The sequence below is a fragment of the Peptoanaerobacter stomatis genome, assembly GCF_000238095.2.
In the GTDB taxonomy this organism is placed as follows: Bacteria; Bacillota; Clostridia; order Peptostreptococcales; family Filifactoraceae; genus Peptoanaerobacter; species Peptoanaerobacter stomatis_A.
In genome coordinates this window covers 1,780,449-1,876,029 of the sequence record NZ_JH815225.1, presented here as the reverse complement: position 1 = coordinate 1,876,029, position 95,581 = coordinate 1,780,449, and the positions used below count along the sequence as shown (strand labels likewise).

Below are 95,581 nucleotides of genomic sequence, written 5' to 3'. Positions count from 1 at the left end.
GCAGGTTCATTTGTTTTTCCTTCTTCATACAATCCTACTTCTACTTCGTAACTATTCAATTCATTTTCGTTTACATATTGCCATGTCTTGTGTGCACTGTATTGTACTTTTTCAATTGCTGTATTTCTAACTTCCTGGATTATTTCCATATCATTTACATTTAATGATATTTCTTCTTTGTTTATTAAATAATCTTTAGGAGCTTTTGTTTCTTTTAATTCATATTGTCCGTAAGGTATATTTACTTTTACTGTTCCATTTGAATCTGTTGTGATTTTCCCATTAATATTTACATATCCGTTTTGAGTCATCTTATATGGAACAAATAATCTTTTGTTTTTGTATAGGCTGAACTCTGCTCCTGGTAATGCCTCACCTGTTTTGTCGTCAACTTTTTTTATTGTAAGCTGAGGCATAAATACTTTTATTTTTGGTTTAGGGAACTTTTTCTGTCCTAATGTAGCACTTTGATTTGCATCTAACCATATACCATAATCTGTTTCTGCAAGTTTATCTACATCAGGTTCTATATCGTATTTTATTGTGAATGACTCACCTTCAGCTAATGTTATTTTTTCTATAGTTATAGTATCATTATTAATTTTAAGATTATCTTCTATAGCTTTTTTTATCTCAGCTTTTCTTTTAGCTGCAATTTCTGAATCATTATTTTTAACTGATACATTTATAGAACTTTTTATGTCATCTAAACCGCTTATCAAATTAACTTTTTCACCCATAATATCTGTTAAAGTTTCATCAGATATTGTAGGATTTGATATTTCTTTGTATAAGATGTTTTTCAAGTTTTGAGTAAAGTTTGACATATTGGCTGATGAATCAGGATAAAACATATCAGGCTCACTTGCTAAAGCTTGCAAGTATGTTTTAAGTTCTTCCTCATTTGCCCCAATACCCATAGTATATATACTTGTATTGTTATCCTTTAGCATTTGAGCTCTAAGTATACCTGCTACTCCATTATCCTTAACATTAATATAGTCACCTGTAAAATATCCTTCCTCTTTATTTTTTTCTGGTCTTCTATATTCCGGTAAATCACAATTTCTAAAGTATCCTTTTATATATTCCCAACTTTCCCCTACATAGTGTGAATCTACTTTATCCTTAAGTTTTCCCCAAAAATTTTTACGTTTCCAATATTCCGGTACTTGACAATTTCTGAAATAACCTTCTATCCATTCTGCTTTATTTATATGATGTGCAGGCTCCATTATAGGTATTAATTCAAAATTTCGTCCATCACCTCTTGTGACAGTATCATTGAACTCATAATTACTATAGTTTTTTATTTCTGTTGAAAATGTAGGTTTGCCGTCAGTCATAAGTACAACTATTCTTTTGTTATCATTATTATCAAACATAGCACTCACTTCGCTTAATGCTTTGTCTGTATATGTTCCTCCTTCTGCAACAAGAGACTCAACACTACTTCCCCAACCAGTTGCATTAACGCTATCATAAGGCGGATTAGTATCAGTTACAACTTTTTTCAAACCTGTTACAGGGCGACTTTCTCCTGCAAATGATACAAGACCTACTCTTATATCTCCTTGAAGATTTTTTTCTTTTACCAAGAGTTGTACCAAATAAAAAGAATTTTTTAAAGCCTCTTTTAGCTTAGAAATTCTTTGATTTTTATAAGGAACATTATTTTGCGTTCCGTCAAGCCCAAACTTCATAGAGCCTGATGTATCTACTAAAAATACTATATCTATCTTCTTTTTTGTAGATTCTGTAGATTTTACAGAGCCTCCTTCAGCTCCTATGGTTACAGTTGCTTTTTTGCTGACATAATCCTTTTCTTCTATAGTTTTGGTAAGTTTATAAAGCATATTGCCTTCATTATCTTTAACTTCTGCTATTCCGTTACCCTCGTTTTGCACATCTATAGCTGATGGTTCAGTAGCGGCAAAAACTTCTTTATTTGTAGATAATAGTGTGGTAAACACTAACATCACAGCAAGAAATATATTTAAAATTCTATTTCTCACTTTCATTTTCATTTCCTCCTTTCTGTTTGTTGCAATAATACTCTTAAAAGTATTATCGTATTATGATTAGTATGTTGTGATATTTAGTATTTATATCTTGCTGTTTCACATCTTTAGGTTATATATGTAGTTTGACATTCCAAATTTTGATGCATATGTTTTTTTAAATGATGTTGTATATTGTTTTACCTCTTTTTTAACATAATTTCCAGGCGTATGTATTGTAATGTTTGGTTAAAAAATATTATAAACATCCTATAATATTTTTTACTCATAGTAACTAAATTATGTTTAATTAAGTATAAGTTACCGTTTGTCTCATATGCGTATATTGTATAAAATGCCCTATAAAATATGAATTACACATACTCTAAAATCGTTAAAGATGTCTATTCATAAACTTTTCTTATATTGTTGTAGTATAAGTTGTGTTTAATATGATATAAGTCCTATATATCTACTGAAGACATTATATACTTTTTATATATTTTTTTCAAGGTTTTTTTTATAAATTTTATTGCTGTATTTAAAGATTTTTTTATTCATCGCTATTTCACTATAATTAATCTAATATTTCTATAAAACAACACTTATTAAGTATAGTATTTATATGTTATTTTATACGAATATTAGATAAAAAGGAAATAGAATAAATACAAACAATATCTATAAATATAGTTATATATATTGTGTAAAAATATGATAGCATTTTTACCTAATATCGTATTGTGATATAAAAATTTGCAAAACCATATTACAGTTTGCGATTATATGATATAATTTATGTGTATTATTGATAATAGTAACTCATTTAATAATGAATATAACAAAATAAATATAATTTTTTAGCTTATAATCTTTTATATTTATTTTTTTGGTTATTAATGTAATACTAACAGTTAGTAAAATAATGGATATTATCAATTTTAAGAATTTATTAACTAAGTAAAATCAAGTATACTTAAAATAAAAAACTTAATCATAAATTTTATCTATTAATCAACCAAATATTAGTATAAATATGTATTTTATCATCTATTTATACCGAAAAAATTATTTTAATCTGTTAAAACTATACAATAAAAAATATTGTTGTTCCTAATTATCGGTATATATAAAGATGATTAATATTTTTTAATAAAAGGAGTGTGTTTATGCAAAATAAACTTATGCAAAGAAGCGAAATAAGCGAGGATTTGAAGTGGAATATAAAAGGGCTATATGAGAGCGAGCAGGATTATGACAATGATGTAAAAAAACTACAGGATTTATCTTGCAAGTTCAAAGCTGATTACGATGGTAAGCTTAATGATGAAAATACTATACTTGATGCACTGAAAGTGTACGAGCAAATAAAGATACTGATTGACCACACTGAGCATTATGCAAGCTTAGACGTATCTGTCGATATGAACGATAACTTCAAAAACTTGAGGGCGAGCAAGTACGGTATGATGGTGTCTGAGGTATTTGCAAATATATCTTTTTTCACAAGCGAGCTTGCTTTACTTGACGTGACTATGCTTGAAAAATGCAAGTCTTTAGATAATAATTATGCTGTATTTTTTGAGGATATTATAGCTGAAAAACCTCATAAACTGGATAAAAATATTGAACACGCATTATCTATGCTTGATGTTGTGCTTGAATCTCCATCTGATTGTTATGAAAACACTAAACAGATGGATATCAGATTTGATAATTTTGAGGTAAACGGCAAAAGTTACGAGATGAGTTTCGTAAAATTTGAAAACGAATACCAATATGAGAGGGATACTGATGTAAGACGTAGTGCGTACAAACATTTTGCTGAAAAATTGGATATGTACAAGCATACTATTGCTACAGACTACAACACTCAGATACAAAAAGAAAAAATAATGTCAAAAATGCGTGGTTTTGACAGTGTAATCGACTATTTGTTATTCCCACAAAAAGTTACAAGAGATATGTATAACAGACAAATAGATACAATAATGACAAAATTAGCTCCTGTTATGAGAAAATATGCATCTCTTATCAAGAAAAACAACAATCTTGACAGAATGACTTTTGCTGATTTGAAATTACCTTTGTTTTCTGATTATGCACCAAAATTGAATATTGATGATGCTAAGGACTATGTGTATAATGCTCTCAAGGTTTTGGGTGATGAATATTTGGAAATAGCTATGAATTACAAAAAGGACAGGTGGGTTGATTTTGCACAAAATATCGGTAAATCTACGGGAGGTTTTTGTGCAAGTCCTTACAAGAAACAACCTTATATATTGTTATCTTGGACAGGGCTTTTGAGTGAAGTGTTTACTCTTGTTCATGAAATCGGTCATGCAGTCCATTTTTCTCTTGCTCAAAAACACAACAGCATATTGACACAAGAGCCGTCTTTGTATTTAGTGGAAGCTCCCTCTACTTGCAATGAGATGCTACTTACAAATTATCTGATTTCAAACAGTAAGGACGAGAAATTTAAAAAATGGGCTATGTCTTGTATGATTGAAAATACTTATTATCATAATTTTGTAACTCATTTGTTGGAGGCTGATTATCAAAGAAAGGTATATGATTTAGTTGACAAAGGCGAAACTGTAAATGCTTATATCTTATCTGATTTAATGAAAGAAACTTATACTAATTTCTGGGGAGATGAGATAGATTTATCTACTGCTGAATATACTTGGATGAGACAACCACATTATTATAACGGATTATACTCTTACACTTATTCTGCCGGACTTGTTGTGGCTACAGTCGTAAGCCAAAACATACTCAATAATGTTAAAGACGCTGATAAAAATTGGATTAAGTTTTTGAAATCAGGTGGCACAAAATCTCCTATAGAGTTGTGTAAAGTAGCTAATGTTGATATATCAACAGATAGTGCATTAAATTATACAATAGATTTCATAGCAAAAACCGTTGATGAAATAGCAAAATAATTTGCTCATTATAAAATGCAAAAGCACGCAGATTTCTGCGTGCTTTAATTTATTTTGTTCCTACTCTTATTATTTTCGGCTTTGCTGAATATCTGTCTTTTGAAATTATGATTTTTTTGCCGTCTTCCATTTTATATGTTACGCTGGTTTGCCCTAATTGTCCATAGCTTTCTACTATTTGAGTGCCTTTTGGAAGTGAACTGTCCTTTTTGTATATTGTATATGGATAAATATATGATGTACGCTCTGAATATATTTGTACTTTTTTTGCTTTTGTGGTATCTCCATATACTTTTGCGGTTAAAATTCCGTTTTGGGCATAAGTTTTTATAAATATCGGAAACGGATAATTATTTTTATATTTTAAATCAGGTGATGTATCACCAACCGTTGCATCTCTGCCTATAGGTACATATTTTGCAGGAAAAGTATGATTTGAGCGTTCTTTTATTTCTACATTTCCTTCTAAAAGCGCATTATATAATGTCGTGCTTACTTGACAAACTCCGCCACCTATTCCGTTTTTATATTCGTTATTTACAATTACAGGTGCAGGTCTGAAACCTGCGCTATAAGTTATTTTCCCTATTTTTTGCAAAAAACTGACTTCTTCTCCCGGCATTAAGAGTTGGTTGTCTATTTTGCTTGCTGACAGCTCGACATTCCATGCTCTTGATCTTCCGCTTGTTCTATAATCCGTTTGAAAACTTGATATAACTCCGTTTATTTGTGACAATTCTTTATATTTTAATTTTGGTGATTTTGTATCAAACGGAATTTTTATATCTATGTCTTTTTCTTTATCGTTTTCTATTTTTTCTTTAAGCTCATTAATTATTTTGGATGCGATTAATTTTTTGCCGTCTCTTCCTGCTGTTATTGTTATTTTGTCATTTTCTATGCTTATGCTTGCTTCTATAGGGTCACTGTTTAATTCTTTACCGACTTTATTGCAAAATTCTTCTATTTTTTTATAATTATGAGTATAATCCAAGTCTATATATTCTTTATCTCCAAAGTAAGAAAGATTTATTATTTTCAATATATTTTGAAATGTATCTTGATTTCTACCTATTGCAATAGCTTTATCCACTGCATCTTGAACTTTGTAGTTAAAGCCCGCATCCTTCAAATCAGTTTGCCATTTTTTGTTATTATAGATTAAACTTAATGTTCCAAATTCACAATTTTTACTTATGGTGTCATATGCCTCGCTTTTTGTCATTCCTTGAACATTTATTTTATTTATATACACATTTTCATAAATGGTGTCTTTATTTACTAGCGAAAAAATGAATATAATTAATGATATGATTATTATTATAAATGATATTGCTATTATTAATAGCGGCTTTTTATTTTTCAAAATATCACCTGTTATCTAATACTGAATTTGTTCTAAAAGCAAAATGCTCCTACTCCAAGAGCTCCAGGTCCGCTGTGTACTCCCAAAGCCGGTGTCACTACATCATATTTTATATATTTTACCGCCGACATTATTTCATCTTTTAATATTTCTTCTATTTTTTTCAGCAATCGTTCATCCTTTTTATACACTATTGCAATATAGTGTTTCTTGCCTACATTTTTTGCTACAAATTCTTTTATTCTATCTGTTATATCAGCTATAGCCTTATCTTCGCTTCTCGTTTTAGATACAGTATGATATATGCCTTCATCATTGCAAGCTATTATAGGCATTATCTTGAGTAATGTTCCAACAGTACCTACAACTTTACCTACTCTTCCCCCTGCTATGAGATATTTAAATGTATCTAAATAAAAATATAATTTCGAATTATCTATATTATTTACTTTTTCATATAACTCATCTATAGATATTTGAGGGTTTTCTTTGAGTAAATCTTGTGCATATAGTACAAAAAATCCTGTGCCAAGCCATACATTTTTTGTATCTACTATTTTAATGTTGATGTCTTGTTCTTCTTTTGCTGCCATACAAATTGCATTATGAACACCGCTTAGCCCTGATGACAGACTTATTACAAGTATATCTGTATAGCCGTCAGACTTTATTTTTTCTATCATCTGTTTTATTTCTCCGACTGAAGGTATGCTTGTTTTGGCTAATCCTTCTTTGTCCATTTTTTCATAAACCTCATTAGAGCTGATTTCCACCATATCTTTATATGATTTATCTGAAAAATGCACATATAAGGGTAGCATATATGTGTCTTTTTCCCAATAATTGTCTGTAAGTCCACAGCCTGTATCTGCCAATATTGCTATTTTATCCATATTTTTCTCCAATTCATAAATAAAAATATTTCAATTTATACTTTTTATTCTGTTAAATACTTTCTAATTTTTATAATAAACTTTTATAAAAAATTTATATTTAATCATATTTAAAAAAATATCTATACTTAATCAGATAACAGCATTATTTAAAAATCTATAAATTATCTTTATAATTATACTCTATTTAATTATAATTGTCTTTACAAATTTTAATATTTGAATTAATTTCTATCATATAGAGACTTTTGGAGAACAATTAAGTTATAATTTCATATCGCCGTATTTGATATAGCCTTTTTTTCTCATATATTCAGATATTATAAGGCTTATTAATGCAGGCAATATAAAATGCATTATAATTATAGGTATCATAGCTTGTTTACCCATAACTGTAAGAGTCGATACTTGACCTACCAAACCGCTTGTTCCCATACCTGCTCCAATGCTGTCACACTCCATTTTAAGCACTGTTGTTGATATTGGTCCTAAAATTGCACTTGATATTATTACAGGTATCCAAATCTTAGGATTTTTTATTATATTGGGTATTTGTATCATAGATGTTCCTATACCTTGTGAAATCAATCCGCCAATTTTATTTTCTCTATATGATATAACTGCAAAGCCTATCATATTGCAACAACAACCTACAAGCGAGGCTCCGGCAGCAAGTCCGCTAAGACCGAGTGATATAGATATTGCTGCCGAACTTATTGGAAGTGTAAGTATAATTCCCATTATTACCGATAAAACTATACCCATCAATATAGGTTGAAGCGTTGTGGCTGTATTTATTATCATACCGAGCGTACTCATAAGCGTACTTACTGCCGGTGATATAAACATTCCTGTTATTGCTCCTGATATTATAGTGATAGCCGGTACTACAACTATATCCACCTTCGTCTTGCCGTTTATTCTTTTCCCTACCTCGCAAGCTACAAGCGATGATACAAATGCTCCGACCGGTTCTCCTATACTTAGGACTGCACTGTTATCTACAAATTTTATACTGCCTCCTCCGAATATACCTGTTACAAGCGATGCAAATATTACAAGTGGCGGGCAGGATAGTGAATATGCAACTCCAACTCCGATTGCAGGTGCCATCATTAGCTGTGCAGTTTTACCGAATAATATGAGCATCTGATGATTTAATATTTCTCCCAATTGTTTTAGAATAAGTCCTATTATAAGCGATGAGAAAAGTCCAAGTGCCATACCGTTTAATGTCTTGATAAAATAGTTTTTTATTTTCATTTTTATCTCCTTTTTTAATTTTAATGCAAAAAAAGACAATCTAAGCAAAGCCTAATTAGGCTGTTACTTAAATTGTCTTTTTTATATACTCATTAACTTTTTTATTAATAAATATATTTTTTAATTTTTATTATTTTATATTTTTTTACATCATCTGTCAAGTTGATGTTATTTATTTACTGCAGTATTTTGTTCAAATGCGTTTTGATGTAAGAATTCTATTGTGTTTGGTACGTCTACGCTTTTTATGTTGTTTTTGCAAAAAGCATACATATCTAACTTCTTGATTGATTTAGGTACTTTCACATCTGTAAGTGAATTTTTATAAAATGCTGATGCACCTATTTCTTCAACAGAATCAGGAAGGTCAACATTTTCAAGATTATTAAGTGCAAATGCACTTGGCTCTATAGTTTTAACATTGTTTCCAAATTCTACTTTTTCCAATTTGTTGTTATAAAATGCAAATCCTTCTATATCTTTAAGTGCATCAGGAAGTTTTACTTCTTTTAATGCACATACTCCGAATGCGTCATAACCTATACTTTCTACTGTGTTTGGTATAACTACTGAAGTAAGTTTTCTTCTGTAAAATGCGTTATCTCCTATTCTTGTAATAGGTAGTCCTTCAGGTGTAGTGTCAGGTATAACCATATCTGTAAGTCCTTGAGTTTTTACCTTATCTTTTCCTTTTGCTGTCATTCCCTTTAATTCGTTTCCTTTAAAAATAAAATCATCATTTTCCCACATTGGCCTGCCTCCTAATTAAAATCTATTCATTTGTACTATTTCATTAAATGTTTCAAGTTGTGTCTTAACTTGTCCGAAGTCTACCATTTGTTGGTCATATCCCATTTTTATAAGCGGAACTTTCGCTTCATCAAATGCTTTCTTTAATGAAGGGTATTCCATTTCTTCTGTGTCATTAAAGTTCATCATAAATAACAGACAGCCGTCCGCTCCGTTTTCTTTTGCCAAATCAAGCACATATTTAGGACGTTTTGTTATATCAGGATCGTATAATATAGGATCTTCGTCCATACGTGCAAATTGATCTGCAAGTGCCATCATAGGATCTTCTATGCTTAGGTCTATGTCTACTTTAAGTCCTCTTGATTCATGTGCTACGTCATCTGCAACTATGCAAACTTTATAGTTGTCGAATACTTCAAGCAATCCAGGATTGTCTGTTATAATTCCGCTTGTAACTACTTTTACTCCGTCCCAGCTTTCTTCAGGTAATTGCTCTAATTTTGCATTCAATTCTTTCAATAAAGCAGTATGCTCGTCTTTAAGCATGAAGTATGAACTTTTCAGAACATAACATCTGTCTGATGCTTTTATAGATTGCGGATGAGTTCCTGCCAATTTTATAAATTTTCTTTTTTCAGCTCTGTTTTCGTTATAAACTTCAAATGCTTTTTTCAAGCTTTCGTCTGTAACTTTTACATCGCATATTTTTTCCAATTCTTCTTTTGCTTTTTTAAATATTTTTGCGTTATATATTTTTCCGAATTCTTCTTTTCTATGTTGTCCATGATTTAAAAATATCATAGGTATTTTTCTGCCGGCACTCACTTTGTAGTTTTGTGAAAATGGTCTTAATGTGTCATCCAATGTAGTAATCATTGAAGCTGATAAACCGTCCAATGTACCGTCAAGAGCCATTTCCAAACATCTAAGAGCTAATGAATAATAAAAAGTAGGGAAATATTCTTTTGCTCTTTCTATCGGACCTTGTCCGCCCCATACACCAAACGGAACTACTCCTGCAGCATATATTATTTCCTCAGGTGCATAATATGGAAATACTCCTGCAGCTTTTTTACCTTGTGCAAGGTATTTATCAAGTTGTTTTCTTGGATTATTAGCATAATAGCTAAATTGTTCTAACAATTCTTTTATTTCACTCATCGCCATTTTCTCCTTATTTTAATGTTTCTTTTGACCAATCTGTTTCTTTTGTATTTTCAAAATTAGTGTAAACTTCTTCGCCTTTTGCAAGTCTTTCTTCTTTTCTTTCTTGCATTATTTCAACTAAACCTTGTACTCTTGTGTTGTACTGTTCTGTTGAGAAGTTTCTCTCATCTGCCTGGTCTCCGTCAAAGTGAACTACAGGTATGCCAAGGTCTTCTTTCCATCTTCTTTCTATCTCAGGCATAGCACCACTCCAAGGTTTGCAGCTACGATTGTAGTTTACAAGCGCTCCACTTATACCGTTTTCTTTTGCCATTGTTTCTCTCCACTCAACACCTGTTTCTATACAAACTGAGCAAGGAGCTTTACAATAAGCTGCAGCCATTTCTCTAACATTATTATATTTAAATCCGAATGCAGGTGCATAAACTACGGCTGTTACATTAACTCCGTTGTCTTTTAAAGGCTCATACAAATGTCTTAAACCAGGCCAGCAAGGTATACCTTCAAATAATATTCTATGTTCTTCCGGATATTCCCAAGTTGAAGTTCCGTCTTTTATAGATTGCTCGAATTCTTGAGCAAGTAATTCAAATCCAAATGCTGCATCTTCGTCACATCTTGCAGTAACAATGTCAGCCATGTGGTTGAAAAGGTCAAATCCGCTTAGAGGAGACGGTTTTACTCCCATGTAGTTACAAGCTTTAAGCCATGCAGACGCAGTTCTGTTGGCAAGTGAACATGCATCTTCAAATTTTTTCTCGTCAAATTTTTTGCCTGTAAGTTCTTCTAATTGTTTTATTGCATGGTTAAACTGTCCTATTAAGTAATCCACTTTTTCTTCCGGTACATCTACCGTATTTGAAAATGGTATATCTATCATTATTAGAGGTATATTGTGCATTCTTGCTATATTTTCATACCATTTTGTCATCATATTACAGATATTGTTACAGCAAAGCAAGAAATCAGGCTGAGGCATTCTTCTTGAATCTGTAGGCTCACCGGCTGCAAGCGCAAGACTTATTCTTGCGTATCCGCATATATCGTTATCATATCCCATATCTTCAGCCGCTTGGCAAAGTCTCAATCCGTCTTTTTTTGCTGCTGTTGTAGCCGCATGATTTTCAGGATAAACTACATTTAAGTCAAATGCCTTAGCCAATTCTATAGGGAATTTTGATGAACTCCAACCTACCAATTCTCCTCTTCTTTTTGCTTCCCAAGCATTGTTATAAACTTTGTCCACTACGCCTCTTAATATAGCCGCAGCAGGTTTGTGACCTTCTATAGGTCTTGGTGTTTTGTTCGGTAATTTTTCCATTTTACCAGCCATAATAATGTCCTCCTATAAATTAAATTTTTCATATTTAAAATTGATACTTCTCAATTTTTATAAAATTTATAATGTATATCACAACTATGAGCACAAAATAATGTTGTTTATTTTATAAACTCATATTCATTACTAAATGAATTTATATTTTAATGTATTAAAAAGTCTGCATACGCTTTTTATAAACTTATTTTGTCTTATGCATATATTTTTGATAAGCAAAAAGCGCCGCTCCAAGTGCTCCGTTTAACTGACAGTATTCGCTTGTGTGTATTTTAAAACCTATATTGTTTTCAAGCGCTCTTACCATACCTTTATTAAGCGCAACACCACCTGTCATTATAACATCATCTCTAAGACCTACTCTTTTTGCAAGCGAGCCTACACGACTTGCAATTGAAGTGTGTATGCCTTTGACTATATCTTCAATTTTTGTGCCTTTTGCAAGCTGAGAGATTACTTCAGACTCTGCAAATACAGTACATGTAGAGCTTATAGTTACATCTTTTGTAGATTTTTCATCCAATTTTTCCAAATCATCCAATGTTACTTCCAATACCTTGGCAATAACGTCCAAAAATCTTCCTGTACCGGCAGCACACTTATCATTCATAACAAAATTTTCAAGCATACCGTTATCATCAATTTTAAGAGCCTTTGAGTCTTGACCTCCTATATCTATTATAGTTCTAACATTAGGGAATAAAAAGTAAGCCCCTTTTGCATGGCAAGATAACTCTGACATTTGGAAATCAGCCTCTTCAAGAGAATTTCTACCGTATCCTGTAGCTGCTATATATTTTATATCTTCTCTTTTTAAATTTGCATTTTCCAAAACCTCTTTGATTGCTCTTGACGGTCCTGATGTTCCTGCACCGACGTCTATTATAGCCTTTGCAACTATATTTTTTCCGTCTTCAAGGATTATACACTTAGAAGCCGTTGAACCTATATCTACACCCAAAGTATATACTTTATCTTCCATTAAATCACCCTTTTTAATATAATTTAAAGTTTTCAAATGATAAATTATATTTTATATATAAAACGCTATCCTTTTGAATTATTTATTGCATTTTTAACTCAAATCTACAGCAAATCATAACTAAAACATAACATCATAAAAAATATTTTCTTTTACATAATATATTATATCATACTATAGCCTATTTGTATATTTTTTAAATCAATTTTTGCAAGAAATATTTCAAAAAATAAAAAAGCCCACTTAATTGCAAGACTAAGTGAACTTTTTTAGTATCAGTTTTAATTTTTTTTAAAATTTTTGTAAAAAATTATTTACAGAATTTTATAGTTTCAATATTAATATATTATAATTACACAAGGCTTTTGGCAAAATCCAAGAATTTAGTAATTATCATTGCATTGGTTATATTGCTTATAAAGCCTCCTATTACAGGCACTACAAAAAATGCTAATTTTGAATACCTATATTTTTTGCAAACTGTCTGCATAGTCGTCATAGATACCGGCACAGCACCTAAGCCAAATCCCATATGACCTACCGCCATTACTGCGGCATCATAATTTTTGCCGAGCAAGCGGAAAGTAATAAAATAGCAAAACAATACTATAAGCACTATTTGTGCAACTAACAACGCTATAAGAGACATACCCAAACCTGAAAGTTGCCACAATTTCATAGAAATTATAGACATCGACACGAACAGAGCAAGAGAAAATTCTCCGACAGCATCTATGGCTTCGTACAAGTTTTCATAGTCATTTTTTCTATAATCGTACACAATTCTTATAACTATGCCACCAAACATACAGCAGACATGTATAGGCAAATCCCAACCTATGTGTTTCAAAAGCAAAAACATTATTTGACCTATACCACAAGCAACGCACATAAGCAAAACTGCTTGTATAACATTGTTTTTGTCAACCATAACTTTTGCTTCGCTGCTACTTTTTTCATCATCTTTTCCGTCTAAAGCAGGATTTTCAAAATGAAATCTTTTTATCATAAAATTACCGAACGGTCCTCCAAGTATAGAACCTGCTATAAGCCCGAATGTTGCAGCCGATATAGCCACCTCTAATGCTTCTGTGGCTCCTGCCTCTACTGCTATAGGAGCAAAAGACGCCGCATTTCCATGACCTCCTGTCATAGGAATACTACCTGTCATCATTGATATAAGCGGATTTATTCCAAACACTCCACCAACTCCAAGCGCTACTGCATTTTGCAAAGCCGACAACAACGCTGCAAGTACAGCGAATATAATTACCAATTTACCACCTTGTTTTAGAAGCGACATACTTGCTGCAGCCCCGCTTGCTGCAAAGAAAAGACAATAAAACAAAGTATTTACCGTCTTATAATCAAAATTAAATTCAAAGATGTCGGCATAATAAAATATCAAAGAAATAATTGCAACTATTGTTCCTCCTACAACTGATGCCGGAAGACAATATTTTTTTAAAAGATAAATTTTGGCTCTCAAAAATTCTCCCAAATATATAGCCAACACTGCAATGAATAAAGTCTCAAACATTCCTAATTCCAATACTGTTCTTTCCAAAGAATCACTCTCCTCAAAAAATTAATATTATCATCTAATAAACATAGATATTTTTTAATACTATGTCCAAATATATTTTGCTCAGAGATTTTTTTATAAACATCTATAAAGGCTATAATTTATATAAGTCTTAACAATTTGCCACGCAAAACAATTTGAATATAGCTTATACTAAAACCTATTTCAATAACCCTATAATACCAATACCTGATAGAACACTTTGAAAACAGAATTTTATAAATCTAATAATATATAACAAGAATTTATTACCTTCTCATATAAATTATCTATTGCTCTATCAGAAATTAGTATAAAATAAAAAAGCACTTAATTAATACAAATAACAATTATTACTTTTTATTATTATGAATTAAAAATATCCATTATTTTATTAGGTATAAGTATAAACTAAACAGCTATTATATTTTATATACTGAATTTTATTTTTTAATCAACATAAAAAAAAGCTATATACAAACATAAACATTATGTCTGCATATAGCTTTTTATAATTAAAAATTATTTTTTAAATACATTATCATAATCTCTAAGAGCTCTTGGTGTAAGCATTTGATGGAATGCACATATTGATTTCGGATTTTGATATGAACTTTCTGTAAATGCTTCTACATAATTTCTTAAAAGCACCATATCCACTATTTCATCTACAAAACCATATTTTGCACAAGCATCAGGTCTTGATTTTGCTGTATAGTCGTTGATAAGATCATTCATTTTATCTATTGTAGGTTGCAAATCTTTGCCATCTTTTTTGTCTTTTACAAGTCTTCTTGAATACATCGCAACTGCAGCTGTTTCTCCACTCATAACATAGATTTCAGTAGCTGCTGTACCTATTGAGAACGCATTTGTATCATTTCCTTGAGGTCCTCCAAGTACATAGTGAGCTGCTGCTGTACCTTTTCTAAGTGTTATTTGCATTTGAGGTACGTCTGAATTTTGTATTGAGTATATAAGAGATTGTCCAAGTCCAAGAAGTTCAGCTTTTTCCGCATCATCTCCTACATCTATACCTGTAGTATCTTGTATCCAAACTATCGGTAATTTATCTCTACCGCAAAGTGTAACGAATTCATTCATCTTGATTAATCCCTGACGATACAATTTACCACCTATACCTATAGAGTTTTCTTTGTATTCAGGATATTTCATAAGCAGACCTTGTGAATTGGCAACTACCCCTACAAGAAGTCCGTTTACTTTTGCAAGTCCTGTTACCATCTCAGGTCCGTAGCCTTTTTTATATTCCAAGAATTCTGAGTTGTCAAATAATCTTCCTATTACATCATATACGTCATAACTTCTTTTTTGGTTCATAGGCACTACATCGTAAAGTTCGTCTTGCAACAACGCAGGAAGCTTCGGTTCATCTACTCTGAAAAACTCAAGATTATATGCAGGTATATAGCTCATATATTTTCTTATAGCTTCAAGTACACCTTCTTCTTCTTGATATACTTCTCTGAAAAATCCTGTTTGTTCAAAATGAACTCCTACTGAACCCGGAGGATCAACTTTTCCAGCTTTTAAGTTAGCATCTATTATTTGTTCTGCACTTTCTTCATCTATAAATCCTTTTGGATTCATACCTCCAAGTATACCTGCTCCACCTACTGCCATATTTGCATCTTTGTGCGCTATAAGTATTGTAGGGCTTATTGAGTGATATCCACCACCTGCAGGGTTTGTTCCATATATACCTACAATTACCGGAATACCCATTTGTGCAAGCTCTGCATTTCTATAAAACGGTGTACCGCCACCACGTCTGTTAGGGTACACTTTTTCTTGTACGTCCAACTTAACACCACTGCAATTTAGTATATATACAAGAGGTATACCAAGTCTTTTTGCAGTATCTGATGCTCTAAGTAAGTTTTCAGCTTGTCCCGGTATCCATGCACCTGCTAATTTTTTGTTATCAGATGCCACTATTACAGCCCATTTACCTTCAATTTTTCCAAGTCCTTTTAATATACCAGTTGAACCGTCAGGATTTTCTTCAGGGTTGAATATAGTGTTTAGAGGGCACCAAGTTCCTTCGTCTATTAGCTCTTCTATTCTTTGTTTTGCAGTAAGTTGTCCTGATTTATTTAAAGATTCATCACTTCTTCCGAAAGCAACGGCTTCTTCTATAAGTGTATGAATATGAGCTTCTACTTCTTTGAATAATTCTCTATTTTCAGCATTGGATGAAGTCACTTTTTTCCCTACTTGAGGCATATTTTGAAAATATGAGTTCATTGAATAATTTCCCATACTGTAATCACCTTTCTATTATTTTTTATATGTTCTTATAAACCGTAAAACTCTTTTAAATTATAAATATATTCCGATAAATTTACAGTTCTGTTATAATAATCATGCTCACTTATACCTAAACATAAATACATATATACATTCAGCCAATTCAAGTTGGAATATACATAATCGCTTTGATTTTCAAATACTAAAATTACATCTTCATTTTTTATATCCGTTTTTCTTGTATCAAGCAAAGATTTATTTTTCTTTGTATCTTTAAGTTTAAATACCACGAAATCAAGGTCAGTTTTATCAGAATTATTATTTTTTACTGTCAATTTAAGCTTTGCATTCAGAAGCATCAAATTATAATATTTTTTAGGTATATCATCAAAAGCAATTTTTTCTAAGTCAAACAATTCGTTAAAATATATTATGACTTCATTTATATTCTTTTTTCCCGGAACGACATACTCTATATATTTATCAATAAATTCCTCCTCTTTTTTATCATTGTCAAAATGTTCAGCTATTATATATCCTATAGTTTGATTTTCTTTAGGTATTGACAGGCGCAATAAAATATTTTTTAGCCGATCTATTTTTTTCATGATATCTATGTGTAATTTATTTAGCATTTCTATTTACGAAAATCTTTAATATTATTTTTATTAAGCTTCTTTCGGAACTTTTATGAATGCTTGTCCCGGATCTATTTCTTCTCTTATCATTCTTATTACTTCAGGATCCGGTGCTTCAAGAGGTACTGCTCTTGATACGTCTATATCAAATCCTGTATTTTCTTTTACATCTTCAGGTGATGAAGTAGGATAATATCCATGTAGATACATTCTCTTAGTCTTTTCGTCAAATTTCATAACTCCTCTGTCTGTAACTACTGCAATAGGTCCTCTATTTGAAGGAAGTCCTTTTTTTGTTCTTCCTTCAGGTCCATCTATCCATCCAGGACTTGTTATATAATCTATTTTATCTGTGAAACGACGTTTCTCATGTTGCATCATTATAACAGTATTTACAAAAGTAGATATTCCGTTTGCTCCACCACTTCCCGTAAATCTTGTCTTAGGATGATTATAATCTCCCATGCTTGTAGAGTTTACGTTTCCATATGGATCTATTTCAGCTCCGCCTATGAACGCTATCATTCTTTTTTCATCGTGTAGCCATTCATTTGTTTCAAATCCTATGAATCTTATATTAGGCCATTGTACAGCACAATGTGCCATAAATCTGTTATCCCCTACACTTCTTGGAACTTCTATAGGTGAGCAGTCCATAAGTCCACTTTCCACTATAAGTTTGCAGTTAGGTGCAAATACTCTTTTTGCAAGAGATGCTCCTATTAGTGGTAATCCTGTTCCAACTATAACTATTTGTCCGTCTTCTATTATTTTAGCAATTGTTATTGCTTGCATTTCCTTATTTGTATAATTTGAATAATTTGACATCTTATATTTCCCTCCTACTTAACTTTTGTTGCGTATCCGTATCCAGGAACGTTCTTATATTTAAGTAAACGATTAACGCCGAGCTTTTCAAGGTACTCTTCATGAGTTTTTGTTCCATATACCCACTCGTCTAAGAAGGCTTTGAAGTCTTCATCAGTCTTGCTCACTTTATCATAATTTATATAATATTCTTTATCATAATCATAATAATTATATACTTGTGATGGGTGTGCTCCATGTGGTGCATGAACAACTGCATTAACGCAAAATCCTGGTATGGAATTTTTTGAAGGATCTAATCTTATTTCTTCATCAGTTACAAGTTCTTCGCAAGTAACTATACATTTTTTAGCTGCAATGGCTATATCTATGTCATGGAACTCGTCTCCTTCTATTGAGCAAGTTCCGTCAGGCGATGCTTTTTGAACGTGTATTATAGCTGTGTCAAGCTCAGGCACAGGCAACGCCAATACTTTTTCTCCCGGTTTGAACGGATTTTCAACTTCAACAAGCTTGTCGTTAGGAAGTTTTTCGATAGTTTCTCTTACTTCCTTTGTTATTCCCCATTTATCAGCAACATCTGAACCCAACATAAGTCTTACAGGAAGATAAGGAAGTCCAAGTGATGCAGCATGTAACATCAACATTATGGCATCTTGTGAATAGTCTTCAAATATTAAAGAACCGTCTTCTATTTTTTTTCTAAATCTTCTTGATACGTTTGTATATCCTGAGTTAGCTGTATAGCAGTTGATATATGCTTTAACTCTGCCTTCTCCTATAAGCATATCCCAATCTCCTCCTGCCGGACCTGCATAAACTACAAAATCTTTTTGTCCTTGACGAAGTATCTCATGAACAGCCGCATAAGGTTTTCTATTAGTTGTAAAACCTCCTAATGATATGGAATCGCCATTTTCCACAAACTTAGATATAGCTTCTGATAAACTCATTACTTTACTCAAAGTAAAAACCTCCAATTCTCTTATCAATTTTTTTTATCAATTTTTTTAATATTTTAAAATACAAATAAATTAGTTATGTTTTATAAAAATAATTTTTGTATGTTTTTGCACACTATTACAGTAAATAACTATTAAATAATATATACTTAAAACGAATAATCATTTTTATATTTAAAAATAATGAATTTATTGTATAAAGTATGCAAAAGTATACTAATAAATTAATATCTTTTAAGTATGAAAATGTGAATGTATGCTTTTATAACAAATTCACGTAAATTAAAGCTTAAATTATTTGAACAGCAACATAAAATATCCCGCTGCAACTGCTGAACCTATAACTCCCGCAACGTTAGGTCCCATAGCGTGCATCAATAGATAGTTTGTAGGGTTTGCTTTTGCTCCCTCAACTTGTGAAACTCTCGCTGCCATAGGAACTGCTGAAACTCCGGCTGAACCTATAAGCGGATTTATCTTTCCACCTGTAAGTTTGCACAACAGTTTACCAAGCAAAACTCCACCGGCTGTTGAGAACGCAAACGCACATAATCCCATTACTATTATAGCTATTGTCTGTGTTCTTAAGAATATTTCACCATTCGCAGTAGCTCCAACAGTAGTTCCGAGCATTATAGTTACTATATTTACTAATTCATTTTGAGCAGTGTTTGAAAGTCTATCCACTACTCCTGATTCTCTAAATAAATTACCAAGCATCAACATACCAAGTAGAGGCGCAACTGAAGGTAATAATAATGAGCAGAAAAGCACAACAAGTATTGGGAATATTACTTTTTCTATCTTGCTTACTTTTCTAAGTTGACCCATTTTTATCTGTCTTTCTTCTTTTGTTGTAAGCGCTCTCATTATAGGCGGTTGTATCAAAGGTATAAGTGCCATATATGAATAAGCCGCAACTGCTATCGGCGCAGTAAGATGTGGTGCAAGGTTGTTAGCTATAAATATTGATGTAGGACCGTCAGCTCCACCTATGATACCTATAGAAGCTGCTTCTTGAGGTGTAAATAATCCTGTAAGGTTTGCAAATGTGAATGCCATATATATACCAAGTTGAGCCGCAGCTCCAAGCAACAAACTTATAGGATTTGCAATAAGCGGTCCGAAATCAGTCATAGCTCCGACTCCCATGAATATCAAGCATGGGAACAGGTTACTCTTAATACCGCTGTATATTATTCTTAAAACCCCTGCAGTATACCAAGGTTGCCCTTCTTGTGCCTCTGCCATAAGTCCTGCAAGAGGTAAGTTTGCTAAAAACATACCGAATGCAATCGGTAAAAGCAACAACGGTTCAAATTGTTTAACAACTGCCAAATATACCAAAATAAAGGCGATTAACATCATCAAACAATTTCTCCAGTCAAGAGCGGCAAAACCTGATTCTGCCATCATTTCTTGAATTACTTTGAAAAACATTGTTTATCCCCCTTATTTTAATTTAGCTAAAACATCGTCTGTTTCGACCATATCTCCTTCTTTTACCAATATAGCATCTATTACGCCTGCCACAGGTGCAACTATTTCATTTTCCATTTTCATAGCCTCAAGAATCATAACAGCTTGACCTTCAGATACTGTGTCACCAGGTTTTGCTAAAACTTTAAATACTTTTCCTGGCATTGGGCTTGTTACATCTGATGCAGAAGCTGCGCTTGCAACAGGAGCCGGAGCTGGAGCTGGCGCTACTGGTGTTGGTGCCGGTGCTGGCGCTTGAACAGGGGCAGGTGCTACTGGTGCTGGTGCTGGAGCAGGTGCATATGCTATCGGAGCTTGCATATAAGCTGTACCTCTTGTAAGTGATTGATAAGGTCCGCCTAATTTTTCAACTTCAACATCATATTCTTTACCATTTATTCTAACTACATATCTCATTATTAAATCTCCTTTTTCATTTAGATATTTTTTTCTTATTTTTGATTTTAATTTAGGATTAAATCATAAATTATTGCATAATAGATATTATCTAAAAACCCATATTTATGTAAAGCAATTTAGAATTTAATATCTACAGATATTATTAAAATCAATTAAACCATCTTACATAAAACTACAAATACTATTTTTTTGTTATAGAATTAATCTTGAGTCTTTCAATAGGCACTCTTGAATGTTCACTGATGGCAGCCAAAATTACCGCATACTCTTCCGTATTTTCTTCCACAACTTGTGGAGCTGATACTGAAGCAGATGGTGCAGCAGTTTGAGTTGGAGCAGCTTTAGTTTCTTTTTTTACAACTGCGTTTGCGCCTAAACCCATAGCCGCAAGTATCTTTGTCAATACTATTATAGCCAAAGCCAATAATATAAGAGCAAAAAATACTGTCGCCATACCGGTAAGCGAATATAATAATGAGTCAACAAGTCCCATGCTGTCGCCACCTTGCCATATTCCTCCCATAACACACCTCCTAAATTTTAAATAGACTGTTATTGCGACAACCATTCTTTATACAACTGTTTAATAACTTATACTTTATCTAATTAAATACGTTTTAAATATAATGACGTTTTAATAATATCTTGATTTAAATAGAGTTTAGCATAAGTTTTTAATTGATTATATACAGGTTGTCAAATGTTCGCTTTTTCAAAAATGAAATTTTTAATTCATTTTAAGCAAAAAATTGTCCTGCAATCTGTTTATGTATTCCATATTGTGAAATATATTCCATTTTATGGAACAGGGATAACATTTTTTCATTTTCTTGAAATTAATTTTAGCAGATATTCTTTATTTTTTCAAGCATTATTTTTATTTTATTTTTAGCTTATTTTCTGCATTATACATTTTTTTATCTTTGTTATTGTATTTATTAAATTAAATATATAATTTTGCAATTTATATTTCATTTTTATATAAAATTAATACAAAAAAACAATTAGAGATAATTATTTATACTAATTATAAATTATAAAATATATAAACTTTATATACTTCGTAGTTTTAAAAAAGCATAAATTTTTAAATATACCATTATAATTCGCTTTTAATTAGCATTCAGCACTATTATTAAATTTTATAAAAAACTACATTAATATAATAAGCATATTAAGATTAAACATACAAATCACAAAAAATTCTTAATAAAAACTATTTACATAACAAATCATTTATACTATAATATGAGATACGGCTGACTGGTGCGTAATGATTTTATTATGTTCCATTAATTTTTTATGAGGAGGAAATAAATTGGCAAGACCAAGAGGACCAAGATTTAAGCTTTCAAGAAGCTTCGGTGTAAATGTGTGCGGACACCCTAAAGCACTTAAAAGAGGTGCTAAACCTACAAAAAAGATATCAGAATACGGTAAACAACTAAAAGAAAAACAAAAATTAAAAGCTTACTACGATGTATTAGAAAAACAATTTGCAAAATACGTTGAACAAGCTCTAAAATCTAACGAAAACCCTGGAGAAAAAATAATATTGAGACTTGAAATGAGACTTGATAACTTAGTTTACAGATTAGGTTTCGGAAGTTCTATAAGACAAGCAAGACAAATGGTAAACCATGGACATATGTTGGTAAACGGCAAAAAAGTTGATATACCTTCATACGAAGTACAAGTAGGAGATGTTATCACTCTTAGAGAAAAATCAAGAAACACTCAACTTTTCAAAGATAATTTTGCAGCTTCAAACGTAACATATCCATATCTTGAAAAAGATATAGATACTTATACAGGAAAAGTTGTATCTCGTCCAAATAGAGAAGATGTTCCAATAGAAATAACTGAATCTCTAATAGTTGAGTATTACTCAAAATAAAATAAAAATTTACTGTGGCATATTTTTTGTCACAGTTTTTTTATGTGATTTATAATATGATTTTAAAAAATAAATTTTTATACTAATATCAAAACCCGATAGAATAACATAAAAGCAATATCATATAAGTTTAATAAAATATAACAATACTTATGTAGTTCTCGTATAAATTATCCTTCACTTTTATTAGAGATTACTATAAATACAATTTAAATACTATTCGCACAAAGATAAAGAATGTTTATATTTAATTAAATGAATGCTTTGCTACATTAAATATTATAAGTAATTTCATAACTTAAATCTTTTATTTATAAATACTATAAAAATACTTGATTTTTATAATGAAAAAGTATATAATTATTTATCATAATGATAAAATTTAATCAATTTTATAATTTTATTTTATCATTAAAATTATTTTATTTGATATTTAGGAGATTCATTTATGAAGAAAATTTTAGTTTTATTAACAGCATTAATGTTTACATTTACGCTTGTAGGATGTTCATCAACAGAAACCAAAAAGGATGAGCCGAAAGAACAAACTACTGCACAAGAGACAAAAGAAAACAAAGAATCAGTGGAATTGAATATTTCTGCTGCTGCATCATTAAAAGATGCTTTAGAAGAGATAAATACAAATTATGAAAAAGAAACAGGCAATAAAGTAATATTAAACTTAGCAGGTAGCGGAAAGTTAGTTCAACAAATACTTGAAGGAGCACCGGCAGATTTGTTTATATCAGCATCTAATGCTAAGATGAAAGATCTTGTAGAAAAAGGCAACGTTGAAGAAAGTGCCGTATCTACTCTATTGGAAAACGACTTGGTTATGATAGTACCAAAAGATTCGCAAGAAAAAGTTGAAAAAATTGAAGATCTGGAAAATGTTAACGGAAAAATAGCAATAGGCGAAGTTGAGACTGTACCTGCCGGACAATACGCAAAAGATTCTCTTACATCACTCGGTTTATGGGATAAGATACAAGATAAAATAGTATACGCTAAAGACGTTAGAGCCGTATTATCTTATGTAGAACAAGGTGAAGTTGTTGCCGGCTTTGTATATAACTCAGATGCTACTGTTGCAGAAAATTCACAAATAGCTCAAGTAGTTCCTGCAGATTCTCACAAACCTATAGTTTATCCTATAGCAGTATTAAAAGAATCTCCAAATGCAGAAACTGCAAAATCTTATGAAGATTTCCTTAAAACAGAAGAAAGCACAAAAATATTTGAAAAATTCGGTTTTAAGGTTCCAACTAAATAATGGAAGGTATAATATCTCCCATATTATTATCTTTAAAGGTTGCCACAATCTCTACCATAATAACACTCATATTAGGGGTAGCATTATCATACGTCGTTGTAAGGTATAAATTTCCTCTCAACGACGTATTTGAGGCAATCTTAATATTACCTATGGTACTTCCGCCATCAGTTACAGGATATATACTGTTAATATTGTTTGGAAAAAGAGGATTTATCGGGATATTTTTACAGGAACATTTCGGTTTTAGCGTAATATTTACTTGGATTGCTTGCTGTATAGCATCTGTGGTTGTTTCCATACCACTTATGTATCAGAGTTGTAAATCAGCTTTTATCAGCGTAGATGAGGTGTATTTAAACTCGGCAAGGACACTCGGAGCATCAGAACTCAAAGTATTTTTTAAAGTTTTAATACCTTTATCAATTCCGGGGATATTAAGCGGTATAGTTTTAGCATTTGCAAGAGCATTAGGAGAATTCGGCGCTACCCTTATGATAGCCGGTAATATCCCCAATAAAACCCAGACTATACCGACAGCCATATATTATGCAATAGACTCCAAAAACTCTTATGTTGCAAACACACTAACTACTGTTGTTATAGTATTCAGCTTTATAGTTATATTCTCATTAAACAGATGGTTGAAGAAACAAAGAATTAAATAAGGGAAGATAAATTTATATATATTTTTTTATAGTTATCAATTTTATTAAATAACTATATCGACTTAAGATTTTTATAATTTATGCAAATATTTTAGATTGAATTACTAAATAAAAAATATTTTTTCTATAAAAATGGCTCTAAATCAATGTTTTAAAACATAGTTTAAAGAGCCGTTTTTATTTACAAATCAAATTATTAAGGATTAAATTATGCAAGATATATTATTGGATGTAAATATACAAAAAAAACTCAACTTTTTTGATTTAGATGTAAGCTTTTCTCTATCAAAAGGCTTGCTTGCTATACAAGGTCTGTCAGGTTCAGGAAAAACTACAACACTTGATTGTATAAGCGGACTTAAAACTCCTGATAAAGGTTATATAAAATTGAACGGTCGCTACTTGTATTCAAGCGAAGATAAGATAAATCTCCCTATCCGCAAAAGAAAAGTCGGCTATGTTTTTCAAAGCTATGCACTATTTCCCAATATGACTGTAAAAAACAATATATTCTTCGGTATAAATAAAAAAGATAATATAGCCAAAGAATATGCCTTGAATTTAGCAAATAATTTAAATATCATACATCTTTTGGACAGATACCCTTCAGATATATCAGGCGGAGAAAAACAAAGAGTTGCACTTGCAAGAGCTTTGGCTGTAAAACCGGATATATTGTTATTGGACGAGCCTTTTTCGGCACTTGACGAAGATTTAAAAGAAAGATTATATGAGGATTTTCTTAGCTTCAAAGAGAAAGAAAATATCCCTATGATACTTATAACCCACAACAAATACGAAGCACAAAAACTTGCGGATACTATAATACATTTTGAAAGTGGTAATATAGTGGAGAAGTAATTTTTTTTACTTCTCTTTTTTTATTTTTACACCATCTTCTTCAAGCAAGAAAAACAGCATTTCTATAAACGAAATATGATATGGAATGAATGTTCCGTCTTCAATCATAGCTTTTATTTCCGATAATGTAGCCCATTTCACAGCTTTAACTTCTTCTTCTTGTAACTTCAGGTTTGATATATCTAAATCGCTTTTTATTATATATACATCATTAAAACCGCTTTTAAAATTGATAGTAAGTGCCGGACGTATGTCTTCTTCAATATCATATCCTATTTCCTCAAGCACTTCTCTTTTTGCGGCATTTTGAGAGCTGTCTCCTGCTTTTGCACTTCCTCCTGCGGATAAATCCCACATACCTCCCCAATCATCTTTACAGGTTTGTCTCTGTTGGATTATCATCTGTCCCTTTGAGTTAAAAATACATACATGCACTACCAATCTATAAAAACCTTCAGGTACTTTTGTACCTCTAAGTATTGTATTGCCTGTTCTTACTCTGTCTCTTGTATACAAATCTAAATATTCCATTTTTATCCTCCTATTTTAAAATAAAATATGAAAATTTATAATTCTACAATATTTTTTCATTTCTTGAGATTAAATAATATCAGGTTTTATTTACAATTTTGCTTTATAATACATTAGCTAATTAAACAATTATATAATAAAAATGCTAAATTGAATACATTAGATTAGAGATATTATCAATTTCTTTAATCAAACATATTCAAACGCATTTTTTTATATTCTAACATTGAATTATATTTTTAAATGGTGTTTAGTGTAAAAATATATCTGAAATCTATTTTTAATCACTTTAACTCCTCAATAAGAACATTTATATCATCCGGCAGTTTGCTCTCTACAACTATTTCTTTCATACTTCTCGGCGAAACAAGCTCCAATCTCGAACAATGCAAAGCCTGCCTTGATATAAGCTCGCTTTTTTCTCCGTATAATTCATCTCCTATTATATTATTGCCAATAGCACTGAGATGAACTCTTATCTGGTGTGTTCTGCCTGTTTCAAGCAACAATCTCACTATTGCAAAATTTTTTTCATTTTTCAAAACTTGATAATGAGTTACAGCCTCCTGACCGTTTTGAGATATTATCCTCCTCATATCATCATCAGTTTTTGCAATCTTTAATTTTATAGTACCCTTTTCATCTTTCATCGGATTTTTAACAACAGCGGTATAATATTTTTTTATTTTATCTGATACAAAGCCTTGAGATAAAGCATAATGACTGAACGAATTTTTGGCAACGGTTATTATCCCCGATGTATCTCTGTCAAGTCTGCTTACAAATCTGACTTTACTTTTAATATTTTTAGATTCAAATATACCTTGAATATAGTTAAGCAGAGTATCTTCTAAATGCGATTTTGTAGGATGCACAACCATAAATGCAGGCTTATCCACTATTAGCAAGTCTTCGTCTTCATATAGTATTTTTATGTCTTTGTACTGCGTTTTATAGTCACTGCTTTCATCTTCAAATATTATTTTTATTATATCTCCTTTTTTTAGCTGTCCATTTTTAGGACGCTCCTTGCCGTTTACCGTCAATCTTCCCTCTCCGTTTTTTATGCCTATACTTCCTCTTACAGAGAACTTCATCATATCAAGAAGTGCTGTTTTTAAATTCATATCATTGTCGCACACATATATAAATTCGTTATACTTCTGTCTATCTTCTATATACATTTCATTCTCCCTAAATTATATTAAGATTATTATATCAAATTTTTCTAATAATAAATATATATTAATCTTGATTTTTTTAATTTATAAAATTTTATCCTAAAATCATACACTTATGTTTTATACTAAAAACCAATAGAAATATCGAAAAATTTAGTAAATAGATTATGCTACACCATAAATTCATTAACTAAAGATATTGCAAAAGTATTACTCATAAGATATGGATTATCTATACTGTTTAATTGGCTATCAGTATTAGACTTCATATCAAGACTCACTTCACTTAACATTACTCTCCCTCGACTTTCATTTGCCCTATATGTTATCAAAAAGCTAAATTAAAATTTATAATCAACCACCTAATTACATTGACTAAAAAGCTTTTTTTTTGATAAAATGTATATATGTTTTTTTTACGATATTATTCGATTAAAACTCCATAATAACAAAAAAATTTTTAAAATTTATAATTTTTATATACATAATTATTTACAAACCAACAAATATACAGTTTATACCGATAACTCTTTAAAAATCAAAATATAAATTAAATATTTTAATCAGTTTTCGGTATTAGAAAGAAAAAAATATGAATACCTACGATTTATCATTGATGCAACAATCAAAATATATAGATATGCTTTTCACATATAAATCCGATAACGACTATAATATAGGCGATATTGTAATAGTTCCGTTTGGCATAGGCAACAAAGTTATAGAAGGAATAATAATATACAAAAATAAATCAGAAATCACAAACAAAACAAAAGAAATAATATCTGCGTTAGAACACACCTATTCACTGACACAAAAACAAATAGACACAGCTATATTCATCAGAGATAACTATATGTGCAGTTATTATGAGGCATTCAAACTATTTACCTCTCCATCAAAATACACAAAACTTTCCGAGCATTACACCATCAAAATAACTCTTAATGATAAGGAAAAATTGCAGGAGCTTATAAAAAACACAAGAAAAAATGCCAAAAATAAACTAAGTTTTCTAAATGCAATAGCAAAATACGAAAATATAACAAAACCTGTATTAGAAGAAATGCTTGATATAAAAACTAACAGTTATATAAACGAGTTAGAACAACTTAATATAATCACAACTTCAAAACTTACAGTTTTTTCAAAAAACAGATTTACAAAAAATAAAAAACCGGATATAAAATTAAACGCTGAACAGGCAACAATATTTAACAGCATAAAAAATATCTATGACACTGATGAAAACAAATCAGTACTGTTACACGGAATAACAGGCAGCGGTAAGACACAGGTGTATATAGAAATTATAAAATACTTACTTTCTAAACAAAAGACCGCAATAATATTAGTACCGGAAATATCCCTCACAATGCAGACAATTGCACGATTTTCAAACGAATTTGACGAAGACATAGCTGTAATACACAGCAATCTGACAAAAAGAGAAAAATTTGAACAATGGCTGAAAATAAAAAACAAAATATCAAAAATAGTAATAGGCGCACGTTCAGCACTTTTCAGTCCTTTGGAAGATATAGGCGTAATAATAATCGACGAATGCCACGATGAAGCATATAAATCAGAGCAATCTCCAAAATACGACACCATTGAAGTAGCAAATAAAATTGCAAAACAAAATGACGCACTGCTTATATTAGCCACTGCAACACCGTCAATCACACAATACTATGAGGCATCCGAGTTAAAAAAATATCATCTGTTCAAATTGTTAAACAGAGCAAACAATAAGCCTCTTCCACAAGTAGTTATCGTAAATATGCTTGAAGAGATGAAAAACGGTAATAATTTGGATTTAAGTAAAACCTTACAATTAGAGATGAAAAGAGAGCTTGCAAAAGGCAACAGTATTATACTGTTTTTAAACAAACGAGGTTATTCCAATCAGTTGACTTGTGATAATTGCGGTTATGTGCCCAAATGTGAAAACTGCGATATATCGCTAACATATCATAAAACAACACATTCATATAAATGCCATTATTGCGGATATGAAGTATCTGCTTTTTCATCTTGTCCTAAGTGTAATGAAGGGCATTTTATGATGCTTGGCACAGGTACACAAAAAATAGAAAATCAGGTAAAACATCTGTTTCCCTCAGCAAATATATTCAGAATGGACAAAGACACATCAAAAGAAAAAGGTATGAGCGAAAAAATATTGACAGATTTCAGAAATACCTCACAATCTGTACTCATAGGTACACAAATGATTGGAAAAGGACACGATTTTCCAAAAGTTTCATTAGTAGGTGTGATAAATGCAGATCAAGGAATAAATTCTCCTGATTACAAAGCACTTGAACGCTCTTACAACATCATAGAACAAGTCGGAGGCAGAGCCGGCAGAGGAAATGATGACGGAACAGTTATCATACAGACATTTTCACATTCCAATTCACTATTATTTTTCTTAAAAAATCACAACTATGACGCATTTTATCAAGACGAATTGGAAAAAAGGCAGATATTCAGATACGAACCTTTCGGAAATCTGATACGTATAACAGTATCATCTATTGACGAAAAGACCGCATTTTCATCAGCTATAAAAGTAAAAGAGGCACTCACATTCTATAACAACACTAAACTCTCGGCAAAACTCAAAATATACGATGTTTCCCCTTGCTTAATCACAAGGATAGAACAAAAATATCGCTATCAAATCGTATTAAGGAGTGACAATGAAACCTTGTCAACAGCTAAAAAAATGATAAACTATACTTTAACCACCAAAAGAAAGATAGTTTTAAGCTCAGATAATGTGAGTGTGTCTATTGATGTTAATCCTGATAATATGCTTTAAATTTTACTCAAGTAGAAGTAAACACTATAAAAATCGAAATAGTTTAAAACATTATAATTTATATTGTTTGCATACTGAATTATTGTTTAAATTCATTAAGAAATAATTTTTTATTTTTAGAAGTATATATGGAAAGGTATAATAAAATGTTAAAAACATATAGCGAAAACTACATTGTAGATTTCAGAGATGTCGACAGATATTACGACATCAAGATTCCACAATTACTTGAAATAATGGGAACCGTATCAACAAAACACACCAATGAACTTGGCTTTGATCCATTTTATTTGATAAGGCAAGGTCTTGCTTGGATACTGTACGAATGGAAAGTTGATATAGAAAAAACAAAATTATACGCACAAACTATAAGAATAGAAACTTTTGCTGTAGACAGAAAAGGTATGTATTTTATAAGATATTTCGGAATATATGATAAAGACGATAAACTTATAGGCAGAGCCACTGCGAAATGGGTTGTAATAAATATAGAGCAACGAAAAATAGTAAAACTTCCACAAGAAATATTGGAGGCGGCAAAGATAAATATAGAAGAACTCAATGAAAATCAAAAATATATATATGATATGCCCGAAAAACCGCTAAGATTGGAAAAAAGACAAGACGATTTTATTCAAACAATATTTCCGATAAGATTTTATGACATAGACTCCAATCATCATGCCAACAACGTAAAATATGTGGATTGGGCTATAGAAAGTCTGCACCAACACGAAGATTTTTTAAAAAAATATAAAGTTTCTCACTTATCCATAACCTATAAAAAAGAAACAGGAGAAGATGGAGATATAATATGTAAAACTTATATGGATAATCTGCGTACTTATCACGAAATATATTCAAGCAAAAATATACTGTTAACTGTTTTGGAACTTAAATGGACTGAAAGACCACAATAAAAAATGTACCGACCCCCAAAAGTTAGACCAAAAAAATCTAACGTTTGAAGGTCGGTTTTTAATTGTAAAATTTTTTTAAAGATTAAATTTAGCTACCATCTCACTCATCTCTTGTGCCATATCTGCTAAGTGTGCACTTGATGCTGCTATCTCTTCAGATGATGCTGTCTGTTCTTCTACTGTCTCTGATGTTTCTTGTACTGATGCTGCATTTTCTTCTGATAGGGCTGATAGACTTTCTATTATTCCCATCAGACTTTCTTTTGTCTTTTCTAATTCTTTTCCTGACTCATTTAATTTTTCTACTGCTTCTTTATTGTTGTCTAATTCTTTTGATATTATGTTGAATTGTTCTCTTGTGTCTTCTACTTTTACTGATTGCTGCTCTACTATCTTTCCTACTTTCTCCATTGTCTCTACTGCTTGTCCTGTCTTTTCTGTAAGCTCTGATACTATTTCTTTTATTTCTTCTGTGAATGTGTTTGATTGTTCTGCTAATTTCCTTATTTCTTCTGCTACTACTGCAAATCCTCTCCCTGCTTCTCCTGCTCTTGCTGCTTCTATTGCTGCGTTTAGGGCTAACAGATTTGTTTGGTCTGATATTGATTTTATCATGTCGCTTGCTGATTCTATTTTTATTGCGCTTTCGTTTGTGTTTTGGATTACTTGCGCTACTCCTCCTGCTGCTGTTTGTGATTCTTCTGTTGCTTTTATTAATCCTCTTAGGGCTGTCATTCCGTTTTCTTTTGCTTCGTATACTTGTTTTGTTGTTTGGTTTAGTTTTTCTATTATTTCTTCTGTTTGTTTTAGGGCTTTTTCCATTACTTCCATGGATTCTGCTCCTCTTTGCATGTCTTCTGCTTGGGTCATTGCTCCTTGGGATATGTCGTTTATTGCTCTTGATATTTGTTCTGCTCCTTGGGCTGATTGTTCACTTGTTGCTGTTAATTCTTCTGATGAGGCTGATACTTGACTTGCCAAATCGTTTACGTTTGTCATTATTTCTTTCATTGTTGTTTTTACTTGTATTAAGGCTCTTGATATTATTCCTATTTCGTCTTTATTTTTTGAGTATATTACTGAGGCTGATTTTTCTGTTAGGGTTAAATCGTACTCTGCCATTCCTTTTACGCATTCGCTTAGTTTTATTATTGGTATTGTTATTGAGTTTGCTACTAAGTATATTACTGCTATTACTATTATCAGTGATATTATGCTTATTAATAGCATAAATTTACCTAATGTTGATGAGCCTTCTAATACTTCTGCTTTTGGTACTGATAGGGCTAATACCCAACTTGTGTTTTTTATCGGGTATGTGAAATAAAATCTTTGCACTCCTCCTACTTTTGCCTCAAAAAAGTCTGATTCGGTGTCTAAAAATTTATCCATAAATGGTTGTAATGCTCCGTTTTCTACTGTTGCTATATTGTCTGTAAGTGTGTATTTTGAGTGCACCATAAAGTTTCCGTCTCCGTCTAACAAGAATGCTGCTCCTGTGTCTTTTATCTTTATGCTGTTTACCATTTCGACTAATTCTTTTGTTGATATATCTGTCGCTACTACTCCCTTAGGTTTTGAAGAGTCTAAAGGGTTTATCCCCTCACTTATTGTTACAACCATTGCACCTTCTGAAGCATTTGTGTACGGTTTTGATATAAAAGCGACATTTTTACCTATTGCTCCTTTATACCACTCTCTTGTTGTATGGTCGTATGATGCATCAGGCACCCAACCTGTTCCGTCATAATATTTCCCATTTTCAAAGCCTGAAAGAAATCCTAATGTACCAGGAACTTTTTGTGAATAGTAAGTTAAATCTTCTATAAGTTCTTTTTCTTCAGGTACCATTTTTGAGATTTCCAATGATATTACATCTACATATGCTATTTTGCTTTGTATTAGTGTTTCTATATCTGAGCCATATTTTTCTGCTGTCATTTTCATCGAATTTTCCGATTCACTCACTAACAAGCTGTCTGAATATTTGTATGATATAACCGAAAGTATCAATAATACAAATAATACAGGCAATCCTATAAATGCCAACATTTTACTTCTTAATTTCATTTTAATCTCCTATTCTAAAAATAAATTTAAATATACTTTTATGTAAAACCAAGTTGTGTACAAAACTCAATAGTAAAATTCTTTTAGATGTAAAAAGAACTATACCTATATTTTTTTCTTCATACTAATGCTGAACAATTTTTTAAGAATTACAAAAATATGCATACAATTATTATATCGTATATTAATCTTAAAATTTTAACAAAAATAAGTATAAAAATATTATTGAAAACTTAAATACTATTTTTAATATAAACCCAAAAATTATATTAAACAAATCCATTTTATATTTTATCAATTTTAGTAAATATAGTCCAGTATAAATTAACTATTTTTTAGTTAAAAAGATTTTAAAAAGCAATATATTTTATAGCCAATATTCTTTAATACTAAACACTAATTAATATTATATAATGTTAAACTACAAAAATGCGACTATCTCCTATATTGAAAATAGTCGCATTTTTTATTTATGAGTTATCCTATATACCGATTTTAGTATTCTAATTCTACTGCCGATTCTACCGCTTCCAATAATTTACCGTTTGTAATTACTTCTGTTACTTTGTTTAACTCTTGATACATTTGAATATCTGTATCCACCTCGATGAATTTAGAAGCTTCTCTTATTACATCATAAGCTTTTTGTGTTCCTTTTCCTAATTTGAAGCCTTTGTCAGCTCTGAAATCTATAGCTTGGCAAGCTGCCATTAATTCTGTAGCCAATACTCTTTTTGCATTGCTTACTATATCTCTTGCTGTTCTTGCTGCTATTGTTCCCATACTTACAAGGTCTTCTTGATTAGCTGATGACGGTATTGAATCTACTGATGCAGGATGAGCAAGTATTTTATTTTCTGATACTAATGCTGCTGCTGCATATTGAGTAATCATATATCCTGAGTTAAGTCCACCGTGTTTTGTTAAGAATGCAGGAAGATCATTTAATTGTGGATTTATTAATCTTTCTAATCTTCTTTCTGATACGTTTGCTATTTCCGCAGCGCCTATTCCTAAGAAGTCAAATGGTTGTGCCATAGGTTCTCCGTGGAAGTTTCCGCCTGATATTACGTCGCCTTCTCTTGTTACTATAGGATTGTCAGTTACTGAGTTAAGCTCTATTTCTACTTTTGATTTTACATAAGCTATTGTATCTTTACTTGCTCCATGTATTTGAGGTACGCATCTTAGTGAGTATGCGTCTTGTACTCTAAGTTCAGCTTGTCTTGTAGTGTATGTGCTACCTTCTACTAATTTTAACATATTTCTTGCTGTTACTACTTGTCCATGATGATTTCTTATTACATGAAGTCTTTCATCAAATGCATCTGTTATTCCTCTAAGTGCTTCTAATGAAAGTGCTGCTGCTATATCTCCAACTTTTAATAATTCTATTGCGTCATAAGTCGCTAATGCTCCTACTGATGTTAAAACTTGTGTTCCGTTTATAAGAGCCAATCCTTCTTTTGCATCCAACTGAATTGTAGGTATTCCAGCTTTTTCCATAGCTTCTTTACCTGTCATAACAGTTCCTTGATATTCAGCTTCTCCAAGTCCAAGCATAGGAAGTACCATATGTGCTAAAGGTGCAAGGTCTCCTGATGCTCCAAGTGATCCTTTTTCAGGTATAATTGGGTGAACGCCTTTATTAAGCATAGCAAGAAGTGTTTGAACAGTCATAAGTCTTATTCCTGAGTATCCTTTTGACAATGCGTTTACTCTTGTAAGCATTATAGCTCTTACTATATCTGTAGTGAGCGGATCTCCATATCCACAAGCATGTGAACGTATAAGATTTTCTTGTAGAGTTTTACAGTCTTCCTTTGATATGCTTACTTTTGAAAATTCTCCGAATCCTGTTGTTACTCCGTATATTACTCTTTCATTTTCTACTATATCATCTATTATTTTTCTTGAGTCTTCTATGTTTTTTATTGTTTCTTCACTTAAAACAGCTTTTACATTATGTCTTGTAACTGCGACCAATTCTTCAAGTGTAAGGTCATTACCTGTAAGTACAATTTCTTTAAACTCTTTCATCTTATTGTTCTCCTTTTTATATTTAAGAAATTTTTATATAAACCATACTTAAATTTAAGCATGTATTGCTTTCAAATTAATATTTTTTACACACTAAATGATATTAGGCAATATCAAAACCCTAATATATTTATATAAATTGAATCCTTATATTTAATTTTTTATTTAAAACTTGTATAAAATATCTCTGATTAGAATTTATCCATTTGTTCTATAAAATTTATAAATTTATGTGTACAAATCTACTACAGTTTATTCAAAATTAAGACTTCCATATAATTTAACTGCATAAATTCAAAGTTTTATGAGCAAATCCTGTATTACCAATTTTTTTCTGATGTATTTTTTAATATATAGCCTATTTGTATAAATAGGCTATATATTTAGTTTTTATATATTATCCAAATATTGTAGCTCCAATAACTCCACCTATTACTAAAGGTATGTCGTAAGCTATAAATGTAGGAACGCATGTATCCCATATATGTTCGTGTTGTCCGTCAGCATTAAGACCTGATGTAGGTCCAAGTGTTGAGTCTGATGCCGGTGAACCTGCATCACCAAGTGCTGCTGCAATACCTATAAGTAATATTATAGATGCCGGTGAGAATCCCATATGGTTGCAAAGCGGTACATATATTGCTGCAACTATTGGAATAGTACCAAACGATGTACCTATACCCATTGTTATAAGTAGACCTATCATAAGCATTATAAATGCTGCTACCGTTTTTGAACCTTGCATATAAGCTGCTGCCGATGTAACAAGCTCTTCAACCGCTCCTGTTTGTCTAAGTATAGTAGCATATCCTGATGCAACCAACATAACGAAAGCTATGAATCCCATCATTCCTATACCGCCGTTCATAACTTCATCTATATCTTTCCATTTTACGCAACCTGTAGCAACCATTACGAATAGACCTGCAATAGCTGAATAAGGAAGTGATTCTGTAAATATTGAAACTACTGCTGTAACGATACAACCTGCTAATGCTCCCCAAGCTTCTTTAGTCATTACAACATCCTTAGGTGCATCTTCTGCTCCCATTATAGGAAGGTCTTTATACTCTCTGTCTTTTCCGTATAGTACAAAAACGCAGAATATCAAACCAAGCAACATTGATAATCCACCTATCCACATAACTGAACGTGTATCAGATATTGATATTTCTACTCCGTTTTCAGAAATATTTTTTACCAATATCTCATGGAATATTAGACCAAATCCTACAGGTAGTGTTATATATGGCGCTTTAAGTCCAAATGTAAGTGCACAAGCCATAGCTCTTCTGTCTATTTTAAGCTTATTCATTAAGCCAAGTAGTGGTGGTATCAATATAGGTATGAACGCTATATGTATAGGTACCAAGTTTTGTGAAAAACAAGATATAACCGCTATAGCAAAAATCATAAAGAATTTTTTACCTGATAATACCTTTGATAATTTTACTGATAATATTGTTCCGAGACCTGATTTTGCAAGTCCCACTGCGAATGCTCCAAGTAATATGTAGCTAAGTGCAGTCGCTGAGTTTCCCCCCATACCAGAAATAAGTACATCAATTATGTTGTTGTCAGCTCCGGGTGCATAAATAGGCATTCCCGCTGCAACACCTGCAACTACTGCTGATACTAATATTGCAAGAAGTACATTAAGTTTGATCAAGCAAAGTACGCACATTACAATAACCGATATAACAACAGGGTTAAATAATAACATATCAAAACCTCCTAAAATTAATATTTTGCACAATATATTGTGCAGATTTTTTAGCTTGATTTTTTAAACGCCTTTGATATAAAAATTCATATAAAAAATACCTTTCAACCTAAAAAAGTCTATCAAATCATATTTAAAAAACCTTAACTATAATATATAAATACGCTGAAATCAGCAGTACTTTCAAAATTATACATAGACAGTACCTTGAGCTACTATCTCAACTTCACCGTTTAATACTATCTTTTTTAAATCCCCTTCGCTAAAGCAAGTTTCTATTTTAAGTATTCCTCCGGGCTGTTTTACATCTATAACAAGGTTTTCCTGCTTTATATATGTGAGTGCAGCTCCAAATGCCGATGTGCCTGAAGCACAACTCCTTTCCCAAAACAAACTGTCAGTAGCTTTAACATACACGAGAGGTTCCAGATACTCTTTTTCAAAGTCATAAAACATTATACCGAATGCTTCATATTCCTCAGCTTCAATATAAGTTTTCACGATATCAAAAAGCAAGTCCTTATCTTCCACATCAGCCGAGTTTACTATAAAGTGAGTAATTCCGCTGAAGTCTGTCCTTATGAGCTTATACTTATCTTTAAGGATAATTTCTCTGGGTTTCCTTATAATAAGTGGCATTTCAACTTTCGACATATAAGTATTATCGTTTACCTTCTCCACCTCGCAAGTAAGCACCTGATTAAGTCCGGAAGTTTCTATATTTACATAATATTTATCATCCGCTTTTTTTACGCTCTCATGATTATTATGCACTAAATACGCTCCTAAAGATCTTGTGGCATTTCCACAAAACTCCCCACCCATCATCTGCAATCTAACCTTACAGGAATCATCATATGTATATGCAGGTTTTTCGATAAATCCTACTTGCTCAGCATAAATATTGCTGTAATCCATAAGTTTTTTTGAAATTTCAATATGACTATTTCTATCCACTTCATTCGATATAAATACCGTCATATTTTCTACAGGATTTACTTTCACAAAATTGAGTTTCATAAAAATCACCTATATTCACTCGTAAAAAATGTATAAAACAATTGTGTAAGATTATGTAGTTAGAATTATATTTTAATTACGTCTAATAAAAGTCTATTTTAAAAATAAAAAACAATTTCCTTATTTTATATTTTTATAAGGCTTATACAATAATATTATCATAAAAAATATTTTTATAACACATTTTATATATATTATATCAGCAAATATTTTTTTTAATATATTTTAACTATTTTTATTGTTGCTAATTACATAATTAATACGTTTTGATTATTACAAGTGTGTTACAATTAGCAATATATAATATTATACATTCAAATCACATATTGTTAAATAATAAACTATATTTTTGTCATATGCTTTTAAAAAAAACAATATTATACTTTTTTTGTTAAAAATAAAAAGAATATCAGATGTGTCTATGTTTGCAATGTTCGGAGATAATTATATCATTAAATTAAATTTCGTCAATAGAACGTCTAATTTATTTTTTTAATATATTTTTGTGTTGTTTATTATATTTTCGATAAAATATTTTCTATTCTTTGCGTTTACTGCATTTTGATATATTCTAAAAATTTTGAAAAATAAAAAAATCTTTCCGAAATAGTTTCAGAAAGATTTTTTATGAAATACTTTTTATAAACCTATATTAAGCTTTATTTAATTAAGATAGGCTTAAATTGTTTTGCGGATAAATATCTTCTGACATTATATCAAAAAACATCTATGTTCCATTTAGATATGGTATCCACAATACATCCATTTTTATCTGCCAAAATATTCATTTACGCCGGATAAAATTGCGTCTGCCAGTAACTCTTGATATTCCTGTGACATATTTTTCTGTACTTCTGCTTTATTTGACATAAAGCCTAATTCTACCAATATAGCCGGTGATGTTGTCTTTTTTATAACAACAAACGGCATGGATTTAATATTTCTATTAACCGCTTTAGATGATAATATTAGATGTTTTTGAATTATTTGCGCCAACTGTTTGCTGTCTGATGATATGTGATAAAAACTCTCTATACCGCTTGCTGACGAATTACTATCTGCTGAATTGTGATGCATTGATATAAATATATCCGGATCTTTACTGTTTGAAAAGCTCGCTATGTCATTTAGCGGTACAAATGTATCGTCCTCTCTTGTCATAAAAACTTCATAACCGGCGTCTACAAGTTTTTGTTTCAATCTGCGTGCAACTTGAATATTAAGTGTCTTCTCATTTATATTAAACTCTTTGTTTATAGCACCTGCATCTTTGCCTCCATGACCGGGATCTAAAACTATTCGTGGAGTTTGCCTGTCTTGTTTTTTAAGTTTTATTATAGTTGAAGTAGCTGAAATTTTATTTATATCCGCTGTAACTCTATCGCCTAATGCAACTTTAATGACATAGTTATTGCCTTCTTCTGAAACTGTCATATTCTTTACCAATCTGTTGGATATGTTAAAATCACCTGTGTTCAGTTTTATTTTGTATTTTGCTATATTAAATTCAAGCATATTGCTGTCAGATGACAAATTTTGAATAGTTTCTTCTTTTGATGTTGTTACACTTATACTTCCTGTTTTTCGGTCAAATTCATACTTAAATTCTTCGCCTTGTTTAATCACAGTCACTTTTTCAACCTTCAATGCACTCTTGTCTTTTAATATTTTAATTTCATTATTATTTACATCTTCATTTAAAACCACTGAAAATCTTGTATAATTGCTATTTGAATCATATGAAGCAGTGGATGATAAAAATATTTTGCCGTCTAATTTTCTTTCTCCGCTTTCATAGGCATTTAATTTAGCATTTTTTACATCTATAATAAGTCTTTTCGGTTCAGTAAGATAAAAATAGTTTACATCCAATTCGCCATCATTTTGTACAACTTTTAAAACTTCGCCATTCAAAGCAGAAAAATCCAAACCCACTTCATATCTTGCATCAGCTTTATTGCTGTCATCAGATACACTTGGAACTTCCGGAACTGTCGGTTTAGTCGGAGCTGTCGGTTTTTCAGGAGTTATAAATCTATCGACATCTTTTGGGACAGACAAATCTTCGTTGGAATTATTCACTATATTTTTTTCTTGAGATAATTGAGTTTTCTCGTCGAATAAAAGTTCCTCCAAACCATTTGAATTTAAAGAAATTTTATTTTGTTTTGCGTCATAATCTATAGAGAGTCCCATATTTTCTACTACAAACCTTATCGGCACATAAGTGCTGTTATTTATTATCATAGGTGCAACAGAATCTGTAACTGTCACATTTTTATTATCTATTTTGGCATTCACATTTCCTATGAATAATTCTATCTTCTTGTTTGAATTTTCTATAGTTACTTTTTGCACCGCTTCAAGCCATGTAACGTGATAACCCAATTTCTCGGATAATGCTCTTACGGGCACAAGAGTTCTTGAATTAATAGTAACAGGATCTACTCCTACAGTCGATTTATTTATGTATTGACCGTCTATAACAAGCTCAGCTATAGGAAGTTTTACAATCTTACCGTTTACCGTAAAATTATCATAGTCTATAGGCAACTTGGCATAGCTTGAAGTTAAAGCAATAAAATTCAAAAATAAAAAACACATCAAAAAAAACACATTATTTTTTATCTTCATACTATATACAAAATTACATCTATATGTAATTATCTCCTTTCCCGGAATAAACACTTCATATACACAATCCACATCAAATTTATAAAAATTAAAAACAATTTATATCAAAGTTAAAGCTTTAAAAATTTTAAAACAATATACATTATATTGCAACATATGTAACTATCTTTTAATTTTATTACAATATAAATTTAATAATATTCAGCTTTTACATTATACTATTAAAAATTTAAAAATCAATATAATTTGAAATAATTATGAAACTTATTTATATCTGTTTATATACAAAAAATTCAATAATTATATTTGTGATACTAACCCCTATTAAATTAAGATACGTTAAAATTATTTTTACAATTAATTCACAATACAATTTAAAATTTATATAAAATCCCTCCAATATATTTTATAAAATAAAAACCGCATAAACCTTATTATTTTAGGTATATAGACTAATCTTTATTCAATAGTTTTTATAAAAATATAAATTATTTTTGTAAAAACTATTGCCTATAATGTGAAATTTTGGTAAAATACTTCTCAGTTTAATTCTAAACACCAAAAATATAAAGATATATACCACAATGATTTCTCTAAATAATTATTTTCGCAATATTTAATTATATGTCTTTAATTTATAAACACATAGTCTATTTATAGGCATTAAGTCTAATATTTTTTTGATGTTTAATTTTTATTATATATTTTAATCTGAAAGGATAATTTAATTTATGAAAAGAATACAAGCTAAAAAGATGCTTTCAATAGCTTTAGCTATGTCACTTACCATACCGGCTATACCTTCACACGCAATATCAACAGATACCAAGGGACACTGGGCTGAAAAAACTATAACTTCTTGGCAAGAAAAAGGTCTTATCGCAGGATATCAGGACGGAACATTCAAGCCGAACAAACAAGTAACAAGAGCAGAGTTTATACACATACTTAACACTTCTTTGAAGCTTACTAAACAAGGTGAAGTGAAATTCAGTGACGTAAAAGAAACGGATTGGTTCTACAAAGATGTTCAAATAGCTGTAGGAAACGGATATGCAAACGGAACTCCAGACAATATGTTTATGCCTAACACCACACTTACAAGAGCGGAGGCGGCAGTATTTATAGCAAACATACTGAATGAAAAGTCAGACAAACAACTGATGTTCAGTGACATAAATACAATACCAGCTTGGGCGAAAAGTTCAGTATCATTAATGATAGAAAAAGGATATATGTCAGGTTACCCGGACAATACATTTGCGGCAAACAACAAACTTACAAGAGCGGAAGCCGTTACTATATTGGATAAAGTTCTTACTCAAAAAGAACAAAACGAAATGAAACAAGACACAAAAAAAGATGATGAAAAGAAAGAAGAAGTTAAAAAAACTGAACAAAAGAAAACAACATCATCAGGCGGCGGTGGAGGAGGCGGTGGCGGTACGTCAAGCACACCTTCAATTCAAAAAGCACGTGGAGCAAAAACGGTAAAAAATGCGCAAGAATTGGTGCAAGCATTAAAAGACGGTTATAACGACATAACTGTAGACGGAAAAATAGAAAAAGATGTAGATTTAAACTATGCTCCTAAAGAAGAACTTAAAATAACTATAAATAATACACAAGACGGGCTTGATAATATCAATCTTACAGCACCTAATACAACAAGTATAAAACTAAATGATGACGGTATCGGCACAAGCGGAACAGTTCTTAACACACTCACAATAGATGCACCTAATGCACATGTTGAATCACAATTTCAGGCAGAAAATGTAAATATACTAAGAGTTGCATCAAGCACATTCAAAGCATTGGACTTTGTAGGCAATATAAACGTACAAAGCAGTGCAAAAATAGAAGTGCCTACAAACTCACAAAATCAATCACCTACAGTTACTATAGCAACAGATAAAGAAGTAAAGCTAAAAGGCGAATATAAAACAGTAAAAACAACTAAACAAACTTCTAATATAAAGATGGAAGATTCACAAACAACAATAGACGAATTTACACCGGATATAAACTCAACATCAAATACCATATCAGGACAAGGAACAATAAAAACAATAAAAACACAATCAGCATTAAATATAAAAGATATAAAAGTTGAAAACATAGAAGTACCTTCACAAACTAATAAAAAAGTATCAATCAATGTACAGGGAACTGCTGTAGTAGATAAGATAGAAAACAAATCAGATACACCTATAGGATTAAATGTAAACTCAACCGCACAAGTAAAAGAAAAAGTCGGAAAAATAGAAAAAATGAAGATAGATATAAACAGTGTATCAATAACAGGAAATACAAAAGTAGACGAAATCCTAACAGCAGAAGTTACACCTGCCGGAGCAGATGTAGAATACAAATGGCAAGTATCGGATAATCAAAATGCAGGATATCAAGATATAGCAGGACAAACAGATAAAACATATAAAGTAACAGCAGATAAGCAAGAAAAATATATAAGAGTGGTAGTAAAAGGAATAAACAACTATACAGGAGAAAAAGAAAGCCAAGGATATAAAATAGAAAAAATGACTCAACCTCCTTCACAACAAAAAAATATAGACAGCGTAACAATATCAGGAGTTGCAAAAGTAAATTCTGAGCTTACGGCAGATATATCTCCGCTTGATGCAAGAGCGGATTATAAGTGGCAAATAGCAGATAAACAAAATGCGAATGACAGCGAGTATACAGATATAGCTAATGCAACAGGTTACAGTTACACCGTAAAAAAAGACCAAGCCGGTAAATTCATAAGAGTTGTGGCAACAGGAAAAGACGGCTACACAGGAAGTGCAAAAAGCACTCCTATAGAAATAGAAAAAATTACTGTAACAGAAGTAGAGATAGACGGAAATGAAACAGTGGGAGAAGCACTTAAAGCAAAAGTAAAACCACAGAGCGCAACAGTAACATATCAATGGCAGATAGCAACTGAACGAAACGGAAATTACACAGATATACCAAATGCTACACAAAGTGTATACACACTTACAGAAAGCGATGCAGACAAATATATAAGAGTAGTAGTAAACGGAACAGGTAATTACCAAGGACAAAAAGAAAGTACACCTACACAAAAAATAAACAAGTTGGATATGTATCTGAAAACTACAATCAAACCGGCAAGCCAAATATTCCATACCAATATATCTGTTACAACTTCCAATACATTGGAAGCACAAGTCAATTTTAAATATTCAATTACAGATAATATGCAAAATATCCCTAAAGGAGGAAGTGTATCATCAGGAGTAAATTTAATTGATTTAACAACAGCCGATATGCTTAAACCTGCAGGACAAGATATTGATATAACTGAAGAGCGTTGCAAAGATATAGTTGATAAATTTGAACAAAAGCCTTACTACCTTACAGTGTACGAATTTGACAATTCAACAGGCAAATTAGCAGCATATTCAAGCACAAGATTGACAAATGTCAATGTAAACATTCCTAAAAGAAAAGAGTGGACATTAACGGCAGGATCATATTCCATAGATAAATTCACAATAATAGCCGACAGAGTGATAACAGTAGGTGCCTTTGAAAATAAAATTAAGATTATTTCAGAAAATCAAGACGTAACAAACAGCTTCGACATATCAGTAAAAAATAGCGGTCAAGACGTTGATAAAAACAGCCATTTAGATGACGGTTTTTATATTTCAGTTGAGCCTAAAGCTGCATTTTCACACATATATAAAAAAAGTGTTGAATACCATATAACAATAAAAGAAAATATTGATTCCGTAAGTTTTAGCAAGACAGGTGTTGCACCGCAGGTAGGTGATAAATTAACCGCTAAAATTCTTGTAGAATTTTTACCTGACGGAAAGAAATCACTTGAAGATATAAGCGCAGACTATAAGTATGACAATGTAACATATAGATGGTACAGAGTAGACAATGATGGAAATGAGCAAGAAATAGCAGGCGAAAATCAGAGAACTTATATTGTCAAAGAAGAAGATAAAGGAAAATCTCTGAGCGTAAAAGTAAAAGGTGACGGAAAATATGTTGCAACTCGTGAGGTTAAATCCGGCGGAACATTAAAAGTAATAGATAAAAAATTCGATATATCACAAGATGGTGAAGCATATAAAAAAGATACTACAAAATTAAAGATAAAAGTATTAGATAATACATCACTAACTGATAGCGATATAAAAATAGAAGGTTGGTTTGGAAATCATCCTTGGAAAGATATTAAAAAAGAATTCAAAATTATATCAGCTCCTAATAAAGAGTATGAAGTAGAACTGAAGGATATAGATAAATTGGATGGAAATCAAATAAAACTAACAATAAAAAATTCAAATTACCAAGAAGAAGTCATAGCTGTACACAGAAAACTAAACATAGGCGAGATTAAAAACGGCGGTATATTTGGAAAAATGGTAGGAAACGAGATACAAGATGTCCCACAAGGCGCAGTATTAAAAGATTTTTCAGCAGCACTAACTATTCATTCCCCGCTTCGTAAAATGCTTACTACACCATATGTTACCGTATACGGTAAAGACGGAAGATTAATCGAAAATCCTCATAAACGCTTAGAAAATGGTATGAAAATAAGAATAAGAGGAAATTTATATGAGCAAAACACTTATTCTGAATACACAATAAAATTAAAGAATTAAACAGTTTTCAATCTATCCTTAAAAAATAAACAAAAAATAGAACTCCTGATAAATTATCAAGAGTTCTATTTTTTATAATCATAATTTTACGCTGTTATCTAATACTAAAACCAGATTTAAAAAGCCATTTAAAATCTAAAACAATTAGAACAATTGCTAAGATTAAAAAACAAATCATATATAAAAAATACGTGGCATTTTAAATAGATAATAGCATAATACTAATCTTCAATAGTATTATATATGATTTATATGAAAGTCCACAAATATTGTCATAGTTTATAAAACTTACACAATACTATTTTCTCTTTCTCTATTGAATTTTTGTATTACTAAATTACACTTTTAGTTTATCATATGTTAATTTCTTAGCTATAAATATTAATATAAGCAGTGATATCAACGCTGTTCCAAGTGCAACTATAACATTGTTGAAATATCCGCCTATTATAAATCCTATAAATGACGCAATAGCCGTAACAAACGCATAAGGCAACTGTGATGAAACGTGGTCTATATGATTACAGTTTGCACCTGCCGAAGACAATATGGTAGTGTCTGATATAGGCGAGCAGTGATCTCCGAATACTGAACCTGAAAATATTGATGCAAGTATGATTGATATATGACTCATAGCATCCATATTTACTATTATAGGAACTATTATAGGTATAAGTATACCGAATGTTCCCCACGCCGTTCCTGTTGAAAATGCCAAAAATGCCGCAACTACAAATATTATGGCAGGGAATATCCATATAGGAATATTGTTGCTTGCAAGATGATGTGCCACAAATCCGCCTGTGTTAAGATATTCTTCTTTTGTTATTCCACCTATTGTCCAAGCAAGAGTAAGGATTATCATCGCACCTACCATTGATTTAACGCCTTCAGTTATACACTCCATAAACTCTCTGAAAGCCAAGAGTTTTCTCGGAATATACATCAAAAATGCGACAACCAAAGCAATAGTAGAACCAAGTACAAGTGATATATTTACAGAGGCATTTCCGAAAGCATCTTTTAATGTAGGATTTGAACCGTCAAAATATCCGCCCGTTCTAAGCATAAAGAATATTGTAACAACTATAAGTACAGCAACCGGTAATATCAAATCTATTACTTTTCCTTTTTCACTATGTTTAAGCTCACCATCATCTATCATAACATCATTTGCAGATGTATCATCCATTTCAAGAGATGCCATAGGTCCTATATCAAAACCTACCAATGCAAAGAAAAATACAGAAAATATTGTAAGCAGTGCATAAAGATTAAACGGTATGGTAGATATAAACACTCCCATAGGGTTGTCCACATTGGCACTTCCTATATTGGATACAACTGATGCCGCCCAGCTTGATACCGGAGCTATTATACATACAGGCGCTGCAGTAGAGTCTATTATATATGCCAACTTTGCACGAGATACCTTATTTTTGTCAGTTATAGGACGCATTACCGCTCCTACTGTAAGGCAGTTGAAATAATCGTCTATAAATATAAGTATTCCAAGTATACCGGCAGATACTTTCGCCATAGATTTGCTTTTGATTTTTTCACCAGCCCATTTACCATAGGCAAAAGAGCCTCCTGCCCTGTTCATAACAGTAACTAATGCTCCAAGTAAACTCAAAAACAAAATCATCAAGCCATTCTCACCAAGTTTGTTTCCCATAAGCTCAAATATCGTCTGAAAAGTGTTAAGTATATCTCCACCGGTAAATATAAGTCCACCCGCAAATATACCGAGCATAAGTGATGATATAACTTCTTTTGTTATAAGAGCAAGTATTATGGCAACAAGAGGAGGTACTATTGATAAAACTCCAAATTCCATAAAAATCATCCCTTCTTAAAAATAAAATTAATACTACCTTTTAAAAAAAAATAATTGTCCTATTATACATAAAATATATTTATGTGTCAAGTAAAATATATGTGAATTCAGCTATAGTGCTCATAAAAATCTATAATTCTTTGATTTTTTCAATAAATAATTGTTGATATATTACTAAAATACTGTTTATATTTTATCTGTTTTATATTATAATAGAGTTTACGTCATACAATATTTTTAATAAAAGTGTTTTTAATTTTTAAAAATTATAATATAAATTAAAACCATATTAAAATATATGCTATAATATTTTTTCATGGTTTTAATATTTCGACAAAAACAGGAGGATATATGTCTATTCTAATCACAGGAGGAGCCGGATATATCGGTTCTCATGTACAAAAACTATTACTTAAACAATCTGAGGACGTAATTATTGTCGACAGCCTTATAACCGGGCATAAAGAGGCAGTATTATCCGATAAATTTTATCAAGGTGACATTCGTGACAGGGCATTTATGAACAAAGTATTTAAAGAAAATAAAATAGATGCTGTAATACATTTCGCCGCTTCATCGCTTGTCGGTGAGAGTATGCAAGATCCTTTCAAATACTACGACAACAATTTATATGGTACAGCTTGTCTGCTTGAAGAAATGCGTCTAAACGGGGTAAATAAAATAGTATTTTCATCTACAGCCGCTACATACGGCGAGCCTAAAAACATTCCTATAACAGAAGATGATGAAACTAATCCTACAAACACCTATGGACAAACCAAACTTTCTATGGAAAAAATGATGAAGTGGTTTGACAAAGCATATGGTATAAAATATATTGCACTTAGATATTTCAACGCAGCCGGTGCAGATACTGAAGGAGTTCTTGGAGAAGCACATATGACAGAAACTCATCTGATTCCTCTAATACTTCAAGTTCCTCTTGGAAAAAGAGAATATATAAGTGTATTCGGGAATGATTATGATACGATTGACGGCACTTGTATAAGAGATTATATACACGTAGAAGACCTTGCCTCAGCACATTATCTTGCTGTAAAATCACTATTAAACGGAGATGAAAGCACAGTATATAACCTCGGTAACGGACTTGGATACTCAGTCTCACAGGTAATAGACGCTGCAAAAAAAGTAACAGGTTATGATATAAAAGTAAAATTTGAGGGTAGAAGAGCCGGCGATCCTGCCAAACTTGTAGCCTCTTCTGAAAAAATATCAAAGCAATTAGGTTGGGCTCCAAAATATCCACAGATAGAAAAAATTATCCAAGACGCTTGGAACTTTCACCAAAAACATCCAAACGGATTTTAGACAATATTTTTATCAAAATTCATACTAAAAATTAATAGACTAATAGAAAAATAGTATTGTGCAAGTTTTATAATCTATGACAATACTTATGAACATTCATATAAGTTATCTATTATGCTATTATATATTGGTATTCATGATTAAAAAACGCAAATATTTTTTATTTCACATATTATACATCTGAAATTAAGACTATTAAAGATACAAATAGCTAAATATTTATAGCTTTTTATAAATACAAAAATAAATATACATTACAAAAATTTCTTAATAAGCAAGGAGAATTTATGGCAGAATTTCGTTACAACCCATTACTTGACGATTGGACAATAGTTGCCGGCAACAGACAAAGCAGACCGGATATGCCCAAAGATTACTGTGCATTTTGTATAGGTTCAGGAAAAGTACCGGATAACTACGATGTCCTTATGTATGAAAATGACTGGCCGAGTATGAAACCTATACCTGATGAACCTGATGATATATCCACAGATTTTTACAAAACCGCTAAATCTTTCGGAAAGGCTGAAGTAATATTATACTCGCCTAATCATAATGATTCTATCTATGATTTAAGCGATGAACACGTTCTTAAAATTGTTAACTTATGGCAGGAAAGATTTACCGCCATGAAAAAAGACGAACATATAAAACATGTGCTTATATTTGAAAACAGAGGTAAAGAAGTAGGTACTACACAACCTCATCCACACGGACAAATATACGGCTACGGTTTTGTACCTCTTAGAATAAAAGTGGAATTGGAAAATTCAAAAAAATATTATCAGCAAACAAATAAATCTCTTATTTTAAAAATAAGAGATGAAGAGTTAAAGGAAAACAAAAGAATAATAATGCAAAATGACTCTTTTGTAGCTTTCATACCATTTTATACAGATTACCCATACGGTGTTTATATAGTGCCAAAAGCTGATAATCTAAACACAATAGAAGATTTTTCAGATAAACAAAAATATGATTTCGCACTCATAATAAAACATATGCAAGGCACTTTTGATACACTTTTTAATAAAATATTTCCATATATGATGGGGATATATCAACCACCTTTTAACGATAAAAACTACACTGATGTGAATGACTACTATCACTTCCATGTAAAATTTTTCCCTCCTTTAAGAGGCGAAAACTCTATAAAATGGAATGCTTCATCAGAAACAGCCGCATGGGCGAAAACAAATCCGAGAATACCGGAAGAAACAGCAATAGAATTACAACAAGCATATGAAAAATATAAAAGGAGCTTATAAATGAGTATAACGCAGAATTTATTACAACAATTTAATGAGTTATTTCCTTCAAACGAGCAAAAAATACACAAGTTTTTTTCTCCAAGCCGTATAAACATAATAGGAGAACATATAGACTATAACGGAGGAAAGGTATTGCCATGTGCAATCAGCATAGGAACATACGGTATAGCAAGAAAAAATGACGATGAAAAATTCAACATTACAAGCTTAAACATAAAGCCTTCATACTCTCTTACAAAAGATGATTTTATTTCATACAAAACAGAAAATACTTGGGCAAACTATGTTATGGGCGTTGTAAAATATATAGAGCAAAAAGGATATAAAATAGGAGGTTTTGACCTTTTAATATACGGCAATATACCAAACGGCTCCGGACTTAGTTCATCAGCGAGCTTAGAATTACTCATAGGACAAATTATAAACACATTATATAATGACAATAACATACCTATTTTAGAGCTTATAAAAATAGGACAACTGGCAGAAAATGAATTTATAGGCATAAATTCAGGAATAATGGATCAATTCATAATAGGCATAGGGAAAAAAGATAATGCTGTTTTAATAAATACAGATACTTTAGAATATGAATATAATCCTTTTATATTAAAAGGTTATAAAATTGTGATACTTAACACAAACAAAAGGAGAGAACTCAAAGACTCAAAATATAACGAGAGAAGAGCCGAGTGTGACGAAGGGCTTTCAATTTTAAAGCAATTTGTCGATATAAACAACTTATGCGAATTACAAGAAAAAGATTTTTATTTAATTAACAGATTGATAGAGCTCCCAATAAGAAAGCGCGTTCAACACGTTGTAGAAGAAAACAAAAGAGTTATTCAAGCACAACAAGCACTGTCTTCAAACGATATAAAAACTCTTGGTAAACTATTGATAGAATCCGACAACTCTCTAAGAGAGTTATATGAAGTTACAGGACCATATCTTGATGCAATGACAAAATATGCAAACTCTGCAACAGGATGTGTAGGCGCAAGAATGACAGGCGCAGGATTTGGCGGTTGCTGTATAGCCATAGTAGAAGAAAATAAAATAGATGAATTCATAAAAGAAGTTTCTGCAAAATATAAAGAGGAAACCGGATTAGACGGAGAATTTATAATAGCTGATGTAGATGACGGCGTAAGAGAAATATTTTAATATAACGTAAAAACAGGAGAAGAAATGAATATCGAGAAAAAACTTTTCGGCAAGACCTCATCTAATCAAGATATATATGAGTATATACTGTCTAATCAAAATATCAGCGCCCATATAATACAATATGGCGCTATAATCAAAAATCTTATATATAAAGGCAAAGACATAGTGCTCGGATATGATAAGCTATCAGATTATGAAGATAATCCCAATTACTTCGGAGCAACTATAGGAAGATGTGCCAACAGAATAGAAAAAGGACTTTTTACGATTAACAATACCATCTATAAATTAGAACAAAACAATGGCGAAAATCATCTTCACGGCGGTTCAAACGGATTGCACAAACAAATATGGGAAGTAATTTCTGAGCAGACACATACTTCATATGCAAAACTTGTAATCAAACTCGTACAAAAAGAAGAGTATGACGGATATCCCGGAAATCTTACCATATTTGCAACTTTTTTGCTTACACAAGACAGTTTAATTATAAATTACACATATAAATCAGATATGGACTCTATAGCAAACCTGACAGCGCATCCATATTTCAATTTAAGTGGCAAAAAAGATATACTCTCTCATAAAATTATACTTAACTCCAAATTATATACAAATTCTGACTGCTATATACCAAGCGGAGAAATTTTAAGCGTAGAAAAAACACCGTTTGACTTCACAGATATTGTACAAATAGGCGAAAATTTAGATAAATATTCAAAACAATTAAGTTTTACAAGAGGATATGACCACAACTTTGTATTGGACAAAAAATCTGAATATATTGAATTTGAAGCTTTAAAAATATCTGTTTCAAATAAAACGGATATAGAGGAAATATCGGATGTAAATTTCATATTAAACGGAATAATAGCAAACGAATCAAATTCACTGAACCTTTTAATATATTCCGATGCACCTTGTTTTCAATTATACACAGGTAATTTTATAGATAATATAAAAGGAAAATATAATAATGTTTATAATAAGTATGCAGGAGTATGTATAGAGCCTCAATTTGCTCCTAATGCAATAAATACGCCAAATTTTGAATCCACAAAAATATTTTCAAACCATGATTATTCAAGGAATATTTGCTATAAAATAACAGAAAACTTGACAAAGCTGTAAAAATGGATTACCTTATTAGTACTCAATATATTTAAGTAGCTACTAATTGTTTATTTTTTAATCAAAACATCATGGTAACAAATTGAACACTAATAAGAATTACTAAAGCAAATAATATAATTATATATATTTTACTAAGCTATAAAAAATCCAACATCAGTTTATTGAGGATATAATACTATTACCTGATTAAATAAGTTTTAGTATAAATAAAAGAAAGGATAATGTCTACATTGTACATTGGTGTTATGCCATGAAAAATACAGAATTTAATAAATCTTGGGAAACCGTCACTAACGAAAAATCCATATGGGAATATATGTATATAAAAGATCACTCTTTATATTTTGAAAAAGATGATAATACTATAAAACTGACAAGTTATAAAACAAAAGACTTACCGAAAAGAACTTCAAAATTAACTATTGCAGGTAATATCTTGGTAAATTTGAGTACACTTGGAAATATTATGTCAAGATGCCCGGGAACTGAAGAAGTAACTTTATATTCTCTACTAAGCACTCCGCAAAGCAGTTTTTTCGGTACATCTTTTGACGCAAAATTACTTAAAATAGTCGCTCCTCCTATAACTTGGCGACGTGTGGCGGTTGAATCTACAATAAGATATACACTTAAAAAATATATTTCAGATTATAAAGAGCCGTTTGTTTTTATGGATATAGGTAGCGGTTGTGGATTTGACGGCTTGGAAATAAACAGAATAGCAGATCGTATGCAAGAGCTTTGCAAAGAACAATATATTCCTACAGACAACGAGATAATAAATATAGATATAAGTTCAAAATGGCTTCATAATAATGAAATTCTTTGTGACTTATTATGCCAAAAAAATAACAATACAAAAAGATACAATATTTCCATATTTGATTATCTCGAACAAAAATTATATGAGCAGGATTGTAAAGGTAAAAAAAATCTTATTGTTTCGTGTAACGGATTTGCTGAATTTTTAGACGATGAAACATTGACAAAACTATATATAGGCATACGTGACATAGCCGGTAATTTCAGTGGAAAAGTCCATATAATATTACCTTTTTCCATAAAAGATGAACACCAGGAAAAAGTTGCAAAAAAAATAGGATTTGGATATAGAGCAAAACCGAGATTGCTTATGGAAAATCTTATAGGAAATATATTCCCACAATACTATCAGTCTTTTGAAGAAAAATACAGTCAAATAGTTATGACATTGGAAAGAAAAAGCGACTTTTAATACTAAACTCTATTGAATTTAAGATGTATTCAAATTGTTTTGCCAGCGGGATTGCTAAAGCTTTTATAAATATCTGCTTTGCAGGTATTTATAAAAAAGTGCCCCGAGCAAAATATATTTGAAAATTATATTAAAAAACATCTGCATTTCATTAGATAAAAGTATAAAAGTCGCTTTTTTAATCGTTTATTTTCCAAACACTTCTTTTGCATATCTTACTGATTCCATTGCATCTTTACAATATCTGTCCGCTCCTATTTTCATAGAATAATCTTTGGTAAGCACCGCTCCTCCTACCATTATTTGAGTTTTCGGCGTCTTTTCTTTTATAAGCTCTATTGTTTTTTGCATATTGTCCACAGTTGTGGTCATAAGTGCCGACAAACCTACCAGTTTTACATTTTCTTTTACAATAGTGTCCAATATAGTATCATAATCTACATCTTTTCCTAAATCATAAACATCATAACCGTAGTTTTCCAGCAAAACTTTAACTATATTTTTCCCTATATCATGAATATCTCCTTTGACTGTAGCAAGTATGATTTTATCTTTTTCTTTGCTTTTATCTTCCAAAGATATTAATTTTTCTTTTAATGCATCGAATGCTCTTGACGCAGCATCTGCACTCATCATAAGTTGAGGTAAAAATACAGTTCCTTTTTCAAACCCCAAACCTACTTCGTCAAGCGCCGGAATTAGTTCTTCATTTATTATATCAAGCGGTTGTTTATCACTTAACATATATTTTGCTATCATAAAGCTGTCTTCTTTAAGACCTTTTTTTATAGACTCACAAAGAGTCATTTGATTTTTTATTGGTGCTTGAGTTTCTTTTTTTGCCTGTGAATATTTTGCTATATAATTAAGTGAGTTTTCATCCAATCCCACAAGCACCATGTGTGCATCATAGGCTCTTATCATATCTTCAGCTAACGGATTTATTATTCCAAAATCCAATCCTGTTTTTAATGCCATAGAAAAAAATGTATGATTTATCAATTCTCTTTGTGGTAAACCAAACGAAATATTTGAAACACCGAGAGTAGTCTTTACTCCAAGATTTTTTTTGGTTAAATCAAGTGCTTTAAGCGTTTCATTTGCAGCATTTTTATCTGAGCTTATCGTCATACAAAGTGGATCCACTACTATGTCTTTTTTATCTATTCCATATTCTTTTGCTGTTTTTACTATTTTTTCTGCAATTTTGTATCTGCCTTCTGCATTTTCCGGTATACCGTTTTCATCTAATGTGAGTGCTACAACTACGGCTCCATATTTTTTGACAAGAGGAAATATTTTTTCCATGGATTCTTTTTTTCCGTTTACTGAATTTAACATGGCTTTTCCATTATATATTCTAAGACCTTGTTCTATTACATTTATTTTTGCAGAGTCTATTTGTAGTGGCAATGTGCTTATTTCCTGAACAGCTCTTATAGTTTTTATCATCATTTCTTCTTCGTCTATATCATTCATACCGACATTCAAATCGAGTATCTCAGCTTTATTCTCTTCTTGTATTACAGCTTCTTTTAATATATACGAAAAATCTTTATTCATAAGTGCTTGTTTCAATAATTTTTTTCCTGTAGGATTTATTCTTTCTCCTATTATTATAGGTCTATCACATACGACACATTTTGTATATGAACTTATCAAAGTATGATTTTTAAATGTCTGTTCGCATATTTTTTTATCTTTTGTATATTCATACAATTTCTTTATATGCTCAGGTGTTGTACCGCAACATCCCCCTACCAACATCACACCTTTTTCAACAAAATCACCGACAATTTTTCCAAAGCCGTCAGGCTCTAAATTAAATTTTATAACTCCGTTTACATTTTCAGGAATACCGGCATTCGGTTTAATAGCTATCGGAGTGGATGAATAAGAGATAAATTCTTCTACCAAATCGTCTATATTTCTTGGATCTAATCCACAATTAAGACCAAGCACATCTACTCTCAATCCCTCTAAAAGTGCAATCACACTTTTTACATCAGCGCCGTTTAACAATCTCTTGTCATCTGAAAATGCTACAGTTGCTATTATAGGCAAATCACATACTTCTTTTGCCGCAATTACAGCAGCTTTTAATTCGTATGTGTCCGACATGGTTTCTATTGCTATAAGGTCTGCACCTGCTTCTACTCCGGCTTCTATCATCTCTTTAAATAGATCCACTGCATCTTCAAACTCTAAATCTCCTATGGGCTTTAAGAGTTTGCCTAATGGACCTATGTCAAGAGCTACAAATTTTTCTCTGTCATTTTTTACATTTTCTCTTGCTATTTGTGCATTTTTTACAGCAGCTTTTATAATTTCCTTAAAATCATAACTACTACCTTCAAATTTCAGTCTGTTTGCACCGAATGTATTGGTGTATGTCACATTGGCACCGCTTTTATAATAGGCTTCATTTATATCTTGAATTAATTCAGGATTTGTGATATTTAATATTTCCGGCAACTCTCCTGCCTGCATGCCTTTTTGTTGCAAAACACTTCCCATAGCACCGTCTAATATTATCAATTCTTTTCGAAGTAGATCTCTAAATTTAATTTTAAACACCTCTTTTTATTTTTCTCTCATACTGCAATTTGTAAGCATACAATAACTACATTTGTTTTTGACGTTTTTATAATCTGTATCCGTTATTCCTATTATTGCCGTAACGCTTTTGGCAGGTGTAAGCATATAGCTCGATGTCGTGCTTAGACCTATTTTTTTTGTCGCATTTAATATATTTATAACATCTTTTTGGTGTACTATGTCAAGGTCTGAATATCCCGGAGAAAATCTCGGTTTAAAATATACTTTTTTGTCAATTTTAGACAGTATTTCTTTTTCTATCTCGTCTATATATTTTTCCAAGTATTCTGCCGCTATAGCTTGAACAAGTATCATAGATGTACCGTCTATAGTAGAGTATCTCCTAATCATAGAATCCACTTCATTACCAAGAGTTATCGCCAGCAGTATAATCTTGTCACAGCATTTCAGATTTTTTGCTAAAAATCTGCTCTTAAAAGTAATATCGGCAAATTTTACTTCATCTCCCAAAATGCTCACGTCAAATATTTCATAAGTGTATTTTACTCTCGCTTTTTGTTTAATTTCAGATATTAATATGTCTATTTTTTCTTCTATTTCAGGTATTATCTTGAATTTTTCTTTATATCCCGCATACCTTCTTATTTCGGATTTGTCAAGCAGTATATCCATATCTCCCTCGTAATACTTTTCTAATCAATATATTAATCTATAACTAAACGTTGTATTGGATTATTTTAACACAAGAGCTTTTATTTTTATACACTCATATTCATAAAATATTTATATATTTTATTGCATTTTGCTATTTTTCAAGTATATATGACAAGTTGTCGGATATGCGCTTTGCTATATCGGAGTCATTCATAGTATAAACATGTATATGATTTATTCCGTTTGATATAAGATCTATTATCTGATTGCAGGCATATATTATTCCGGCTTGTTTCATAGCAGGCACATCATCTTTAAATTTATCGGCTATTGATAAAAATTTAGGCGGTATCTGCGCTCCTGATAATTGCCTTATCCTTTTTAACTGAGTTACATTGGTTACAGGCATTATTCCTGGTATTATCGGTATATTCACATTTTTATTTCTCAATTTATACATAAAATTATAAAAAATATTGTTGTCAAAAAACATCTGAGTTGTCAAAAAATCCGCTCCCAAATCCTGTTTAAGTTTAAGATATTCCACATCTTCATCCTTGCTTTTGCTCTCCAGATGTCCCTCAGGGTAACAAGCTCCTCCTATGCAAAAATCATAGTCGTCTTTGATATAACTCATAAGCTCGGATGAATGTATCAAGTCTTTTTTATTTTTAAATAACTCTTCATCTATTATATCGCCTCTTAGAGCAAGTATGTTATCTATGTTGTTTTCTTTTAATTTTTGCAATTTTTCATCAATATCTTCTTTGCTTGAAAGTACGCAAGTAAGATGCGCTAAAGCACACACATTCAATTCATTTTCGATATAACTTGCTATTTTGACCGTATTTTCGCTCGTTCCACCGTTAGCACCGTATGTAACAGAACAAAATGCCGGTTTTAAATCAGCTATGTCTCTTACAGTATCCATTACCGCACCAAGCGCAACGTCACTTTTAGGAGGAAACACTTCAAAAGATAAATTTATCTTGTTTTTACTTAATATATCGCTTATTTTCATCACTATATCTCCATTTCTATTTTTGATTAAAACATTATAACATAAAATGTCATCTTGTATAGTAAAATAGCGTATTTTACGCTTTCGAATATCCTATAATCGATTATAAATTTTATCTATAATACTCTATAATATTGACCACATTCTTTTAATATTGCATTTTTTGGGGTATAAAATAATTAAAATTTTTACAAAATATCTATTTTTTGATATAATTAGAATGTATATTAAAAATAAAAACTCTTTTAATATTTTTTATAAAAAGTCCGTTTTTATTGAATATTTTTCTAAAATATCAAAGTATTAATAAATGATATAATACTTTTAAAATGTACTTCGAAATATTAAGCAATATTTTTTGTACTGAAAGGAATGACATTAATTTGCCAAGAACAAAAAAAACAAACTTACAAAAAATGCCGATAGTGCCTATAAGAGGAATGACTATATTTCCTTATATGTCAGTGCATTTTGATATAGGACGAGAAAAATCCGTGCTAAGCATAGAAGACGCACTTGATGATAATAAATTAATTTTTGCAACAACTCAACACGATATGGAAAAAGACGATCCTGAAAACGTCGCAGATATAAACACGATAGGTACTGTTTGTATCATAAAACAGGTAATCAGAATGCCTAACAACGTGTTGAGAGTTTTATTGGAAGGAAGTTACAGAGGACGTTTAAAAAAGTTTTATGACGATGCTCCTTTTTTTGAAGCTGAAATCGAAATACTCAAAGATGACGAAAAAGATGCTACCTTAGAGCAAAAAGCTATGATGAGAGGTATTGCCGATTTATTTGAAGAATATGTGAGCATAGGTTCAAGAACTGCCCCTGAAATAATATCAATATTAAATGATATTCCTCTACCGGGAAAATTCTGTGATATAGTATGCGCACATATGCTCCTTACGACAGAACAACGTCAGGAGTTATTGGAACAAATAGATATAGACAAAAGACTTGAAAAGCTCCACTATATTTTAGCCAGTGAAAATAAAATTGTAAAATTGGAGCAAAAAATTCATCAACGTGTAAGACGTGAAATGACCAAATCTGAAAAAACTTATTATTTAAGAGAACAGATAAAAGCTATAAACAAAGAGCTCGGAGAATATTCAGACAATAACTTAACTGATACACAAGAATTCAGAAAAAAACTGGAATCTCTTGAAATACCTGAAAAAATACGTGAAAAGATAAGCAAAGAAATATCAAAATTAGAGCGTGAACATAGAGGAAGTGCAGATGCAGAAGTATCACGAAACTACCTTGAAACTTTTTTTGACTTGCCGTGGAACAATTCGTCAAAAGAAAAAATAGATTTAAAAAATTGTGCGAAGATACTTGATAAAGACCACTTCGGTTTAGAAAAAGTAAAAGACAGAATAATCGAATACTTGGCTGTCAGAAAATTGTCATCCAATTTAAAATCTCCTATATTATGCTTTGTAGGTCCTCCCGGTGTAGGTAAGACATCTATTGCAAAATCCATAGCAAACTCAATCAACAGAGAGTTCGCAAGAATATCACTTGGAGGAGTAAGAGATGAGGCGGAAATAAGGGGACACAGGCGCACATATATAGGTGCAATCCCCGGAAGAATAGTAAATGCACTGATAAATGTAAAAACAAACAACCCTGTAATATTATTCGATGAAATTGACAAAATGGGTGCCGACTTCAAAGGAAATGTCGAATCCGCTATGCTTGAAGTCTTAGACCCTGAACAAAATAAAAATTTCATAGACCACTATTTGGAATATGAATTCGACTTGTCAAAAATATTTTTTATAACTACAGCAAACACTCTTGATTCCATACCACGTCCACTCATAGACAGAATGGAAATCATACAACTAAGCGGATATACAGAGATGGAAAAACTCCAAATAGCAAAAAAATATCTCATCCCTAAACAATTAAAAGAGCATAATTTTACGCCAAAATTCATAAAAATTTCTGATGAAGTCTTGAAAAAAATAATTTCAACCTTCACAAGAGAATCAGGAGTAAGAGCCTTAGAGCAAAAAATAGCAAGGATATGTAGAAAAGTTGCAAGAAAAAAAGTAGAAAACCCTAATCTTAAATCAGTCACTATAACTATGGACGAACTTGAAACTTATCTTGGTAAACCTGTATTCAAATACGAACTTGCCAACAAAAAACCTCAAGTAGGTATAGTAAGAGGTCTTGCATGGACACAAGTCGGCGGTGATACACTATCCATAGAAATAAATGTTATGAACGGAACAGGAAAAATAGACCTTACCGGAAAATTAGGCGATGTTATGAAAGAATCTGCAAAAACCGCTCTAAGCTACGTGCGTTCAATAAGTGATGAATATCCTATCGAAAAAGATTTTTACAAAACAAAAGATATTCACATACACATACCGGAAGGCGCAATCCCAAAAGACGGACCGTCAGCAGGTATCACTATGGCAACAGCTATACTATCCGCACTCACAAATATAAGAGTAAGAGAAGATATAGCAATGACAGGTGAAGTCACACTTAGAGGACGAGTTCTTCCTGTAGGCGGAATAAAAGAAAAATTGCTTGCCGCTCATAGAGCAGGAATATACAATATATTACTTCCAAAAGAAAACGAAAGCGACCTTCAAGATTTGCCTAAAGAAATAAGAGATGAGATGACATTCACGCTTGCAGAAGATATGAAACAAGTGCTTGATATAGCTTTGGTAAAACAAGATATCAAAAAAATCTCTGCAAACTCAAAAAAATCTTCAAAGGCAAAAAATAACCTTGAAAAATAAATACAATTAGTGGAGATATTATCTCCACTAATAATTTTATACTATTATCTAATTAAACAGCAATTTAATAAACATTCTAAAATTGAATGTATTTTTTATTTTTTAATACTACAATCTTATAGAATAATGAAAAATCATAATAATTAATTTTTCTGGTAGACTATGTATATTGATATTATATAATTATACAAGTTATCCATAATTTTATTAGAAGATAGTATAAAATTGCATTTTTTAGATAGTGTTTATTTCTCAATATAATTTTGTTTTATATACTTGTGTTGGTTGTTCTATTAAGCAATAGTTCAAACATACATATATTAGCAGAAACATTATAAATAAATTATATATCAACTGTTTACATACAATAAATATTTTAAAAATATACATAAAAAAGTAGGTGCGTAAATGCAAAGAGCAAATGATGAGCTTAGAAATATAAAAATCATAAAAAATTATACAAAATATGCAGAAGGCAGCGTACTCATAGAGTTTGGCGAAACAAAAGTAATATGTACAGCCTCTATTGAAGACAAAGTACCTCCGTTTTTAAAAAATACAGGTACAGGTTGGATATCTGCAGAGTATTCTATGCTACCTCGTTCAACAAAACAAAGAAAACTAAGAGATTCAACAAGAGGCAAAGTCGATGGCAGGAGTCACGAAATACAACGATTAATCGGTAGAAGTCTAAGAAATGCAGTCGATTTTAAAAAACTTGGTGAACGCACAATATGGATAGATTGTGATGTTATACAAGCTGACGGAGGAACAAGAACCACATCAATAAACGGTTCTTTCATTGCACTCGCTCTGGCAGCCAAAAAACTCTATGACAGAAAAATAATAAGCGAATTCCCTATCAACTCATTTGTAAGCGCAATAAGTGTAGGTATAGTAAAAGACGAGAATGTCTTGGATCTTTGCTATGAGCAAGACAGCAATGCACAAGTGGATATGAATATAGTTATGAATGATAAGGGAGAATTTATAGAAGTACAAGGTACAGGTGAACAATCACCGTTTTCAAGAGACAGATTAAATAATTTATTAGACCTTGCAACAAAAGGAAACGAAAAAATAATCGCAACTCAAAAAGAAATTTTAGGAAAAGAAATAACTGAGTTAATCTTAGGAGAAACTGAAAAAGACATAGAAATTATGATTGCTACAGGAAACGGGCACAAGCTTGATGAAATAGGAAAAATACTGGATAGATATAATATAAATCACAAATCCCTTTTAGATTATAATTTAGAAAATGTGGAAGTTGAAGAAAACGGCGAAACATTTGAAGAAAATGCACTTATAAAAGCAAGAGAATTTAGCAAAAGAACAGGAAAAATATGCATTGCGGATGACTCAGGACTTATGGTTGACGCATTAAACGGTAAACCTGGTGTTATGTCAAAAAGATTTACAAATGAAGAGCCGAGAGATTTAAAAAATAACGAAAAACTGTTAAAATCACTAATGGGACTTACACTTGATCAAAGAACTGCAAAATTTGTATCGGTGATCGCACTTGTATATCCTGATGGAAAAGAATATGTATTTAGAGGAGAATGTACAGGTAAAATAGGCTTTACTATGGTAGGCTCAAACGGTTTCGGATATGACCCTCTGTTTTTGCCTGACGATAATCTTGCACGTTCTAAAACATTTGCTCAAATATCACAAGAAGTAAAAAATCTCATATCACATAGAGCAAAATCGCTTGAAAAATTGGAAGAATTTTTAAAAAATTAAAGGCATTTTAAAAGCTGTTGTAAAAATTTACAACAGCTTTTATACTAATCATCAGATAATTTATAGTAATACTAATATTTCCCCAAATATATACCATGTTCAAATCCCTTAAAATTATACTTTTGAGAATATATTTTTTGAAATGGATTATGTCTTATTTTTCTCTTTTGCACCGTTATTTTATAGAAGTTTAATATAAAGATTGTATTAAATGGTGTTATATTTTATTAATTTACACAAAGCTATTATTCTATTGAATTTTAGTATTAATGCTTTTTATAATAGATTAATTATATAATAAAAAAACACTGATACTAAACACTATTAATAATCGCTTGGTGCTACAAGTTCAGGATTACCGAACCATTGTGTCGCATAATATGCTCTAAAATCACCACTTTTCACACCAGTCAATGAATTTGTATATGCCATACCCATTTGCGTATAGTTTTCGTTCAAAATATTTGCTCTGTGTCCCGGTGAATTCCACCAGCCTTGAAATAAACTTTGTGGTGTTAAATCATTATATTCACTCGGCAAACTGTAGGATACATGTATATTTTCCCCTACAAAGTTTGTCGAATAAAATTTTGCACCTTGAACTCCCATACTTGTTCCGTCTTTTGGTATATGTCCATAATCGTTAGTTTGTGCCATATAATCATTTTTCCATTTACTGCCCTTCATCAAGTCTTCACTCAAGGTCAACTCTTTAAGCCCTGCTTCACGTCTTTTTTCATTTACAAGTTCAAGGACTTTTTGTGCCATCTCATTTTGTGTAAGCATTACTTTTTTTTGTTGTTTTTTTATATTTATTTTGGGTGTTATCAAATTCACTTTTATTTTCTTTATATCTTTTTTATCTTTTTGTAGCTTTGTATATATTTCTTTAATCTCTTTATTTGCCTGTGTTTTTTGTTCATATGTTCCATTTACTGTAGATATTATATCTATCGTGTTGGTCTTAGCATTATAGCTTGCATATTGGCCTGCAAAAATGTTGGAAGGCGCCATAATTCCTGCTATAAGAATAGAAATCATAATTATTTTTGACAGCTTTTTCATCAAGTTCTCTCCTTTTTCATATAGAATAAAATTATTTTTATCCTGATTTTCTTTTAAAACAATTCCTATGTTTAGAAATTTTTCAATATTAATATACTGTACTTGCTATTATATAATATATATTTTACTTTCATATTAAATCTACTTTATAATTAGGTAAAATTTTATGCTTAAAGTTGTAAATAAAAAATTAATATATGCTTAAATCAAATTTTTCACTTACGCTTTCCAATATTTTTAATCCTGCTACACTTGTACCTTTATCGTTTAATGCAGGTCCATATATTCCTATTCCCATTTTGCTCGGAAGCACTGATAGTATTCCTCCACTCACTCCGCTTTTTGAAGGTATACCTACGGTAACAGCTATTTCTCCTGATTCATCATACATACCACAAAGTGCCATAGTTGCAACTACTATCTTGCTTACTTCTTTTGAAAAATATCTTTCTTTTGTAAACGGATTTACTCCGTTGTTTGCATATATGAGTGCTATGTTGGACAAGTCTATACAATTTACTTTTATAGAGCATATTTTAAAATATACTTCCAGCAATTTTTCTATATCTACATCTTTATCTATTATGCCTGTGCTTTGCATATAATAAGCAAGCGCTCTGTTTCTTGAACCTGTTTTTCTTTCAGATTCATAAACTTCTTCATCATAATCTATGTTTTCATTTAAGGATAACAATTTTATAAAATTTATTATTCTATCAAATTTTTCTTGATATGTGTTTTCTTTTAGCATACTTATACAAGCTATAGCTCCGGCATTTATAAATGGATTTAAGGGTCTGTGTCTGTTTTTAATTTCCAAATCCACTATTGCATTAAATGCAGTAGATGTAGGCTCGAAGGATACTGTTTTTTTCACATCTTCAATAGAATTATCCAATAGGCAGGAAGTAAATGTTATTACCTTTGACATAGATTGTATGGTAAATTTTTTTTCATAATCTCCACAAGCATACATATCTCCATTCATATCCTTTATACATAAGCCTAAGTCTTCTTTATTTGCTTTTGCAAGTTGGGGTATATATGTAGCAACTTCACCTAATTGTATATATTTTCTGTTATTTTGCAAAATATCTTCGAGAATATTCTTATCCATATCATCCTCCAAATAAATAATTTTTTCATTCATTTAAAAAAGATTATATTATCTTTTTATAATATAATCTTTTATTTTTTCCTTATTCTTCGTCCATAACTGTTATCATGAGCATTGATATTATTAGTTGAATATCCTGATATGTTTTTCTTTTTCACTTGAGTTTCTTCAGGATTTAATATCTGACTCATCTTTTTTTGCATACATTCGATGCAATTATCTCCGGTCTCTATCAGAGCACCGCATTTTTTACATTTTCTAAGCCATGTTCTCGAATTTTCTGCCAATGATATCTTTCCTTGCCTCAAAAAAGTCATTATCACTTTTCGTGGCACACCTGTATCGTCTGATACTTTAATAGCATTTTCTCCTTGGTGATCATAGAGATAATCACGCACAATTCGATACATCTTGTCCATTTCCAATTTTGTATAGTTTTCTTTATCTTCTATATGAAACTCTTCATCCTTGCCTATTGTAGGCTTCACTCTTATCTTCAAACAGTATCACCTCCGAAATAAAATACTCCTTAATGAGCTTAATTGTCTTTATCCTTATCTTTCTTTTCCTGTTCTTTTTTCTCATCAAGTCTTTTTAATAAATCGGCATATTCTTCCATAACTGTTTTAGTTTCTTTTTTACTGTCTTCTTTTATTACTGATATATTTTCTTTTTTCTGATTATCATTTTTATCTATATTTTTTTCTTTTGCTACGGTTTGCACTTTTTCATCGCTAAAATATTTAGTGTCAGTTTTTTGAGATGTACTCACATTAGTCTTGTCAGTATTCATAATTGCACTTTTAGAATCAGATTTTGCAAGCAAATCCAAGCCTGAAACTTTACTTCCTTTTCTCATAAGTCTCATAGCTTTCATAAGTCTTATTTGTGATTTTGCAGACACAGTCGTACCATTTTGCATAGAATTTAAGTTTGAATCCTCTATGGTATCCAAAACCAAATCATTTAAAGCATTTCTGGATTTTATTTGCTGTTTTATATCTCTATCATCATATGGTTGAAGTGTATTTATCTTAGACAAATCATTTTCTTTTGATGCACCTTGTGCTACACCTTTCATAGCAAAATACCTGAGTATCATCTTAACATCTCTATACGGCATAAACTTTACCAAGTTTATCCTACCTACTCTCACTTTTTCCACCTCCATGCAGAAAAGACAAAAACCATAAGTTCATATCAAATCTTATACATCCGACAAAAACTTATTCAAAACCTTACTATGTAATATAACTTTATAAACTAAAAAAGTACAATAATATAATAATATAGCAAACTAACTTTATAATTATACAGTATAAAAATTAATTTGCTTTTTAATATTATATCTTGTTATATAATTTTTGTCAAAATGTAATTGATGTTTTTTTAAAAAAGCACTACCTATTTTGTAATAAGGTAGTGCTTATAATTCAATCATTTTTTAATATCCCGGTTCATAAAAATCTTCTTCATAATCATATTCAAAATTTCTCTGATTTCTTCTAAAAGATTTTTCACTTTTTTGTTTAAATGTTTTCTTTTTCCCTATAAATTCATCAAAGTTATCCGAACTTAAATTCATTTTTGAATTTTTCTTATGGGTTTGCTCAATCATCTTTTTTGTTCTTTTTTCTTTTGCCACATTATATAATTCTTGATCGATACCCTGTTTCATTGCTTATTACCGTACTTCCTTTCTGATTTTGCTAAATATACAAATAATTAAAAAGATTAAATTGGTGTGATTGTGAAGTGTTTTTCTATATCTTAAAAGCTTTGACCTCCTTTTAATACATTCAATACTTGAATTTCACGTTTTTTCTCTCTGCTTATATCTTTTATTTCAAAATCAGGTTTTGCTAAATAAAAGCCTTGTATAAAATCTGCTCCCATATTTATGAGTTTTTTCATTTCCTGATGTGTTTCAACTCCTTCACATATAACTTTTATTTTGCGTTCTTTTGTATACTTTAAGATATTTTCAACTATCGACTGTCTTTCCATATCTTTATCAATATCTCTTATAAGTGCCATATCTATTTTGACAAAATTAGGATTTACTTGTAACAACCATGACTCAGTCGCATACCCTGAACCGAAATCATCTATTGCTATCTGGGCATTTATTTCCGTTGCCAATCTTTGTTTTATTGAAAGAGAATCTAAATCAACCTCTTCGCTTTCTATAATTTCTACGACCATTTTAGAATAGTCTATAATATCTTTATAATTATTTAAAAGCTCATAAAATCTATGTTCAGGTATTGATGTACTGGCTATTGAATTTATAAATATATGTTTATCTTTAAATTTTTCTGTATATTTTGATACGGTTCTAAGGACTCCTTCAAATGTCAAAATTTCTATATCAAGCAGTTTTGATTGTGATTTTGCAAGTCTCATTATATCGCCAACATTTTTTATCTTATCCGACACTGATCTCATAAGTGCTTCATATGCAAATACTTCTCCGTCTTTTGCACTTACTATAGGTTGGAAAGCAAATTTCACCTGCTTTTCATCGATGAACTTGTTCAAATCTTCTCTTCCTGATATTAAGATATAGTTTTTATCATAACTATCTCTATTAAATTCTCCTATGCTTCCTTTTTGTGAATTTTTAGCTGTATACATTGCAAAGTCTACTAATCTGTGCAAGTCATCATATACAGTAGCATCATCAGGATACCACGCTATGCCTGATGTAGCTCTGACTCTCACGCTTATATCATCTGAAACTTTCAGATTAGTATTGTTAAGTTTAATTTTTATATTTTCTATCTTTCGCCTGATTTCATTTTTATCATCTTCATATTGTATGAATGCAAAAAATTCGTCACCTGATACCCTCGCTACAAATGAATCTTTGCCTTGAAGCATTCCTATTATATTCCCTGCACATTTTATATAACTGTCGCCGAAATCATGCCCATATGTGTCATTTACATATTTAAGATTATCCAAATCCCACATAACCATTGCGGCTTTTTTAGTTTTTCTTATGTCTTTTTCTATATAGTCTTCAACTCTTTCTTTAAAAGACAGTCTGTTCAAAAGATCTGTAAGTACATCAAAGTCTCTTTCTTTTTGAATCTTTATCTTTTCTATCATATCTTTTGTATAATCCATTATTACTTGTAATGTGACAGTTTTTTTATCTGATGTTTCATTACTGTCGTCGGACATATCTTCATATGTTCTCCAATAGTTTTTTACTTGTCTTGTTATTACTTTTATATAGTAACTTTCCCCATTCCATATCTTCTTACGAATGTCTATTTGTGTATCTTTTTCTATATCATATATACTGTCTATTATTATGGTGTCTGAGAAAAAATATCTTGAGGCCTTGTCATATTCTTCCTCACTCATTCGTACTTCAAATTTCTCATTGTTTATATAGCCAGGAAATATTGAAGAAAGCTCACCCATCTTATATACCACGCCGCTTGCTTCATCTTTCTCAACGGCTATTATAGGTATAGATGCCGAATCTAAAATGCCTTGGAATTTTTTTGAACTTGACAATAATCTTTGCGACAAAACTTCTATTGTATCTATAATATTGTCTATTTCAACTATATTCATATGCTTTATCTTTCTTAGACCGCCTTTTGTGTAACTTTCTTTAATATCATTCGACAGTTTTCTCAAAGGATATCCTATTAGATACGAAACCAAATATATTATAATACCATCTATAATAAGTGATAACAACAGGGTCTCGATTATGCTTTTAATAAGCTCTTTTGAATATATCTCCAATTCACTTTTATCTATTACTCCCATAAGATACCAATTGGTATCTATATTTTCCGATGAGTCTTTCGCTGATAATCTTATGGGTCTTTGTATCGCTATCAATGTCATATCTTTATTAGTATTTTCAAAATCCAATACTGTAAGATATTTGTTATCTTGTATTTTGTACGCTTCATTATAATATTTATTTTTTATCTTATGAGCAAATAACTCATTGTCTTTTACAAGTCTTTTTACATAAGGACCTTGTATAGAAATTACATCGTAATTGGTATTTACCGCAGAAACATATTTTTCATTTGCCAAAATATATGCTCCCTTACCACTTTCTGACAATTCTGTATATCTAAGTATCTCATTTATAAGCTCATCGCCCACTTCTATTCCTATAACACCGTAAAAAATACCTGTGCTGTCGTCAAAAAGCGGTTGTATGAAATATATACTTCTGCCGTTTGTATCCGCCACATCAGATGGCGAAAACCAAAAACCTGTCTTTTCTCTCGGATTTACAGTTTTAGCTATTTTTATAGCTTTTTCATATATAGTCTTTGACATGGTCCTCGTATCTATAAAAGGTTTCCAATCATTTTCAAGATAAACGCCTAAATCTCCGGCTATTTTTTCTTCTCCAACCCTTAAAATTATATCCGATTTATCTGCAAATTTGGTTCTTAAGTTTGCATCTGCCAAATGTACAGCTTTTTTTATTCCAAGCATATCCGGTTTATCGTCAAATACTATAAACGCTCCACTGATTTCCATGAGCTCCACCATATCCAATAATGAACCGCTTATGTCTTTATTTATTACAAAATTCTTTCCCAAATTTACATGCTCATTATATACCGTCTGCGAGAAATCCATAATCTGTTTCATATATTCGCTGTTTGCCCATAATTCTGTAAGGTAGCGCTCCAGTTCTCTACTTCTGCTTTCCACCTTTTCAAGAATATATCTATATGTATTTTGCTCCAACTTATGATCGGTTCTCAGCAAAATAAAGTTAAAAAACAACACTACTAACTGTATCAGCAACACACCTAAAAAGCTTAATACCATTATAGATGTTATAGAATGTCTATTTTTAAATGTTATATCCTTTTTATTCATTTTAAACATAGATTATCTTTCCTTGCTTATTTTTAATAGAAATATTTAATATAATTAAATTTTACCGTCTAATAATTAAACCTGCAAATGCATTATTATATACATATATCAAGTCTTTTTCGTTAAATAATAAATATCATGTGCATATAAAAATCTTTATAATAAGTATTTAAGGAAAGTCAAATTTAATTTTTTATATACTCTCAAAATTATAAAATCTATTAAAGTTATTTATATTTCATATTTTATTGCTTAAATAAGTTTTTGGCAAGATTTATTTTTAATTTTACATAGGTTTTAAATGCCTTTTTCTAGCCTATATACAACTCCGTTTCGCCACTCATAAAATGATTTTTCACTCAAATACTCTGCCAATACCTCATCATAGTTTTCACCGTTTTTTACTCTTTCCAAAAGCTTTTTCCTATTATTCTTTATATCATCGAAAAATGCACGTTCTATCGCCATTCTAATCTCTTCATATGCATCTACATTCGGCAAAACATACTCTTCATTTTCTTCCATTTGTAACTTCGACATAACTATAGACTCTCTGATAAGCTCATCTATATATCTTGCTTGTGCTTTATTTCTTATAGAGTCTATATCGCTGTTATCGGTCTTTACAGGTACAAAACCTGATTCCACTGCAAACTCCAAATTATTTTCTTTATTTGTAAGCCATTTTATGAATTGTATGGAGGCTTCTTCCCTCAATTTCATAGATTTTGCCGTAAAAATTCCTCCATCTTGAACTATGTTTACCTTGTTATGATTTTCCAAATGAGGCGCATTAAAAGCTTTCATAGTTATACTTCTTATATATCCATTAGTTTCCATTATTTTGTTAGGCATATAAACTGAGCTTGTTGTTGAGGAAAGTGCCAAAAGAGTTTTTCCTGTCCTCATATCTTCTGAAGCATATCTTCCGCTCCTTATAAAATACCCTTTGATTATAGGTACATAAAATATGTCCCAAAGCTTTCTTGCAACTTCATAATCAAAATTAATCTTGGCTTTCCCGTTTTCCTCTGTTATCAAATCTTTATTCATTTCTCTACATATGGATAAAACCTGCTCTGCCACTGTATCTGTAGTGTATAGAGGTTTCCCGTCATTTGGAGTCTTTGTAAGAGAGTCAGTATAATTATAGTATCTTTCTGCAGATTCTATAAGTCCTTCATATGTCTTTATACTACTATAATTTACACCTATCTTATACCTAAGCAGTTTAAACTCCGTATCGTTCACAAACATCATATTGACCGAACTTCCAAGTGGAAGCATAGATATCTTTTCATCATCTTCTATTTTACCTGATGCTATCAAATTAGGTTGATATTTTTCCAATTCCTCATCAGTGAAATAATCTCTATAATCAACCAATTCTTTTCTTTTTATCAGATACGGTACTATACTTTTATATGCTATGAACATATCAGGAAAGTCTTCACTTCCAGCCATATTATAAGCCGCTTTTAAAATATGTTCATTAGTTTTGGAAATTGTATTCATTCCTATTATTTCTACTATTATCCCTGTTTTTAAGCCTTCTGTTTCATTGAACTGATCCGCCATTTCCTTTAATTCTTCTAATTGTTTACTGTTGTAATATGTCACCAACTTTAATAAAATAGGATTTTTAGGATCCAATTTTGTTTGTTTTTGATTAATACAACTTGAAAATAACAATATAAGGATAAGCATGACCGCTACGATTTTTACATGATTTTTTTTCAACGAACCTTCTCCCTTCTGATGTCATTCCAATTATGTTATTTATTTTTTCCTATACCTTTTTCTCTTGCATAATAAAATAAATATTGCTGTGCATAACCGCCCAAAGAGCCGAATTTTTCTATTGAATACTTTCTCATTTTAGGCAACGACATATTTGTATCTTTTAAATAAAACTCTTCCATAACCCTTTTGACCCATACATCTACAGGAAAAGCATCATATTTTGACAAACCGAAAAGAGCTATACAATCAGCCACCTTTGCTCCTACTCCTGCAAATTTTGTCAATTTTTCTGCCGTTTCATCTAATGTAAGTTTTTCAAAATCTTTTTCTTGTATATCTTCATCCACTATCATTTTAGCCGTTTTTTGTATATACGGTGCTCTAAAAGCAACCTTTGATGCTGTTATAGTTTCTATATCTGCATTTGCAAGAGATTTCACAGTTGGAAATGAATAATATTTTTTTCCGTTATATGTGTCTATATGTTCTCCCAAATCTTCTGACAACTTGTTGACTGAACGTTTTATCATAGGTATGGCATTTCTTGCAGATATTATAAATGAAATCACCATCTCATAAAAAGGTTGTTTCAATATTCTTATTCCATAGCCGAATTTTGTGGACTCTTTTAAATACTCATCCATATCAGACAGTTCTTTTTTTATATGTCCATAATCCTTACCTATATCAAAATAATTTATCCATATATTTTCTACATCATCCACATTGGTATTTTTCAATACAACATCCTCATCTTCCAAGGAAACATTTATTACCTTGTCATAAACAACTCCCGTATAAGAACCGTCCTCTTCCAAGTCCCATCTGAAACATTGACCGCATTCAAATATATGTTTCGGCACAAAGTCTTTTATATTTTTTAATACTATATTTCCATTTTTTTGTATTATATCCATAAACAATCCCTTTCCCAAATATTATGTTTCATTTATGTAGTCATACATCTTATAACTCTTTTTTATGAGATTTTCTATAATTTAAAGTAATTTTTTATGTTCAATCTTTAGGCAATTATTGATATTTATCCGAAAATAAAACTATTTGCATATCTGTAAAGCTCTCCCTTTGTCGAAAATCTTGATATGTCTATTCCCGATTTTTTTAAACCTTTATCAAATTTATCGACTTTATCATATATATTTACAGATTTTATATTGCATTTTCCGTCTTCACTGTTTATAAGGCTTATATATCCTTGATTTATAAGTTTTATTGCAATCTCCCTTATATTTTTTTCGATTGGTGCTGTTATTATTTTCCAATTATTTTTGGGTTTTATTTCTACCAAGCCTTTTAATACTTCTTTTATATATCTGCAAGATAAATTTCTAATACTTCCTTGTTCTCTAAGCTCATCTTTGCTTGAATATATTTTATTTACAACTTCACCACTTAACACATTGGCTATAAGTATATCCATAGTATATTTCGTAGTTGCAAAAATTATTTTATCTTCATCTCCAATTGGGCTTTCATTCTCATAAGTTAGATTTTTTATTCTTTTTTCACTCGTCAAATCTATATCATATATTAAATTGCTGAAAAAATAGTTACTCGAATATTTATATAACTGTCTTTCATAATTAAAGCTTATATTAACATCTCCAAATCTGCTTTCGTTAAAAAAATATGCCGAATATTCCAATATTTTCTTTAATACTTTACCTGTTATTTGATATGAGGTTATCCCTCCGCTTACATATGTGTAATTACGATTTATATCTTTTCTTCTGATTATCCCTTTATTTATACCTGCATTATCATTATCAAGTTGTATCATTGCCACATCAGCATTGCCGTAATATCTTACAACTTCTAAGAAAAAATCCGTTATTCCGGTTTGTTTTACTCTCATCTGCGGTATTTTGGATATTTCCGACTTTTCCGACATACAGTCGTTTATAAGTATTCCAATCTCTTCATTAGAATATGAAACAGCTCGCTCGTGAAAATGGTTAAGTTTTTTTATTATTTCACTGTCAGGTTTTATGCTCGCATCTATTGGAATTATCTCAGATGTCTTTTTGACGAGTTTTATGTTTCCATCGCTTTTTTCAAATCTGAGCAATAATTTTGCTATTGCCTGTCCGAATTTACCCGGCTCCAATATTGTTGTGTTTCCTATGTTGAAGTTTTGAATATCATGAAAATGCCCGCAAAACACCGCTGTAAGTTTATCATCATTTTTTAATAAATCTCTTATTCCCGTATTAGCTACATTATTTTCATTATCAATACCTGCATGAATTACTCCTATTATACAGTCGACTTTATCTTTAAGCTCTTTTTCTATGAGTTCAAGCTCATGTTTCATATCTGTTGCAATTATTCCGCTCATAGCTTTAGCGCCTTTTTCAAACTTATTTATCAGCGAGGTCACAAGCCCTATAAATCCTATTTTTATTCCTTCTTTTTCTATTATACAATATGGTTTATGTAATCTTTTATTGTCTTTGTAGACATTCCCTCCTATGACTTCTCCATTGAATTCATCTATGAACCTTTGCAAATTTTTTATTCCATAGCCATATTCGTGATTGCCCATCTCCCAAATGTCATATCCTATTTCATTCATAGCTACTATCGCCGGATGTATGTCATCTTCGCAAAAAAGCTCAGAACAGTTCCCTTGGAACATATCTCCCGCATCTATTAAAATTGTATTTTTGTATAATCCTCTTTGTTTTTCAACTTCCGTTGAGATTTGTGCAAGAGATCCTTTTTCATAAGGTTTATCCATAGAATAATCCCAAGGCATATAATATCCATGCACATCAGAACTTGCAAGTATATTTATATCTACTACCATGACAACTCCATATGTATCAATAATTCACATCTATATTTATAATTTTACACATACATAGTGATTTATAATACAATTATATCACATTCCTTATAATTTACATCAATTATTTTATACTCTCTACTTATCGCATAAGATTCTTTTCAATAATTGTTTTTACAATGCAAAAACTGCTTAAATAATATTTTTTAAATTTTTAATTATATATTATCATTTTTAACAAGGACTTAAAAACTATTTTAAAACATTTTTTAATTATAATTATATTTGCAATACAATATTTATTCAAGTGTAAAAATCCTGCTTTATTATAAAAATAAAAATTTATACTAAAAAGCCATACATTATAAAATATCTCAATGACAATCACATAAAAATACATAATATAGAAATCAAAACTGTATGATATTACAAATGAAAAATAGTATTAATGCTATAAAAAATACGTTTAAATGTGTTAGATTAAGAAAATTGCTAACCCTTGTGTGGCAAAAATTTAATCAAATAGATTAAATTCCGCATTTTATTATATACATATTCAATTATATAAAAGCATCAATTTGACAAAATTTTCTTTTGATGTTATAATTCAATTTAGAATAATTCTAATTATTATACTGAGTGAAGAAGGGTGAGCTAAATTGTTTGAAAAAGAAATCGAGGAACTTAAAAGTTTCAATATAAATCCGTCTAAACAAAGGGTTCTCGTGCTTAATTATCTCAACGAACACAGCGACAAACACAACACTGTTGATGATATATTCAAAGCATTTCGTGATAATGATACAAAACTGTCACTGGCTACAATATACAATACTATAAGCCTGTTTAAACGTGAAGGCCTTATAAGCAATGTAACTCTACCGAGCGGAGAAGTTAAATATGAACGTGATAGAAGCAATCATATACATTTTGAATGTAAAAAATGCGGTGAAATATATAATATGAAAATGGAACTCAGCGATAACTTTTTAAAAGAGTATAATGATTTTACCATAGAAAGCAAATACGTCTTGTTAAGAGGCTTATGTCCGAATTGTCAAGATTAACTAATACTAAAAACCAATAAAAACATGGAATGATTTAGTAGATAGATTATGTGATACCGTAAATTCATTAACTAAAGATATTCTAAAAAGTGTTACTCATAGGAAACTGATTATCTCTGCTATTTAATCTGTTATTAGCATCATATTCTAAAACTCAATAAAACTATAGAAAAACAGTGTTACATACATTGCCAAAAAAAAATCTTAATATGATATCAGATCATATTAAGATTTTTTAGTTCAATTCGTTTAAAAGTACATGGCACTTTTTTATTTGACTGTTTATCTGTTCTTTTATATCTCTTTGTATTTTTTTATTTTTACTTATCTGTTTTTTTATATCTTTGTGTATATCTTTTTCCGCTTCTACTTTTCTTGTCAAACGCTCCTTTTTATACATAAAAAATGCCTCTTTTCAATATAATTTATCCATATAGAACATAGGACTTTTTCGGTCAATACATATTTTTTGCACATATCATTGTATCTTTAGTCCTATCGCTTTTTTGATTATACCATAAAATCTGCATTTTTGTAAATAATTTTTTCTATATTTTTTGGCAAAAAAATTCTCTAACAGCTTTGTATTCTCCAAGACCTTTTAATATGACCTCTACTTCTATATCATTAGATTTAAGCATATTTATCCAAGAGTCATCTTCATCTCCTATCATATCGTTGTGGGCATGATCTCCACAAACTAACATAAAAGGAGTTATCGTAACTTTGCTTATTCCTTTTTCTTTCAATTTCTTTAATATATCATCTATTGTTATATCGCCTTCAACTGTCGCTATATAATATTTATCTGCTGATATTTTATCCAATTTTTGCTGTAAATTCTCATAAGCTATGTCATTTTCATGATCACTTCCATGTCCCATCATAACAATAGGTGTATCTATCTTTGAATATAATTTTTCTATTATTTCAGATACTTCTATATAATCTTGTTCTTTATATAACATAGGTGTAGTTGCTGTAATCTCTCTAAAGTCATTCTTATACGACTCCACTGCATCCAATATCTTTTCGTATTCATATCCTGCTATCAGATGGAGTGACAAAATTACAACCTTTTCATATCCGTTATTTTTTATTATTTCAAGCGCAGTCTTTGTGTCATTTATATCCATTCCTCTATCTATTAGCTTTTTTCTTATTATATTTGATGTATATGCCTGAAATATATCATATTCTTTAAATTCATTCGCTATATGATTTACCGTAGCATCTATACTGTTTTTCATTGCCTCTTTATATGTAGTACCGAAGCTCACTACCAATATTGCCTGTTTCATATACTCTCCTTTAAATTATGGTGCATCTAAAAATTTTTTTTACTTTTACACTATACTTACTGTTATTTATTTTATTCATATTTAAAAATCTATCTTCAATTTTTTTAATATACCCTGATTTTAAGTTAAAATAAACAATTAATTGTCTGAATTTATATATTTTCTCTTTTTATAATTCTCTTTATAAAAGTATAAATTGGAAGTAATATTATAAAAAAAGCAAACAGTATTGATTCATTACTTGCTCCGATAGTTGTAAGCGGTATAGCGGCGGCTATGTTCCAAGGAAGTATAGTGGGTAAAATTACAGCAGTGTTTTCTATATCCAAGGCGTGGTCATATTTATCTTTTTGAATGTCTATCGTCAGCTGGTATGTAAGCACAGTTGCCAATGCCTGACTACAAGCTATTGCAGATGTAAATATAGCTGTAAATATCATACTTCCAAACACTGTAAATCTTCTTGAAAATTTTTCTACAAGCATTTTTACAGGTTTCAAGATAGGTGTTTTGTCAAAAACTCCGAAATATGCAGATGACAATAGAACTATTATAACCGGTTTGAGCATAGAAACAAGACCTCCACCGTCCATAAGCTTGGCAAGCTCGGCATTTTGTGCTTTATAGCCGAATACATAAACATTTAATAAATCTATTATATCCGCCCCTTGATAAACAACACTTATAGCAGTTGCGATTATTATACTTGTAAACATTACTATCTTCACATCTAATCTCAAAAGAGACAATATTATTATTGCAAGTGCCGGCAATATCATAAAAAAGTTAAGATTATAATTGTCGGAAAATATGGACAATATAGTTATGTCCATTTCCCCTATATCTTTTCCAAATCCTAATATAAAATATAGTACAGCAGTAAGTATAAACGGCACCAAACCGCTTTTAAGCATATTTTTTATATTTTGATATAAATCCGTATTTGTAATGGCACATACAAATATTGCAATAGTTGACATAGGAGAAGTCCTGTCGCCTACATATATACCGGATAATACAGCTCCTCCTACAAGCGCTTCATTAAGTCCCATAGATTTTGCTATTACCATACATATTACTCCCATACTTGCCGCTGTACCGAAAGACGTACCTATCATCATTGACATAGCCGAGCAAAGCAAAAAAGTTGCCACTACAAAATAATTCGGATTTATAAAAGGTATCAGTTTGTATATTATGTACGCTATAGTCCCCGACATTCTCCAGCTAGCCGTAAGTACACCTATTGTTAAAAATACTGCGACTACATTGGCTATTTTATCCGAGCCTTCTCTCATAGCGGATAAAGTCTGTTTTACGCTCATACCCTGTTTCACACAGTATATAAAAAACAATCCTATCCCCAATAAAAGTGCTATAATCACATCTATATTAAAACTTATACATACTACAAGCAAACCCACAAAAAGGATCAGCACCACATTACCGAACAAAAAATCATCTCCCTCACCTTGATATATTTAATTTTTTCATAACTTTTTTTTCTTTTTCTCTCATAATCTCTTTTTCTTCTTCTTCCATATGGTCATATCCCATGAGATGAAACATACTATGACATACCAAATAGCAAACTTCCCTTTCAAATGAATGTCCGTATTCTTCCGCCTGCTCCTTTGCTTTTTCAAGTGACACTACTATATCTCCAAGCGGTTTGATATGTTTATCTTGTGACATTTTTTCTTCTTCAAGTTCGTCTATATCATACATAGGAAACGACAATACATCAGTTTCTTTATCAATATCTCTATAATCCTTGTTTATCTGTCTTATGCCTATATTATCTGTAAATGTAAGGGATATTTCATTGTCAAAACCGATTTTTTCTTCTTCCTCACAGGCTTCTATAACCTTATTAATACTTTCCATCAGCTCGTCAGATACTTGAATTTTATCCTGTTCATCGCTCATTATAAGATTTATCATAACTTCTCCTAACAATTATTTTAAAATTTGTTTTAATGTTGAATACTATAAAAATTATAAAATATCTAAATTTTATAATTTTTCATTTTTAAAAAAATAAATTTTTAAGCATAATAATATAATACACTTTATAATTCGTGTTTAATAATTATGCAATTTTTTAGAAATTAAATAAAAAACCCACTTATATTTTAACATAAACATAAGTAGGTTTATATATTTTTATCAAAAAATCTTCTTTTAAATATTTTTTTTGTTGAATACTCTTTTTATCTTACCTTTATTTTTTAAAAACTCCTGTTTTTTCTCATATTTATCATATTGTTTGATTATCCTTTGAACAAGCTCATGTCTTACTACATCTTTTTCTGTAAGCATATTTATCGATATGCCTTTTACTCCATCGAGTATCATAACTGCATGCGAAAGTCCGCTTTTTTTGTTATCTCCCAAGTCTATCTGTGTAATATCGCCTGTAACTACAACTTTTGAACCGAAGCCGAATCTCGTCAAAAACATCTTCATTTGCTCTCTTGTAGTATTTTGTGCCTCATCCAATATTATAAACGAATTATCTAAAGTTCTTCCTCTCATAAATGCCAAAGGTGCTACTTCTATAACACCGCTTTCAAGATGCTTTTCAAATTTTTCGCTTCCGAACATCTCAAACAAAGCATCATATAAAGGTCTTAAATACGGATCTACTTTGTCTTTTAAATCTCCCGGCAAAAATCCGAGGCTTTCTCCTGCTTCAACCGCCGGTCTTGTCAGTATTATTCTCGAAACTTCACCTTTTTTAAATGCTTGCACTGCCATGGCAACCGCCAAATATGTCTTACCCGTTCCGGCAGGACCTATACATATGCTCATATCATGCTTTTTTATATTTTCGATGTAAGTTTTTTGACCAAGTGTTTTTGCTTTTACGGCATTACCTTTCGCTGTCAATATTATAACATCATCACTTATTCCTGACAGATTGTTTTTTAAATCTTCCCCGAGCATATCCATAGCATATCTCACAAGTCTTGTATCAATAGTTGTGCCTTTTTTAAAAAGGTTATAGAGTTCTTCTATAACTCTTGCCGTTATGTTTACAGCTTTATTATCTTCGCCTATTATGACTATATGTGAATCTCTAAGCACTATATTTACACTATAGCTTTCTTCCAACACTTTTATATTTTTATCATAATTTCCGAAAAGTTCTTTTTCAAATTCCGCATTGTCAAAACTTAATATATTTTCTTGCAAATTTACACTCCTTAAACAATTTTAACACAATATTAAAACTTGATATATTTTAAATCTTTCAATAATTTCTTACAATATACTTCTATTTTCTAATAAATCATTTTTCATATTCCAAAGTTTCTTTGACAAGTCTACTTTATATACTTGCGGATTTTTATTTCTTCTATATTGTATCCAAAAACTTTCTTTTTCTTCATCTGTATATCTTTTTATATCTTTTATATCTCTTTTTTCTCTAACACATTTTCCATCTATAAACAACGGCAATAACAATTTTTTTACATAAAAATCTTCAAATGTCATTTTTTTCCAAGTGTGTATAGGATCAAATATTGTAAGAGGCTCATTTTCATTTATTACTTCTTCATCCAAAACTATCAAATCAGCTTTTGCCTTATTATCATTTTTATCATATATTCTATATATATTTTTATAACCCGGATTGTTTATCTTGTTAGGATCTTCCGATATTTTTATCTTCGGTATCATCTGACCATTTCTTACAACCGCACACAGCTTATATACTCCACCTAATGCCGCCCAGTCAAACGATGTTATCATCTTCGTTCCTACTCCCCATATATCTATCTGAGCGCCTTGATTTTTTAGCGAAGTGATTGTGTTTTCATCAAGGTCGTTTGAGGCCGTTATCTTTACATTTTCAAATCCTGCACTGTCCAATATTTTTCTTATTTCTTTTGATAAAAACTCCAAATCACCTGAGTCAATTCTTACTCCAAGAGGTTCATATCCTTGCTCTCTTAATTCATTAAAAACTGTTATTGCATTTCTTATACCGCTGTTTAAAGTGTCGTATGTGTCCAAAAGTAATACCGTTTTTGTCGGATAAGCTTTTGCATATGCTCTGAATGCTTCAAGCTCACTATCGAAACTTTGTATCCAACTATGTGCATGTGTCCCTAATACCGGAATATCAAATTTTTGCCCCGCCAATACATTTGATGTTCCTATACAGCCTCCTATAACTGCCGCTTTTGCTCCATATAAACCTGCATCAGGTGCTTGAGCTCTTCTAAGTCCGAATTCCATAACACTATCGCCCATAGCACTGTAACATATCCTTGAAGCCTTTGTAGCTATCAATGTCTGAAAATTTATTATACATAATATTGTCGTTTCTACAAGTTGAGCTTGCATGGCTTTAGCTTTTACTCTTATTATAGGTTCATTCGGAAACATTATAGTTCCTTCTTCAACCGCATATATCTCTCCATCAAATTTAAAATCTCTAAGATATTCCAAAAACTTTTCATCAAATGTATTTAAACTTTTTAAATACTGTATATCTTCTTCTTCAAATTTCAGATTTTCAATGTAATCTATAACCTCATTGATACCGCATACTATTGTATATCCTCCGTCATTCGGATTTTTCCTATAAAACATATCAAAGATCATTATTTCATCTTTTTTATCGCTTTTAAGATAACCGTTCATCATGGTAAGCTGATAAAAATCTGTTAACATTGTTAAATTGACCATTTTTTCCTCCAAAGTTTCAATTTTTATGCATAATTACTTTTCAAAAATATGTAAACACTTATTCAATATATTTTAAAATACATTCAGATTTTATCACATTATATTTATTTTTTCAATATATACAAGTTTATTGGCATTTACACACTGCTTTGATATGTATTTGTCAAAAATACAGTTGTATTTCATAAACAAACAAAATTGTATACAAACCAAAAAGAATATGATATAATATGCAGATATTTTATTTTTTCGGTGCTTAAAACCTTGTAATATTAATCGGATTTATTTTTTATTTTATTTTTATAATGCTGATCTTCAAAAAAATAATATATAAATATCATAAATATAATAATTTTATTTATAATCATTTTATAATATTTATTGTTTAATGAGGTAACAGTATATACATTAAATTGCAATTTTTAAGCTCTGAGGATTTTTATAGGAGGTTTTATGAAAGAATTATTGAAAAAATGGAACAGTATAAGTCTTGTAAAAAGAATAATCGTAGGACTTATAATTGGAACCGTACTGGCATTTATTCGCCCGAATATCACTAACGAATCTCTCGGAAATTTTGTAGACATAGTGAGTATATTCGGAAGCCTATTTGTAGGAGCACTTAAGGCTATAGCTCCGGTACTTGTATTCTTCTTGGTTATGGAGGCTCTTTGTAAACATAAAGAAGGTCAAAAAACCAATATGAAAAGAGTCATAGCATTATATCTTGTAGGTACTTTCTTGGCAGCTCTATGTGGTGTAATAATAAGCTTTTTATTCCCGCTTGAACTCATATTGCCACAAGCAGTCACTGATGCACCGTCTGCTCCTGAAGGATTGGATCAAGTGCTTAAAACACTACTTTTAAACCTTGTTGACAATCCTGTTCACGCTCTTATAACACCTAACTATATGGGTATATTATTTTGGGCTGTTCTTATAGGTCTTGCCCTTAGAGGAGCAAAAGAAGAAACAAAAAATGTTATAAGCAATTTTTCAGAAGCTATATCATCAGTTGTTCGCCATGTTATAAGTTTCGCTCCATTCGGTATAATGGGACTTATATATGATTCAATAGTTACAAGCGGTTCAGACATATTCAAAAACTATTTTATGTTACTCGTTGTTTTGCTTGGAACTATGTTGTTTGTAGCTTTTGTCGTAAATCCTATAATGGTGTTTACTCAAATTAAAACAAATCCTTATCCGCTTGTACTGACTTGTATAAAAAAGAGCGGTATAACAGCATTTTTTACAAGAAGCTCTGCTGCAAACATTCCGGTAAATATGAAGTTATCTCAAGATTTACAACTTAATGAAGATACTTATTCAGTATCCATTCCTTTGGGAGCTACAATAAATATGGCTGGGGCAGCAATAACTATTTCCGTTATGGCTCTTGCTGCTGTAAATACCCTTGGAATACAAGTGGATTTTGCAACTGCATTGATACTGAGCGTCTTATCAGCTCTTGCTGCTTGTGGTGCATCAGGCGTTGCCGGAGGCTCATTACTTTTAATTCCTCTTGCGTGCAGCTTGTTCGGTATATCCAATGATATTGCTATGCAAGTTGTCGGAGTAGGTTTTATAATAGGTGTATTACAAGATTCAACAGAAACTGCACTTAATTCATCAACAGATGTACTCTTCACTGCCACTGCAGATTATGCTCAAAGAATAGCAGATGGCGAAAAAATAGATTTCAAAAAAATATTATCAAACATATAATATTAGATTAAACGAAAAGCTCTTGTGACGTATATTGCTTATTCAATACATCATAAGAGCTTTTTTCATTGAATACTATATTCCATAAAATATACCAATATCATTTTATATAACAGCTATAGAAACATTTTTTATATCGCTAAAGATATATAATAAAATAAACTATAGACTCAATAGACATAAGGTTTAAATTAGATTTTGCTATAAAATCTAAAAATATTTTTTGTATGCTATATATTTACAATAAAACAATTTTTTACAAAATCAGTTATTATTATTTATGTTAATATTTACATAAAATTATAAGCATAATAAAAAATATTATAATTATTATGTATTTTTATATTTGATTTTTAAATTAAATTTAGTATAATATAATCAAATTTATATACTAAATATTTTTTACTATATTTTTAGTTGAATTTTATCACATGATTTATTCGTTTTATAGCTGACTTTAATGTCTATTTTATAAAATTCAATTATACTATTCTCCTTTATTATCAAGACATTTCAATATATTTTGTATTTTTGTTCTATTAGATAATAAAGTATTTATTTGATATATTAACACCTTTAGTAAACTGTGTTACAAAATATATTTACTGGGTAATATATACTAAAATATATCGAAACTATAAATTATTTTGTCGATATTATTATGAATAATATTTTAAAAATATTCAGTAGGAAAGGTAGTCATATGAAGAAACTTTATGCTTACAACAAATTCAAAAGACGTATATCACTATCACTTGCACTGATACTTGCAGGCGTTGGTCCATGCGCACTATCAGGAGTTAATAATGTCCCAAGCTATTTTGGTGGAGAGTATATAAAACAACTTTCTCATATCGCATATGCTCAAACTACAACAGAAATTACACTAAAAGCTGAGCATTTCGATGGAACAAGCGAAATAGCAGGTTTTTCCCCTCTTGGAGAACAAGAATTTAAAAAAGCGGTAGATTCAGATGCATCAGAAATAAAAATAATAATGGATACAGACGCAACAAGTATAGCAAAAGATGCATTTAAAGAAAAATTTACCAATGAAGTTACAAATGGAAAGCCAATATCTATAAAATTCCCTTCATCCCTTGAATCCATAGGAGAACATGCATTTTCAAACAATAAATCACTTGTTGAAATATTGGATTTAAAAGACATGACTAATTTGAAAACTATATATGATGAGGCATTTTATGATTCCGGTCTTAGAGGCGAGTTAATATTACCTGAAAATATAGTCTCTATATGGTTTAGTGCTTTCAGAAAAAATAATTTAACCTATGTAAGCCTACCTGATAATATAGTAGAATTATTTGCAGGAGTATTTGCCGATAATCAAATATCAGATATTCATCTCGGTAAATTGACAAATATTCGTGGTCTTTTATGGGGAAAATACGGAAAAGGCGGTGAACATCTACATCCTGAAGCAGGTGTATTATCATATGACTTATTCAGAAATAATAATTTAACTGAACTTAGAATAGAAGGTACTGGAATAAAAAGAACAGGATCATATACATTCCGCAATAATAATTTAAATAAAGTTGTTCTACAAGATGATATAACTATGTTAAATTATGGAGTTTTTCAAGACAACCCCAACTTAACAACAATAAGAATTGCTGGAAAAGAAGATGCTACACATAATCAAATAGCGGCAAATCATATAAACGGATATGCTTTTAAAGGAACTAAGCTTACCGGAAAATTGGAGTTTACTTCTGCTAATATTGAAGTGAATTCTTCACGTGCGTTTGAAGACAACCCTATAACAGAAATTATATTTCCAAACGGATGGGTAACAACAGGACCATACTCTTTCAGAAAAGTCCCTCTCGAAAATGTAAACCTTCCTACACCAAACATAGTGGAAAACGGAGTATACGCTGATACAGACACACTAAAAAATGTTAATTTTGACAAATACACAAAAGATATTATTCCGGCTCAGATGTTTAGAGGAGGAAAATTAAGAAGTCTTGAAATACCGAGTTCAATAAATAAATTTGATACTAAAAACCATTATGTTCTTAATCCAAATCATTCTCTTTCTTCATTTGCCGATAATATAGGCTGGATTGATGGTGATAATAGGGTAGCATTATATAGAAAGAATAATGGCTTTGACAACACTCTTAAAAGTGGAGATTATGTAATTGATAATAGCTTGTCTGATGGAGCAGACTATGTATTCAATCCTATACTTGTAAAGTTTAAGCTAATAGACCAAAACGGAAACAATGTCGCAGAATCATCACTACCTAATAGTATAAAGATGAGCAGAACAAGAACAACAAACGGTACTCCCGACACTCAAGAGCTGTCTGATATAAAATTGGTAGACTATACAAGTTTCAAGTTAGGCGATACAATAACATTTGAAATGCCTGATTCACTTGAAGGATATAAACTTGTAGAAGATGCAAACTTATCAAACAGTCAACTTACAAAAATATCCGATAAAAAATACAGTTTCACACTTGATCCTACTAATGAAAATATAACGCAGGAAGAAAGATATATAGACGAAAACGGAAATGATTTAGGCTATAATATAGGCTATAAAAAATCAAATATTAATTTAAAATATGAAGCACTCCCTGTAACACTTAACTTTGTATTTGAGAAAGAACTCTCTGATGGTTCAAAACAAAATCTACAATTATCAGATATACCTCAAGTAAGATACACATCTAAAAATAAAGCAGCAACAACTAACTTAACAAGCTCAAGCATAAATGACTTGCTTTATGGAGATACTGTAGACATAGAATTATCAAACAACGGAGCACTAACACCGCTAATTGATACGCATAAAATAAATTTAAGTGGTACTGATGTGGAAAAAATAGATGGAGAGGATAGATATCAAGCTACAGTTACATTGAGATATAAAGATACCCCTAATAACAGTAGTGGTAATGATAACAATAATAACCAGAATGAAAACACACCACAACCTCAACCACAACCAAACCCACAACCGAATCCTAACACTGATAACAGTAACAACAATACAAATACTAACCAGCAAAGTGGAGGCGGAAGTACAGATGACGATGTAAATTCTAATACTATACCTCCTGTTAATCCACCTACAAATGTGCCATATACCCCTAATAATATAATAAATGCCGACATCATACCAAATGTCACAAATCCTGTATTTAATATAATAAGTCCTGAAGATACACCTTTAGGCAACGCTATTATAGATGCAGATAAAGGCACATATACATTTATAGATGAAGATACAACTCCTTTAGGTTCTGCCAAAATAAACCCTGATAATTCTCTTGAAATAGTAGAGGTATATGAAGATAATACTCCTTTATCACTTCCTAAGACAGGTCAAGAGAACAATCTCTTTATGCAGTTTTTTGGAGCATTTTTAACTATATTGGGATTAGGATTTTTATTTAACAAGAAAAAAAATAAATAGTTACTAAAATTTATTTAACTCCCCCCATTTAAAATTTTTTGGGGGGAATAAAATATAAATAATACTGTTAAAAGAATAGTAAAATAGGGTAAAAAAATATTATTAAATGAATTTAAGCAGAAATATTTCACACAAAACATTATATGACATTATGAACGAGACCTGTATAAAGTAGAATTGATATTGATGTAATTATTATGAAGAGGTGTTTTAATATGGAAAACGATGGTAACACAAAAATAATAGACAACTCAGCAAAAAAACATGATAGTAACGTAAATAAAAAAACTAAATTTAACATAGCTACAAAGCTCATAATGGTTTTTTCATTAGGTATGATAGTCGTTATGTGTATATGTGGAATATTTTTATACGTTTCACAAGTACGCTCAAGTAAGGAATCATTAGCTGCAAATACCGTTCAAGTACAAAATGAGATAAATCACTCAATAAAAAACTATATAGACAAATACATTTCTGCAGTAACACTAACTGCCAACAATACTATATTTGCAGAGCCGAATTCAAACGAAGACGCTATATATGAGCATCTTGAATTATTCGCTAAAAATTTTGACGGAATATTATCATATTATTTCGGAAGAGCCGACGGAAAAACATTCAAAATGATGGATAAAAGCACACCTGAAGGATATGATCCTCGCAAAAGGCCTTGGTATATCGAAGCCCAAAATGCTGATAAATTAGTTATAAGCGATCCATATGTTGACGCTTTTACAGAAAAACTTGTAATAACTTTATCAATGCCTGTAAAAAACAGTAAAAACGCTTTATCCGGTGTAATGGCTGCCGATATAACTATAGATACCATAATGGAAGAAGTGGAAAACGCAAAAATAGGTGCAAGCGGTCTTGTTTATCTTATAGATTCAAATAACAACTTGATATTATCTCAAGAAAATAAGGCTCTTACAGAAGAACTTAACAATGAACAGGTAAAAGCCATAGTTTCAAAAGGACAGGCAAATTTTGAAAAGTATAAATACAATTCAGAAAATAAATATATGACTATTATGCCTATCAGCGGAACAAATTGGAAAATTCTAAGCATAGTGCCTGAATACGAATTTATGCAAAACTTAAATAGACTTTTGACGAGAATAGTAATAATTACTATACTTACAATCATAATTTTCTCAATATTTGTATACATTCTTAACAAAAAAATAATAGTAAACCCTATAAATAAAATAATAAGCTCTTTCAGCACAGACAAATCAGGAAAAATAAGTCTAAATGAAATAAATTTAAAACAAAATGACGAATTAAAAATCTTGTCAGAAGAGCTAAACACATTTGCAGCTCAAATAAAGCAGATGGTAAAAAATATAGCTGTGACTTCGGATAATGTTGCACAAACTTCTATAACATTGCAGGAAAATATGGACGAAAGTTCAAACCTTACAAGAGAAACCGCTCATACCATCGAAGAATTGGCTGACAGAGTTTTATCTCAAGCACACGAAAACGAATCAGGACTTTTAAAAATAATAGATTTCGGTGAATCTATACAAAAAAATACAAATCTTGCCGACGCTGTATCAACATCCACAAACGAAGTAAAAGAAGCTGTAAACAGCGGTATGGAAATAATAGACGTACTTTCCAGATCATCTGCAGATTCTCAAGTTGCAATAAAGGAAATATTCGAAATAGTAAAATCTACAGAAGAAAAATCTAAAGAGATCAACACTGCAAACGAAGTTATAAAATCTATTTCAGACCAAACCAACTTACTTGCACTTAATGCCTCAATAGAAGCTGCAAGAGCCGGAGATGCCGGCAAAGGCTTTGCTGTAGTCGCAGAAGAAGTAAGAAAGCTTGCAGAAGAATCATCAAAATCTACAGAAAGCATAAACTCCATAGTAGACGAACTTGTAAAAAATGCAAGTTATGCCGTAAGTAAAATGGAGTCAGTAGCAAAAATCGTAGATAATCAACAAAAAATAGTTGATGAAATGCAAAAGAAATACGAATATATAGGCGAATCTGTCAAAAAAACTGATACAGTCGTTCGTGACGTTGAAACTTCAACTGCAACAATGAATAAATCAAAAGATGATATAATAAATATATTTGAAGCTTTAGCCGGTATAGCAGAGGAAAATGCATCCGACTCACAACAAATATCATCAAGCACACAGTTGCAAAGCGAAAAAATACATGAATTGAGAAATGTTACAAACAAATTATCTGAAATGGCTAACTCTTTAAAAGATGAAATAGATAAGTTTACTATATAAACTACCTAACCCCCAGTTAAATGGGGGTTTAATTTTATCCAAATACAGCTTTGATTTCTATATTATACTAATACTGATACTAATAACCAAATAAATAGTAGAGATACCTCGTTTCCTATGGGTAACACTTTTTACAATATCTTTAGTTAATAAATTTATGGTGTCACACAATCTATATATTACATTCTTCAATATTTATATTGGTTTTTAGTATAAATACTATTTTACATACCGCTTTCATTTATATATTATACTAATACTGAAATAATATAGAATAACCGGAAATAATAATAATTAATTTTTAAAATAAAGAATTTATATTAATGTTGTATAATTATATTATTTATACATAGTTTTATTAGATAGTAGTATAATATTTTCAAATGCTTTTACAAATAAAGTATATTTGCATTATTCTAAAATATATCTATGTTTAATTGTGATAATAATATTATCATATCTATTTGGGTTAATAGTTCCATTAGCTTTCAATATAAAATATGCTCATTTACTATTTATTTTGCAATATATAAATGTTATAATAAATCTATTAAGAATTGTTATATTATTATTCTAAAGGAGAAAAAATATGGCTACAGAAAATAAAAAAATTGCTATTCAAGATACTTATGGAGAAAGATTTCAACATTGTTGGGGTTGTGGCCCTAAAAATGAAGCCGGATTACACTTGAAATCTTATCCAAATGAAGATGGTAATAAATGTATTTGTAAGTTTAATCCAGATGGCAAGTATACAGGTGGAGTTCCAAACAATATTTTTGGAGGTATGATTGCCGTTATTTTTGATTGTCATGGTACTGCTTCAGCAGCGTGGTTTGCTCATAACAACAAAGGACTTGAACTTACAGAGGATACTGTTATAGGAAGATTTATTACTGCCAGATTGGAAATAGATTTCAAAAAACCTCTACCTGTAAACGAGGAAGTGACTGTTACATCTACAGTTGAAGAAATAGGTGAAAGAAAAGTTATAGTTAATATGGAAATGGAAGCTGCCGGAGAGCTTCGTGCAAAAGCAAGAATAGTAGCTGTAGGTGTAAAGGACAATATGTAAAACTATATAGTTAAAATTATAAATATAATTACAGCTCACACAAATAATCACTTGATTAATGGATAAGTTGTTTATTTTAAATATACTTAATTTTACTTAGCCAATAAATTTCTTAAAAACAAAAATATCCGTTATTCTATTAACTTTTAGTATCATATTGAATATAAACAAAAAAGCATCATCTTAACAATATAATTTATTAAAATGATGCTTTTTTTATTTATACTGAACACTATTACAAAATATAAAATTTCTAACTTTTATATAATTGCTTATTTTGAAAAAGTATAACATTCTAAGATTATGATTATATTTTCAATTAGCATTTAGCATTATTCATTAATCATTGAAACATCCCACTGCTTTTCCGATTTTGCAATCATAAGATTAGCTACCAAATCACCGGTTACATTCAATGAAGTAAATGCCATATCAAGTAATCTGTAAAATGCTGCTATTGGTCCCATCAAATCAAACGGTAATCCAAGAATTGACAAGAAACTTGCTCCAAGTATTATTCCACCGCCCGGTATTCCGGGAGCAGCCATATTTATGAGAGTAGCAACAAAAATAAGAGTAACTATCTCTTTAAATGAAAGATTTATACCGTAAAAATCTGAAACAAATACTGCCAAGCAAGAAAATGAGCAAGCACCACCGCACATATTTATTGTACAGCCAAGAGGTAAAGTAAATTTTGTAATTCCTTCCGGCGCTTTGTAATCTTCCATACTCACTTTTATAGATGTTGGAAGAGTCGCAGCAGATGAAGTTGTGGACAGTGTTACAAGCCACACCTTATACATAGATTTTGTAAGCTTCACTATTCCCATTTTCGTATATAAAAATAACGGTAGACACATAGCAAATATATAAGTAAGTATGCACGCTATATAACAAGTTATTATATATTTGCCCAATGCAGAAAATATTCCAAGACCGTACTTTGATACAGAAAATGCCATTAATGACATTACTCCTATAGGAGATAGTTCCATAACAAATTCCAACAGTTTAAAAAATATTGTACTGAGTGAATTTATAAAATCAAGTACAGGTTTTCCTTTTTCCCCTGACATAACTATAGCTGATGAGAATAAAATAGTAAATATTATAACAGGAAGAATTTTTCCTTCAGCCATTGCCATTATAGGGTTATCCGGAAATATATTTATAAAAAAATCTGATATGGATGGGTTTGTTATCTCCTGTTCAAAAACAGGCGGGTTTGCAAATACGACATCTTTGCCCGGTCTTATAGCATAAGCTACTATAAGAGAAACTATACAAGAAAACACAAACATAACAACATATAGTCCTACTGTCTTAAAACCTATCCTCTTCAAATCTTCGGTACTTTCTATATTGCATATTCCACCTGCTACAGCAACAAATATTATAGGTACTATCATCATCTTTATGAGTTTTAAATAGACATCGCCCACTACCTTTGTCGCAATGGAAAACTCCGGCAATATTATTCCGATAAAAATTCCAAGTATAAAACCTATAGCTATTCTTATGAACAGATTTTTCTTTTTCATTATAGTTTCAAGCATTTGTATCACTCCTTTTTAAAGATTTTTAAATTCGTTATATATTCCCAATAAATTAAAATACAACAGATTGTCTTCTAATTTATATAATAAATTTTTCAAACTTTCTACATCTATTCCATTTATATTTACATCTACAAAAAAACCGTATTCAAAAGAATTTTTCTTTGTAGAACGAGAATGCAAGGATAACAAATTATAATTTTGCTTTGAAAATATCTCCAAAATTTTTGACAATGCTCCTATTTCATGCTTAGTTTCAAAATAACAGGATAATTTTTCAGAATTTTGGGCAGTATCTGTAAAATAATATGACTTATCTAAAACTTTTTTAAATATGAGAAATCTCGTCTTATTTCCGCTCATATCTTGAATAGAGGTAGAAAGTATGTTCATATTATGAGTTTTTCCTGCTAAGCTACTTGCTATCGCTCCATTTTCTTTATTGTTAAGCTCTTTTATATACACAACCGACTTTGCCGTATCCTCATAGGAAACAGGAGTTATATGAGGATGTTTTTTAAAAAATTCAAGACATTGGCTAAGCGCTTCAGGGTGAGAATATACGAACTTTAAATCATCAACAGTCGTATTTGGCAAAGCTATAAGATTATGATTTACCTCTACTATTGTTTCACCTATAGCGAACAAATCTTTTTCATATTTTAATATATCAAGCGTTCTATAAATTTGACCTGTAGTAGAATTTTCAACAGGAAAAACGCCATAATCAATTTTACCTCTTTGCAAATCATCTGCCATGGTTTTAAAATCGTCATACCCTATAAAATCATTGTTTTCACCAAAATAATTTAATGAGGCTATAGAGCTATAAGCCCCATAAACACCTTGATATCCTATTTTTTGCATCATATCCCCCCTTTTCTTTTTCTTGATTTTTCCAAAAAATCAAAAACAGCTTTATAATCATCATCCTTCAATGAATCTAACAGAAAATCAATGTTTTTCCTAAACTCCTTTACTTCTTCCAACAGAAATTTCTTATTCAGAAAAAATGTTTCACTCCACAGATAAGGGTTTAAATTTGAAATTCTTGTCAAATCCTTGAAACTTCCTCCAGCAAAATTATCAAGAGAGCTTTCAAATGCCGGACAATTCGTTACACAAACAGATATAAAGTGCATCATATGCGAAGCATAAGCTATTTTTTTATCATGAACATCTTTATCTATATCGGATGTTGTTTTAAAACCTATTGCAAGAGCGAGCGATTTCATAAATTCAAGATTTTCTTGTTTATTTTTTGTCTGAGGTACAAATATGTAGTTTTTATCCTTGAATATATTTATATCGGCATTGTCAAAACCGCTATATTGATTGCCCGCCATAGGATGACCGGCTATATAATCCAAATCATCTCTCAAAAAACACTGTATCTCATCAATTACAAAAGACTTCACACCACACACGTCCGTAACTATACAGCCTGATTTTAAAAATTTTTGATTTTCTTTCAAAAAATCGATCGCAATTTTAGGATATACCGCTAATATAAGCACATCTGTATCATGTAATATATCTTTCTTAGGCTTTTGAGTGTCTATGCCAAAGTTTACAGCTTTTTTGAGCGTATCTTTATCTATATCTATTCCATATATTTTTACGGGATTTATCTTTTCCTTTATGGCAAGTGCATACGAACCGCCTTCCATTCCAAGCCCGACTACAGTATATTTCTTATCCTGCAAATTCATAAACAACCCTCCTTAAAAAAGCTTTATATCATCGTCCAATCGTTAACCTTAAAATTTGTAATTGACCTATTATACACAAAAACCTAACAAAGCACAATAGAAAAAGCGCTAAAGTATGATGCATTTACATTGTTTTTTCATATATTGCAAAAAATAATTTATTATTATCTTTTTTAATCAATTTTTATAAATCCATTTATAGTTTTAATTATTTTTACGATATTATTAATACTGATAATAGCTAATTTATATAAGAAGCTCATAAATAATATTATATTTTATTAAATTTATAAAACGTTATTTTCCAATAGGTTTATTAAATTTTAGTATTAAATATGAAAGAAGTTGATATTAATGATAAATATAGCAATTTGTGATGATGATATAAAAGCAATCAAAGAAATAGAAAATATATTATCAGAATATGCTACTCTAATAAATATAAAAATCTTGATACATTTTTTTTTGAACGGAAAAGACTTGATAAGTTTCTTAGAAAATAATTACATAGATCTACTTTATTTAGATATACAAATGAAAAATCTTACCGGAATAGAAGTTGGAAAAAAAATAAGACAAGAATTATACAACGACGAAATACAAATAGTATATATATCGGCTATAAAAGATTATGCAATGGATCTTTTCCAAGTAAGACCGAATAACTTTCTTATAAAACCTTTTTCAAAAGAAGAAGTTGAAGAAACATTATCTACAGCAATAAGGCTTATAAATGATAAAGAAAAAACATTCACATTCAATATCAAAGGAACAGAAATAAAGAAAAGAATTTCTGAAATTATATATTTTGAATCTATGCGACATAAAATGAAAGTAGTCACTAAAGATAAGGATTTTGAATTTTATTCTTCCATCTTTGACGTATATTATGAACTTGCAGATTATGGTTTTGCTTTGTGCCACGCCTCTTATATTGTAAATATAGAGCACATAGAAGAATATAACAAAGACAAAATAAAAATGTCTAACGGTTGCTTCATAAAAATAAGCAGAAGTAAAAGAAACGAGTTTATGGAGCAAATTGCAAAATTTGATATGAATAGAGGTTAAAAATTTGAAAAATTTTAATGTACTTCATTATGTTACCAATATAATTTATATATATACAATCTATTTGCTTATGACTACATTTCAAAGAAAAGAATCTACATATCCTAAGAACATACAAAATCTTAGTTATGCCCTATTCTATATAATAGTGACAACTGTATTCTCATTTATAAATATCCCCGTTATAACATTATTTGCAAATTTAATATGTCTTTTCATGCTGTCATTTTTATACAGCAGTCATATATTAAATAATTTGCAAATATCTATCGTTATATATACTATTTTGGCAACTGAAGAATTAATTATATCTACTATAGCAAATATTAAGACTCTTCTAATTTTTAAAAGTGAAAAACACCTTAATATATCAATTATATTTTTAGGCAATATACTATTCTTGTTATCAGCAATTTTAATAAAATATTTTTTCAATTACAAAAATAATAAAAAAACTACCACGATGCTGCCAATTTTTAACCTTGCGATATCATTCCTCACAATCATCATAACATTTATATTAGCTTCAAACTCAAGCATAAATTCTGAAGCGTTTACTTTTGTATCAGTATCTCTTATATTTATCAATTTATTTTCTATGTGGGGATATGAGCAAATAACAACCACATTAAACGAGCAATTTAAAATAGAATCACTTAAAGAAAAAACAAAGTCTTATGAAAAAGATATACAATTTATGGATGAACAAATAACAAATTTAAGAAAATATAAACATGATGGAAAAAATCATTTACTGGTATTGATGGGATTGATGAAAGGAAAAGAAAGCAAAGACGCACTAAAATATATAGAAAATCTATTAGATATTTATTCAACCGAAGATATGTTTATAAAAACAGAAAATAAAGTGATAAACAGCTTATTAAATTATAAAATTAAAAAGATGAAAGATAATAAAATCAAGCTAACTACAGAAATTAAAATAAACAAAAATCTCCCTGTCAGAGATTATGATATGTCAATAATACTTGGAAATTTAATAGATAATGCTATGGATGCCCAAATGAAAATAAATGAAGAAAATAGAAAAATAAATATAAAAATAGTCGATGAAAAAAATAAATTTACTATCACAATCAACAACACATTCAACGGCGAAATAAAAGAAAAAAACGGTATTCTTATATCAAAAAAAGAAGACAGTTCATCTCATGGGCTCGGTCTTAATAGCGTAAAAGAATGTGTTGAAAAATATGACGGAATATTTAAAATTAATTATAACGATAAAAAGTTCACATCATATGTTATGTTTATTAAAGACAAAAATTAAGCTAATACCAAAGCCTGTTAAAAAAATACAAACACCCCTAATCAAACACGTTCAATTTAACATTTTTATTATATGCCTATTTTAGGTATCAATATAAAAATATAAAGCAGTCAATTTACCTAAAACATAAATAGGCTGTTTTTTTATACCAATTATGTCAAAAAATTGGTTAGTTGTGTCAATCCTATTGATTTTCAAAAAATTATGTCAGATAATTATTTCAGTAAGGAAAATAACTTATTAGTTATAAATTATTCGTTAGTTATAAATCATTTTAGGAGTTAATTTATGCTGATTTCAAATGGAATGTTCTATTTCAATCATATGTTCAATAATAAGAATTATTACAGTGCCAAAATCAAAAATTCAACTTATTCAGATGCTATAAACGAATATTACAAAACCTATGGTGCTGATGAATCTGAAAGAGAAATTATTATTGCAGATGATATAAAAAATAAAAAATTTACAGAAAAAGTTAATCAAATAATACCTGATTTGCATAAAGCTATAAAAAAAGGTGATTTAAAGGCCGCAGCCAAATTAGGATTAGAATATTATAATTTAGTAAAAAACTGTTTTCAAGGTTTGGCTAAACCTGACGGCGATTGGCTTACATTTGTTTCAAGAGGTGCTATATTTTATAAAGGTCAAAGTCTTGAACAATGGGAAGAACAATTACCTGTGAAAACTGACTCTTACACAGGTATATCATATTTTGAGCTTGACGGATACAACATACCTACAAAAGAATATCGAGGCGAAGGATATGACAAAAAAATTGCACAATTAGCCGATGAAAGAAATA

General features: G+C 30.6%; 68 protein-coding genes and 1 pseudogene. 23 read left to right on the top strand and 46 right to left on the bottom strand.

Features of this window, described 5'->3' with window-relative positions; all coding sequences use genetic code 11:
* Positions 1–2,021, bottom strand: a 2,021-nt coding sequence (locus tag HMPREF9630_RS08140) for a VWA domain-containing protein (RefSeq protein WP_009528020.1), incomplete at its 3' end; no start/stop codon positions are given.
* Between the two features lie 1,148 nt (positions 2,022–3,169).
* Here HMPREF9630_RS08140 and pepF point away from each other — a divergent pair.
* Entirely contained in the window at positions 3,170–4,954 is a 1,785-nt protein-coding gene (gene pepF / locus HMPREF9630_RS08135; protein WP_009528019.1) for an oligoendopeptidase F, read from the top strand.
* Between the two features lie 49 nt (positions 4,955–5,003).
* Here the strand turns inward: pepF and HMPREF9630_RS08130 are convergent, their stop codons facing one another.
* The 15 genes from HMPREF9630_RS08130 to HMPREF9630_RS08060 form a co-directional block, all read right to left on the bottom strand.
* Positions 5,004–6,320 (bottom strand): VanW family protein, encoded by a 1,317-nt coding sequence (locus HMPREF9630_RS08130; RefSeq protein WP_009528018.1) that lies wholly within the window; start codon positions 6,318–6,320, stop codon positions 5,004–5,006.
* Between the two features lie 32 nt (positions 6,321–6,352).
* The gene (locus HMPREF9630_RS08125) at positions 6,353–7,213 is read right to left on the bottom strand and encodes a DegV family protein (RefSeq protein ID WP_009528017.1); all 861 of its coding nucleotides are present in this window, start codon (positions 7,211–7,213) and stop codon (positions 6,353–6,355) included.
* Between the two features lie 264 nt (positions 7,214–7,477).
* Positions 7,478–8,476, bottom strand: a complete 999-nt coding sequence (locus HMPREF9630_RS08120) for a PTS sugar transporter subunit IIC (RefSeq protein WP_009528016.1) — start codon at positions 8,474–8,476, stop codon at positions 7,478–7,480.
* Between the two features lie 168 nt (positions 8,477–8,644).
* Positions 8,645–9,226, bottom strand: coding sequence for a leucine-rich repeat domain-containing protein (locus tag HMPREF9630_RS08115; protein ID WP_009528015.1), 582 nt, complete (start codon positions 9,224–9,226; stop codon positions 8,645–8,647).
* Between the two features lie 15 nt (positions 9,227–9,241).
* Entirely contained in the window at positions 9,242–10,390 is a 1,149-nt protein-coding gene (locus tag HMPREF9630_RS08110) for a 2-hydroxyacyl-CoA dehydratase subunit D (protein ID WP_009528014.1), read from the bottom strand.
* A 13-nt stretch (positions 10,391–10,403) separates the two neighbouring features.
* Positions 10,404–11,729, bottom strand: coding sequence for a 2-hydroxyacyl-CoA dehydratase subunit D (locus HMPREF9630_RS08105; protein ID WP_009528013.1), 1,326 nt, complete (start codon positions 11,727–11,729; stop codon positions 10,404–10,406).
* A gap of 187 nt (positions 11,730–11,916) precedes the next feature.
* A complete protein-coding gene (locus HMPREF9630_RS08100) occupies positions 11,917–12,714 on the bottom strand; it encodes an acyl-CoA dehydratase activase (RefSeq protein WP_009528012.1) in 798 nt (265 codons plus the stop codon).
* Between the two features lie 352 nt (positions 12,715–13,066).
* A complete protein-coding gene (gene gltS / locus HMPREF9630_RS08095) occupies positions 13,067–14,281 on the bottom strand; it encodes a sodium/glutamate symporter (RefSeq protein ID WP_009528011.1) in 1,215 nt (404 codons plus the stop codon).
* Between the two features lie 519 nt (positions 14,282–14,800).
* A complete protein-coding gene (locus HMPREF9630_RS08090; RefSeq protein ID WP_009528010.1) occupies positions 14,801–16,561 on the bottom strand; it encodes an acyl-CoA carboxylase subunit beta in 1,761 nt (586 codons plus the stop codon).
* A gap of 35 nt (positions 16,562–16,596) precedes the next feature.
* Positions 16,597–17,157 carry a hypothetical protein gene (locus HMPREF9630_RS08085; protein ID WP_242824693.1) on the bottom strand — a complete coding sequence of 187 codons (561 nt, stop codon included), beginning with the start codon at positions 17,155–17,157 and terminating at the stop codon, positions 16,597–16,599.
* A gap of 60 nt (positions 17,158–17,217) precedes the next feature.
* Complete coding sequence (gene gctB, locus HMPREF9630_RS08080) at positions 17,218–18,015, bottom strand: glutaconate CoA-transferase subunit B (protein ID WP_009528008.1); 798 nt, start codon at positions 18,013–18,015, stop codon at positions 17,218–17,220.
* A gap of 14 nt (positions 18,016–18,029) precedes the next feature.
* A complete protein-coding gene (gene gctA, locus HMPREF9630_RS08075; protein WP_009526243.1) occupies positions 18,030–18,980 on the bottom strand; it encodes a glutaconate CoA-transferase subunit A in 951 nt (316 codons plus the stop codon).
* Between the two features lie 291 nt (positions 18,981–19,271).
* Positions 19,272–20,417 carry a sodium ion-translocating decarboxylase subunit beta gene (locus tag HMPREF9630_RS08070; protein WP_009528007.1) on the bottom strand — a complete coding sequence of 382 codons (1,146 nt, stop codon included), beginning with the start codon at positions 20,415–20,417 and terminating at the stop codon, positions 19,272–19,274.
* 12 nt (positions 20,418–20,429) lie between these two features.
* Positions 20,430–20,873: an acetyl-CoA carboxylase biotin carboxyl carrier protein gene (locus HMPREF9630_RS08065; protein ID WP_009528006.1), complete on the bottom strand. Its 444-nt coding sequence runs from the start codon at positions 20,871–20,873 to the stop codon at positions 20,430–20,432.
* 184 nt (positions 20,874–21,057) lie between these two features.
* On the bottom strand, positions 21,058–21,399 hold the full coding sequence (locus HMPREF9630_RS08060) for an OadG family protein (RefSeq protein WP_009528005.1): 342 nt from the start codon (positions 21,397–21,399) through the stop codon (positions 21,058–21,060).
* Between the two features lie 795 nt (positions 21,400–22,194).
* Between HMPREF9630_RS08060 and rpsD the strand changes: the two genes are divergently transcribed.
* From rpsD to HMPREF9630_RS08040, 4 genes are all read left to right on the top strand, one after another.
* Positions 22,195–22,773, top strand: a complete 579-nt coding sequence (gene rpsD / locus HMPREF9630_RS08055; RefSeq protein WP_009526239.1) for a 30S ribosomal protein S4 — start codon at positions 22,195–22,197, stop codon at positions 22,771–22,773.
* Between the two features lie 448 nt (positions 22,774–23,221).
* Positions 23,222–24,046 carry a molybdate ABC transporter substrate-binding protein gene (modA, locus tag HMPREF9630_RS08050; RefSeq protein ID WP_009528004.1) on the top strand — a complete coding sequence of 275 codons (825 nt, stop codon included), beginning with the start codon at positions 23,222–23,224 and terminating at the stop codon, positions 24,044–24,046.
* On the top strand, positions 24,046–24,714 hold the full coding sequence (gene modB / locus HMPREF9630_RS08045; protein ID WP_009526237.1) for a molybdate ABC transporter permease subunit: 669 nt from the start codon (positions 24,046–24,048) through the stop codon (positions 24,712–24,714). Before modA ends, modB begins: the two co-directional genes overlap by 1 nt.
* A gap of 210 nt (positions 24,715–24,924) precedes the next feature.
* Positions 24,925–25,575 carry an ATP-binding cassette domain-containing protein gene (locus HMPREF9630_RS08040; protein ID WP_009528003.1) on the top strand — a complete coding sequence of 217 codons (651 nt, stop codon included), beginning with the start codon at positions 24,925–24,927 and terminating at the stop codon, positions 25,573–25,575.
* A gap of 6 nt (positions 25,576–25,581) precedes the next feature.
* Here HMPREF9630_RS08040 and HMPREF9630_RS08035 read toward each other — a convergent pair whose 3' ends face one another.
* From HMPREF9630_RS08035 to HMPREF9630_RS10605, 3 genes are all read right to left on the bottom strand, one after another.
* Positions 25,582–26,106, bottom strand: coding sequence for an NUDIX hydrolase (locus HMPREF9630_RS08035; protein ID WP_009528002.1), 525 nt, complete (start codon positions 26,104–26,106; stop codon positions 25,582–25,584).
* Positions 26,107–26,390: 284 nt separating this feature from the next.
* Positions 26,391–27,290 carry an RluA family pseudouridine synthase gene (locus HMPREF9630_RS08030; RefSeq protein WP_009528001.1) on the bottom strand — a complete coding sequence of 300 codons (900 nt, stop codon included), beginning with the start codon at positions 27,288–27,290 and terminating at the stop codon, positions 26,391–26,393.
* Positions 27,291–27,457: 167 nt separating this feature from the next.
* Positions 27,458–27,580 (bottom strand): hypothetical protein, encoded by a 123-nt coding sequence (locus HMPREF9630_RS10605; RefSeq protein ID WP_009528000.1) that lies wholly within the window; start codon positions 27,578–27,580, stop codon positions 27,458–27,460.
* A gap of 299 nt (positions 27,581–27,879) precedes the next feature.
* Here HMPREF9630_RS10605 and priA point away from each other — a divergent pair, with 299 nt between their 5' ends.
* Together priA and HMPREF9630_RS08020 are read left to right on the top strand one after the other, a co-directional pair.
* Positions 27,880–30,117, top strand: a complete 2,238-nt coding sequence (priA, locus tag HMPREF9630_RS08025; protein ID WP_009527999.1) for a replication restart helicase PriA — start codon at positions 27,880–27,882, stop codon at positions 30,115–30,117.
* A gap of 128 nt (positions 30,118–30,245) precedes the next feature.
* Positions 30,246–31,037, top strand: a complete 792-nt coding sequence (locus tag HMPREF9630_RS08020) for an acyl-[acyl-carrier-protein] thioesterase (RefSeq protein ID WP_242824692.1) — start codon at positions 30,246–30,248, stop codon at positions 31,035–31,037.
* A 75-nt stretch (positions 31,038–31,112) separates the two neighbouring features.
* On the opposite strand, the gene HMPREF9630_RS08015 is transcribed toward HMPREF9630_RS08020, so the two are convergent.
* From HMPREF9630_RS08015 to HMPREF9630_RS07995, 5 genes are all read right to left on the bottom strand, one after another.
* The gene (locus tag HMPREF9630_RS08015) at positions 31,113–33,107 is read right to left on the bottom strand and encodes a methyl-accepting chemotaxis protein (RefSeq protein WP_009527997.1); all 1,995 of its coding nucleotides are present in this window, start codon (positions 33,105–33,107) and stop codon (positions 31,113–31,115) included.
* A gap of 495 nt (positions 33,108–33,602) precedes the next feature.
* Positions 33,603–35,147, bottom strand: a complete 1,545-nt coding sequence (hutH, locus tag HMPREF9630_RS08010) for a histidine ammonia-lyase (RefSeq protein ID WP_009527996.1) — start codon at positions 35,145–35,147, stop codon at positions 33,603–33,605.
* Positions 35,148–35,544: 397 nt separating this feature from the next.
* Positions 35,545–36,870 carry a Na+/H+ antiporter family protein gene (locus HMPREF9630_RS08005; protein WP_009527995.1) on the bottom strand — a complete coding sequence of 442 codons (1,326 nt, stop codon included), beginning with the start codon at positions 36,868–36,870 and terminating at the stop codon, positions 35,545–35,547.
* Between the two features lie 189 nt (positions 36,871–37,059).
* Positions 37,060–37,890, bottom strand: coding sequence for a diaminopimelate epimerase (locus HMPREF9630_RS08000; protein ID WP_009527994.1), 831 nt, complete (start codon positions 37,888–37,890; stop codon positions 37,060–37,062).
* Positions 37,891–38,658: 768 nt separating this feature from the next.
* Positions 38,659–40,596: an N-acetylmuramoyl-L-alanine amidase gene (locus tag HMPREF9630_RS07995; RefSeq protein ID WP_009527993.1), complete on the bottom strand. Its 1,938-nt coding sequence runs from the start codon at positions 40,594–40,596 to the stop codon at positions 38,659–38,661.
* 659 nt (positions 40,597–41,255) lie between these two features.
* Here HMPREF9630_RS07995 and HMPREF9630_RS07990 point away from each other — a divergent pair.
* Complete coding sequence (locus tag HMPREF9630_RS07990) at positions 41,256–45,182, top strand: S-layer homology domain-containing protein (RefSeq protein ID WP_009527992.1); 3,927 nt, start codon at positions 41,256–41,258, stop codon at positions 45,180–45,182.
* A gap of 337 nt (positions 45,183–45,519) precedes the next feature.
* Here the strand turns inward: HMPREF9630_RS07990 and HMPREF9630_RS07985 are convergent, their stop codons facing one another.
* A complete protein-coding gene (locus tag HMPREF9630_RS07985) occupies positions 45,520–47,022 on the bottom strand; it encodes a Na+/H+ antiporter NhaC family protein (RefSeq protein WP_009527991.1) in 1,503 nt (500 codons plus the stop codon).
* Positions 47,023–47,373: 351 nt separating this feature from the next.
* Here HMPREF9630_RS07985 and galE point away from each other — a divergent pair, with 351 nt between their 5' ends.
* The 5 genes from galE (at position 47,374) to HMPREF9630_RS07960 (ending at position 53,166) form a co-directional block, all read left to right on the top strand.
* On the top strand, positions 47,374–48,354 hold the full coding sequence (gene galE, locus HMPREF9630_RS07980; protein WP_009527990.1) for a UDP-glucose 4-epimerase GalE: 981 nt from the start codon (positions 47,374–47,376) through the stop codon (positions 48,352–48,354).
* 287 nt (positions 48,355–48,641) lie between these two features.
* Positions 48,642–49,625 carry a galactose-1-phosphate uridylyltransferase gene (gene galT, locus HMPREF9630_RS07975; protein ID WP_009527989.1) on the top strand — a complete coding sequence of 328 codons (984 nt, stop codon included), beginning with the start codon at positions 48,642–48,644 and terminating at the stop codon, positions 49,623–49,625.
* On the top strand, positions 49,626–50,795 hold the full coding sequence (locus HMPREF9630_RS07970; RefSeq protein ID WP_009527988.1) for a galactokinase: 1,170 nt from the start codon (positions 49,626–49,628) through the stop codon (positions 50,793–50,795). It abuts the gene before it with no gap.
* Between the two features lie 24 nt (positions 50,796–50,819).
* Positions 50,820–51,929, top strand: a complete 1,110-nt coding sequence (locus HMPREF9630_RS07965) for an aldose epimerase family protein (protein WP_009527987.1) — start codon at positions 50,820–50,822, stop codon at positions 51,927–51,929.
* A 253-nt stretch (positions 51,930–52,182) separates the two neighbouring features.
* Positions 52,183–53,166, top strand: a complete 984-nt coding sequence (locus tag HMPREF9630_RS07960; RefSeq protein WP_009527986.1) for a hypothetical protein — start codon at positions 52,183–52,185, stop codon at positions 53,164–53,166.
* 186 nt (positions 53,167–53,352) lie between these two features.
* Here the strand turns inward: HMPREF9630_RS07960 and HMPREF9630_RS07955 are convergent, their stop codons facing one another.
* From HMPREF9630_RS07955 to metF, 3 genes are all read right to left on the bottom strand, one after another.
* Positions 53,353–55,743: a homocysteine S-methyltransferase family protein gene (locus HMPREF9630_RS07955; RefSeq protein WP_009527985.1), complete on the bottom strand. Its 2,391-nt coding sequence runs from the start codon at positions 55,741–55,743 to the stop codon at positions 53,353–53,355.
* A 6-nt stretch (positions 55,744–55,749) separates the two neighbouring features.
* Entirely contained in the window at positions 55,750–56,397 is a 648-nt protein-coding gene (locus HMPREF9630_RS07950; RefSeq protein ID WP_009527984.1) for a vitamin B12 dependent-methionine synthase activation domain-containing protein, read from the bottom strand.
* Between the two features lie 133 nt (positions 56,398–56,530).
* Positions 56,531–57,400 (bottom strand): methylenetetrahydrofolate reductase [NAD(P)H], encoded by an 870-nt coding sequence (gene metF, locus HMPREF9630_RS07945; RefSeq protein WP_009527983.1) that lies wholly within the window; start codon positions 57,398–57,400, stop codon positions 56,531–56,533.
* Between the two features lie 383 nt (positions 57,401–57,783).
* On the opposite strand from metF, the gene lon reads away from it, so the two are divergent.
* Complete coding sequence (gene lon, locus HMPREF9630_RS07940; protein WP_009527982.1) at positions 57,784–60,186, top strand: endopeptidase La; 2,403 nt, start codon at positions 57,784–57,786, stop codon at positions 60,184–60,186.
* A 408-nt stretch (positions 60,187–60,594) separates the two neighbouring features.
* On the top strand, positions 60,595–61,935 hold the full coding sequence (gene rph / locus HMPREF9630_RS07935; RefSeq protein ID WP_009527981.1) for a ribonuclease PH: 1,341 nt from the start codon (positions 60,595–60,597) through the stop codon (positions 61,933–61,935).
* Between the two features lie 324 nt (positions 61,936–62,259).
* Here the strand turns inward: rph and HMPREF9630_RS07930 are convergent, their stop codons facing one another.
* The 9 genes from HMPREF9630_RS07930 to HMPREF9630_RS07890 form a co-directional block, all read right to left on the bottom strand.
* Entirely contained in the window at positions 62,260–63,000 is a 741-nt protein-coding gene (locus tag HMPREF9630_RS07930; protein WP_009527980.1) for a CAP domain-containing protein, read from the bottom strand.
* A gap of 190 nt (positions 63,001–63,190) precedes the next feature.
* Complete coding sequence (gene glsA / locus HMPREF9630_RS07925; protein WP_009527979.1) at positions 63,191–64,117, bottom strand: glutaminase A; 927 nt, start codon at positions 64,115–64,117, stop codon at positions 63,191–63,193.
* A 71-nt stretch (positions 64,118–64,188) separates the two neighbouring features.
* Positions 64,189–64,617 (bottom strand): flagellar protein, encoded by a 429-nt coding sequence (locus HMPREF9630_RS07920; RefSeq protein ID WP_009527978.1) that lies wholly within the window; start codon positions 64,615–64,617, stop codon positions 64,189–64,191.
* Between the two features lie 38 nt (positions 64,618–64,655).
* The gene (locus tag HMPREF9630_RS07915; RefSeq protein ID WP_009527977.1) at positions 64,656–65,273 is read right to left on the bottom strand and encodes a hypothetical protein; all 618 of its coding nucleotides are present in this window, start codon (positions 65,271–65,273) and stop codon (positions 64,656–64,658) included.
* A gap of 288 nt (positions 65,274–65,561) precedes the next feature.
* Positions 65,562–65,795 carry a hypothetical protein gene (locus HMPREF9630_RS07910; RefSeq protein WP_009527976.1) on the bottom strand — a complete coding sequence of 78 codons (234 nt, stop codon included), beginning with the start codon at positions 65,793–65,795 and terminating at the stop codon, positions 65,562–65,564.
* 92 nt (positions 65,796–65,887) lie between these two features.
* Positions 65,888–69,004: an EAL domain-containing protein gene (locus HMPREF9630_RS07905; protein WP_009527975.1), complete on the bottom strand. Its 3,117-nt coding sequence runs from the start codon at positions 69,002–69,004 to the stop codon at positions 65,888–65,890.
* Positions 69,005–69,292: 288 nt separating this feature from the next.
* Positions 69,293–70,735, bottom strand: a complete 1,443-nt coding sequence (locus HMPREF9630_RS07900; protein ID WP_009527974.1) for an ABC transporter substrate-binding protein — start codon at positions 70,733–70,735, stop codon at positions 69,293–69,295.
* Positions 70,736–70,770: 35 nt separating this feature from the next.
* Positions 70,771–71,655: a DNA-3-methyladenine glycosylase family protein gene (locus HMPREF9630_RS07895; RefSeq protein ID WP_009527973.1), complete on the bottom strand. Its 885-nt coding sequence runs from the start codon at positions 71,653–71,655 to the stop codon at positions 70,771–70,773.
* Between the two features lie 125 nt (positions 71,656–71,780).
* Positions 71,781–73,568 carry a bifunctional metallophosphatase/5'-nucleotidase gene (locus HMPREF9630_RS07890; protein ID WP_009527972.1) on the bottom strand — a complete coding sequence of 596 codons (1,788 nt, stop codon included), beginning with the start codon at positions 73,566–73,568 and terminating at the stop codon, positions 71,781–71,783.
* Between the two features lie 638 nt (positions 73,569–74,206).
* Between HMPREF9630_RS07890 and HMPREF9630_RS07885 the strand changes: the two genes are divergently transcribed.
* Positions 74,207–74,614, top strand: coding sequence for a Fur family transcriptional regulator (locus HMPREF9630_RS07885; RefSeq protein WP_009527971.1), 408 nt, complete (start codon positions 74,207–74,209; stop codon positions 74,612–74,614).
* A gap of 235 nt (positions 74,615–74,849) precedes the next feature.
* Here HMPREF9630_RS07885 and HMPREF9630_RS10445 read toward each other — a convergent pair whose 3' ends face one another.
* From HMPREF9630_RS10445 to HMPREF9630_RS07860, 6 genes are all read right to left on the bottom strand, one after another.
* A complete protein-coding gene (locus HMPREF9630_RS10445; protein ID WP_009527970.1) occupies positions 74,850–75,014 on the bottom strand; it encodes a hypothetical protein in 165 nt (54 codons plus the stop codon).
* A gap of 148 nt (positions 75,015–75,162) precedes the next feature.
* The gene (locus tag HMPREF9630_RS07880) at positions 75,163–75,915 is read right to left on the bottom strand and encodes a sirohydrochlorin cobaltochelatase (protein WP_009527969.1); all 753 of its coding nucleotides are present in this window, start codon (positions 75,913–75,915) and stop codon (positions 75,163–75,165) included.
* Positions 75,916–76,067: 152 nt separating this feature from the next.
* Complete coding sequence (locus tag HMPREF9630_RS07875; protein ID WP_009527968.1) at positions 76,068–77,369, bottom strand: Na+/H+ antiporter NhaC family protein; 1,302 nt, start codon at positions 77,367–77,369, stop codon at positions 76,068–76,070.
* A 13-nt stretch (positions 77,370–77,382) separates the two neighbouring features.
* Positions 77,383–77,859, bottom strand: a complete 477-nt coding sequence (gene ybeY, locus HMPREF9630_RS07870) for an rRNA maturation RNase YbeY (protein WP_009527967.1) — start codon at positions 77,857–77,859, stop codon at positions 77,383–77,385.
* A 240-nt stretch (positions 77,860–78,099) separates the two neighbouring features.
* A complete protein-coding gene (locus HMPREF9630_RS07865) occupies positions 78,100–79,113 on the bottom strand; it encodes a PhoH family protein (RefSeq protein WP_009527966.1) in 1,014 nt (337 codons plus the stop codon).
* A gap of 69 nt (positions 79,114–79,182) precedes the next feature.
* On the bottom strand, positions 79,183–80,616 hold the full coding sequence (locus HMPREF9630_RS07860; RefSeq protein ID WP_009527965.1) for a nicotinate phosphoribosyltransferase: 1,434 nt from the start codon (positions 80,614–80,616) through the stop codon (positions 79,183–79,185).
* Positions 80,617–81,069: 453 nt separating this feature from the next.
* Between HMPREF9630_RS07860 and sstT the strand changes: the two genes are divergently transcribed.
* The 4 genes from sstT to HMPREF9630_RS07840 all read left to right on the top strand — a co-directional run bounded on the left by sstT (position 81,070) and on the right by HMPREF9630_RS07840 (position 89,140).
* The gene (gene sstT / locus HMPREF9630_RS07855; protein ID WP_009527964.1) at positions 81,070–82,344 is read left to right on the top strand and encodes a serine/threonine transporter SstT; all 1,275 of its coding nucleotides are present in this window, start codon (positions 81,070–81,072) and stop codon (positions 82,342–82,344) included.
* A gap of 703 nt (positions 82,345–83,047) precedes the next feature.
* Positions 83,048–85,801, top strand: a complete 2,754-nt coding sequence (locus tag HMPREF9630_RS07850; protein ID WP_009527963.1) for a leucine-rich repeat protein — start codon at positions 83,048–83,050, stop codon at positions 85,799–85,801.
* A gap of 215 nt (positions 85,802–86,016) precedes the next feature.
* The gene (locus tag HMPREF9630_RS07845; RefSeq protein ID WP_009527962.1) at positions 86,017–88,065 is read left to right on the top strand and encodes a methyl-accepting chemotaxis protein; all 2,049 of its coding nucleotides are present in this window, start codon (positions 86,017–86,019) and stop codon (positions 88,063–88,065) included.
* 589 nt (positions 88,066–88,654) lie between these two features.
* Positions 88,655–89,140, top strand: coding sequence for an acyl-CoA thioesterase (locus HMPREF9630_RS07840; RefSeq protein ID WP_009527961.1), 486 nt, complete (start codon positions 88,655–88,657; stop codon positions 89,138–89,140).
* Between the two features lie 332 nt (positions 89,141–89,472).
* On the opposite strand, the gene HMPREF9630_RS07835 is transcribed toward HMPREF9630_RS07840, so the two are convergent.
* The 3 genes from HMPREF9630_RS07835 to HMPREF9630_RS07825 are packed head-to-tail and all read right to left on the bottom strand — an operon-like array spanning position 89,473 to position 92,411.
* Positions 89,473–90,699: a dicarboxylate/amino acid:cation symporter gene (locus tag HMPREF9630_RS07835; RefSeq protein WP_009527960.1), complete on the bottom strand. Its 1,227-nt coding sequence runs from the start codon at positions 90,697–90,699 to the stop codon at positions 89,473–89,475.
* A 15-nt stretch (positions 90,700–90,714) separates the two neighbouring features.
* The gene (locus HMPREF9630_RS07830) at positions 90,715–91,566 is read right to left on the bottom strand and encodes a prephenate dehydratase (RefSeq protein WP_009527959.1); all 852 of its coding nucleotides are present in this window, start codon (positions 91,564–91,566) and stop codon (positions 90,715–90,717) included.
* The gene (locus HMPREF9630_RS07825) at positions 91,566–92,411 is read right to left on the bottom strand and encodes a prephenate dehydrogenase (protein ID WP_009527958.1); all 846 of its coding nucleotides are present in this window, start codon (positions 92,409–92,411) and stop codon (positions 91,566–91,568) included. Before HMPREF9630_RS07825 ends, HMPREF9630_RS07830 begins: the two co-directional genes overlap by 1 nt.
* Positions 92,412–92,765: 354 nt before the next feature.
* On the opposite strand from HMPREF9630_RS07825, the gene HMPREF9630_RS07820 reads away from it, so the two are divergent.
* The 3 genes and pseudogenes from HMPREF9630_RS07820 to HMPREF9630_RS07810 form a co-directional block, all read left to right on the top strand.
* On the top strand, positions 92,766–93,482 hold the full coding sequence (locus tag HMPREF9630_RS07820; RefSeq protein ID WP_009527957.1) for a LytR/AlgR family response regulator transcription factor: 717 nt from the start codon (positions 92,766–92,768) through the stop codon (positions 93,480–93,482).
* A gap of 4 nt (positions 93,483–93,486) precedes the next feature.
* Positions 93,487–94,773 (top strand): sensor histidine kinase, encoded by a 1,287-nt coding sequence (locus tag HMPREF9630_RS07815; RefSeq protein WP_009527956.1) that lies wholly within the window; start codon positions 93,487–93,489, stop codon positions 94,771–94,773.
* 288 nt (positions 94,774–95,061) lie between these two features.
* Positions 95,062–95,581: pseudogene (locus tag HMPREF9630_RS07810) on the top strand (hypothetical protein); the annotation flags it as partial.

Excerpts from the sequence above, each read along its gene's own strand:
- HMPREF9630_RS07880 (WP_009527969.1), bottom strand. The coding sequence starts at position 75,915 with ATGAAACAGGCAATATTGGTAGTGAGCTTCGGTACTACATATAAAGAG.
- HMPREF9630_RS07830 (WP_009527959.1), bottom strand. The coding sequence starts at position 91,566 with ATGCAAAAAATAGGATATCAAGGTGTTTATGGGGCTTATAGCTCTATA.
- HMPREF9630_RS08100 (WP_009528012.1), bottom strand. The coding sequence starts at position 12,714 with ATGGAAGATAAAGTATATACTTTGGGTGTAGATATAGGTTCAACGGCT.
- HMPREF9630_RS08105 (WP_009528013.1), bottom strand. The coding sequence starts at position 11,729 with ATGGCTGGTAAAATGGAAAAATTACCGAACAAAACACCAAGACCTATA.
- HMPREF9630_RS07845 (WP_009527962.1), top strand. The coding sequence starts at position 86,017 with ATGGAAAACGATGGTAACACAAAAATAATAGACAACTCAGCAAAAAAA.
- HMPREF9630_RS07910 (WP_009527976.1), bottom strand. The coding sequence starts at position 65,795 with ATGAAACAGGGTATCGATCAAGAATTATATAATGTGGCAAAAGAAAAA.
- HMPREF9630_RS07990 (WP_009527992.1), top strand. The coding sequence starts at position 41,256 with ATGAAAAGAATACAAGCTAAAAAGATGCTTTCAATAGCTTTAGCTATG.
- HMPREF9630_RS07905 (WP_009527975.1), bottom strand. The coding sequence starts at position 69,004 with ATGTTTAAAATGAATAAAAAGGATATAACATTTAAAAATAGACATTCT.
- HMPREF9630_RS07970 (WP_009527988.1), top strand. The coding sequence starts at position 49,626 with ATGAGTATAACGCAGAATTTATTACAACAATTTAATGAGTTATTTCCT.
- modB (WP_009526237.1), top strand. The coding sequence starts at position 24,046 with ATGGAAGGTATAATATCTCCCATATTATTATCTTTAAAGGTTGCCACA.
- pepF (WP_009528019.1), top strand. The coding sequence starts at position 3,170 with ATGCAAAATAAACTTATGCAAAGAAGCGAAATAAGCGAGGATTTGAAG.
- HMPREF9630_RS07850 (WP_009527963.1), top strand. The coding sequence starts at position 83,048 with ATGAAGAAACTTTATGCTTACAACAAATTCAAAAGACGTATATCACTA.
- HMPREF9630_RS08125 (WP_009528017.1), bottom strand. The coding sequence starts at position 7,213 with ATGGATAAAATAGCAATATTGGCAGATACAGGCTGTGGACTTACAGAC.
- ybeY (WP_009527967.1), bottom strand. The coding sequence starts at position 77,859 with ATGATAAATCTTATAATGAGCGATGAACAGGATAAAATTCAAGTATCT.
- hutH (WP_009527996.1), bottom strand. The coding sequence starts at position 35,147 with ATGAAAGAGTTTAAAGAAATTGTACTTACAGGTAATGACCTTACACTT.
- HMPREF9630_RS07835 (WP_009527960.1), bottom strand. The coding sequence starts at position 90,699 with ATGCTTGAAACTATAATGAAAAAGAAAAATCTGTTCATAAGAATAGCT.
- HMPREF9630_RS08030 (WP_009528001.1), bottom strand. The coding sequence starts at position 27,290 with ATGTATATAGAAGATAGACAGAAGTATAACGAATTTATATATGTGTGC.
- HMPREF9630_RS10445 (WP_009527970.1), bottom strand. The coding sequence starts at position 75,014 with ATGTATAAAAAGGAGCGTTTGACAAGAAAAGTAGAAGCGGAAAAAGAT.
- rph (WP_009527981.1), top strand. The coding sequence starts at position 60,595 with ATGCAAAGAGCAAATGATGAGCTTAGAAATATAAAAATCATAAAAAAT.
- HMPREF9630_RS08070 (WP_009528007.1), bottom strand. The coding sequence starts at position 20,417 with ATGTTTTTCAAAGTAATTCAAGAAATGATGGCAGAATCAGGTTTTGCC.
- HMPREF9630_RS08040 (WP_009528003.1), top strand. The coding sequence starts at position 24,925 with ATGCAAGATATATTATTGGATGTAAATATACAAAAAAAACTCAACTTT.
- HMPREF9630_RS08060 (WP_009528005.1), bottom strand. The coding sequence starts at position 21,399 with ATGGGAGGAATATGGCAAGGTGGCGACAGCATGGGACTTGTTGACTCA.
- HMPREF9630_RS08005 (WP_009527995.1), bottom strand. The coding sequence starts at position 36,870 with ATGTTATTATTTAACCCTGTTGTTATATCGGTTATTGTAATGTGCGTA.
- HMPREF9630_RS07860 (WP_009527965.1), bottom strand. The coding sequence starts at position 80,616 with ATGGTCAATTTAACAATGTTAACAGATTTTTATCAGCTTACCATGATG.
- HMPREF9630_RS08015 (WP_009527997.1), bottom strand. The coding sequence starts at position 33,107 with ATGAAATTAAGAAGTAAAATGTTGGCATTTATAGGATTGCCTGTATTA.
- sstT (WP_009527964.1), top strand. The coding sequence starts at position 81,070 with ATGAAAGAATTATTGAAAAAATGGAACAGTATAAGTCTTGTAAAAAGA.
- glsA (WP_009527979.1), bottom strand. The coding sequence starts at position 64,117 with ATGGATAAGAATATTCTCGAAGATATTTTGCAAAATAACAGAAAATAT.
- HMPREF9630_RS07840 (WP_009527961.1), top strand. The coding sequence starts at position 88,655 with ATGGCTACAGAAAATAAAAAAATTGCTATTCAAGATACTTATGGAGAA.
- HMPREF9630_RS07825 (WP_009527958.1), bottom strand. The coding sequence starts at position 92,411 with ATGAATTTGCAGGATAAGAAATATACTGTAGTCGGGCTTGGAATGGAA.
- HMPREF9630_RS07895 (WP_009527973.1), bottom strand. The coding sequence starts at position 71,655 with ATGGATATAATACAAAAAAATGGAAATATAGTATTAAAAAATATAAAA.
- HMPREF9630_RS08115 (WP_009528015.1), bottom strand. The coding sequence starts at position 9,226 with ATGTGGGAAAATGATGATTTTATTTTTAAAGGAAACGAATTAAAGGGA.
- HMPREF9630_RS08110 (WP_009528014.1), bottom strand. The coding sequence starts at position 10,390 with ATGAGTGAAATAAAAGAATTGTTAGAACAATTTAGCTATTATGCTAAT.
- HMPREF9630_RS08020 (WP_242824692.1), top strand. The coding sequence starts at position 30,246 with ATGGAAAGGTATAATAAAATGTTAAAAACATATAGCGAAAACTACATT.
- HMPREF9630_RS07930 (WP_009527980.1), bottom strand. The coding sequence starts at position 63,000 with ATGAAAAAGCTGTCAAAAATAATTATGATTTCTATTCTTATAGCAGGA.
- HMPREF9630_RS07960 (WP_009527986.1), top strand. The coding sequence starts at position 52,183 with ATGAAAAATACAGAATTTAATAAATCTTGGGAAACCGTCACTAACGAA.
- metF (WP_009527983.1), bottom strand. The coding sequence starts at position 57,400 with ATGAAAATAAGCGATATATTAAGTAAAAACAAGATAAATTTATCTTTT.
- HMPREF9630_RS08120 (WP_009528016.1), bottom strand. The coding sequence starts at position 8,476 with ATGAAAATAAAAAACTATTTTATCAAGACATTAAACGGTATGGCACTT.
- HMPREF9630_RS08035 (WP_009528002.1), bottom strand. The coding sequence starts at position 26,106 with ATGGAATATTTAGATTTGTATACAAGAGACAGAGTAAGAACAGGCAAT.
- HMPREF9630_RS07820 (WP_009527957.1), top strand. The coding sequence starts at position 92,766 with ATGATAAATATAGCAATTTGTGATGATGATATAAAAGCAATCAAAGAA.
- HMPREF9630_RS10605 (WP_009528000.1), bottom strand. The coding sequence starts at position 27,580 with ATGTTAAGTGAAGTGAGTCTTGATATGAAGTCTAATACTGATAGCCAA.
- gctB (WP_009528008.1), bottom strand. The coding sequence starts at position 18,015 with ATGTCAAATTATTCAAATTATACAAATAAGGAAATGCAAGCAATAACA.
- modA (WP_009528004.1), top strand. The coding sequence starts at position 23,222 with ATGAAGAAAATTTTAGTTTTATTAACAGCATTAATGTTTACATTTACG.
- HMPREF9630_RS08065 (WP_009528006.1), bottom strand. The coding sequence starts at position 20,873 with ATGAGATATGTAGTTAGAATAAATGGTAAAGAATATGATGTTGAAGTT.
- HMPREF9630_RS08085 (WP_242824693.1), bottom strand. The coding sequence starts at position 17,157 with ATGAAAAAAATAGATCGGCTAAAAAATATTTTATTGCGCCTGTCAATA.
- priA (WP_009527999.1), top strand. The coding sequence starts at position 27,880 with ATGAATACCTACGATTTATCATTGATGCAACAATCAAAATATATAGAT.
- galE (WP_009527990.1), top strand. The coding sequence starts at position 47,374 with ATGTCTATTCTAATCACAGGAGGAGCCGGATATATCGGTTCTCATGTA.
- HMPREF9630_RS07965 (WP_009527987.1), top strand. The coding sequence starts at position 50,820 with ATGAATATCGAGAAAAAACTTTTCGGCAAGACCTCATCTAATCAAGAT.
- HMPREF9630_RS07950 (WP_009527984.1), bottom strand. The coding sequence starts at position 56,397 with ATGGATATACTGCTTGACAAATCCGAAATAAGAAGGTATGCGGGATAT.
- HMPREF9630_RS08000 (WP_009527994.1), bottom strand. The coding sequence starts at position 37,890 with ATGAAACTCAATTTTGTGAAAGTAAATCCTGTAGAAAATATGACGGTA.
- HMPREF9630_RS08090 (WP_009528010.1), bottom strand. The coding sequence starts at position 16,561 with ATGGGAAATTATTCAATGAACTCATATTTTCAAAATATGCCTCAAGTA.
- galT (WP_009527989.1), top strand. The coding sequence starts at position 48,642 with ATGGCAGAATTTCGTTACAACCCATTACTTGACGATTGGACAATAGTT.
- HMPREF9630_RS07890 (WP_009527972.1), bottom strand. The coding sequence starts at position 73,568 with ATGGTAGTAGATATAAATATACTTGCAAGTTCTGATGTGCATGGATAT.
- HMPREF9630_RS07985 (WP_009527991.1), bottom strand. The coding sequence starts at position 47,022 with ATGGAATTTGGAGTTTTATCAATAGTACCTCCTCTTGTTGCCATAATA.